Here is a 115,343-nt window from a genome sequence, read left to right as displayed (position 1 = left end):
TCCAAGAAGCGTATGCACATTTTCACGTCGTTCACGGCATCGGATGTACTCGTTACCGGTACGTCGAGTCGTGGCGTACACGCGCTGCGTAACTTCCTGCACTATGCCGAGACGGGGTATCTGCCGCGCGTGGAAGAAACCGCACGCGCCCCGGACAGCGACTTTGAGATTGCCGTCATGGACGCCTTGTCCCGCCACGGCTACACCTGCGAGCCGCAGGTTGGTGTGGCAGGCTTTTTCATCGATCTGGCCGTGCGTGATCCTGAGCAGCCAGGACGTTATCTGATGGGAATTGAATGTGATGGGGCGGCTTACCACTCAGCCAAGTCCGCGCGGGACCGGGATCGGTTGCGTCAAAGCGTCCTGGAGCAATTGGGCTGGCGGATCCGCCGAATCTGGTCAGTGGACTGGTTCCGTAACCCTCGTACACAGCTCGATCCCATTATTCATGAGCTTGATCAACTACGAAGGGAAAGTCCTGTCTCTGCCAAGCAGTTGAGCGAAGAGGAAAAGACCATGGAGCATGAGGTTTTAGATGCAAGCGTAGGGACCCACCTGCTGGCTGAGCCTCCTGTTACAGAGATAGCAAATCACGGCCCGGACGATATGAACCCGCACGTCCACTAAAATAAAGGCCCGCCAAGCGCGGGCCTTTTGCTGGAGCCTGCCTGTTAGCAGGCTTCGCCGTACAGCGTTTTCTCACGGTTGATCATGATATCTGCCAGGAACCAATAGGCTTCGCCCCAGGCATTCAGGATCTCGTCAGTGGCCGCATCACCCAGTACATCCTTGATGGCTGGAAGCAGGGCATTGGCAACTGCAGGGTAGTGTTCGGCCTTGACGTGTGTGGCTACGTGCCGGGCGCAGATCTTGTCCACTGCACCCTGAATCGCTTCCAGATGGTCTACGTTCTTGGCAAAGGCCAGGATGGCGGCAGCTAGGCGTCTGGGTTGTTCGCCCGACTTGTGGGCGGCTTCGTCGAACAGCGCCTTTATGTCTAGGTCGACAAACAGACGCTCGTACATGCGGGTCGTAATGGCAACGCCATGCTCCTGAATGACAGGTGCCGTCGATTTGATAATGGCAATGGTTTCAGGTGATAAAGGCTGGCTCATAAGGCTTCCTACCGTATTCTCAGGCTGCTGCAAAAGACGGCCCTGTTGTCATCAGGCTAGTGTTATCGATAGCAGCGCCTCTCGGCGGAGGGCTTGCTTGCAGCCTAGACCACCGCGCTGATACCGCTGCAAAGACACGAATCGATGGACTCAGCCTAATAAGGTTGCGAGGCGAAGGTATTGATATATGTCATGGTGCCTGCAATAGGCCAGACACCATGACGAGCGGTCAGGCTCAACGGGTCTCAGGAAACCTTGAAGCCCGGCTTGATATGCGCCACCAGATCCAGGAAAAGCGTCCATGTACGCTCGGTAGACGAAATGCTCAGGCATTCATCGGGTGAGTGTGCGTTACGGATGTCCGGGCCGAAGGAGATCATGTCGACATCCTGCAGCTTGGCACTAAACACGCCGCACTCCAGTCCCGCATGGATTCCTGCCACTTCAGGAGCACGGCCATATTGAGCGGTGAAGCGTTCAACAAACAGGTCGCGTAAAGGGGATTCCGGCCGGAAGGGCCAGGCAGGATAACCATCATGCAGTTCGAAGCGTGCACCGATCACCCGTGCCAGGCCCTCGAGCTTGGCAACGGTCGCCTCCATTTGCGAAGGCTGCGAACTGCGGCTGGCGCTGCCAAAGCTGATTTCGTCGCCTACGATGTCCAGAGTGCCCAGATTGGTAGAGGTTTCTACAAGGCCGGCTATATCCGGGCTCATGCGTTGAACACCTTGGGGCATCAGGATCAAGGCCTCACTAAGGGCCGTGGTCGTGGTTTTGGCAAAGCAGCGCTCCGGCATGGACGCGGCTTCTAGTGCGAGTTCAAGACCGGGGTCAGCCGTCACGTATTCCTGTGAAAGCCGTTCGTACCATGTCTTCAAGGTGGCGTCGAAAGCGTCGATGTTGTCTGGAGAGATAAGCAGCGTAACTTCAGCGCGGCGGGGTATTGCATTGCTTTTGCCCGAGCCTCCCTGTACATGCGCAACACGGAGATCGTGCTTGGCCAGCAGATCACTCAGGATGCGCCCCAATAACAGAATCGCATTACCACGTGGCGTATGAATATCCAGGCCTGAATGTCCCCCTTTAAGGCCACGTACGTGCAGTTTCATGGCTCTTGAGCCGGCAGGAACGTCGCTCCACTGGATCGGAAGACGCATATCGCTGCGATTGCCACCCGAGCAGCTGGTAAACAGCAGGCCCTCTTCTTCGCTATCGATATTGAGAAACAAGCGACCCTTCAGGCCGGATGTATCAAGTTTCGAGGCCCCTCTGAGACCTACTTCTTCCTGGGACGTGAAAATAGCCTCCAGTGGAGGGTGCGGAATGTCGCGGCTTTCCAGCAATGCCAGCATGAACGCCACGGCAATGCCGTTATCGGCGCCTAGGGTAGTACCATCAGCCTTAAGCAGGTCGCCTTTAATACGCAGCGAGATAGGGTCGCGGTTGAAGTCGATGGGGTTGCCTTCGTTCTTCTCGCACACCATATCGGTATGCCCCTGCAGGATGGTTACAGGCGCATCCTCATAACCAGCGCTACCTGGCTTGCGGATAATGACGTTATCCAAGGCATCGCGTTCAGCCTGTAGGCCATGGCGACCGGCAAATGCCATCAAGTGATCAGCAACAGCCTGCTCGTGGAAAGAGGGGCGGGGGATAGCGGAAAGCGCTGCGAAATGACGGAAAACTGCAGCCGGGGCAAGATGCTCAACAGAGGCCGACATGGTGGCTCCAGAAAAAGGAAAACGTTGAGCGTCGGCTGATGCTGCTAGCGAGTCAAGCAGTTTTACCCATGAAGCACCCGCCAGAGCGCCTCATGAGAAGGGCGGCTTACTGGTTCATGCGCTGGCGATAATCCACCAGCTCCTTGCCCAGCGCCTCGGTGGCATCCTGAAGCGTATCGATCGGACGTTTGCGGCAATAATCACTGATCCATTGCATGCGCAGGCTGTCATCCATGCCTTCTGAAATATTCTTGATTCCACTGCGGGTGGACTCATTGAAGAAGGTGAAATAACCCGACACCCACTCACTGGCATACGGCTTATCAGCGCTCCAGGTACTGAGCAAGTCGCGGCAGGTCTTGGATCCAATACCCAACGCCTTGATGGGCTCATCCCCATCGGCGGCAAACGCCCCTTGCGCCAAGCTGCTCACCAGTGCCAGCGTCATGGCTATCCCTGTCATTCGTTTCATGGTCGTCCTCATGGGTTGGAAGCGTAACGTACCTTTATAGGGCGAGACCTGTAGAGGATCAATACTATGCTTGGTTTTTGCCATGGCAATCATGGCTTTATTGAGATGGCAGCTGTTTTTCGAATAAAACGGTTTGTATAAGTTTCGCTATTCGCCAAGTTTAGGTAAGTATTTGTAAATGGGTACTTTAAATAAAAATTAGAAACCAGGATTCGGTAGTATCGTTACATGATTCGCCGCCGATAAAAATGGCTATATTTCAGTTATGATAAATAACTGTTGGAGTGATATTCCTCGGCTGCTTCTTGATTTAGAAGGCGTAGAAGAAAAGCTTGATGAATTCAGCGAATTTATGTGGGAAGAATCCACTGCTTACAGTGAGTTTCAATATGATATTGAGGGAAAACAATTCTAGATTGTTATTCTGCAGGCACTTATCGAAGCTGCTCAAATAAAAGAGAAATACAAAGCCTTATAAATGAAAAGCCCGACCCTCAGTTCCCAGTTATTAGAGAATATGACGTTCCGTCTAAAAAAGGCTTTTACATTTATCATGCGGTTGAAGGGGATAGTCTTGGCGAAGACTATCCTGTTGGTTACAATGGTTCAACTGAAATGGGAGACTATTTCAGGCATTTGATTCCTACAAGAATGGCATGTATTTCAAATATCCCTGCTTCCTTGAGAGGTATAATTGTTATTTCTAATGTACTAGACTTTTCCAAAGGCCAGTTAATACCTAATAAAGATATAAATAAAGTATTTCCCAGTTTATATGGTAAATCTTAATTCACTAGCTCGGTCGGATCCGCTAAACCTCATCCAGGCTGATGTCGTCCCGGCGACGGTCATAGGACTGTATCGTTTGGGTCGAAGAAAGGAATAATTTATGACTTTTACTTAGCTAAAAAAGCTTGAATCTGAGCTGGATTGTTGTGGCATATTTTATGGAGATTTTTTTACTTGCTTTCATCAGCTATCGTTGAAAGAAAAACAAGTTTTACTGGATTTTAAGCGATGCGTCGAGGGGTTCGGTTTTAATGTTAGAGGAGGTCTCTTTTATCTACTTGATCAAGACTGGGATGACCCGTCAGAGTTTAATGAGGTTTCCTTCTTTATAGGTGATGTGGACAGCTCTTCAATTTCTGTGCCTGAGTTTGTAAGCGCTATGGAAGTGGCTGTATTAACATATGTAAAAGAATTTAATGATGAAAAAGATACGGTTTTAAACTGCTTATCAAAGCTAAAGCTTAGATATTCAGCTTTTCTAGATTGAGGAGATGGGTTGTATAAAATTTGCTTTTATAATGTATTTAAGTTTTCTAGGTGTGGCATTTCTTTAATGGGTAGAATTTAAATTTATTGCAAAGAATTTGCATGCATATAATAGATATAAAGTCTATAATTTAACAAATTCCCTTTTAAAGCATAAAAGTAGCTATATGGATAACCTTGTGTCTGCATACGCCGTTATCCACGCCCAAACGGCCTGATATCACGGATATCAAATAACCCTGGATACACCTTATGTTCCAGGGGCATGGCTACCTATCGAGCCACTACCGGTTTATCAGAAGCAGTACAGCTTTCTATAGCGATATAGTGAGGTACGACTGTATAAGCCCGCTCAGCACAAGCGCCTATAGTCGGATTCGCTCGACCTCATCAAGGCTAGATATCATCTAGGCGTCAGTTATAATGCTGCGTGTTCCGGGTCGAGGAGTGGTTGTCCATAGCTGCCGCGTTCTCTAGCGTGCTGGCATTTTTCAGGTACACGGTAATCCCCGTGGCTCGGAAGGTGTGTTGCCAATCGGCGTCTCGATCTCTGTCGCTAACGTACGTCTCTTATTATGGTATGGGCGATAGTCTGGGCTGCGGTCCTTTGAGAGCCAGCTTGATGCGGTGCTGATCGGTGATCATGACATGCTGTTGTCCTGTCTATAAATGCCAGCAAGGCTGTTCCGCTCCATGAATAGAACCGCTTGTCCAAGTCAGGTAAGTCTGCCTCAAGTTTCTGCATAAAATGCCGAGATGTATCTGAATAGATACAAAGACACCGGAAGATTTCACGGATGAAAATAGCTTTAAAGCGTTTGTACGCCATGGATGAGGAATCAAGAGTATGAGTGCAGTCAAAATATCCAGCCTCATGCCTCCTGCCGCTTATAGCCTATCTAGTTTTGCCGGAAGCCCTTCATACCCTTATGCAAGTGCCTTTGTGACGCCTGCTCTTCAGTTCCGCCTCTGGTTTACCCCATTTTTTATTTTTCCTCCCGCTTGTATAGCTGCATTGACCTGTGGCTGAGCTTTTTTAATACCTAATCATTTCATCAGGATGTAGTTATGAACAGGACTTTATTTCGTCGCAGCTTACTGGCAACAGTCATTTCCGCTATGGCTGTTCAAGCACATGCGCTCGAATATGATTTAGGTAATGGATATCGTTTGTGGAACAGCGAAGCCGTTACAGAATCGCTTAATTTAACGGGGCAGCGTAATCAGCAGAGTAGCACCGACAAAATGGGCGTTGAGTTCACGGGTGCAAATATCCAGGGCTCTTTAATTTCTCAGGGAAACTATTTTTTCTCAGGCCTTACCAGAAGCAGTGGAATCACAATGGATCCTTTTGATCCTTCCGTTGCAAACTCAGTCATTGCGGGAGATCTGATTAATAAAGGCAACATTACGCTAAGCAATGTTGAGTATGCTGAAGGCATCGAAATCGGTAAAGCCATGGTTTCCGGCTCGATCATCAATGCGGGTAACATACTTATCACAGCAGCTTCTGATAACAGCGAGGCCGAAGGTATTTATCTACACGGCACTACTATCGGAAAAGACTTTGTTAATAGTGGAACAATCGATGTTCGAACACCTTATGCAACAGGGCTTATTCTTGATCGCGAGAGCGATACGCCTGTAAGCATTGGCGGCAAGCTCATCAATACAGGCCTCATTCGTGCCCAAGGTTATTCTGCTAATGCCTTTGATATTGAAGCTCCTACATCACCGCTGCGCATAGAAAACCAAGGCACTATGGAAGCCATTGGCAATCAATCCTTTGCGGTTGTTCTGTACGGCGGGCAGATCGATTTCTTTTCCAACAGTGGAACTATCCGAGTGGCAGGAGAAAACTCGAAAGGTATTGTGTTCAAAGGAACTACCTTTGCAAACAATGCTGCGCTTGAACAAGGAATTATCAATACAGGTCTTATTGAGGCGGACGGTACTGCTATTGAAGTAACAGGTGAGCAGCTTTCTCCTTTTGCCATCAACCAGCGTGCCGGCCTGATCAAGGGCGGTCAGACGGCGATTGATGGCGGTAGCCTTGCAACCCTTAACTGGATAGGTGGACGTATCGACGGCGATGTGCTGGATATGGCTGCTGTTAATGTTTTAGGCAGCGCTCAGTACAGTGGCGGGACTATCGCCGCGCCGCGTGTCGATATTGCATCGGGTGGCTCGTTGAATCTTGAGCAGGCAGGCTCGTCGATCAACGGCGATTTGCAGGTTGCCTCAGGTGGCACTATCGATATGCGTCTTTCCAATGCGGTTGATCCCAGCGCGGCGTACCTGACCGTTAACGGTAAGGCGGCATTTGCATCGAGTTCCAGCATTGCCTTAAGTGCAAAGCCGCAGGACTTTACGCCAAGTGCTTCGGGTACGCAGTACACATTGGTCAAGGCCACGCAGGTGCAGGATAACGGGCTGCGTGTTGCCAGCGCGTCCTCCTTATTGAAGGTGGACAGTTACGCGACGGACGCCCAGACCGTTAACGCAGTGGTCAGCCTGAAGGAAGATAAGCAGGTCGACGCTGATCTGGCCAATGTGGGCGCATCGCAGAACGCACGTGACGCGGTCAATAACTTCAAGAACAACACTATCGGCGGGTTGACGGCAAGCGATCCGGTATTCAAGGCGTTTGCCAATGCAGGGTCCGAGGAGGCGCTAGCACGTCTGGCTGAGCGGTTGAGTCCTGAGGTCAACCGTGGCTCTGTCCAGGCGGCGGTTGCAGGCCAGAACCTCGTTAACAGCGCTATTGGCAGCCGAGTCCGAGGCATGCGTTCGGGGCTTTCGTCTGGTGATGTGCTGACCGAGACAGGCGTTTGGGTTCAAGGCTTGAGCAATACGTCCGATCAGGATCAGCGTGATGGCGTTGCAGGTTACTCGGCTAACAGTTCCGGCATTGCTATTGGGGCTGACGGTAAGCTCAATGAGCGTACAACGGTAGGTGTTGCCTATAGCTATCTCAACTCGAACGTAACATCCGATACGAGTAATAAAACGGATGTGAAGGGGAATGCCTTTACGTTGTATGGCAGCTATGACTGGCAGAACTGGTTCGTTGACGGCAGTTTGACTTATGGTCGTAACGATAACGATGGCAAGCGCTATATCGCCGAGACGGTTGCCAAGGGCAGCTACGACAGTGAGCTGTTCGGATTGAATGCGCTTGCAGGTTATTCCTACACGTTTGCCGAGCAGTGGTTGCTCGAACCGCGAGTGGCTGCGCGCTATAGCAACGTTAAAATTGATGGCTATAGTGAAAAGGGCTCTTCAGCAGCGCTGCGTAATAACGCACAGCGTTATGAAGTAGGTGAGCTAGGTGCCGGTCTGCGTGTAGCGGCTGATTTCCCGCTGGCGCAAGGCAACCTTCAACCTGAAGCTACACTGATGGCCTACCACGATTTCATTGGTGATCGTGTCAGTGGTACTTCATCGTTCCTGCTCGGTGGTACGCCTTTCGTTACGACGGGAGCCTCTCCTGTTCGTGATACCTATGAGGCTGGTGTAGGGGTTAATTACCAGCTGGGAGCCGTCAGTGTGGGTGCGAATTACAACTACACGGCAAAGACAGGCTACCAGTCTGATACCTTCCTCTTGAAAGCGCGCTACGCATTCTAATGAGTACAGGCGGCCTGCTGATCCAGCGGGCCGCCTGATAGGTAGTTTTATGTTGGCGTCTTTTTACCGCACTTTGGGCGTATTGCTTGTTATCGCTCTGCTGGGCGGCTGCACAAGTCCACGAGAGCAGCTTGGCGGCCTAGCTGAACAAGCAGGCTATCGACTTGAGACACTCTCCACTCAAGCATTCCCTTTGCAGACAGTCTTGCCTGCACATTTCAATCCCAGATCCGTTTTGCGTGTTTACCTTGAGGGAGACGGGCATGCCTGGGCTACCGCCTCCCAACCTAGTCTTGACCCCACCCCCCATGAATTGTTGATGGCGCGCTTGGCGATGTCAGATCCCGGTGGCGCAGTTTATTTGGCGCGGCCGTGTCAGTTCATAATGTCTAATGGCTGCTCTACTGCAGTCTGGACGAGCCAACGGTTCAGCCAGGCGGTTATCAGTAGCATGAGCATGGCGCTGGATGCGTTGAAGGTGCGTACGCAAGCAACGAAGGTAGAGTTGGTAGGGTATTCAGGCGGTGCTGCTATCGCGCTGTTACTAGCTGGGCAGCGTAACGATGTTGTGAGTATTCAGACATTGGCGGGCAATCTGGACCCTGTCGCCTGGACTGAGTGGCACCAATTAAGCCCTATGTCCGGCTCACTTGATCCATCGAGTTATAAAGCGCGATTACGCAGCATTCCGCAGCGGCATTTGGTAGGTAGTCGCGATACTGTTGTGCCGTGGCAGTTGTCGAAAGCGTTCGCTGGCAAGTTTGGAGATCAAGCGTGTATCTCTATTATTACCGTTGAGGCTGATCATAATGAGGGTTGGGAAGCGGCCTGGCGAGCCTGGGAAGGAAAGCCGCTTCCTTGTCATAGGACTTCTGAATGACTTGGTTGTATACCTACCGATCAGGACCGACTCCTGTCGGTAAGCATGGCGTCAAAGCTAGACGTCCATGTGCTTTAAATAAGGTAGGTAGGGGTGAATAGAGCGTATCTGGCACCTTGCAGGCGGCCAATGGGCCGCCTGCAAGGGTAGTTCAAGAGCAGCGCCACCAAGTGTTATGCATGGCGCCTCACGACGTCCCGCAGGTAGTCATCCAGTAGGCGACTATCTTCTGCGGTTCGCTCCAGAACGGGCACAGGACGTTCCAGTTGCTCTTCGATGAAAGCATGCAGAGCGGGTCGGCGAGGGCCGTAAGTAGCCTCGTCGGCGTTTCGCTTCAGTGCAAGCAGCTCGTCTATTTCAGCAAGCAGGGCACGGTCATCCACCGTACATAACAGCTCATGAAACGTCATAGGCGGTCGTCCGAGACCCTGATCGATCCAGCGTACGGCCAGTAGAGGACGCAGTACATAGAAGTATTTTTTGAAGCGAACCGTTTCATTCTGCAGATAGCCTCGAAAGTTTTTCTTGGCCATTGAAAGGTAATGGTTACGAGCTGCTGGTGGACTGTAAAACGCTTCGGCTAATGTGTTGAGCCGCGCTGTTTCCGCTGGCTCGCTACGATACACCAATGGTGAATCGAGCCATTCAAGCAGGGTTGGATTGGATTTGCGCAGAAGACCGAGTGCTTTGCGCAGCTCCCAGCCACTGATATCCAGTTCATCGCTCAAGGGGCGTTCAATAACGTCCCGCGGGGCGTCAACCTGTATGAACCAGTCGGGTTTTTCCACGTAGATAAAGCGTACATCGTAGTCGCTATCGCGCGAGGCAAAACCCCAGGCCCGACTGCCTGACTCACAGGCATACAAAACGGTAACGTTGCGCTCTTGCTCCAGCTGAGCAAGTTCTTGCAAAACGCGAGTACGCATTTCAGTGGATAGTGGGTGACGTTCAGTGCTTTCCATGGCATGAGTCCTTTCAGATGGGGGCTTTATGCTCCAGTGAATGCTCCATCAAATCCAATGGAAATAAAAATGTAAAGACCGAACGGAGCGTGTGTATGAGCAAGGCTGACCAAAGGCCATTACCTATACGTTAGGAAGGTAAGGGGTGTTATTGAAAAAAACATTAAGAAACTTATCTGACTGAAAAGCTAAAGGCATGGACTTCTGGCTTAACACTGAATGAATAATGATCTTAAGTTAGCCAGTATAGGAATCGTTAGACAAGCAATTGTGGCCTCGGTAAGCCAGCACGCTGTTTATAATGCGGTGGCCAATCGATATCAATTAGATCGGCGTGTATTAGTGATGTACAACTTTTTTAATGTTATTTGTAAAATGGTGATTCAATTAATTATTGATCGAAGTCTTTCGGCAGAGTAAGCGATATCTCATTAAGAACGAAACCCGAGTTTCCTCGGGTTTCGTCGAATACGATAGGCGTATAGCCAAACGTTAGAAAGCCAGCGCTACTTTTGCACCGTATTCATTGGCCTTGAGTTTGACATCGTCGGCGACGTCGAGGTTGTTCTTGAGTTTGTATTCATTATGAACATAGTAAACGCCGACCATGACAGGCATGGAGTTGGCACCCTGGTTGAACAGTACGCTCATCTCGGCGTATGGATTGGTGCGGTCGCGAAGATCAACGCGGTCGCTGCCTACATCTTCAACTTTGAGGCGAGCCCGGGCGTTGAACGTGCGGCGTGCACCGGCTTCCAGGCGGAAGGTTGTCGCCTCATCAAACTGATGGTTATAGCCCAGTGCAGCCTTAGCAAATGCACCTTTGGTGGTCAGCTTGACATCTTCGCCACTGGTATCAGGCTCATAGCGTGTCCAGCCATAGCCGCCACCTACCAGAGCATCAAGATAGTTGGTGTTGTCGATGGCCATGCGCCAGCCAAGATCGACATCGCCTTGAGCTTCCTTGAGTTTATTGCTGTGTCTTTCACCAAACTTGACCTTAGCTTCGCCTTGATAAATGAAGCCTTCCTCACCGGTCATCTTGTTGCCGTAGTTATAGAACACGCCAGCTTTAGGCAAATGTCCATTATGCGAGCCCAGGTTGGACTTCAGCTTGTACTGATCATAGCTGCCAGTGATACCGGCTGTAGAAATAGGGCCGCTGGTGTCTGCCATAGCGTGAAAAGAAAAGGCAGCCAATACAGAAAAAATAGAAGAATGAATCCAGCGATTGCGTGCTTTGATAGTCATAAAATACTCCTGAACATAACGCTATAATGTTACGTGGCAAGCTCGCTTGAATTCAGATTGAGGTTAATGATAATAATTGTTAGCTAGCTAATTGATAGATGGTTATTGATTAGCTGGCTGAATGTCGGTGCTTTTATACCGCTAGCGCCGGAGCGATAGTGCCTTGATGCAAGTAATACGAGAGTGGCATTCGGCAGGAAGCATTCCAGGTTTCTCTGCTTCGCGGCAGTAAGAGAGACAGAAGGTTATGGCCCTGTTTTGCGCAGAAGCGACGGGTGCCTGATAGGCTTAGAGTCAGTTCTGCTAAGCCCGGCCGATTGATCCATTGAGACGCCAGGGCCGGAACCTGTTTAGTATTGGTCACTTCGCTTAATAAATGAGATAGGGATGTCAGGCAAAAGAACAGTTGCCATTGGTTTTATCGGCTCGACGCTAGATCGGGTAGGCCAGGGCGCCAATCGCTGGAGTAAATGGCGTCCAACGGTTGGGCTATGCCAGCAGCAGGATCTGCTTGTCCACAGGCTTGAGCTGATTCATGGCACTGATGCGCGGGATGTGAACCTTGCCGAGCGGCTGAGAGAAGATATCCATCAGGTATCGCCGGAAACCGAGGTGCGCCTGCATGCCTTGTCGCTACGTAATCCCTGGGATTTCGAAGAGGTGTATGGCGCACTGCATGACTTTGCAGTGGACTATGCCTTTGATACCGAGCATGAGGACTATCTCGTGCATATCACGACGGGTACGCATGTCGCACAGATCTGCTGGTTTCTGTTGACCGAGGCCCGCTACTTGCCTGCAAGACTCATTCAAACGTCACCCGCCAGGCGTCGTGATGAAAGCAATGAGGTATCAGGAACCCATGCGCTGATCGACCTTGACCTGTCTCGCTATGACCGTATCGCTACCCGGTTTCAGCATGAGCGCCTGGAGGGTCTGGCCTTTCTCAAGTCAGGCATTGCAACACGGAATATGGCCTTTAACCGGACCATCGAGCAGATCGAGCGCGTCGCCTTACGTTCCAAGGCACCTCTGTTGCTAATAGGGCCTACAGGGGCTGGCAAATCTTTTCTGGCGCGCCGCATTTATGAGCTCAAGCGCAGCCGACATCAGGTGGATGGACGCTTTGTCGAGGTCAACTGTGCCACGCTCAGGGGCGACGGTGCGATGTCTACCTTGTTTGGTCATGCAAGGGGGGCCTTCACTGGCGCACAGAGCGCGCGCGAAGGGCTACTTCGTGCGGCTGACGGCGGTGTATTGTTTCTGGATGAAATTGGTGAACTGGGCCTCGATGAGCAGGCCATGTTGCTCAAGGCGGTCGAGGAAAAGCGCTTCTTTCCGCTGGGCTCGGATAGAGAAGTGACCAGTGATTTTCTACTGATGGCGGGCACGCATCGGGACTTGCGCAGCCGCGTAGCGGAAGGGCTTTTCCGTGAGGATCTGTTTGCCCGCATCAATCTCTGGACGTTCGACTTACCCGGGTTGGCGGGGCGGCGAGAGGACATTGAGCCCAACATTGACTTTGAGCTGGAGCGTCACGCTCGGGAGCAAGGACGCCTGGTGCGCTTCAATCTGGAAGCGCGGCGTCGTTACCTGAATTTTGCCATTTCCAGCGAGGCTGCATGGAGCGGCAACTTCCGCGAGCTGTCCGCCTCCATTACACGCATGGCGACTCTGGCGGACAGCGGACGAATCGATGAGGCAAACGTGCAGGAGGAGATCAACCGGCTGCGCCGTGCCTGGGGGCTTCAGTCGTCAAGCGATGGGCTGGATCTGCTTCTGGGCGACCGGGCCGAGGAAATGGACCTCTTTGATCGTCTGCAGCTCGCGTCTGTCATCCGCATCTGCCAGCAGGCGGATAGCCTGTCTGACGCGGGGCGTCGACTGTTCGGCGTCTCACGACAGGCCAAGGCCCAGCCGAACGATGCCGATCGGTTACGCAAATATCTGGCGAAGTTCGGCTTGGAGTGGGGGCAGGTAAAAAAGGGGACGTGAAGCGAACATGTATTTCCCAAAATGAGCCGTGAGGCGTGTTATCAGCCAGCTGTGCTCATGGCTCTGAAATAAAATCAGCAGGCACATGCTCTACCAGCCAGACGCCATTGTCAGCCTAAAAGAATCGATGGCCCTGTTGATGCATATCCAGGGCTCTGATAACCAGCACTACCGGCTGGCCATAACGTTTGCCGACATTGATGGCAGTATCGGTATTATCAGAAAGATGAACGTGGTGGCGTGAGCCTGGAATCAAACCTTTCTTTCGTATCGATTCCAGAAAACGGACAGCTGTACCATGGTACAAGCGTTCGGGAGGTACTTTTTGGATGTGCTGAAGAGTAACCTGTGAGGTGGAGTGACCTTGAGCCGCCCGTATACGCGTTCCGTCGGGCGATAAGCTGAAGCGCTTTTTATCGTTGCCAACCACAACTTCTCGTATCAGGTGCTCGTTGAGTTCTCGGCCATGTCTGGCCGCGCCTGCGATCAACGTGGTGATCTCAACCCAACCTTCGCTATCGAGCGCTATGCCGATTGCCTGAGGCTCATGCCTGAGGACGTAACTCAGAAATTTGCTCGTTTCGATAAGCCTCTGATTGCTCATCGAGTCCTCCATTCAGCTGCGTGTATTTCAGCGTAGGCGGGGTAATACAGGCATTGGGCGGTATTGCTTGGCAATCCGCCCAATAAGAGGCTCTGACTAGCGTCCTGCAATGGGCTCATGGCCGTAGCTGGGCGAGTGTGGGCCTACCAGGATGCCGTTGGGACGGCCAGCCGACAGCAAACGAAGGCTAGTGATTCCGGCAATTTCATGGCCTTTATCGCTGATCGAGTTCGCAATCTGGTTTATAGCGGCTGTGATCAGTAAACCAATCAGACCGCCACCGCTGTTCTGCTGCTGCTCAGCTGTACTTGCGCTTGCTGCACCTTGCCAAAGCAATTTGCCGCTGCGCAAATCGACGAGTTTGGCGGAAGCCGTTACAACCGTCTCACTGCTGATGATGGCATATGTACTGCCATAGCGGCTGACCTCCACATACATGGCAGCATCTGCGCCAAAGATTTCACGAAGCTTGGCAGGCGGTGCCGCCTGCATTTCGTCAGGGGTTAGCAGGCCGTTTTCCTTGAAGGTTTCATCCACAAGGGCGACAGGTAAAACGTAATAACCGGCTTCGGCCAGAGGGTAGGTCAGCTGTGAAAGTACGCTGTATGTCGCCTTCACATCGGGCGACTTGTTTACGGGCGGCAGAATGACAATGGAAGCCGGTTTGCTTTCCCTGAAGGCCGTGTAGTCATAGGGCTGCTGCTGGTTAGCGCAACCTGCCAGCAAGCCGAAAGCAGACAGGATAAACAACGCTTTGAGATAAAAACTGCGCATGGGATAGCTCCTACTTCTTGAAGTTGCGCATCAGGAAGTCCATGTACGCAGTGGACTCTGGAAACAAGGTCTTTTCAGTTTCAAATTGCTGGCGGACCTGATCCATTTTGCCTACTTCGGCGTAGAGCATGCCTAGCTGTGCGTGATAACCAGGCGCAGGCGTTAGGCCTCTGGAGCGGGCTTGTTGCAAACCGGCCTCCATCGCGATGATTTGCTGTTCAGGGCCGGTTTCTTTGGTGAAGTGCTGATACACCTGATCCTGATAGCCAGGCCAGTAATAAAGCGATTTGGGCTGTTCAGCGCAGCCGCTCAACAGCGCGATCAAGGTAAGCGACAACAGTGCAGCGCAGGGCTGTAAAACGCTTTTCATATCCATTCCTTAGAACGTAAAGCTTATTGCACGGGCTTCCAGGCACCGCTATCAATCCCTTCAACCAGGCGGTTGACTGCTTCGCGAATGGCCAGGTCCAGTACCTTGCCGTTCAGCGTCGAGTCGTAACTGGCTGTCCCGCCAAAGCCAACCACTTCCCGGTTGGACAGGCTGTACTCACCGGCACCCTGGATTGAGTAAACCACTTCGGACGTACGAACATTGACGATATTGAGGTTGACCTTGGCATAGGCAATTTGTGATTTGGCGCGACCAAGAATGCCAAAGAGCTGTTGGTCGCCTACTTCCTTGCGGCCAAATTCTGTTACGTCGCCGGTAACTACATAATCAGCACCACGCAGCTGCTGGCCCTTTTTCGAGAGGGCACTTTCCTGCGCTATTTCACTCATGTTGTTACGGTCCAGTACATTGAACCGGTTGGACTGCTGAAGGTGGGTCACCAGAATGGTTTTAGCTTGACCGCCGAGACGATCGACACCATCTGAAAACAAGCCCCGCATATAGCTTGAGCGGTTGTCGAATTTACCTACGGAAACAGGCTGGCGTATGCCTTGGTAGACACTTTGAGCGGAGGTCACCTTGGCAACTTCCAGGGTTCGGGATTCTTCGGTTGCGCAGCCAGACATTAGAGCCGACAAGCTAATGGCGCTTGCAATCAAAACCTTCTTTTTCATGTACTTCTCTTTACTGAAGTTGAGGCTATTACCGTCACTCCGTCTGTGTGTAGTAATAACCGTAGGCGAGCAGATCACACTGCTCTAGCGTTTGCCGTATGCAACGAAGAAAGAGGGGTAGGGATGTATTCGCTGGAATTGCCCAGGGATAAGCGGCAATCGAGAATCAAAAAACCTGACCAATCCTTGGCTGATTAGCATCCTGCTAGAGAAGGGAATCTGTGAAGTCTATCAACCTTCTTAAATCATATTAGGTTGTGCTTCGACGAATGGAGCAGATGACGTCATAGACGGAGCAGCAATAGGAGAAGCCGTGAAAGATTTGTCTCAATCAGTGACTGATAGGTCTGTTTTCGAACGAGTGAGTCACAAGGTAGGGAAAGATTTTTAGCCGACCAGCGGCAGAGAGAACTAAAGGATGAAAAGCGCCATTTAAAGCCTGCTTGTAATGACACGGAAACGCCTTGCAGGCTCCGAAAATACTGGCCTAAAGCCGCTTCGCTGCGTTTGCTCAATAAGACTTTCTAATTAGCTTGATAGATAAAAGCATTCAGGCTAATGGTCGCCTGCTCTGAACTATCTGGAGCCAAACTGCCTCCACTTCTACAGAGCCTGTACATGACGTCGTTAAGCAGGCTCCTACACCATTGGTGTCATCAAAACCAAAAGGGAAGTAGTGGGATAAGGACAGCGTGATTAAATCTGGATAGGAGAGCTGTATGTTCGTTCATAACAAACGACTTCAGTATACCGTTCGTGTAGCTGGTCCCAACCCGGGCCTGGCCAATCTAATGCTTGAGCAGTTTGGCGGTCCTCAAGGCGAACTCGCGGCTGCGATGCGCTATTTCACCCAGGGTCTGGCCGAAGACGATGCAGGTCGTAAAGATATGCTGATGGATATCGCGACCGAAGAGCTTAGCCACCTGGAAATCATTGGCTCCATCGTCGGTATGTTGAACAAGGGCAACAAAGGCCAGCTGGCCGAAGGCATCGAAGAAGAAGCCGAGTTGTACCGTAGCATTACCGGAGCGGGTAACGATTCTCACATTACATCGGTTCTGTACGGTGGTGGCGCACCGCTCACCAACTCTGCAGGTGTACCGTGGACAGCAGCTTATATCGATACCATCACTGAGCCGACTGCTGACCTGCGCTCCAACATCGCCGCCGAAGCGCGTGCGAAGATTGTGTATGAGCGCCTGATCAACCTCACCGACGACGTAGGCGTGAAAGATGCCTTACAGTTCCTGATGACGCGCGAAATCGCTCACCAGAAGTCCTTCGAGAAAGCTCTGCACTCCATGCAGCCGAACTTCCCGCAGGGCAAGCTGCCAGGCAAGCCGGAATTTGCCAGCGTGTACTTCAGCATGTCCCAGGGCGAAGGCGATATGCGTGGTCCCTGGAACCAGGGTGGCGAGTGGGAATACGTAGAAAGCCCGCAACCTGCTGTTGATGGCGGTGATGGTCTGGCTACTGTCAATCTGCCTGCCAAAGACATGAAAGTGGTCGAGCAGATGGTCAAGCGCACAGCGTCCGATCCGGCCAGCAACCCTCTGACTGGGGCTGATCTGGGCTCTGGCATGGCTACGCAGAAGAAAGAAGTCTGACGCTTTTCTGCTAGATGATTACCCGTGCATGGCTTGGCTGTGGTCTGACACCACACCCTGCCATGCAGGGTTCTTATGTAAACCTTGCGTGAGCCGATAGATACGTTCTTCACCCCGGCACTCATCAGGACGAATTAAAATGGCGGAACGCAGTCGCAATAAACGGCACTGTTATTACCGCATATCAAGGAAGCGAGATGACTGAAGAAAACCGCGACGCACAACTTTCTGAAGACCAGGCGATTGAGTTCGCCCATCAAGTACTCGATTTGGCGCGCAGTGGCGATGCAGTCACATTAGGCAAGCTGCTGGACAAGGGGCTGCCCCCCAACTTACGCACCAGCAAAGGTGACACACTGCTAATGCTGGCCAGCTACCATGGACAGCTCGATGCGGTACGTACATTGCTCGATCATGGCGCTGACCCGAATATCTGCAACGATAACGGCCAGAGTCCTATTGCGGGTGCAGCCTTCAAGGGCAATCTGCCAATGGTAAAGCTGTTGGTTGAGCAGGGTGCCGATGTGGAAGGCGTGTCCCCGGATGGCAAGACCGCACTGATGATGGCTGCGATGTTCAATCGGGCCGAAATCGCTGAATACTTGATCGAAAAAGGCGCCAATATTCACGCCCAGGATGCTAACGGCGTAACGCCTCTTGCAGCTGCACAACGTATGGGCGCACCTGAAACGGTCGCGTTGCTGGAACGAATTCAAGAGCTGCAAAAGTAGGCAGCCTGTTTATACAAAAGGCGCCTGTCAGGCGCCTTTTTTTGGTTTCGGGCCTAGTGTGACTCTAACCGTACCTCATAGCAGTCACCGCTCAAGGGTTCGATCACGATGCGGACCGGGCAGAACCGCTGGATGACCTCGGCATTACTACGCAAATGCTCAGACGCATATAGACACGTAAAACGACCACTGCCTGCCAACAACAGGGGGAGCAAGAGCTGGTCCGCCAGATGTTCGCCTACGGCAGCGCCGCTGCGCTCGAAGGCAAGCAGTTCATCAATGGCAAGATTGGCGACTTGTTCTGCCCTGACGCGGCTTTGCCCGAACGCAGCGAACACCTCGGTAACCGCCTCGTACTGTTGTTCGATTAGCACTACATTTCCAGGCCCCTGCGCCTTCTGTAGCTGAACGGTATGCAGGTTGTCCTGAGACCAGCCCAAACGTTGTGTTACTTGCTTCAGCTCGCGCGTGCCTATCGACTCGGGCAGGCCTGCCAGAAGCGCTTGCGCCTGCTGGCTGACCAATTGACCACGGTCTTCCAATATCAGCGGACTCAACCTGCTGGGTTGGATCACTACCGTCATCTCACCTCCACCCGCAGGAGCAAAGCCATGACGGATGAGGTCCAGCTCTATATGGGCGCCCATCCGTTTCAGTAACGGTAGCCATGCTTTTTGCAGGAAGTCGACTGGTGGTGCAGCAGGATTGTGCGTTCCGCCTTTCAGTCTCAGGCGACTAGGGGCAGGTGCCCTGAGCAGGGCGGGCAACACGGTTTGCAAGACAAGTACACAGCTGCCCGCCGTACTGATGGCAAATTCATAATTACCACCCTTGATTGCGCCGGGTTGAAAACGCAGGCTCAGCGAGCCCAGCTCCGCACCCTCAAGCGTCGCATCGCATATTGCGGCGGCCGCTTGCACGGCAGTCAGGTGCTGGCGAAGCAAGCCAGGACGGCTCCGCTTCGCACGAATATTGATGATACTGAACGGCTGTCCGGTGATCATGGACAGGCTCAAGGCGCTACGCAGGATCTGACCACCGCCGATCGACCCGTCTAATTGTAGTTCTTCCATGGTTAAAACCTTCTTTATCATGCAGTTCAGTCTGCTTTCATTCGTCCAGTGAGGCTGATCAGCCTTTGACGCATACCACCTGACGCAGGGTATGCACCACTTCCACCAAGCTGCGCTGGGCTTCCATTACACGGTCGATGTCTTTATAGGCCATCGGGATCTCATCGATGACGTTGGCATCCTTTCGGCATTCCACATGTGCGGTGGCGCGTACCTGGTCCTCGACCGTAAACAGGTTCTTGGCCTTGGTCCGGCTCATGGTTCGTCCGGCGCCATGGCTGCAGGAACAGAATGACTCCTCGTTGCCCAGGCCGCGAACGATAAAGCTCTTGGCACCCATGGAGCCGGGAATGATGCCCAATTCGTCCTTTTTGGCTGATACCGCCCCTTTGCGGGTAATCAGTACCTCCTGACCGAAATGCTGTTCTTTCTGCACGTAGTTATGGTGGCAGTTGACCGCTTCCAGGTTTGCCTCAAACGGCTTGGTGATGACCTTTCGGGCCGCATCGATCACTGCGTGCATCATCAGGGCGCGGTTCTGTTTGGCAAAGTCCTGCGCCCAGGCGACAGCCTCGACATAATCGTTGTAGTGCTTGCTGCCCTCCTCAAAGTACGCCAAGTCTTTATCGGGGAGATTGGCAATGTGCTGTTGCATGTCTTTTTTTGCCAGCTCGATGAACAGATTGCCAATGGCGTTGCCAACACCACGCGAGCCGCTATGCAGCATGAACCAGACCCGCTGGGCTTCGTCCAGGCAGACCTCGATAAAATGGTTCCCGGTACCTAGGGTGCCCAGGTGATTGCGGTTGTTGGTCTTTTCCAGTTTCGGGTATTTATCGGTAATGGCCTTGAAACGCTTGGCCAAGCTGGACCAGGCATGATCGGCCATATCAGGTACGTTCTGCCAGGCGCCCTGGTCGCGGCGGCCAAAAGTCTTGCCATGGGGGACGGCCTTTTCGATGGCGCTGCGTAGCGGTTGCAGGTTGTCGGGCAGGTCTGAAGCCATCAGGGACGTGCGCGCCGCGATCATTCCGCAGCCGATGTCGACGCCCACCGCCGCAGGGATGATGGCGCCCACAGTTGGGATAACGCTACCGATAGTGGAGCCTTTACCCAAGTGGACATCCGGCATTACTGCCAGATGTTTGAAGATGAACGGCATCTTGGCTGTATTCATCAGTTGCTGTTTGGCATCGCCTTCGACCGGGACGCCTTCGGTCCACATCTTGATAGGCTTGCCGTTGGCTACTTCAAGAAGCTGATAATTCTGCTTATCCATTTCTACGCTACTCCATGGGTTGTCTGTGAGATGCAGGCAAACACGCTGCAACCTTCATATCCCTGGATATAGCAGAGGGCGTGCCATTGTTTTAAAAACGCTGTCTTTAACTTTAAGTTATTGAAATTTAAGATTTTTAGTGAAATTTTTTTGAGAGGGGACTGCTTGGTCTCTTCTGATTTGCGATATTTTTATCTATCACTCTATAAATTTATATAGCCACGGCTTCCCTCTACCTTACGTCTCATGATTTAGTCATCCTGCATCTTGAGATGACGCCTCTGTTCGTTCATCAGCCGACCAGCTGTCGATAAAACTTATCTTGGGCAGTTGCTTTACAAGAAATTAAGATGGACTATTGTGGTATGACGACATACAGCATATGGCTATCGTCTAGAGTCACATTTAAGGTTTTATTGCGTAATTCTGTTGTAAGCGGCAATTCCATACTAATAAAAACAGGAAACTGGTATGACAACTAAGTCTATTCTGCAGGCTAGATCTACATGGGTGACAGGCGTGTTGTTGCTGGCAGTCAGCACGAGCAGTCTGGCAGCCCATATGCGCGAAGTGGCGACGTCCGGCTGGGCAACCCAGAACGGCGGTACACGCGGAGGCTCTGCCGCCATGGGAACCGATATCTATACTGTACGTTCTGCCACTGAGCTCAAACAGGCGCTAAGTGCAAACGCTGCAAGCAGTGGGCGCATCATCAAGATTGTCGGAACGATCGATATCAGTGACGGGAAACCCTTTACCAGTACGAGCGACATGGCCGAACGCGGCCTGCTGAATGTTCCGGGTAATACGACCATTATTGGTTTGGGCAAGCAGGCCGGTATTGTAGATGGGTTCTTCATGATCAAGCAGAACAACGTGATCATGCGTAATCTCACAATCGAAAATGCCTGGGACCCTTCGCCTACCTGGGATCCGGATGACGGTGATCTGGGTAACTGGAATTCGGAATTCGATGGCGTCACGATCAGCGGTGCCAGTAACGTCTGGCTCGATCACCTGACCTTTACGGACGGCGGGCGCCTGGACGATCCGAATGAGATCGGCAATGGTGTTCATATCCAACACCACGACGGCGCTCTTGATGTAGTGTTGGGTGCGAACTACGTCACTGTATCCAATACCGTATTCAAACTGCACGACAAGAACATCCTGATCGGTAACAGCGATAACCGCGCGGATACAGATAGCGGCAAGCTGAAAGTCACTATCCATAATTCCGTTTTTCAGGATGTAGGCCAGCGCGCACCACGGGTACGGTTCGGGCAGGTGCATCTGTACAACAACCTTCATCTTGGTAGCACCAAGGACGCTGTTTATCCCTTTGTTTACGCCCACGGAGTAGGTAAGTCCTCCGCCATTCTCTCGGAAGCTAATGTCTTCGCGATTTCCGGTATCAGCGGGTGTGAACAGGTAACGGCCAATTGGGGTGGCACGGTTTACAAGGATGTCGGTTCGCTTATCAATGGTCGGAAAATGACCTGCTCGTGGGATCCGAATATCGGTTGGGCTCCGCCGTATCGATACACCAAATTACCAGCTTCACTCGTACCGCTTGCCGTACCCGTGAGAGCCGGCGCAGGCAGGATCAACTTCTAGCGAGCCAGCGTTCGTCTCGGTTGGCTTTAAACATTCCTTTTTGAAGCATTAAATGCCTGAGCGTTATGGCTCAGGGTGCTTTCTCGAAGATGTCTTTGTTCAGTCTAATAGCAATATGCCGGTATTTAGATTTATAGATGAGTAGCAGTGAACCCAACGTAGGAAAAACAAGATGAAGATGAAGTGTGGGCAACTCAAGGTACTAACGTTGAGCGCGGGTCTGTTGATGTCTGTCATGACCTCAAGCAGCTTTGCCGCTGACGTACTGGAAGCCGCCAGTACCGGCTGGGCTACGCAGAATGGCGGTACGAAAGGCGGCGCGGCGGCGGCGTCGGTCAATGTCTACACCGTACGCAATGCAACAGAGCTCAAGAATGCACTGAAAGCCTCCGCCAGTAGCCGTATCATCAAGGTCTCCGGCAAGATTGATATCAGTGACGGCAAGGCCTACACCACGACCAGCGACATGAAAAGCCGCGCACAACTGAACGTACCGGCTAATACGACCATTGTGGGCCTGGGCTCTACTGCGCAGATCGTTAACGGGTTTTTCATGATCAAGGAGAACAACGTGATCATGCGCAACCTGACTATCGAGAACCCATGGGACCCAGTGCCGGTCTGGGATCCGGATGATGGTAGTCTGGGTAACTGGAACTCGGAGTTCGATGGCGTCACCATCGAAGGGGCCAGTAATGTCTGGATTGATCATCTGACCTTTACTGATGGCAGCCGTCCGGATGATCCAAACGAGATCAAGAACGGGCGGCATGTACAGCATCACGACGGTGCGCTGGACGTGAAGAAGGGCGCGAACTACGTGACCATCTCCCATACCATCTTCAAGCTGCACGACAAGAATATCCTGATTGGCTCCAGTGATAGCGCAAGCTCGACGGACAGCGGAAAGCTCAAAGTCACTATTCATAACTCGATCTTCGAAAACGTTTCTCAGCGTGCCCCACGTGTACGTTTCGGGCAGGTACATCTGTACAACAACCTGCATGCCGGCAATACGAAGGATCCCGTCTACCCGTTCTACTCGGCCCATGGTGTCGGCAAGTCTTCAGCGATTCTGTCCGAGGCCAATGCATTCAACATCAGTGGTATCAGCAGCTGCGACAAGGTCACTGCGCAGAACGGCGGCTCTGTCTACAAGGACGTTGGTTCATTGATCAACGGCGCCACGATGACCTGCTCCTGGGACACCAATATTGGTTGGACGCCCCCTTACAAGTACACCAAGATGGCCGCTTCGCTGGTAGCTTCCAGCGTTCAGTCTTCTGCTGGCGCAGGCAAAATCAGTTTCTGATTGACTGCTGACGATTCTGGCCCCTCTGGTGCTTTTGCTAGAGGGGTTTCTTGTCTACCACACAGGCCGTTGTGCGTCGTTTATCGGCCTGCATGTCATGGAACCTCGACGCGTCGACAGACGAAAGCAGAGACGCTACTCATTTTGGTTGAGAGCTATCTTTAGAAATCTAAAAATTCCAATATGACATTATTGCAGTGAAACTCATTTGCGTTGAGCCTGCGTGCGCGTTACAGACACTAAACAGTAAGGACGTGTACATGACCATAAAATCAGGCTCGCTCAAGAAGCCGGCTTTACTGGGCGCAGGCGTGGTGCTGTTGACCGCGGCCGCCAGCACCTTTGCAGCGGATATGCGTGAGGCGGCCAGTACAGGCTGGGCTACGCAAAACGGGGGAACCAAGGGTGGCGCAGCTGCAGCCTCCGCCAATATCTATACCGTACGCACCGCCAATGACCTGAAGAACGCGTTGAAGGCCTCGGCCGGCAGCCGCATCATCAAGGTCTCCGGCAAGATCGATATCAGTGAAGGCAAGGCCTATACCAGTACCAGCGAGATGAAAAAGCGTGCTGAGTTGGTTGTGCCTGGTAACACCACGATTGTGGGCCTGGGCTCTACTGCGCAGATCGTCAACGGGTTTTTCATGATCAAGGAGAACAACGTGATCATGCGCAACCTGACCATCGAAAATCCGTGGGACCCCACGCCGGTTTTCGATCCGGATGATGGCGATGCCGGTAACTGGAACTCCGAGTACGACGGCGTCACGGTGCAGGGCGCGAGTAACGTCTGGATCGACCATATGACGTTTACCGACGGTAGCCGCCCTGATGATCCGAGCGAGATCAAGAAGGGTCGCCATGTGCAGCATCATGACGGGGCGCTGGACGTGAAGAAGGGCGCCAACTACGTCACCATCTCCAACACCGTGTTCAAGCTGCACGACAAGAACATCCTGATCGGCTCCAGCGACAGTGCCAGCTCGACCGACAAGGGCAAGTTGAAGGTCACTATCCATAACTCGGTTTTCGAGAACGTTACGCAGCGTGCGCCGCGTGTACGGTTTGGTCAGGTACACCTGTACAACAACCTGCACACAGGTAATACAAAGGACGCGGTCTATCCGTTCTACTCCGCCCATGGAGTAGGCAAGTCTTCAGCGATTCTGTCCGAGGCCAATGCCTTCAACATCAGCGGCATTAGCAGTTGTGACAAGATCACCGCCAAGAATGGCGGCTCTGTCTACAAGGACGCCGGCTCGCTGATCAATGGCGTTTCCATGAAATGCTCATGGGATTCCAATATCGGTTGGACGCCTCCTTACAAGTACACCAAGATGGCGGCTTCCCTCGTGGCCTCCAAGGTGCCTTCCGAGGCTGGTGCAGGCAAGATAAGTTTCTGACCGTCTGACCGCCATCTGCCTTTAAGGGGGTGGCGGTTTTCTGCCTATCTTCTCGCCTTTTCTATCCCTTCCTGTCTGGCATGCTGCTTTGCGCGCGATACATCCATTTGCATGCTTAGCCATCTAAATAGTTAATAATTATAACGTTCGATAATCGATCGTTAAGACCGTTAATGTCTTGACGGTAGGCAGGCTGACGTCAAGTATCCAGAAGGCAAGCACATAGAGATGAAGCCAACGGCATTCATCCAAAAGTTAATAATAAAAACAATATGGGGCTAGTCTATGTTCATTCGTACCGATTCACCCGCTTACCCTGCGTTATTCACCTTCCGTATTCATACCGTTTTTCGGCTACCTCGGCACGTTAACGACGTGTCGCTGCTCTCCGGCTGACCAAGACCTTTCGTTTCCCAGCACTGATCCACAACAACAATAAACAGGTATCGGTCATGTCCTTATCGCTTTCCTGGCGTGCCGGCGCGCTGGCGCCCTCATGCCTTGCTGTTGCGTTATCCGGAGTTTCCCTGGCGGTTCAGGCTGCCCCTTCAGTGGTACTGGAACAGTCGCGTCCTGCGCCGCTCGATAATGCTCTGGAAAAAGCACGTCCTCTTCCACCCGGGCCGCCTCGCTGGGCGGAGGACTATCGGTTTCTGGACGATGCGTCCAAGCGGAGCGACTTTTTTGATCCGCTCCGTTATCAGCGGCTGTCCGATTCGGCCTGGGTCCAGTTTGGTGCGGAAGCGCGCTACCGGGCGGATACCATCAATAACCCCGTCTTTGGGCTGCGTGGTGTGAACAAGGATTCCTACATTCAGCAACGGCTTCAGGTCCATGGTGATCTGCATCTCTTGGATGACCAAGTCCGTGCGTTCGTCCAGCTGGAAAACACCCGGGCCTGGAACAAGGCGCTTTACGGGCCGTATGACCAGAGCAGGACGGAGCTGCATCAGGCCTTTATCGACATCAATACCAATACCCTGGGCGGGCGGCTGATGACGCGGGTAGGGCGCCAAGAGCTGGGTTACGGCAACCAGGCGTTTGTTACCTACCGTGATGCACGCAATATCCGGCTCAATTTCGATGGGGTACGCCTGAGCTATTCCCGTCCCGGCGGCTACAAGCTCGATGCCTTTGGCTTGCGTCCCGTCGAGACAGGCGAAGACAGCTTTGATGATGGCTCCAACAATAACGTCAAGTTTTATGGTTTGTACGGCACGCTACCGCTGACAGCCATCCTGAAAATGGATGTATACGGATTTGGCCTGGAAACCAACGAGCGCACCCTGGATGGGCTGACCGGAAGCGAAAAGCGCTACACCGGAGGCGTGCGGCTGTTTGGCAAGCAGGCCGGTTGGGACTGGTCGTGGGATCTGGCCTACCAGGGTGGTCATCTGGAAGAGGCGAGTATTCGTGCCTGGGGTATCAGCAGCGAGACGGGGTATACCTTCAGGCAGCCCTGGAAGCCGCGACTGGCGGTGCGTTTTGATGCAGCCAGCGGTGATGACCGCTTTGGCGATGACAAGGTTGGTACGTTCGATCCGCTGTTTCCCAAGAATGGTTTTTATGGGGATTCGGGGCTGACCACCCTTTCGAACATGTATCTGATCGGCCCGCTGCTGACATTCGCCCCACGCGAGTATCTGCAGCTGGAAGCCGGTGCCTTTGCCGTCTGGCGTGAAAGCACCCGCGATGGCGTTTATCTGCCGGGCATGTCCTATGTACCGGGAACGCCCAACAGCTCATCGCCCAAGACGGGCAACCTGTTTCGCAACAATCTGCGCTGGCTACCGACCGCCAACCTGACCGTGGACCTGGAATACAGCTATTTCCAGGCAGGTAAGGCCGTGCGGCAGGCCAATGGCTCGGATACCCACTTCGGCATGGTTTCAACAACGTTCCGTTTCTGATGCGCCTGACCCATGAGGAGGTTTCGCTATGACTACGCTCGGGATGGCTGATGCCCGTACACGCCTGACCATAGGATTGTGCTTTGTGGTGGCTCTGCTGGAGGGAATGGATCTGCAGGCCATGGGCATCGCAGCGCCCAGTATGGCTGCCGCGTTTGGCTTCAAGCCGGCGCAGATGGGGCTGGTCTTTAGTGCCAGCATTCTGGGCTTGCTACCGGGGGCCTTTTTAGGAGGTTGGTGCGCCGATCGGATCGGGCGCAAAAAGGTGCTGATTGCCTCGGTTGTGCTGTTTGGTCTCTTTTCGCTGGCCAGCGCTCATGTCTGGGATATGCAGAGCCTGTTGATCGCACGCTTCATGACCGGCATCGGGCTGGGTGGGGCGTTACCCAACCTGATTGCCCTGTCCTCCGAGTCGGCCGGCGAGCGTGCCCGCAATACAGCGGTAAGCCTGATGTATTGCGGTGTACCACTGGGTGGTGCGCTGGCGGCCATTGTTGGTCTGCTGGAGACCGGGCTGGGCTGGCGGACGGTATTTTATGTAGGAGGCTTTGCGCCGCTTCTGGTGGCGCCCCTGCTGGGCGTGTATCTGATGGAGTCATCGGCGTTCGTCAAAAGCCGGCAGGCGGCCCGGGCAACCGAGCAGTCCATTCGCACCTGGGATGGCCTCTTTCATCAGGTAAGGGCATCCACCACGCTGATGCTGTGGGTCAGCTACTTTTTTACCCTGACGGTGATGTACATGCTGCTCAACTGGCTGCCATCGCTGCTGGTCGGGCAGGGGTTCACCCGCAGCCAGGCCGTGACGGTGCAGATCCTGTTCAATATCGGCGGCGGTATCGGCTCGGTCCTGTTCGGTCTGCTGATGGACCGCTGGAAACCCCGAATCGTCGTGGTCGCCATCTACGCCGGTATCTTGGCCGGACTGGCGGGGCTTGGGCTTTCGAGCAGCTTTGCCGGGGTCATCATGGCGGGATTCCTGGCGGGCCTCTTTGTAGTGGGCGGCCAGTTGGTGCTGTATGCGCTGGCGCCTCTGGTGTATCCGGCGGCCGTACGAGCGACCGGGGTGGGCTCAGCCGTGGCTATTGGACGATTAGGCGCCATGGCCGGTCCGCTCCTGGCCGGTCAGGTACTGGCCATGGGCGGCGCGGCATCGACCTTGGTCATCGCAACAGCCCCCGGCGTGCTGATCGCTGCGGCGTCTGTGCTCTGCCTGCTCAACCGACAGGCCGCCAAGCCAGTCAGCACAGGTGTGCTGGCAGGTGAACCGGCTCATTAAGGAGAAACCATGATCAAGCCCCTATTTGCAGCCGTACTGTTAACGGCTGGAACATTGTTATCAGGCACTTCGCTGGCCGATGAGGTGCAAGAGAAACCAGCCTTTGATCCGCCGCCGTTACAGCTCGAGAAGCTGGCCCGATTCGAAGTCGATCTGACGGCGCCTGTCTGGGAGCTTGGCAAGACGAGCGAGCTGGGCAAGCGCCGAATCATCCCGATTACCGGTGGCCGCTTCGAGGGGCCATCGTTTAAGGGGGAAATTCTTAACAACGGAGCGGATTGGCAGGTCGTGACCGACGATGGGCTGGCCGTCATCGATACACGCTATCTGCTCAAGACCGATGACGGCGCGCTTGTTTACCTGCAAACCAAGGGGTACCGCTACGGTCCGCCAGAGGTGATGAAGGATGTGGCCGCCGGAAAGCCTGTCGATCCGAGCAAATACTTTTTCAAAGTCACGATGACATTTGAAACCAGCGCCGAGAAGTATGGCTGGCTCAATCGGGCCATCGGCGTTGGCAGTGCCATGCGCCTGGGCAAGGCTGTGGTGTATGACGCCTATCTTCTCAAGTGATTGATTGGATTAACTATTTGGATGACGCCTCAAAACATGCCTATAGGAGACCGGATCTTAGCGGCATAGGAGGGGCATAAATAATTATAAAAAGCTAAAAATAGTTAATTGACATAACTATTTTTCTGCCTTAGCTTGGACTCACAAGAAGCACAACAACAAGGGTTCCGCCATGAGTAATTACGAAGGTCGCTGGAAAACGGTAGAGGTGAAGGTCGAAGAGGGCATTGCCTGGGTGACCCTTAATCGTCCCGAAAAGCGCAACGCCATGAGCCCGACGCTGAACCGGGAAATGCGCGAGATTCTGGAAACGCTGGAACAGGATGCCGATGCCGGGGTAGTGGTACTGACCGGGGCCGGCGATGCCTGGACGGCAGGCATGGACCTCAAGGAGTACTTCCGCGAGGTGGATGCAGGCCCTGAGATTCTTCAGGAAAAAATCCGCCGTGAGGCCTCCGAATGGCAGTGGAAGCTGCTGCGAATGTACAGCAAGCCGACCATTGCCATGGTCAACGGCTGGTGTTTTGGCGGAGGCTTCAGTCCACTGGTGGCCTGTGATCTGGCCATTGCCGCCGATGAGGCCACGTTTGGTCTCTCCGAAGTCAACTGGGGTATTCCGCCTGGCAATCTGGTGAGCAAGGCGATGGCGGATACAGTCGGCCATCGTGAGTCGCTCTATTACATCATGACAGGGCGTACCTTCGATGGGGTCAAGGCTGCCCAGATGGGGCTGGTCAACAAGAGTGTCCCGCTGGCGCAGTTGCGCGAGGAAACCGTCACCCTGGCGCGTGAGCTGCTTGAAAAGAATCCGGTGGTGCTGCGGGCGGCCAAGATCGGCTTCAAGCGCTGCCGTGAACTCAACTGGGAGCAGAACGAAGACTACCTGTACGCCAAGCTTGACCAGGCTCGCCTGCGCGATCCCGAGCATGGCCGTGAAGAAGGCATGAAGCAGTTCCTCGATGAGAAAAGCATCAAGCCGGGTCTGCAAACCTACCGTCGTTAAAACGCCGGATACCCTTGCGCCTGTGTAGCTACTGAGCTGCCCAGGCGGGCGTTCGGACGTATGCTGTTATGTGCAGTTCCTGACAATTACAAAAACGAGGATCGCATCATGTACGAGGTTTCCCTGCTGATTGGTGGCCGTCATGTGCAGGCTTCCAATGGGCGTCAGTTCGAGCGTCGCAATCCGCTGACCGAGCAAGCCGTCACTCGCGCAGCCGCAGCCAGCCTTGAAGACGCTGATGCTGCTGTCGCGGCGGCCCAGGCAGCGTTCCCGGTCTGGGCGGCGCTGGGCCCTAATGAGCGCCGGACACGCTTGCTCAGGGCTGCTGAACTCATGGCCAGTCGCGCGGATCAGTTCGTGGCGGCTGGACAAGGCGAGACGGGCGCCATGCCCAACTGGTATGGCTTCAATGTCCATCTGGCCGCCGGCATCCTGCGTGAGGCGGCCTGCATGACAACCCAGATCACCGGACAGATCATCCCTTCCGATCTGCCTGGCTCGATGGCCATGGCGGTGCGCCAGCCCTGTGGCGTGGTCGTCGGCATCGCACCATGGAATGCGCCGGTCATCCTGGCGACCCGTGCGATCGCCATGCCGCTGGCCTGCGGCAATACCGTAGTGCTAAAAGCCTCCGAACTGTGCCCGGCCGTGCATGCCCTGATCGGTGATGTGCTTCATGAAGCCGGGCTGGGTGACGGAGTGATTAACGTTATCCACAACGCACCAGAGGATGCGCCGGCTATCGTCGAGCGACTGATTGCAAACCCGGCGGTACGCCGTGTCAATTTCACGGGCTCCACAAGAGTAGGCAAGATCATCGGGGAGCTGGCAGCGCGCCATCTCACCCCGGCGGTGCTGGAGCTGGGCGGCAAGGCGCCGCTTCTGGTGCTGGACGATGCGGACCTGGATGCTGCGGTAGAGGCTGCTGCCTTTGGTGCTTTCTTTAACCAAGGTCAAATCTGTATGTCGACCGAGCGGCTAATCGTGCACGAGTCCATTGCCGATACGTTCGTGAGCAAGCTGGCCGACAAGGCCAGAACGCTGCTTGCAGGCGACCCGCAGGCTAGTACCTCGGTCCTGGGGGCATTGATCGACCGGGCCCCGGCCGAGCGCCTGCAAACCCTGATGGATGACGCCCTGACCAAGGGCGCGCGTCTGGCGGCAGGCGGAGAGATCAATGGCTGCCTGATGCAGGCCACTGTGATCGATGGCGTAACGCCCGACATGAAGCTTTACCGCGAAGAGTCCTTTGGCCCGATGGTGTCAGTCATTCGGGTAAAGGATGACGAAGAGGCGCTGCACGTGGCCAACGACTCCGAGTATGGCCTGTCTGCCGCCGTGTTCAGCCGCGACGTGAACCGCGCTCTGGGGCTGGCTCAGCGGATCGAGTCCGGCATCTGCCATATCAATGGGCCGACAGTGCATGACGAAGCCCAGATGCCGTTCGGCGGTGTGAAAGGCAGCGGCTATGGCAGTTTTGGCTCGGCGGCTTCGGTCGAGCATTTTACCCAGCTGCGCTGGATTACGCTCCAGACAACGCCCCGACATTACCCCATCTGAACCCACACTATTCCTGGCAACAACAATGACAACACCGGCCTGAAACAGGCTGGCCATGCATGGGGCCTGGTGCGCGAATTCAGTCGTGCTCGGCCCCTGCGTGCCAACAGGAGGTATGCGACGTGAACTGCGAGTCCGAGCTGTGCATTGAAAAGGTCGGTGCGGCCAAGCCCCGATACCGTTCGGTGTCGATCGGCCATCCGGCCGTAGACATCCGCCATGAGCAGAATGGCACTATCCGCATGCAGGCTCTGGAACCCCTAGCGCCGTTACCGCAGCGCTTGCTTGATCGCCTGGTTCATTGGGCCAGGGTACGGCCAGATCAAACCTTTGTAGCGGCACGTGAACAGGGCGGGGAGTGGCGGCGCATCACCTACGCCGACATGCTCCAGCGCGCACGTGCCATCGCACAGACCCTGCTGGGGTTTGGGCTTTCTGCCGAGCGCCCATTGGTCATCCTGTCCGGGAACGATCTTGAACATTTTCAGCTGTGCATGGGCGCGCTCTATGCAGGTATTCCCTATTGCCCGGTCTCACCAGGGTATTCGCTGCTTTCCCAGGATCTGGGCAAGCTCAAGCATGTAATCGATCTGCTTGATCCTGGCATGGTGTTCGCCTGTGACGGTGAGCTGTACCGCCGCGCCATCGAGGCGCGTGTGCCAGCGGAGGTGCCCGTGATCCTGACGCGGGGTGATCTTGACGGGCGGCTCTGTATTGCGTTCGAGGAGTTGCTCGCCCAGCCCGGCGGCGCCGAGGCGGATGCGGCTTTTGAGGCCACAGGGCCGGACAGCATTGCCAAGTTTCTCTTCACCTCCGGTTCTACCAAGCTGCCAAAGGCGGTAGTCACTACTCAGCAAATGCTCTGCGCCAATCAGCAGATGCTGCTGCAAACCTTTCCCACCTTTGGTGAGGAGCCGCCTGTGCTGGTGGACTGGCTCCCGTGGAATCATACCTTTGGCGGCAGCCACAACATCGGCATCGTGCTGTACAACGGCGGCAGCTTCTATTTGGATGAGGGCAAGCCTACGCCGCAGGGCATGGCTGAAACCTTGCGCAATCTGCGGGAGATTTCACCTACCGCGTACCTGACCGTACCCAAGGGCTGGGAGGAGTTGGTTACTGCGTTGGAAAATGATCCTGAGTTGCGTGAGCGTTTTTTCGCCAAGATAAAGTTGTTCTTCTTTGCCGCCGCAGGGCTTTCTCAAAGTGTCTGGGACCGTCTGGATCGTGTAGCGGAGCGGCATTGCGGCGAGCGTATCCGCATGATGGCCGGGCTTGGCATGACTGAAACGGCGCCGTCCTGCACCTTTACCACCGGGCCACTGTCCATGGCGGGCTATGTCGGGCTACCGGCGCCGGGCTGTGAGGTTAAGCTGGTGCCGGTGGATGGTAAGCTCGAGGCACGCTTTCGTGGGCCGCACGTGATGCCGGGCTATTGGCGCTCACCAGAGCACAACGCCCAGGCCTTTGACGAAGAAGGCTTCTACTGTACCGGCGATGCGCTCAAGTTTGCGGACCCGCAGCAGCCGCACCTGGGGCTGATGTTCGATGGGCGGATCGCCGAAGACTTCAAGCTATCGTCCGGTGTGTTTGTCAGCGTGGGGCCGTTACGCACACGCGTGGTGCTGGAAGGCGCGCCCTATGTGCAAGATGCGGTCATTGTCGGCCCGGACCACGACTGTCTTGGCCTGCTGATCTTTCCCCGTCTGCCTGAGTGCCGAGCCTTGTCCGGCCTGGGTGATGATGCCTCGTCCGCCGATGTGCTGGCCTCACCTTCAGTACGCGCCTGGCTTGCCGGGCTGCTCAGGCGGCTCAATCGAGAGGCAACCGGCAGTGCCAGCCGGGTGGAGTGGGCCTGCCTGCTCGATGAGCCGCCCTCTATCGATCGAGGTGAAATCACGGATAAGGGTTCGATCAACCAGCGCGCCGTGTTGCAGTGGCGAGCGGATCGGATCAAGACAATCTGCCAGGGCAATGACGCCTCGGTTGTTCGTTTCGAGGCGATGGAGGCAGCGCGATGAACAACTCTGTGGGGGTCAAGGCGCGTACCGTGATGGGGCTCGTCACCGGATGGATGCTTTTATCGATGATGACCACTGCCCAAGCGGCCACCGGTGTGGCTCCCCAGACGGAGCTGGTTTACGAGGCGACCGTGGAGATTGCCGATACCGTGTCCCTGGGTAAAGGCCCCCTGGGGGAGCGTCGTATCGTACCGATTACCGGCGGGCGTTTCGTCGGTCCCAGGCTGCGTGGCAAGGTCTTGCCGGGCGGGGCGGATCGGCAGCTGGTCCGTGCCGATGGCGTCCAGCAGCTCGATGCTTTGTATGAGATGCGCACCCATGATGGCGCGATCCTGACGATCCACAATCAGGCCCTTATCCACGAGCTGGATACCAAGCCCTACGCCTTCTCCACACTGACCATTACCGCCCCAGATGGCCCTTACGGCTGGTTGAATCGCTACGTTTATGCCGGAACCGTCGAAAGGGCACCCTTGCAGCGCAATGCCGTACTGATTCGCGTGTACCGCCTCAAATAGGAAACTGCCATGGCGCGACAACAGGGCTTGTATTCTGCATTCGACGACGTGGTGCTGCTTGGGGGTGTCCGTACACCCTGGGTAGATTACTGCGGCGCGCTGGGGCAGGTTTCACCGATTGACCTGGGCATCAAGGTCGCGCGTGAGGTACTGGCGCGCAGTGGCGTGGCGCCGGATCAGGTCGATAGCGTTCTGGCAGGGTCTGTCGCTCAGGCCAGTTTCGATGCTTACCTGTTACCCCGACACATCGGCCTTTATGCGGGCGTTCCCTTAGAGGTGCCGGCCCTGCAAGTCCAGCGTATCTGTGGCACCGGTTTCGAGTTGCTGCGTCAGGCGGGTGAACAGATTGGCTTGGGTCAGGCCGAGATCGCCTTGTGCGTCGCCAGCGAGTCCATGTCTCGCAATCCCATTGCGGCCTATACGCACCGGAGCGGTTTTCGCCTGGGAGCCTCGGTGGAGTTCAAGGACTTTCTCTGGGAGGCCCTGATGGACCCGGCACCGGGTATCGACATGATTGGCACCGCTGAAAATCTGGCCCGTCGCTACAGCCTTACGCGTGCCGAGGTTGATACTTATGCATTGGCAAGCTTCAACCGGGCGCTGGCAGCACAGGAGGCCGGTTGGTTTGCGGATGAAATTGTCCCTGTGCAAACAGAAGAATTCCGGCTGGAAGGGTATCGCGCACGGGGTATTCAATTGCCACGTCGTATCGCCTCTGTCGCTGTCGATAGTCATCCGCGGCCTACGTCACTCGAGGCCCTGGCCCGGCTCGCCGCGATTCATGGGGGCGGTGTGCAAACGGCAGGCAACAGCTGTGCAGTGGTTGATGGTGCTGCGGCGATGGTCGTGGCCAGAAGGTCGAGCCGGACAGACGGGCCACCGCTAGCCAACCTGTTGGCCGCTACCGCGGTCGGGGTTGCTCCAGAAGTAATGGGTATCGGTCCGGCGCCGGCCATTCGCCTGCTGCTCGAGCGCAGTGGGCTGACGCTGGCGGAGATCGCTCGCTTCGAGATCAACGAGGCGCAGGGCGCTCAGGTGTTAGCTGTCCAGCGTGAACTGGATATCGATCCGGAAAGGCTGAATACCTGTGGCGGTGCGATTGCGCTGGGACATCCCCTGGCCGCAACCGGCCTGCGCCTGACGCTTACCCTGGCGCGACAGCTACAGGCCAACCACGAACGCTATGGCATCGCCGCCGCGTGTGTGGGCGGCGGGCAAGGCATGGCGGTGCTGATTGAAAACCCGAACTATCGTTAAGAGGATGCCATGGCCTATCACCCTCCGCTGCGCGATATGCGGTTCGTTATTAATGAATGGCTCGATGCTCCTTCGACTTGGTCTGTAATACCAGCCTTTAGCGAAGTGGACGCTGATCTATCCATGCAAATCCTGGAGGAAGCGGGGCGTTTTAGTGCCGACAGGTTGGCGCCGCTTAACGCCTCGGGCGATCGTCAGGGCTGCCAGCTGCAGGATGGACAGGTGACGACGCCGTCCGGGTTTGCCGAGGCTTATCAGGCCTATGTCGAGGGTGGCTGGCCCGCCTTGGCTTGTGACCCGGCCTGGGGAGGGCAGGGCCTGCCACAGTTGCTGGACGCGGCGCTTCAGGAAATGCTGGTTTCCGCCAACCATGCCTGGGCCATGTATCCCGGTATTGCCCATGGTGCATACGAGTGCTTGCGCGCCCATGCCTCAGAAGCGCTCAAGGAGACTTACCTTAATAAAGTTGTGAGTGGCGAGTGGCTTGCCACCATGTGCATCACCGAGCCCCAGGCCGGCAGTGACGTTGGCCTGATTCGTACCCGGGCAGAGCCGATAGAGGAGGGGCGCTATCTGCTCGACGGCAGCAAGCTGTTCATCTCGGGTGGCGAACATGATCTGACATCCAACATCGTGCATCTCGTACTGGCTCGCCTTCCTGATGCGCCTGTCGGTAGCCGCGGGTTGTCCCTGTTCCTGGTGCCCAAGGTGCTTGAGGGCACGGCTAATGGCGTGTACTGCGAGAGCCTGGAGCACAAGATGGGTATCAAGGGCAGTGCAACCTGTGCCTTGCGTTTCGAGGGGGCCTGCGGCTGGTTGATTGGCGAGCCCCATCGGGGATTGGCGGCAATGTTTGTCATGATGAATTCGGCACGCCTGCATGTAGGGTTGCAAGGGTTGGGACATGTCGAGTCGGCCTATCAACAGGCACTTGCCTATGCCTCGGAAAGAAGGCAAATGCGCGCGCCGAAGCGCTCTGAAGAGACGGCTGAAGCAGCCGATCTGCTTGTTCATCATCCGGCCATGCGACGCGTTTTGCTGGAACTACGGGCTTGCAGCGAGGGAATGCGGGCGCTGGGGTACTGGGGAGCGCATCTGCTGGATCTGGCCGAGCATGCGACAGAGGCCGATGAGCGCGCCCGCGCCCATCAACTGGCATCGCTGCTGACACCGGTCATCAAGGCATTCTTTACCGAGCAGGGGTTTCAGCAGGCCAGTGCGGCGCTGCAGGTGCTGGGTGGTTATGGCTACGTGACAGACTTTGGCATCGAGCAGACCCTGCGCGACAGCCGGATCGCCATGATCTATGAGGGCACCAACGAAATTCAGGCCAATGACCTGCTCGTGCGTAAGGTCATTGGTGACAGGGGAGCAGCACTGGGCAGGCTTCTGGAGCACTATCAGGCAGAAGCCGAGCGGTGTTTGGCAATGCCTTCGTGCAAGTCTTACGGTGAGGCGTTAAGACAGGCCTGCCACCAGACTTGGCAGGTGACAGCGGACTTGATGAGTTCCAGCGATTCGGAATGGCCCTATCGCGCTGCGTTGGATTATCTCCGCTTACAGGGTTGGTTAGGGTTGGCATTTGTCTGGGCACGTACGGCTCGGCTGACCGAGTCCCGTCAGGAAGATGCATTTTATAGAACCAAAAGCGAAACGGCCCGCTTCGCGTTTGACTATCTGCTGGTCAATATTGCCCAGGCCGCAGACACCATTAAGGTGAGCCGGGCACCTTTACCTGCCTTATAGGAGGCATTAGCGAAACGGTCGGGATCGGCAGTAACTGGTGTGAAAACGGCAGACACAATGTGGCGATGTGCAGGCATTTCGTCAGCTTTTCTTTGTAGGGGTTGTTTATCGTTTTATGGCCCTTGAGCGCTGAAAGCGCTATGTCTGAGCGGTTGTAAGACCCTGATCGTGTCAAGGCTGACCGCAAGCGTCATGCGGCAGGCGGAACCACATGGGTAACGGCTCTCTCCATACCTTCATATCCCTCCCATATGACAGGTAACTTCATGGCAGACGCTGTTAGCTCCGCAAACGAGAGCCGTATCAAGCCCAAGGCCTATATGGCAATGGTGGCTACCGTTGCAGCCATCGCCGGAGGGTTGTACGGCTACGATACGGGCATCATCTCCGGTGCCCTTCCACAAATTGCCCAGGACTTCGAGCTTAACCACCGCGCCCAGGAGCTTGTCACGGCCGCCATCTTGCTGGGTGCGGTAATCGGTGCCCTGAGTTCGACACGTATGTCGGCAAGGCTTGGGCGTCGGCTGACCATCGTGATCGTGGCGGGTATCTATTGTGTGGGGGTGGTTGCTGCTGCCATCTCTCCCAATGTCTGGTGCCTAGGACTGTCTCGCCTGGTGCTGGGCTTTGCAGTCGGCGGCTCGACGCAAATTGTCCCCACCTACATCGCTGAGCTGGCACCTCCCGAAAAGCGGGGTCGCCTGGTGACCTATTTCAACGTTTCCATTGGTGTAGGGATTCTCCTGGCTGCAATTGTGGGGGTGGCCGGCCAGAACCTCTTTACCTGGCGCTGGATGATTGGGGTTGCACTTGTACCTTCGCTGGCGCTGTTGTTTGGCATGACCCGAATGCCGAGAAGTCCGCGGTGGCTGGTCGAGCAGGACCGTCCAAAAGAGGCTAGGCATGAGCTGTCCAAGGTACGGGATACCACGGGGGAGGTGCGCGAAGAGATTGCGGATATCCAGGAAGTTGTGGACAAGAAGGAGGAGCATTCGGTAACAGGCTGGCGGGCCATGCGCCAACCGTGGTTACGACCGGCGCTTGTGGCCGGCCTGGGCGTAGCGGCGTTTACCCAGCTCAGCGGTATCGAGATGATGATCTATTACACGCCGACGTTTCTGAAGGATGCCGGCTTTGGCACGTCCGCTGCGCTGTGGTCAGCCCTTGGCGTGGCAATCACTTATCTGGTCATGACGGTAATCGGTAAGCTGATTGTCGACAAGGTCGGACGTCGAACGCTGAGCCTGGCGATGATTCCGGGGGCAGTGGTGGCGCTTCTGGTATTGGGCGCCGTGCTGCACTTCAATTTGGCGGGCGATTCGCAGGGCTGGTGGGTAGTGGGTTGCCTGATCGTCTTCATGATCTTCAACGCAGGCGGCATCCAGGTGGTAGGCTGGCTGACCGGATCGGAAATCTATCCGCTGGCTATTCGGGATCAGGCGACCGGTGCTCATGCCGCCATGCTCTGGGGGTCCAATCTATTGCTGACCGGGACTGCCTTGACTATGACGCAATGGCTGGGTGTAGGGGGTGCGATGTGGGTTTACGCCGGACTCAATGTCCTGGGCTGGGTCTTCATCTTCTTCCTGGTCCCGGAAACAGGTGGACGAAGCCTGGAAGACATCGAGCGGTCACTGAAGGCCGGTTCCTTCCTGCCCCATCGCACCCACAAGCAGCCCGCGTAAATGTAATGCGCCGGGCTACCGGTAGACCTTGTGCAACAAGTGCAGCAGTTGCTGTCGCTCCTCGGTACTCAGGGCGGCGGTGGCCTCGTTATCACTGCGGATAGCCACGTCCTTGAGCTGCTTGAGTAGGGTCTCGCCGGTTTTGCTTAGAAAAATGCCATAGGAGCGCTTGTCGGCCTTGCAGCGTATGCGCAGCGCAAGGCCCAGCGCTTCCAGCTTGTTCAGCATGATAACCATCTGCGGTGGCTCGATGGTCAGTGCGCGCGCCAGCTCGGCCTGCATGAGGCCCGGGTTCTGCTCGATCAGCGTAAGGGCGGTGAACTGGGCGGGGCGAAGATCATAGGCTTCCAGCTCATTGATCAGATGCTGGAAGACTTTCAGCTGAGCCCGACGCAAGGCATAGCCGATCACCTCGTCCAGAAATGGCGAGTTGATTTCGCTGCTTTCTTCCATATCGGTCGTATCGACTGCAACCTGCTGTTTTTTATTCATTGAATGAGAAACGGTTTCGTCATGATCATCGAATAATGCGGGCAGACAATATACAAGTCACGTATTTTCTTATACATCGTAGGGGTATTGTCGCTACCACCAGTGCTTTCCAGAAGGTCAAAGCAGGCTTAGGTGCAACCCGGCCTTTGCGGCTCGTCCGACTCAGCATAAAAGCGGCAAATCAACATAACGCAAGAGTGAGCAGGCTATTTTGTACTGGTAGGCTTGAAGCCTTGATGTAGACAGGTTCTAACGAGATGGGACGGCGTCTTCCGGCGGTCAAGAGACAGACGGTTGCGCCTTTGTCGGTTTCCTGGGTTGCACCTGGTTGCACCATGCAGAGGTAGCCTCTATGCTTGCCGCCACCGTGTAGCACTTCCAATTAAAAAGGCTGTTCAATGGCAACTACTACTACGCTAGGCGTGAAACTCGACGAAGCCACCCGTGAACGTTTGAAAGAGGCCGCTCGCCTTATCGACCGTACACCCCATTGGTTGATCAAACAGGCAATCTACACGTACCTGGAAACATTGGAAAAAGGTGTAAGTGTCGACGAGTTGCAGAATATTGCAGCACGACTGGGCGAAGGTGACAACGAAGTAGTAGAAGCCTTGGCTGATCCGGTCTATCAGCCATTCCTTGAATTTGCCGAAAGCATTCTGCCGCAGTCTGCGCTGCGCTCTGCCGTGACGGCCGCTTATCGCCGTCCGGAAGAAGAGATGGTGCCCATGCTGCTTGAGCAGGCGCGTCTCCCTGCAACTACTGCCGATGCCGCGTACAAGCTTGCGTACAGCATTGCTGAAAAGCTACGTAACCAGAAGGGCGCTGGTGGCCGCTCCGGCATGGTCCAGAGCCTGCTGCGCGAATTCTCTCTGTCTTCCCAGGAAGGCGTGGCGCTGATGTGTCTGGCCGAAGCGCTGCTGCGTATCCCGGACAAGGGCACCCGTGATGCCCTGATCCGCGACAAGATCAGCAAGGGCAACTGGCAGCCACACCTGGGCAACAGCCCGTCACTGTTCGTCAACGCAGCGACTTGGGGACTGTTGCTAACGGGCAAGCTGGTCTCCACCCACAACGAGGCGGGTCTTTCCAGCTCGCTCAATCGCCTCATCGGCAAAAGCGGCGAGCCGGTCATCCGCAAGGGTGTGGACATGGCGATGCGCCTGATGGGCGAGCAGTTCGTCACCGGCGAAACCATTGCCGAAGCCCTGGCCAATGCCAGCGCGCTTGAAGCCAAGGGCTTCCGCTACTCCTACGACATGCTGGGTGAAGCGGCCCTGACTGAAGAAGACGCCCAGCGTTATCTGGCGTCCTACGAGCAGGCCATTCACTCCATCGGCAAAGCCTCTCATGGCCGTGGCATCTATGAGGGCCCGGGCATCTCTATCAAGCTGTCCGCCCTGCATCCGCGCTACAGCCGTGCACAGTACGAGCGCGTCATGGACGAGCTGTATCCGCGCCTGCTGAATTTGACCCTGCTGGCTAAGCAGTACGACATCGGTATCAACATCGATGCCGAAGAAGCTGATCGCCTGGAAATTTCCCTCGATCTGCTGGAGCGCCTGTGCTTCGAGTCCAGCCTGGCTGGCTGGAACGGGATTGGTTTTGTCATCCAGGCCTACCAGAAGCGTTGTCCATTCGTGATCGATTATGTGATCGATCTGGCGCGCCGCAGCCGTCACCGTCTGATGATCCGTCTGGTGAAAGGCGCGTACTGGGACAGTGAGATCAAGCGTGCCCAGGTTGAAGGTCTGGAAGGTTATCCGGTTTACACCCGCAAGGTGTATACCGATGTGTCCTACATGGCGTGTGCGCGCAAGCTGCTAGCGGTGCCAGAGGCGATCTACCCACAGTTTGCTACCCACAACGCCCACACCCTGGCGGCGATCTACCAGATCGCAGGTCAGAACTACTATCCCGGGCAATACGAGTTCCAGTGCCTGCACGGCATGGGCGAGCCGCTGTACGAGCAGGTCGTCGGCAAGGTGGCCGATGGCAAGCTGAACCGCCCATGCCGTATCTATGCGCCGGTGGGAACGCATGAAACCCTGCTGGCCTACCTCGTGCGTCGCCTGCTGGAAAACGGCGCGAACACCTCGTTCGTCAACCGTATTGCCGACCACTCCATCTCCCTGAAAGAGCTGGTGGCCGATCCGGTCGTGACGATCGAGCAGATCGCAGCACAAGAAGGCAAATTAGGCCTGCCACATCCACGCATTCCGCTGCCCAGCCAGCTGTATGGCGAAGGCCGCTTGAATTCCAGCGGTATTGACTTGGCCAATGAGCATCGACTGGGCTCGTTGTCAGGTGCGTTGTTACATAGTAACAACACCGAATGGCGTGCAGCGCCCATGCTGGGCTGCCCGGCTGAAGTAGGCATTCCCCAGGCCATCCAGAACCCAGCCGATCACCGTGACGTGGTGGGTTATGTGCAGAACGCCAGCGTCCAGGACGTGGACAATGCGCTGAACAGTGCATTGACCGCTGCACCGATCTGGCAGTCCACGCCGCCGGACCAGCGTGCCGCCGTGCTCGAAACCGCGGCCAACCTGATGGAAGCGCAAATTCAGCCACTCATGGGCCTGCTGGTTCGTGAAGCCGGCAAGACCTTTGCCAACGCCATTGCCGAAGTGCGTGAGGCGGTCGACTTCCTGCGGTATTACGCCGCCCAGGTGCGTCGTGATTTCGCCAATGACACCCACCGTCCGCTGGGTCCGGTCGTATGCATCAGCCCGTGGAACTTCCCGCTGGCGATCTTTACCGGTCAGGTCGCGGCTGCGCTGGCGGCGGGTAACACCGTACTGGCCAAGCCTGCCGAGCAGACACCACTGATCGCAGCTCAGGCTGTTCGCATCCTGTTGGAAGCCGGTGTGCCGGAAGGCGTGGTGCAATTGCTGCCAGGCCAGGGCCATACCGTAGGTTCGGCACTGGTCAGCGATGAGCGTGTGAAAGGCGTGATGTTCACCGGTTCGACCGAAGTCGCCAACATTATTTCCCGCAACATTGCCGGTCGTCTGGATGCCCATGGCCGTCCGATTCCGCTGATCGCTGAAACAGGTGGCCAGAACGCAATGATCGTGGATTCCTCGGCACTGGCCGAGCAGGTGGTAACCGACGTCGTGGCATCAGCGTTCGACAGCGCCGGTCAGCGCTGCTCCGCCTTGCGCGTCCTGTGTGTGCAGGAAGACGTGGCGGATCGCATTCTTGAGATGCTCAAGGGCGCGATGGCTGAATGCCGCATCGGCAATCCGGATAACCTGCCCGTAGACATCGGCCCGGTGATCGATGCCGAAGCCAAGGCCAACATCGACAAGCACATCCAGGGTATGCGCGCCAAAGGCCGTACGGTTTACCAGATTGCACGCAACAACGATGGCGCGACCCATCGCGGCACCTTTGTAATGCCAACGCTGATCGAGCTGGAAAGCCTGGATGAGCTGGAGCGTGAAATCTTCGGTCCGGTGCTGCACGTGGTGCGTTATGCCCGTCAGGACCTGAACCGCCTGATGGATCAGATCAACGCTACGGGTTATGGCCTGACGCTGGGTGTGCATACCCGCATCGACGAAACCATTGCCCAGGTTGTGGAAAAGGCTCAGGCCGGTAACCTCTACGTCAACCGCAACATGGTAGGCGCAGTGGTCGGCGTGCAGCCTTTCGGTGGCGAAGGCCTGTCTGGTACAGGTCCAAAGGCCGGTGGTCCGGTGTACCTGTACCGCCTCCTGTCTACCCGTCCGGTAGACGGAGTGGCCCAGGCGTTTGCCCGTGACGATCAGGAAAGTCCGTCTGACCTGACCCTGCGTACCCAAATGGAACAGCGTCAGGGCAAGCCGCTCGAAGCGTTGCAGAAGTGGGCAAGCGAGCAGAACAACACCGATTTGGCCGAGCTGTGCCAGGCATTCGCCAGGCAGACCGTCAGCGGTGTGACTCGCCTGCTGGCCGGTCCGACGGGTGAGCGCAACACCTACAGCCTGCTGCCACGTGAGCGTGTGCTCTGTCTGGCGGATGACGAGACGGATCTGATGGCCCAGCTGGCAGCGGTACTGGCAGTCGGCAGCACCGCGCTGTGGGTGCAGAACGATCTGTCCCGTGCGTTGCGTGGTCGTTTGCCCAAGGCTGTTCAGGCTCGTATCCAAACGACGTCCGACTGGACCAAGGACGAGGAACACTTCGATGCCATCCTGCATCACGGTGACTCCGATCAGTTGCGTCAGGTCTGCCAGCAGGCAGCCCAGCGTAGCGGTCCGATCGTGGGCGTTCAGGGATTGTCCCAGGGCGAAACCGCGATTCCGCTGGAGCGTCTGCTTATCGAACGCGCGGTAAGCGTCAACACCGCAGCAGCCGGCGGTAACGCTAGCCTGATGACCATCAGCTGAGTGCTCCGCTCATGAAAAGGCCCGGTTTATCCGGGCCTTTTCGTTTCTGTAGGGTTTATCGATACAGGATGTCCTCCGCCTCCACTGTGACCCGTGTTCCGGCGCGACCCTGCGTGATGGCCTCGATGTCCGACAGCGAGCCGATGGCAGCCGTCTTCCCGGTCTTACGGGCAAACTCACAGGCCGCCTGGACCTTGGGCCTCATGGAGCCTGCCGCGAACCCGAGCGCTTCCAAGGCCTCGGGGTGGGCTTGGGCAATCGCTTTCTGGTCGGGCTTGCCCCATTCGATATAGGCTGCGTCCACGTCAGTGGCAATCACCAGCAGGTCCGCGTCCAGCTCCTGCGCCAGCAGGGATGAGCAGAGATCCTTGTCGATGACCGCCTCGATACCTTTCAGGCGTCCGTGGTGGTCATAGCAGGTGGGAATCCCGCCGCCGCCTGCGCAAATGACAATGGTGCCTTTTTCCAGGAGCCACTTAATCGGGCGAATCTCGAAGATGCGTTTGGGTTGGGGGCTGGCTACCACGCGGCGGAATTTGTCGCCATCTGCGGCAATGGTCCAACCCTTTTCCGCCTGGAGCTGTTCGGCCTGCTCCCGACTATAGACCGGGCCGATGGGTTTGGTGGGATGTTGGAACGCTGGGTCGGCAGCATCCACCTCTACTTGAGTCAACAGCGTGGCGAACGGCACCTCATACGGAAGCAGGTTGCCCAGCTCCTGCTCGATCATGTAGCCAATGGAGCCTTCGGTCTGCGCGCCCAGCACATCCAGGGGGTAGGGGCTTACGTCCGTATAGGCCGCACCCTGCAGGGCCAACAGCCCGACTTGGGGGCCATTGCCATGAGCAATGACCAGCTCGTTGCCGTCCACGATCTTGGCCAGTTGCCCGGTGGCGATCCTGACGTTCTCCCGCTGGTTCTCAGCGGTAAGGGGTTCGCCTCGGCGAAGCAGGGCATTACCCCCCAGAGCGACGACGATACGCATGGTGCGACTCCTTACAGGTCAGCGAGAGTAGCGACCAGAACGGCCTTGATGGTATGCATCCGGTTCTCTGCCTGCTCGAATACTATGGAGGCGGGCGACTCGAATACGTCATCAGTCACTTCGATACCATTGGCAAGGTGCGGGTATTTTTCGGCAATCTGCTTGCCGACCTTGGTTTCAGCGTTATGGAAGGCAGGCAGGCAATGCATGAACTTGGTCCGTGGACTGCCGGTCGCCTTCATCAGCTCGCTGTTGACCTGGTAAGGCAGGAGCAACTGAATGCGCTCACCCCAGGCTTCCACGGGTTCGCCCATGGACACCCAGACATCGGTATGCACAAAGTCGACGCCCTGAACCGCTTCCTTGGGATCTTCAGTCAATGTAACGCGTGCGCCAGTCTCCTCGGCGATGGCCTTGCACTCCTTGATCCAATCTTCGTGTGGCCACAAGGCCTTTGGCGCGCCGATGCGTACGTCCATGCCCAGCTTGCAGCCAATCAGTAGCAGTGAGTTGCCCATGTTGTTCCGTGCATCGCCCAGGTAGGCGTAGCTGATGTCATGCAGCGGTTTGTCGCTGTTTTCCTGCATGGTCAGCACGTCGGCCAGCATCTGGGTGGGGTGGTATTCATCGGTCAGGCCGTTGTACACCGGCACGCCTGCATATTTGGCCAGCTCTTCCACCGTCTCCTGGCTGAAGCCGCGATACTCAATGGCGTCATACATGCGGCCAAGCACACGGGCGGTGTCCTTCATGGTCTCCTTGTGGCCGATCTGGGAGGAGGTCGGGTCGATGTAAGTGACGTGCGCGCCCTGGTCATGGGCGGCTACTTCGAAGGCGCAGCGGGTGCGGGTCGAGGTCTTTTCGAAGATAAGGGCAATGTTGTTGCCCTTGAGGTGCTGCTGCTCGTTGCCGGTGTACTTGGCGCGCTTGAGGTCGCGGGCGAGGTCCAGCAGGTAGCGGATCTCCCGCGGAGTATGGTGGGCCAGGCTGAGCAGGTTGCGGTTGCGAATGTTGAAAGCCATGTGAATTCTCCTGAGGTTCCGGTAGGGGCGGGTAGGACTAGTAATCGACAGGGTCACGTACGATCGGGCAGGTCATGCAGTGGCCGCCGCCCCGGCCCCGGCCAAGCTCACTGGCGCTGATGGTGATGACTTCGACCCCTGCCTTGCGTAGCTGGGTGTTGGTGTAAGTATTGCGGTCATAGCCGATCACAACGCCGGGTTCCAGGGCGACCACATTGTTGCCGTCATCCCATTGCTCACGTTCAGCTTCGTAGCTGTCACCACCGGTCAGCACGACGCGCAACGCCTTGAGGCCCAGCGCTTCGGCCACGGTATCGAGGAAGGGTTTGGGTTCGCGGCGGATGTCGATACCGCCCGGCTTGCTTTCATCCGGCCTCAGGCTGAACGGCACGATGGCATTGGCCACTTCCGGGTAGACAGTGACCAGATCGCGGTCGCAAAAGCTGAACACGGTATCCAGGTGCATGGCCGCACGGGATTTGGGGAGGCCGGCCACGATGATCCGCTCCACTGCGCCTGCCTTGAACAGGTTTTGCGCCAGTTGGCCAATGGCTTGCCGCGAGGTGCGCTCGCCCATGCCAATCAGCAATATGCCTTTTCCGATAGGCATGACGTCGCCGCCCTCCAGGGTGGCAAGGCCGTGGTCCACATCTGGGTCTCCATACCAGATGTTGAAGTGCTGATCGGCGAATTCCGGAGCAAACTTGTAGATGGCCGCTGTCAGCAGTGTTTCCTGGCGACGGGCTGGCCAGAACATCGGATTCAGCGTGACGCCGCCGTAGATCCAGCAGGTGGTATCACGGGTGAACTGGGTGTTGGGCAAGGGCGGTAACACAAAACTGGAGTGGCCCAGGTAATCCCGGAACATCTTGACCATCTCACTGCCGCTGGTGTCGGGAAGGTCCGAACCGGACACACCGCCAATCAGGAATTCGGCCAGATGGCGGGGCTCCTGGCTTTCGAGCCAGGCACGGGTTTCGTTGACCAAGCCTATGCCGACCTGATTAGGTACGATCTTGCGGTCCAGAATCCACTTCAGCGCTTCGGGATTCTTCACGGTCTCGGTGAGCAGATTGTGCATCTCCAGCACTTCCACCCCACGCTCACGCATTTTGGTGACAAAGTCGAAGTGATCGCGCTTGGCCTGATTTACCCAGATCACATCGTCGAACAGCAGGTCGTCACAATTGCTGGGGGTCAGGCGCTGATGGGCCAGTCCGGGCGAGCAGACCAGTACTTTGCGCAGTTTGCCGACTTCCGAATGCACGCCGAGCGGGCTTGAGTTAACGGTCATGTCTGTTCTCCTTGTCACAGGGTCAGGAAGCCGGCGTACAGACCGTAGGCTGCTATGGCAGCGCCCAGCACGACGGCGGCGAAGATCAGTTTTTCAACAGCGGTGAAAACGGGCTGGCCCAGCTCGTGTTTGGCCTTGGCGAACAGGATTGCGCCAGGGGCATAGAGCAGGGCGGAAAGCAGCAGGTATTTCATGCCGCCGGCATAGAGCAGCCAGGCGCTGTAGAGGATGGCAATGACGGCAATGATCAGGTCCTTGCTGCGTTCACGGGAGGCGGCCTCGTAGGACTCGCCTCGTACGCCGATCAGCAGGGCATAGGCCGCCGACCAGAAGTACGGCACCAGAATCATGGAGGTGGCCAGGTACAGCAGGCTGGTGTAAGTGCTGGCGGCAAACAGGGTGATCACCAGGAACAGCTGGATCAGCCCATTGGACAGCCACAGTGCATTGCTGGGCGCATGGTTGGCGTTCTCCTTGCGCAGGAAACGCGGCATGGTGTTGTCGCGGGCGGCGGCATAGAGAATCTCGGCGCAGAGCAATGTCCAGGAGAGCAAGGCCCCGGCTAACGAGATCACCAGCCCTACGCTGATCAATACCGCACCCCAATGACCAACGATATGCTCCAGTACGCCTGCCATGGAGGGGTTCTTGAGTCCGGCCAGTTCCGGTTGGCTCATGACGCCCAGCGACAGGACGTTGACCAGCACGAGTAACAGCAGCGTGCCAAGAAAGCCGATCACGGTTGCCTTACCCACATCACGGCGTTTCTCGGCACGTGCGGAATACACGCTGGCGCCTTCGATCCCGATGAAGACCCACACAGTCACCAGCATCATGTTTCGCACCTGGTTCATGACGCTGCCTGAATCCGGTGTGCCCCAGAAGTCCGCTGTGAAGATATCCAGACGGAACGCTACGCCCGCGAGCACGATGAACATCACCAGCGGAACGATCTTGGCGATTGTGGTAACGAGGTTGATGAAGGCGGCTTCATGTACACCGCGCAGGACCAGGAAATGTACGCCCCACAGGACGGCCGAGGCACACAGGATGGCCAGCGGCGTGTTGCCCTCGCCAAACGCCGGAACGAAAAGGCCCAGCGTACTGAACAGGAGCACGAAGTAACTGACATTGCCGAGCCAGGCGCTGATCCAGTAACCCCAGGCGGAAGAGAAGCCCATGTAGTCACCGAACCCTGCCTTGGCGTAGGCGTAGACACCGGCATCCAGTTCGGGCTTACGGTTGGCGAGGGTCTGGAAAACGAAGGCCAGGGTCAGCATGCCGACAGCGGTAATGGCCCAGCCGATCAGCACGGCGCCCGCGCCGGCACTTTGGGCCATGTTTTGCGGCAGTGAAAAAATGCCGCCCCCGATCATCGATCCCACGACGAGGGCAGTCAGCGCGCCCAGCCTTAACTGTTGTGTTTGTGCTGTGGTCATGACGGCATTTCCTTACGGGTTTGAGCCTATTAGGAACCTGCAGGAAAAATGGCTAATGACCTGGATCAAGGAGACGAACGATTGTTTGAACACGCGCTATTGGAGATCAATGCCTCAATAGATCGTTGTGGATTGACCTGAAGCAATGAAGTGCTCTGCGGCGCATATTTTGGCCGTGCAGATCCATTACGCTAGCCAGAAGACCGCCAAACGGTCTGATGTGAACGCAATCTGCCAAGCGGCGGGAGGAGTAAAAATCATGTACGAGCCGGGTCGTCTTGACGTGCAGCGGCTGGGTAACCCGCAACAGCCAGCCTTTCGCCTGAGCCTGACCTATGAGGTGACGCCTCCGTCGCGCGAACAGGTCGTAAGGTTCGACCTCAACGGTACAGTAGGTGAGCAGACCGTCCGCGAAACGTTCGAGTTGCGCCGCGATGTGGCCTGCAATTTTCTGTCAGTGATCAGCCGCCGCCTGCGGGGCTATGGACTGGCGCCGCGTACGGCCTGCGTCTTTTCCTGGCATCACGACTACGATCCGTTGTTCGACGATCTGCGTCAGCGCCTGCAGCTCAAGCCGGGCGACCCGGTGGACCTGGAGTGGTTTTTGAGCCGGGGGTGATGTGCGTTGGGCCCATTCTGTCCCGGCCTCATTCAAGGCCTTCACAACACCTCCGTGCCAATAACGGCATTACTCAAACGGTAGGCGTATCGATCCGCTCGCGTATCCAGGCGACGAACTTTCGGATCTTGGGGACTTCCGCGGCATGCTCGGGATAGCCGAGATAATACGTATGTGGGCTGGTCATGCTGTGCGGCCAGGCAATGACCAGCTTACCCTCGGCCAGCTCCTCGTCGATCAGAAAGCGTGGCACCAGGGCGACACCGCAGCCCACCTGCGCCGCGCGGATGCACATGGTAAAGGTGTCGAAGCGCGGCCCGTGGTAGCTGTGTTCAGTGTGAAGGCCCTGGCTCTGGAACCATTCGTGCCACGCCTCGGGGCGAGCTGCATTCTGGAGCAGAATGTAATCGGCCAGCTGCGTCGGATCGCTCAGGTGCCCTTCGGGCCAGAGACCGGGTGCGCAGACCGGCACCATGTCCTCAGTCATCAACGGAATACATTCAGCACCGGGCCAGCGTCCCTGGCCGGCGAACAGTGCCACGTCACAGGCCGGCTCGTTGACATCCATATTCTTGACCTCATGACGCACGTCCAGGTGGATCATCGGATGCTGTAGCCGCCAGCCTTTTAAACGTGGAATTAGCCAGCGCTCGCCAAAGGTCGGAGGCGTTGCTACACGCAGCACCTCGGTTTCACCTCCATAGGAGCGCATGTAATGGGTCGACATCTCGATCTGCGTGAGAATCTTGGTGACTTCAGACAGGTACAGCGAGCCGGCTGGAGTCATCTGCAACCGCTGGCGTACGCGTCGAAAAAGCGGATGGCCCAGCTGTTCTTCGAGCTGAGCCACCTGCTTGCTCACCGCGCTCTGGGTCAGGTTCAGCTCCTCGGCGGCACGGGTAAAGCTCAGGTGCCGTGCCACGGCCTCGAAACATTGCATGGCGGTGATCGAGGGTATGTGGCGACGGGACATGACAGCTCCAACCTGAGTCAGCGCGCAGGTTTAAGGCTGCGTGCAGAACGTTCATGAAAAAAAGGAATGATAAACCGAGCAAAGGTCGTTTGTTGAGCAGCCGCTTCTCGGCCAATACTGAACCCATAATGACCTAAGGAGCCAGCCATGATTGATGCACTGCTCAGCCGTCTCGGCGTTGACCCAAGCCTTTACCAGAACGGCAACCATGCCGTGTTCACACCTATCGACGGCAGCCAGCTTGGCGCTGTCACGCTGGAAAGCGCCGCCGAGGTGGAGCAAAAGATCACCCGGGCCGACAAGGCTTTCCAGGCCTGGCGCGCCGTACCGGCGCCACGTCGCGGTGAGTTGGTCCGCCTGCTGGGCGAAGAGCTGCGCAAGCACAAGGCCGACCTGGGCGAGCTGGTGTCCTGGGAAGCGGGCAAGATCACTCAGGAGGGGCTGGGTGAAGTGCAGGAAATGATCGATATCTGCGACTTCGCCGTCGGCCTGTCCCGCCAGCTGTATGGCCTGACGATCGCCTCTGAGCGTCCCGGTCACCACATGCGTGAAACCTGGCACCCGCTGGGCGTCGTGGGCGTGATCAGTGCGTTCAATTTCCCGGTGGCGGTCTGGTCATGGAACACCGCCCTGGCCATCGTCTGCGGTAACTCTGTGGTATGGAAACCTTCGGAAAAAACGCCGCTGACGGCATTGGCCTGTCAGGCGCTGTTTGAACGCGCCGTCAAAGCCTTTGGCGATGCACCGGATTACCTGAGCCAGGTCATCGTAGGGGATCGAACCAGCGGTGAAGCGCTGGTGGATGATCCACGCGTGGCCTTGGTCAGCGCCACTGGCAGCACCCGTATGGGTCGTGAAGTGGGGCCACGTGTGGCGGCTCGCTTTGGCCGTTCGCTGCTGGAGCTGGGCGGCAACAACGCCATGATCGTTGGTCCCAGTGCCGATCTGGACATGGCAGTTCGCGCCATCCTATTCAGCGCTGTGGGTACGGCCGGTCAACGCTGCACCACACTGCGCCGCTTGATTGCCCATGAATCCATCAAGGATGAATTGGCGACACGCTTGAAGTCTGCCTATGCAAAGGTGCGTATCGGCCATCCGCTGGAAGGCAATCTGGTCGGTCCGCTGATCGACGCACAGAGCTTTCAGGCCATGCAGGGCATCCTGGAGCAGGCCAAGGGTGAGGGCGGTGTGGTCTTTGGTGGCGAGCGTCAGCTGGCGGACCAGTACCCGAACGGTTACTACGTCTCTCCGGCTATCGTCGAGATGCCCGAGCAGAGCGAGTCGGTGCAGACTGAAACCTTTGCCCCCATTCTCTACGTGATGACTTACCGTGAATTCAGCGAGGCCATTGCCATGAACAATGCGGTGCCACAAGGCTTGTCGTCCTGCATCTTCACGACGGACATTCGCGAGGCCGAGTCTTTCCTGTCTGCGGTGGGCAGTGATTGCGGCATCGCCAACGTGAATATCGGCCCGAGCGGCGCCGAGATTGGAGGGGCCTTTGGCGGAGAGAAGGAAACCGGCGGCGGCCGCGAGTCCGGCTCCGATGCCTGGAAGAGCTACATGCGTCGCCAGACCAACACGGTGAATTACTCCCGCGAGCTGCCATTGGCGCAGGGGATCGTGTTTGATTGAGGTGGGATTTAAGTGATGGGTATCGCTGCGCTCAATCCACCCTACCGGGTAGTTTTGTAGGGTGTTGATGCGGGACTGCCGGGACGGTCTCGTAGGATGGGTTGGGCCCTGGCGATACCCATCGAAACCCTCACCCTCAAGGTTAACGGTTCATATCGTCATTGTGTGAAGGAATACCTATGCCGCTCCGCCAGCAATGTCTGTGGGAAACCCTGTCACCTAATACCCTCAATGCACCACCCTTGAAAGGCGAATCCAGGGCTGATGTCTGCATCATCGGTGCAGGCATTACCGGGCTTTCGGCGGCCCTGCATCTGGCGGAGCAGGGCAGGCGTGTGGTGGTGGTGGAAGCCTATGAAGTGGGGCATGGCGGTTCCGGCCGTAACGTCGGGCTGGTCAATGCCGGTATGTGGATTCCACCGGACGAGGCGGTCGCTACGCTTGGGCCCGCGGTAGGGGAAAAGCTGCTCAAGGTCATGGGGAACGCACCCTATGAGGTCTTCTCCCTAATCGAGCGCCACGGCATCAATTGCCAGGCGCAGCACCAGGGCACACTGCACATGGCGCATAACGGCAAGGGCCTTGCTGACCTGCAACGCCGCGCCGAGCAGTGGCAACGGCGAGGCGCACCGGTTGAATTGCTGACCGGTACTGCCTGCATCGAGGCCTGTGGCACCGCCCATGTCTCCGGCGCGCTGCTGGATCGCCGTGCCGGCACGATCAACCCGATGGGCTACAGCCTTGGGCTGGCCCGCGCGGCATTAGCGCAGGGTGTTCAGCTCCATCAGCAGTCACCGGTTACTCGCCTTGAGCGTCAGGGCTCACAGTGGTGCGTCGTGACGAGGCAGGGGGCCGTGCTGGCCGAGCAGGTGCTTATCGCTTCCAACGCCTATACCGAAGGCGAGTGGACTACCCTGCGCAATCAATTCTTTCCGGGGTATTACTATCAGGTCGCCTCCAGGCCGTTGGGGCCCGAAGCCGATTTTATCCTGCCCGGCGCGCAGGGCTCCTGGGATACTCGCACGGTGCTCAGCAGTATCCGGCGCGATGCAGCGGGACGCCTGTTGCTGGGCAGCCTGGGCAATATGGCGAGCCGTCCGGGCTGGTTCATAGAGGCCTGGGCTGATCGCATTCAGCAGCATTATTTCCCTGCGCTTGGCAAGATCGAGTGGGAATGCACCTGGACAGGATGCATCGCGTTTACGCCTGATCATCTGATGCGCCTGTTCGAACCGGCACCCGGTTTGCTCGCCATGACCGGTTATAACGGGCGCGGTGTAACGACCGGTACCGTTGTAGGCAAGGCCTTTGCCCATTACTTGTGCAGCGGTGACAGCGAAGTGCTACCGATGCCCTTTGTCCCCTGGGATCACAACCCAGTAGGGCAATGGCGAAGTCCGCTCTACGAAGCAGGTTTTAGTCTTTATCATGCGGGGCAGTGTTTGCGAATTGTGGTGTAACTCGCAGTGTTACTTATTGGTGCAAGGGGTGAGGATGACAAGATCAGGACAGTGCATCTAGGCCGTTTCGCTGTCCTGAACGATGCTTCGTGAGTGACCTTACACATAGGCAAGCGCTGCTTTAGTTGCAGGCTGGCGGAGCATTTCGCCGATTTCTTGCAAAATCCTCTGATTTTTTAAAAAAACCTATGATTTTGAAGATTTTTAACGATATCAGAGCGCTGGCATGTGGATTGCTGGTTTGAGAGGGCCAACCTAACCCTCTGGAGCAAATCTCCCATGTCGACGATTTACAGAAAAGGCATTCTGGCTCTCGCAATTGGCTCAGCTCTTTCGTTTTCCGCTTTGGCTCAGGCCGATATCATCATCGGTGTTGCAGGTCCCTTTACTGGCGCTAACGCCGCTTATGGAGAGCAGTTCTGGAAAGGTGCAACACTGGCGGCTGAGGACATTAACGCCACGGGTGGTATCAATGGTGAAAAGATCAAACTGGTACAGGGCGACGATGCCTGTGAGCCCAAACAAGCGGTAGCGGTGGCTAACCGTTTGGTCGATTCCGAAGGAGTCAAGGCGGTGATCGGCCACTTCTGCTCCTCCAATACGCTGCCAGCGTCAGAGATTTACGATGAGGCAGGAATAATCTCCATCACGCCTGGATCAACCAATCCACAAATCACCGAGCGCGGTCTGGCAGGCGTATTCCGCATGTGTGGCCGTGATGACCAGCAGGGGGTCGTGGCAGCCAACTACATTGTGGATACGCTAAAGGCAAAAAAAGTGGCCGTTATCCATGACAAAGATGCCTATGGGCAGGGCCTGGCGGATGCCATGAAGGCTCAGCTGGCCAAGCGCGGCGTGAAGGAAGTGCTTTATGAAGGCCTGACGCGTGGTGAGAAGGACTTCAACTCCTTGGTAACCAAGATTCGCTCCTCTGGGGCCGAGGTCGTCTACTTTGGCGGTCTGCACCCCGAAGCTGGCCCGCTGGTCCGCCAGATGCGAGAGCAGGGCGTAAACGCCAAGTTTGTTTCAGGTGATGGCATCGTCTCGGCTGACATGGTAACGACTGCCGGTGGCCCGCAATATACCAAGGGGGTGTTGATGACCTTTGGTGCCGATCCGCTGAAAAGCCCAGCCGGTAAAAGCGTCGTCGATAAGCTGCGCGCCTCGGGTTATGAGCCGGAAGGCTACACGCTGTATTCCTATGCCTCTTTGCAAGCCGTGGCGGCTGCCTTCAAGGGCGCCGGCAGCACGGATGGCGAAGCCGCCTCCGAATGGCTCAAGAGCCATACCGTTCCTACCGTTCTGGGTGAAAAGTCCTGGGATGGGAAGGGCGACCTCAAAGTCTCCGACTACGTAATGTACGAGTGGGACGACAAAGGCAAATACAACCAGTTGCCCTGATTCCCTTTCTGCGTTCATGCGTCTTTCACCTCCGGCTGACCAAGCCGGAGGTGATGTCCTGGCGCGTCTTTACTCAACCGCTTGCGCGAGAATGACATCGTGGACGGTATCTTCCTGCAACAACTCATCAACGGCCTGACCCTGGGCTCGGTATACGGGCTGATCGCCATCGGTTACACGATGGTGTACGGCATCATTGGCATGATCAACTTCGCTCACGGCGATGTGTACATGGTGTCTGCCTATCTGGCAGCCATCGGTATTGCCCTGTTGAGCTTTTTCGGCCTGCATTCCTTTCCTGTGCTGATCCTGGGCACGCTTATCTTCTGTGTAGTGGTGACCAGCCTTTATGGCTGGGCAATCGAACGAATCGCCTACAAACCGCTGCGTAACTCCACCCGCCTTGCGCCGCTGATCTCGGCCATCGGCATGTCGCTGATCTTGCAAAACTATGTGCAGCTGGCCCAAGGCGCCCGCCAACAAGGGGTACCAACGCTGCTCGATGGGGCGCTGCGCCTGCATATCGGTGAAGGCTTCGTCATCATCACCTATACCAAGATCTTCATCATCGTTGCGTCCATTGTGGGCATGGGCCTTTTGACCTATGTGATCCAGAAGACCACATTGGGCCGCATGTGTCGCGCGACCCAGCAGGATCGCAAGATGGCGCAGATTCTGGGCATCAACACCGACCGGGTGATCTCGTACGTGTTCATCATCGGTGCTGCGATGGCGGCGTTGGCCGGTGTACTGATTACCATGAACTACGGCACGTTCGACTTCTATGCCGGCTTCATCATTGGTATCAAGGCGTTTACTGCGGCGGTGTTAGGCGGCATCGGCTCGCTGCCGGGCGCCATGCTGGGCGGCATCATTCTGGGCGTGTCGGAGGCGCAATTCGCGGGTCTTGTGAACAGCGACTACAAGGATGTCTTCAGCTTCTCGCTACTGGTGCTGATTCTGATCTTCCGGCCCCAGGGGCTGCTTGGAAAGCCGCACGTGGCGAAGGTGTGATGCTATGACCCAGACTTCTTCCTTCGATTTCAAGGTCATCCTGCGTGATACTTTCATGGTCGGGCTGGTCTCGCTCATCCTGTTCGGGCCCATCGTAGGTATTGTGCTCGACGGTTATGGCTTCAACCTGGAGCCTCAGCGCGTCGGCATCATGGTGGCGGTGGTGATGGCGGGGCGTTTTCTGCTCAGCCTGTTCGGCCAGACGTCCAGGGGACGTACCTGGATCGAGTCGTTCAAGCGCAACGATGGGGGCGTGCATGTGCTGCCGCCCGGACACAAGTCGAATCTGCGGTACATCCTGCCTGTCGTGATTCTGGTCGCGCTGATCTTTCCCTTCCTGGCCACCAAGTACTGGCTGACCGTGGTCATCCTGTGCATGATCTACGTGCTGCTTGGCCTGGGGCTGAACATCGTGGTCGGGCTCGCCGGTCTTCTGGACCTGGGCTATGTCGGCTTTTATGCCATCGGTGCCTATGGGCTGGCGCTGGGTTACCAATACCTGGGGTTGGGCTTCTGGACGATGATTCCCCTTGCTGCAGTCATGGCTGCGGTGGCCGGGGCAATTCTTGGCTTTCCGGTGCTCAGGATGCACGGCGACTACCTCGCCATCGTGACCCTGGGCTTTGGTGAAATCATCCGTCTGGTGCTCAACAACTGGCTGGAGTTCACCAACGGCCCCAATGGAATTTCAGCACCGTCCCCTACGTTCTTTGGTATTGAGTTCGGTCGGCGGGCCAAGGAGGGCGGCGTACCTCTCCATGAGCTGCTGGGAATCTCCTACAACCCCAACGCCACGATGATCTTCATCTACAGCGTGCTGTTTCTCATCGTGCTGCTGGTGCTCTATATCAAGCATCGCCTTACCCGCATGCCTATTGGTCGTGCCTGGGAAGCGCTGCGCGAGGATGAGATCGCCTGCCGCGCCATGGGCCTTAACCATGTTCTGGTCAAGCTTTCCGCCTTCATGATCGGTGCGTCCACCGCCGGGATCGCCGGGGTGTTTTTCGCTACCTACCAGGGCTTTATCAACCCGGCCTCGTTCAACTTTTTCGAGTCCGTTCTGGTGCTGGCCATCGTGGTGCTCGGCGGCCTGGGCTCGACCGTCGGGGTGGTCATTTCGGCCTTTGTCATGACGCTGCTGTTCGAGGTGCTGCGTGAGTTCGGCGACATCCGCATGCTCGTGTTCGGCGTGTTGATGGTCGTGATGATGATGTGGCGCCCACGCGGGTTGATCCGCATCAGCCGCAGTGGATTCGCGATTCGCAAGGGAGTAGCGCCATGAGCGACAACATTCTTACCGTTGACGGATTGGGCATGCGTTTCGGCGGGATCAAGGCGCTTTCCGATGTGGCCTTCAGCATTCGTCGCCATTCCATTACTGCCCTGATCGGTCCCAACGGGGCGGGCAAAACTACAGTCTTCAACTGCCTGACCGGATTCTACAAGGCCACCGATGGCCGTATCGTGTTAAGCAACGCTGACGGGCGCGAAACGGACGTGGGCAGAATCATGGGGGAGCCGTTTCAGCCCACCGATTTCGTCAACCCTGCCCAGTTCGGCAGTCGCCTCTGGTACAAGATGTTTGGCGGGACGCACCTGGTGAACCGTGCCGGCCTTGCGCGGACGTTCCAGAACATTCGCCTGTTCAAGGAAATGTCCGTGGTCGAGAACCTGCTGGTAGCCCAGCACATGTGGATCAACCGCAACCTACTGGCGGGCGTCTTCAATACGCCGGGTTTTCGTCGGGCAGAGGAAAAGGCACTCGATGTAGCCTTTTACTGGCTGGAGGTGGTGGGGCTGACCGAGTGCGCCAACCGCCTTGCTGGAGAAATGTCCTACGGTCAGCAGCGCCGTTTGGAGATCGCCCGCGCCATGTGCACCCGACCGGAACTGATCTGTCTGGATGAGCCTGCTGCGGGTCTTAACCCTGCCGAGACCGAGAAGCTGTCGGCCATCATTCGGCATCTGCGTGATGAGCACAGGATCACTGTGCTCTTGATCGAGCATGACATGGGCATGGTCATGAGCATTTCCGATCATATCGTCGTGCTGGACCACGGCAATGTGATTGCCCAGGGCCTGCCGGACGAGATCAAGAACAATCCGAAGGTCATTGCCGCCTACCTGGGCGCGGATGAGGAGGAGGTGGCATGACTACGCCCTTGCTGGAATTCAGAAACGTCGACGTGTTCTACGGGCCGATCCAGGCGCTCAAGGGCGTTTCGCTGCACATCAATGAGGGCGAGACGGTCAGCCTGATCGGTGCCAACGGGGCGGGAAAATCCACCCTGCTCATGTCCATCTTTGGACAGCCGCGGGCGCGTAACGGACAGATCATCTACCGAGGCGAGGAAATTACCCAGAAAAGCGCCCATTTCGTTGCCTCCAACGGTATCGCGCAATCACCGGAAGGGCGGCACGTCTTTCCTGACATGAGTGTGGAAGAGAACCTGCTGATGGGCACCATCCCCATCGGTACCAAGCATGTGGACGAGGACATGCAGCGTATGTTCGAGCTGTTTCCGCGTCTCAAGGAGCGCCGTAACCAGCGGGCCATGACCATGTCTGGGGGCGAGCAGCAGATGCTAGCCATCGCCCGGGCGCTCATGAGCCGACCCAAGCTCCTGCTGCTTGATGAACCAAGCCTGGGACTTGCGCCTATCGTGGTGAAGCAGATCTTCCAGATCCTGCGTGAGCTTGCGCAGTCCGGCATGACGATCTTTCTGGTCGAGCAGAATGCCAACCATGCGCTCCGGTTATCGAACCGGGCTTATGTCATGGTGACGGGAGAGATCCGCATGACGGGCAGCGGCCAAGAACTGCTGGCTGATCCTCAGGTGCGCGAAGCCTACCTGGGCGGCCATTAAGCCGCCGTTCAGCCTGCGTCAGGCTCCATGGTACTGACGCAGGCCGTTGCCGCGTGCCGTCGAGTATGTGTTTCCAACAGGGGAGTTCCCATGTCATCCATCCGCTTTTTCACCAATGCCGAGGTGGCCGCTGTTCTGGATTATGCCGGGCTGATCGATGCGCTTCGCAGTGGCTTGGCTCACCCTGGCACTGCACCCAACCGGCAGGCTTACGCGCTACCCGAGGGACAGGCATCGCTGTTGAACATGCCGGTCTGGCAGAAAGGGCAGGGCATTGGCGTCAAGCTGGTGACTGTGTTTCCGGAAAATAGCCAACGCGATCTGCCTTCGGTTGCGGCAGTGTTTGCCTTGTTTGATGATGTGACAGGCCAGCCCCTGGCCTTGATGGAAGCCTCGGAACTGACAGCTCGGCGTACCGCCTGCACGTCAGCGTTGGCGGCTGACTATCTGGCCCGGCGGGATGCGTTGAGCCTGACCATCGTAGGTACGGGAACGCTAGCTGCCCACATGGTGCGTGCCCATACGGCTGTGCGTGATTACAGCCGGATCGAAATCTGGGGGCGTGATTACAGCAAGGCCAAAGCCCTTGCTGAGCGCCTGCAGGGGGAGGGCTATCCGGTTTCAGCAAGCGATAACCTGGCGCAGAGCGTAGGGCATGCCGATGTGGTTACGTGTGTTACCACCTCTCGAGAGCCGCTGGTGTTGGGCGAGTGGCTCAACCCCGGCTGCCACCTGGACCTGGTCGGTGCCTTTCTTCCCTCTATGCGTGAGACCGATTCAGCAGCCGTTGCGCGGGCACGCATCGTAGTGGATACCCGCGAGGGTGCTTTGGAGGAGGCGGGCGATTTACTGTTCGCGCTTGGTGATGGCGTCATTCAGGAAAGCGATCTCAACACAGAATTGAGGCACGTTCTGCAAGGGGATGGCGTACGCAGCGATGATCAGGAAATTACTTTGTTCAAATCCGTAGGCTATGCGGTAGAAGACTTGCTGGCTGCGCAGTACGTACTGCATAACATGTGATCTGTGTGAACAACACCCTTTAGTGCCATGTATTAGCAGTTAAAGTCTGCTCTATTGGGCCAAGGTCCTGACTTACCCACGTTACACGTGGAGCACCTTGTGGATAACCCTAGGATACCTGTCTGCTGCCCTTAAAATATAAGGCTTACAGATAGATGGTTACTTTTTGATCAATCGTACAGAGGGCAGTAGTAACCACTCTCAGATAGTTATCAACATACCCACTAATAGTATGAGCAAGCCTGTTGATAACACTTGGAAGACTCCATGCAAGCCGCATGTGGCAAGGCCTGGCGAGAATTGGTTAAAAAATGAGCGGTTATTTTAAAATGCAGGATGCTGGTTTTATACACGTTTTCGGCGAGCAAGGTTGTGTATAACCTTGGGGTACATGGCCAGACGCCATATACCATCAACTCTCTAGAGGCATGCTCAAAAAATGATCAACGCTGGAGTACGTCCGTTTATCCACGCTCCTAGGGTCGCTACGCCAGGTTTTTCATGCAGAAATCGCTGGGTGCAACGTTATGCACGGTTAACGCGAGCAAGCCTGTGAATAACATCTGAATGGTTGTGCACAGCCCTTATACTGTCTGGCTCTTGAGAGGTTGATCAAAAAATAACCAGGATGCCAATAGCTGATTTTAGAGCTGTTTCGCTATAACTGTACCGCCTCAAGCGACAAAGAGTGCGTTACTCTCCGGGTATTTCCTTTCGACCTCAAGGAGCTGCATCGATGACTTCGACTTTGTTCATTACCGGCGCAACATCCGGCTTTGGCGCGGCTACTGCGCGCCGCTTTGCCAAGGATGGGTGGTCCCTGATCATTACTGGCCGTCGCGAGGATCGCCTGAGCGCGTTGGCAGAAGAGCTTTCCGCGCACACCAAGGTGCATCCGATTGTGCTGGACGTTCGGGATCGTGCAGCTGTCGAGGCGGCAGTCAACGGGTTGCCTGAAGAGTTTTCGACCCTGCGTGGTCTGGTCAACAATGCGGGGCTGGCCTTGGGTACTACACCCGCTCAGCAGTGCGATCTGGATGACTGGGACACCATGGTCGATACCAATATCAAGGGTGTCCTGTATTGCACGCGCTTGTTATTACCCAGACTGATTGCTTACGGTGCGGGCGCTGGCATCGTCAATCTGGGCTCGGTTGCCGGTAACTGGCCGTACCCGGGTAGCCATGTCTATGGCGCTACCAAGGCGTTCGTCAAACAGTTTACCTTGAACCTGCGCTGCGATCTGCAGGGCACAGGCGTCCGTGTGACCAACATCGAGCCGGGGCTTTCCGAGACTGAGTTCTCCGTGGTGCGCTTTGGTGGCGACAAGAGCAAGGCCGACGCCGTATATGCCGGAACTGACCCACTGACACCTGATGATATCGCCGAGTCGATCCATTGGGCTTTGAACCAGCCCAAGCATGTCAATATCAATCGGATCGAGCTTATGGCGACCTGCCAAGCCTGGAACGGGTTCAACATTCATCGAAGCGAGTGACAGCATAATGACGGCAGAGTATGTCTCTGCCGTCTACGGTAGCTGTCGATACAGCTGAAACGATATAGCGCCGCTTATTGGCGTGTCCTATGCTTGAGAGCTTATACGCTCAAGGTCTTTTTGAAAGAGCTTTTCGTCTCATGCTGGCAAGAAGTCAGCATTCTGACACATAGGACCAGAATGCCAGAATGATGACGCAGTAATAGCGTCAGGAATAACCATAATGCCGTCATGGGTTGCGGCTCAATGGCCTTAGTAACCGGTTATCTTCTTTTCTCCCATCTCTCGCTAAACCCCTTCCTTGAGCCGTTCAATTAAACGGGCGACGAACGGTCATCGCTTTGGCTGGCCTGTTTCCTAGTGATTGGCACGCCCCTTGAATAAGTACTGACGTGACGCCGCGTTAGGGTCACCGGGAACATTCAACTTTTGAAGCCTTATTAAGTTTAAGAATTATTAATAAGGCAAAGTTAATTAGTTTAAAGAAGAATGTTTTCATCGCCATTCCTGGTATTGGCATTTCATTGCCGACTGAACTTTTCGCATTTTTTAGAAAGTTCATAAGAGTGCAATGCCCGACAATAACGGTTAATACGCTGTTTATTGTTGCTGCTGGTTTTGACCGGCAAATACTTTCCATAGCTCAGGGTTGAGTGCAGGGAAGTTCATTCGTAAGGATGAAGTTAATCCCGTGCCACTTATTGGCTCGGCCTAGATACAACTCAACGTGAAAGCGTGTCTTTTGGCGCTAGCCCTTAAATGCTGGGCTATGGAAGCGCTTGTGCCTAATATCACTAGTAGTTTGGTGGATAGATGAAAACTTCAGTTTCTTTTGTTTTAAATAAAATTAGCGCTACTCGTCTTTTTAAGAAAGTTCTTCCGTTGGCTGCTGCCGTAGCCTTGGCCAGCCCTGCTGTACATGCAGAACAGGTTGATCTGGTAGGTTTAAACCTATCAGGTGCAGGCTTTGCTGCCCAGGTATTGCCGGGTATCGACGGTACCAACTACATCTTCCCGGTTGAATCCTATTTCCAGCAGTGGAACGCCAAGGGTATCAAGCTGATCCGCTTTCCCATCATCTGGGAGCGCCTGCAGCCGACCCTGGGTGGCGCACTGGACCCTACCTATACCGCGCTGATCGACCGTACGTTCGGCTATGCCAACAAATACGGTATGAAGATCATCCTGGACCTGCATAACTACACCATGTATCGCGGCACCATCATTGGTACGGGTAACGTGAGCTACAACCACTACCAGCAGATCATGACCCTGATCGCCCAGCGCTGGAGCGGTCAGCCGTCCCTGTATGCCTATGACATCATGAACGAGCCGCATGATTCGATGACCCAGTGGCCCATCATGGCTCAGTACGGCATCAATGGCGTTCGTTCGGTGGACAAGGTCAAGCCGATCATGATCGAAGGTAACGGCTGGTCCGAAGCGACCCGTTGGCCATGGTGGAACGATTCCCTGCTGAACCTGAAGGATCCGTCCAACAACCTGATCTTCCAGGCGCACTCGTATTTCGACGAGGATGCCGGTGGTAACTACACCGCCATCGACGTGAACAAGCTGGACGCCAACTACGGCGTCGAGCGTGTGAAGCCGTTCGTGGAGTGGCTGAAGAAAAATGGCAAGAGGGGCATGATCGGCGAGTTCGGTGTACCGGATAACAATCCGCGCTGGAATCTGCTCATGGACAACATGCTGGCTTATTTGAAGCAGAACTGTATTCCTGCTACGTACTGGGCTGCAGGTCCAGGCTGGGGCAGCTACTTCCTGTCGGTCGAGCCGATCAATGGGCAGGATCGTCCTCAGTGGCCGACCCTGAAGAAGTACATCGATAACACTACCTGTACAGCGATTGGCCCGTTCACGGCACCGGTTGCGACGACGCCTACTCCGGCTCCGACACCCACCGTGCCTTCAACCAGCACAGGCTATTCGAGCGCTATCAACAACTTCACCAATGCAGACTGGCTCAACGGTGTATACAGAAAGGCAGCAGGCTTCTCCGTAGCGGCGACATCAGGCAACACGGCAGCATTCAAGGTAGGTACTTCGGTACGTCTGGCGAATGGCCTCGTAACCAAAATCTCGTCCGTTCAGGTAGTGGGTAGCAACATGAGCGTCTGGGTAAACAGCTCGGCACTGGATGGCGCCGTTGTGGGTTACCCGAACAAGCTGACCGTGGCGGACGCGGCAGGTACGGGGGCGACTACTCCTGCGCCGACGCCAGCCCCGACTGCACCCGCACCGACGCCTGCGCCAACCGCTCCGGCCGTTGTTGCGACCAGTACGATGAACAATTTCACCAATACTGATTGGCTGAACGGTGTCATGCGCAAGGCGGCTGCGATTTCGCTTCCGGCAACGACAGCCAACACGTCAGCCTTCAAGACCGGTGCTTCGGTACGGTTGGCCAATGGGCAGGTCTACAAGATCAAGTCAGTACAGATGGTGGGTAGCAACATGAGCGTCTTCCTGGACACCCCGACGCTTCTCAACGGTTCCGCCGTTGGTTATCCAAACGCGCTGACGGTAGTTAGCCAGTAACCGATCCGGGAACACAGAGCGGGGACGTTTAAGTCCCCGTTTTTTATGGGCTCGATTCTTCAGCCCAAGTATTTTTCGACCGTTGATAAGGCAGTGCCTCAGGCCAAATTGCAGTGTTTGGCATGGACATTGAATAGTAAAGATCGACGCTGGAAAACTGACAGCTTTCTCAACACTTGAAGCTGCTCACCACGCGAGCTCCAGCGGTATTTCGCCATCAGGTATTGGCATCCCGGGTGTAAGTAAGCAGCGGTGTACCGCTGTATCACACCTGCCTGGCAAGACAATTTTTTAGATTGTCTGTTGCTATCGCCAGCGGCTGTTCGCGCTGGCAAATACTTTCCACAGCTCAGGACTGAGTGCCGGAAAGTTTCATCGTAAGGATGACACTCGGCTCGGCCACCCATGGCCGGTTCACGGCGTACGCCAGATTTATCTTGTCGACTTCCCCGATCCAGGGGCTGGCTTTCTGCGCCTTGAATATCACTAGTAGTAATGGTGAGCTTAATGAAATCTCTGTCCGTCCTGAATGCAATCAGGTCTGTTCGTGTCTTGAAAAAGTGCTGCCTGTGCTGGCAGCAGGAGCGTTGTTCAGCTCGGTTGTCCAGGCTGAGCCGGTTGATCTCGTCGGTCTCAATATGTCCGGTGCCGATTTTGCCGGACAGGTTCTGCCTGGTGTGAACGGTACTAACTACATCTTTCCAACCGAGTCCTATTTCCAGCAGTGGAGCGCAAGGGGCATCAAGCTGATTCGCTTTCCAATCTTGTGGGAGCGCTTGCAGCCAACGCTCAATGGCAATCTGGACGCAACCTATGCAGGCTTGATCGACCAGACCTTTGCGTATGCGCAGAAATACAACGTGAAGGTCATTCTGGATCTGCATAACTATGCGCGTTATCGCGGCCAGATCATTGGTACGAGCGGCGTCCCGTACAGCAGTTATCAGAACGTGATGACCCGCATCGCTCAGCGTTGGAGTGGGCAATCGTCACTGTATGCCTACGACATCATGAACGAACCCAACGGTGCATTGGCATATTGGCCTACTGCTGCTCAGTACGGGATCAATGGCGTCCGGGCAGTCGATAAGGTAAGGCCTATCCTGGTAGAGGGTAACGGCTGGGCCGAAGCGACACGCTGGGCCCAGTGGAACGACTCCCTGTTGAGTCTGAAAGACCCGTCCAACAAGATTATCTTCGAAGCCCATAGTTACTTCGATGAAAACGCTGGCGGCACCTACGAAACCGTTGATGTAAACAAACTGGACGTGAATTACGGCGTCGAACGTGTGAGGCCCTTCGTGGAGTGGCTGAAGAAGAACGGCAAGCAAGGCATGATCGGTGAGTTCGGCGTACCGGATAACAATCCGCGCTGGAATACCCTGGTCGACAACATGCTGGCCTACCTGAAGCAGAACTGTGTACCGGCTACCTACTGGGCCGCAGGCCCGGGCTGGGGCAGCTATAGCCTGGCTGTAGAGCCTGTCAACGGCGTGGAGCGTCCGCAGTGGCCGACGCTGAAGAAGTACATTAACAATACCAGCTGCACCGCATACGGTCCGCTTAAATAAAAGCGGTTCGAAAAAGCCCGGCCTACTGGTCCGGGCTTTTTGCTGTCGGGCCCTTTGGGTTCAGATCTAAATCCTTGATCCAGTAGATAAATTTCCCTTCTCTCGACGAGCGGTCGCCCTGATCACAGCGCAAACGCTTATGGTTGCGTCCCCCCGGTTAACACGACCCGGATGATGGCTAAAGGCCGCATGCTGGCTGGGTTTTCCCAGGACCGGTTCCTGTATCGATATTGGCCTGCGCAAGGTATTTATCGGGTCAGCCAACGTGCTGTAAAAGGCGTGGCGGGCACTGAACGATCCTGCGTTTTCGATGCCATGCGATACCTCTCGGCGGGCGTTTTCATACCCCGTTCATTATTCGCCATTCCTGGTATTGGCAAATAGTTGCGTTTCGACTGCGCGGGCAATGCCTGTTCACCGATACGCATGCCCTCAATGGCGGCTTTTTAGGCCGTTCATTGTTGTCGCCAGCTCGATGATTAGCTGGCAAATACTTCCATCACTCAGGGTTGAGGTCGGGAAGTTCATCGTAAGGATGAAATAACCGTCGGCTAAAACAATATAGCCGGTCAATTGGGACTTTTTTATATGGCTCTTTTGAGTCAGGGCATTGCTCGCGCGTAAAAAAGTTACTGGCAATTTGGTGAATATGAGTTTTTTATCTGTAACCCAACATTTTGGTATAACACGAGGCGTATCTAAGGCACTTTCATTAACTGCGTTACTGGCTTTGGGAAGTACAGCGGTACAGGCCGAGCAGGTTAATCTCGTCGGACTTAATATGGCAGGTGCCGAGTTTGCAGGTACGGTGTTGCCGGGTATTAATGAGAAGAACTATATCTTTGCCAAGGAAGAGACCTTCAAGAATTGGAGTGCAAGAGGAATAAGGCTGGTCCGCTTTCCCATTCTGTGGGAGCGGCTTCAGCCAGGGCTGGGATATTCCCTCGATCAGACCTACGCCGCACTGATTTCCCGTTCACTGGACTATGCCCACAAATACAACATCCGGGTCATTCTGGATCTGCATAATTATGCGCGCTATCGCGGCCATATCATTGGTACGAGCAGCGTACCGTATTATCGCTTCGAGAATGTCTGGAACCGGATCGCTCAGAAGTGGGGTAGCCACCCGGCCATTTATGGCTACGACATCATGAATGAGCCCAACGGCGCCGTGGCGTACTGGCCTACCGCGGCGCAGTACGCCATCAACGGGATCCGGCAGGCTGACAAGGCTCACCTGATCTTTGTGGAAGGCAATGCCTGGGCCAGCGCCGAACGGTGGCCGGTGTGGAGCGACTCTCTCAAGGACTTGAAGGATCCTGTCAACAAGCTGATCTATGAGGCGCACGTCTATTTCGACGCCGATGGCGGTGGTTCCTACACCCAGCTGAGCGCTGACAGTTTGTCTGCTCAGGCTGGCGTCAATCGGGTGAAGCCCTTTGTGGAGTGGCTCAAGCAGAACAACAAGAAGGGCTTTATTGGAGAGTTTGGCGTACCGGATAACGATTCCCGCTGGAATGTAGTCATGGACAACATGCTGACCTACCTCAAGCAGCATTGCGTACCGGCTACCTACTGGGCCGCCGGTCCGGGTTGGGGGAATTACAGTCTGTCCGTCGAGCCTATCAACGGACAAAGCCGCCCGCAGTGGCCCACGTTGAGAAAGCACCTGAACGACACCAGCTGTACCGCAATCGGTCCGGGCCGGTAAAACCGCTTCAACGAGACTATACAGCCGGGCGTTGGGAGGGCCCGGCTGTTGATAACGTCAAGGCTCCACCTGCTGCTTCAGCCAGCCGGGATAATGGTTGCGTGTAGCCTCAGGCCATCTCGGTGGGCAGCGAGTACCCAGGTAGGCTGCCACCGCGTTCAAATGTGCTGCTAGAACGTGCCGATCACCAAAGGCCTCAAGCCCCAGCGTCCAGCCGGCCGCATGGCCATCAACCCAGAGTTGAGTCAGTTCTACGGTACAGCCTGCGGACGGCATGGCTTCGTAAGGGGATTCGTTTTCATCCAATGCGATTTCACGCAGAGCGGCCTGCTCGACCGTAAACAGGCGAAGCCAGCGCTGCTTCTGAACGGCAACCGTAGGATGCGGTGTCAGCGTCAAGGCCTCGGAATGCCATTTATGCCATAACTCGACAGGCCCCCTGAACGGCGAGACGTCCAGGGTATGCCAGTCAGGTATGACCAGCCCCTTTACCTCAACGGTTGAGTCTCCACGGGTTTTGATACCGAGGTCGGATTGACTGGCGTCCCTGAGGTAGTGGTGCATCTTGCGTATTCCGCCTCCCGGTGGCTGATCCCACAGATCGGACTGGTGAAACCAGTCGATCAGATCAGTACCCGGCAGTGCGGGCCAAAACCAACGGACTTCAGCGGAAAGCGGCATGGCGTGCTCCTGGTATGAAGAGAGGGCGGCGGACGTGCTAATTTCCGACCCGTTCCGAAAGACACGTGCTAGCATCCGTCCACGCTCCGGATGACGTTTTACCCATTGATCCGGGGTGCCGCATTATTGCTAGCCTCATTGAGCACCGCACAGGCGTTTCTTCCCGCTGAGTTGTACTCGGCTTTCCTGGCGTGGTTTCCAGCGCGCGACGCTCATTGGCTAGACCTCATGGCTCAGCGCCCGTTTCCTGGCGTTGAATGAATGTAAGGAGTTCTACGTGCAATTTCTCCATACCCTGGTCAACGACCTCAATGGTCTTGTCTGGGGCGTGCCCATGCTGGTACTGATCCTGTGCACGGGTCTTTATCTGATGCTACGCCTCAAACTGATGCCGATCGTAAGACTGGGCACCGGCTTTCGCCTGTTGTGGCAGGGCCGGACCAAGGACGACGACGAAAGCGGTGAGATCAGCCCTTTCCAGGCCTTGATGACCTGCCTGGCTGCCACCGTAGGAACCGGCAACATCGCGGGTGTTGCTACCGCGATCTTCCTGGGCGGCCCCGGCGCGCTGTTCTGGATGTGGTGTACGGCATTGGTTGGCATGGCTACCAAATATGCCGAAGTGGTATTGGCTGTGCATTTTCGTGAAAAGGACGAGCGCGGCGAGCATGTCGGCGGCCCGATGTATGCCATCCGCAACGGCCTGGGCAAGCGCTGGGCCTGGCTAGGCGGCGCCTTTGCCCTGTTCGGTGGGTTGGCCGGGTTCGGTATTGGCAACATGGTGCAGGTCAACAGTATGGCGCAGGCCCTGGAAACAACCTTTTCCGTGCCCCTGTGGTTGACCGGTGTCGTGACGATGGTGGTTGTGGGGCTCGTGATCCTGGGCGGCATCAAGCGGATCGGGGCGGTCGCCTCGTCCCTGGTCCCTGCCATGTGTATCGGCTATATCATCGCGGCCATTGCCGTGCTGGTGACCCATGCGTCCGAAATTCCCCATGCGCTCAGCCTGGTCTTCACCCATGCCTTTACTCCGGCGGCGGCGACGGGCGGCTTCGCAGGGGCGGCGGTCATGGCTGCCATTCGCTTCGGGGTGGCGCGTGGCGTCTTCTCCAACGAAGCCGGGTTGGGTACCGCCGGTATCGCCCAGGCAGCCGGTACGACCAACAGCGCCGTACGCTCGGGCATGATTGGTATGCTCGGAACGTTTATCGATACCCTAATCATCTGCACCATGACGGGTCTTACCATTATCTGCTCCGGCGTCTGGACGAGCGGGCAGAGTGGGGCGGCCTTGTCAGCGGCGGCCTTCGAGACGGCGCTGCCCGGTTTTGGCGGCATTATCCTGACCATCGCTCTGGTGGTATTCGCCTTTACCACCATCTTGGGGTGGAGCTATTACTGCGAGCGCTGCTGGGAGTTTCTTGCGGGCACCAAGACCATTCTGCCGTTCCGGATCATCTTCGTATTGGCTGTACCGTTTGGTGCAATTGCACAGTTGGACTTCGCCTGGCTGCTGGCCGACACGCTCAATGGTCTGATGGCCATTCCTAACCTGATCTCGCTGCTGTTGCTCAGTCCGGTGGTGCTCCGGCTGACGCGAGAATACTTCGCCAGCAAATAAACGAAGGCTCGCTGCGGCGAGCCTTTTTCATTGAGGCTCGCGAGGCCCGGACCTGGAAAAATGGGTGAAAATCGCGATGCTGTGGTCCAAATACTAACGCTGTTTTCCTGGCCTTTCTGGATAGAGCATTCCGATGTCCCGATCTTCGCTTGAGCATTCCTGCTCTCACCCGCACGTCTTCAACGAGGGAAACCCGCTGGCGGAAAAGAATACCCGCCGCGCCGTGATTTTTACTGCCATCATGATGGTGATCGAGATTGCGGGCGGCTGGGCCTTCAACTCCATGGCACTGCTGGCGGATGGCTGGCATATGAGTTCCCACGTGCTGGCGCTGGGGCTTTCGCTGTTCGCCTATGCGGCGGCCAGACGGTATGCGACCGACGCACGCTTTGCCTTTGGAACATGGAAAATGGAGGTGCTGGCTGGCTATACCAGTGCGCTGGCGCTGATTGGCATCGCTCTGTTGATGCTGTATGAATCCGTGATCAGGCTCGTGACACCTGCTCCGATTCACTATACGCAGGCCATCGCCATCGCCATTCTGGGATTGCTGGTCAATCTGGTGTGTGCGTGGCTGCTCAAGGATTCTCACGGGCATGATCATGGCCATGGTCACGATCATCATCATGGCCACGGTGAGCATCAGGACCTGAATCTGCGTTCGGCCTACATCCATGTCATTACTGATGCGGCAACTTCCGTCCTTGCTATCGTCGCGCTGATTGGCGGCATGCTCTGGGGGGCCAGCTGGCTCGACCCGGTCATGGGAATCGTAGGCGGCATACTGGTCGCCATTTGGGCCGTTGGGCTCATCAAGCAAACCGGGCGTGTGCTGCTGGATGCGCAGATGGACGATCCGGTGGTACAGGAGGTCAGGGATGTGATCGCAGAGAGCCCTATCGAGGCCAAGATCTGTGATCTGCATGTCTGGAAGGTAGGCAAGGGCAAGTACGCCTGCATCGTCAGCATCGCCACGACCAGTGATGCCTCGCCTGAAGACTTCAAACAGCAGCTTTCCGTCCATGAAGAGCTTGTCCACATCACGGTTGAGATCAACAGAGACGGGATCTGTCCGGTACGCTGAAGAGGTGGGCGACAGCGGCAAGTGATATAACCGAGTTTTGGTCAACGACAGGATTCAACATGCCTTCTTCCGAGTCTCGCTTGCCGCCTCCTGCCCCGGTAGGCCCGTTTCAGGCGTTTCTATTCTGGCTCAAGCTGGGCTTTATCAGCTTTGGCGGACCGGCTGGGCAGATAGCAATCATGCATCAGGAGCTGGTGGAGCGTCGGCGCTGGATTTCCGAGCGACGCTTTCTCCATGCGCTCAACTACTGCATGGTACTGCCCGGACCTGAAGCCCAACAGTTGGCGACCTATATTGGCTGGTTGATGCACCGGACCTGGGGTGGGGTTATCGCCGGAGCGCTCTTTATATTGCCTTCGCTGCTTATCCTGATCGCCCTGTCATGGATCTATTTGGCCTGGGGCAATGTTCCGGTCGTGGCCGGTATCTTCTATGGCATCAAACCCGCGGTGACTGCCATTGTCTTGCAGGCTGCCCACCGCATCGGCACGCGCGCGTTGAAAAACCATTGGCTCTGGGCCATTGCGGCGGCTTCGTTCGTTGCCTTGTTTGCCTTCAATGTACCGTTTCCCCTGATCGTAGTATCTGCGGCGGTTATTGGCTTTTTCGGAGGCAGGTATGCTCCTGACCGGTTCAAGATAGGGGGAGGGCATGCCAATCAGACGGCTTCATTTGGACCTGCACTGATCGATGATGACACGCCGCCGCCTGAGCATGCCCGTTTTCACTGGTCGCGGCTGGCGCAATTGCTAGTCATGGGCATGTTTCTCTGGCTCGTGCCGATGCTGAGCTTGATCTATCTGTTTGGCTGGACTCATACCTTCACCCAGATGGGCTGGTTTTTTACCAAGGCTGCGCTGCTGACCTTTGGTGGTGCCTATGCGGTACTGCCCTACGTGTATCAGGGCGCCGTCACGCATTACGGCTGGCTGAGCCCAGCCCAGATGATCGATGGCCTTGCCCTGGGCGAAACCACGCCCGGACCATTGATCATGGTGGTGGCGTTTGTCGCGTTTTTAGGCGGATATGGGCAGGCGGCATTAGGAGACGAGCACATGTTTACCGCCGGGGCATTGGCTGCCGTGCTGGTGACCTGGTTTACCTTTCTGCCTTCGTTTCTTTTCATTCTGGCCGGCGGGCCTCTGGTGGAGTCCACCCATAATGTGGTGGGCTTCACAGCTCCGCTCACCGCCATTACCGCGGCGGTCGTCGGCGTAATCCTGAATCTGGCCTTGTTCTTCGGCTACCACGTATTCTGGCCGCAGGGCTTGAGCGGATCGTTCGACCTACTCTCCGCTCTGATCACACTCCTGGCAGCGATAGCGCTCTTCCGGTTCAAGCGCACAGTTATGGAAGTGCTGCTAGCCTGTGCAACAGTAGGGTTGTTAATGCACGTCGTATTCATGTGACAAGGAGCAGCTTGGCTGCAGAAGAGAGGATGCACTATGGCTAACCATTCAGACGATTTTCTCAAACTTGCAGCCGAAGCCAAGTCTCGTATTCGGCAGGTTTCGCCCGTTGAAGCCGAGCAACTGGTCGATCAGGGCGCGCTGCTTCTGGACGTTCGGGAGCGAGACGAGTTCGAACGGGGGCACCTGGACGGCGCGACCCACATGAGTCGGGGAATTCTTGAAATGCACATCGGCGAACTGGCAGCCAACAAGGCCACACCGATCGTCTGCTATTGCGGTGGCGGTAACCGGGGAGCGTTGGCCGCCGAAAGCCTGCAGCGCATGGGATACACCCAAGTCGTCTCCATCGAGGGAGGCCTTGCGGCCTGCAATACCCAGAAAGACTAATCAACACGCAACAAAAAACGCAGGGCATCTTAGATACCCTGCGTTTTGAGAATGCTGTGTACCGGCAGAGCGGTACACAGTCAAACTTACACCTGGCGGATCAGATAATCGAATGCAGCCAGGGAAGCCTTCGCACCTTCGCCGACCGCGATCACGATCTGCTTGTACGGTACGGTTGTTACGTCGCCGGCCGCAAAGATACCCGGCAGCGAGGTTTCGCCACGGCTATCTACAACGATCTCGCCACGGGGCGACAGCTCGACGGTGCCCTTGAGCCATTCGGTGTTGGGAACCAGACCAATCTGGACGAAGATACCTTCCAGGTCGATGGACTTGAACTCGCTGGAGTTGCGGTCCTTGTAGGTCAGGCCAACCACTTTCTGTCCGTCGCCTTTCACTTCGCTGGTCAGGGCGCTGGTGATCACGGTCACGTTCGGCAGGCTGTGCAGCTTGCGCTGTAGTACCGCATCCGCACGCAGCTGGCTGTCGAACTCGATCAGAGTCACGTGTGCCACGATACCGGCCAGGTCGATTGCCGCTTCCACACCGGAGTTGCCGCCACCGATAACTGCAACGCGCTTGCCCTTGAACAGCGGGCCGTCGCAATGCGGGCAGTAGGCTACACCACGGTTACGGTATTCCTTCTCGCCCGGGACATTCATTTCACGCCAGCGAGCGCCGGTGGAGATGATCAGCGTCTTGGACTTGAGCGAAGCACCATTGGCAAACTTGACTTCGTGCAGCTGGCCCGCCTCGGTGGCAGGAATCAGTTGCTCGGCACGCTGCAGGTTCATGATGTCGACGTCGTACTGCTTCACGTGCTCTTCAAGGGCTACGGCCAGTTTCGGGCCTTCGGTTTCCTTGATGGAAATGAAGTTTTCAATCGCCAGAGTATCGAGTACCTGACCGCCAAAACGCTCGGCTGCAACACCGGTACGAATACCTTTACGGGCAGCATACACAGCAGCGGAAGCACCGGCAGGACCACCACCGATAACCAGTACGTCAAAGGCGTCCTTGGCGCTGAGCTTTTCAGCGTCACGGGCACTGGCGCCGGTATCGAGCTTGGCCAGAATTTCTTCCAGACCCATGCGGCCCTGACCGAACGGTTCGCCGTTCAGATAGATGCTGGGCACAGCCATGATTTGGCGCTCGGTAACTTCGTCCTGGAACAGCGCACCGTCGACCGCAACGTGGCGGATGTTCGGGTTCAGTACGGCCATCAGGTTCAGCGCCTGAACAACGTCAGGGCAGTTCTGGCAGGACAGCGAGAAGTAGGTTTCGAAATTGAATTCGCCCTTGAGCGAGCGGATCGCTTCCAGAGTATCTGCACTGGCCTTGGACGGGTGACCGCCCACTTGCAGCAGCGCCAGAACCAGCGAGGTGAACTCGTGGCCCATGGGCAGACCGGCAAAGCGCAGGCTGATGTTTTCACCCGGACGGTTCAGGGCAAACGAAGGCGTGCGAGCATCATTGCCATCGGTGCGCAGGGTGATCTTGTCAGTCAGGCTGACGATGTCTTGGAGCAGACCCAACATTTCTTGAGATTTAGCGCCGTCATCAAGGGACGCGACGATCTCGAAGGGTTTGGTAACCTTTTCCAGATAGGCTTTAAGCTGAGTTTTAAGACTGGCGTCCAACATGAGGCATTACCTCTCGACAAATTTCGGGAATAAAAACGCCCGGACGTGTTCCGCCCGGGCGTTCGGGCACTAGAGGGAGCCGGAAGCCGGCTCCTAAGCGCAGATAACCGTGTGTTGGCGTTTAGATCTTGCCAACCAGGTCCAGAGACGGGCTCAGAGTAGCTTCGCCTTCTTTCCACTTGGCAGGGCAAACTTCGCCCGGGTGGGAGGCAACGTACTGAGCAGCCTTGACCTTACGCAGCATTTCGGACGCGTCGCGGCCGATGCCGTTGTCGTGTACTTCACACAGCTTGATCTGGCCTTCCGGGTTGATCAGGAAAGAACCACGCAGCGCCAGGCCTTCTTCTTCGATCAGAACATCGAAGTTGCGAGCCAGAGTTGCAGTCGGGTCGCCAACCAGAGCGTACTGAACCTTCTTGATAGCGTCGGAAGTGTCGTGCCACGCTTTGTGAGCGAAGTGGGTATCGCACGATACGCCGTAGATCTCTACGCCCAGCTTTTGGAATTCAGGGTACAGGTCAGCCAGGTCTTCCAGCTCAGTCGGGCAAACGAAGGTGAAGTCAGCTGGGTAGAAAACAACCAGAGACCACTTGCCTTTGAAGTCAGCTTCAGTCAGATCGATGAACTTGCCATCCTTGTACGCTGTAGCTTTAAACGGTTTGATCTCGGAATTGATCAAAGACATCACTGAATCTCCATCAGGGGTTAAGAATTGGCGAGAGATAAGATACTCGCTTATGCACATTAGACTTAATTGAATGTGGGCATCAATCTCATAAGTTTGACCTATCCAGCCATTCAGGATCATTAAGTCTTTCTTTCAGGCGGAGCACTTGGAGGTTCTGAGGTCAACAAACACTGCCGCAAGCACTAGTGGTATGGCTGAAATGTCGGAATTCAAGCGTGCGCTTGCCTGGCTCAGACATTTCATGAAAAACAGCTGTTAAGCATTGGGCTGAAAAATATGATTTCCTTGTCGATCGTGTTCGATAAACAGGATGACGAAGGAGAAACATGTCAGGAGCCGCATTCGTCCAGTTGTTTCCTGAGGGCTCCGACTCTCCAAGCAGATTCACTTTGCCATTGATTGGTCTGAACCTGCGCAGCGTAAAAGGCAATAATTATGGCGATCAGGCGCGTCATCACACAGTGTGTTGCCTGTTTTTTCTCTTTAACACTCTTTTTTTCAAGTGCAGTCAGCCTGTAACCAACAATCATTTTCCTGGCCATTCTTTCCGCTTTGGCGGAGCCCTGAATTTTGGGGAATCTTTTTTGCGGTCCTGTTGGCGACTCTGTTCAAAGCGCTCTGGCGCGCATGGCCACAGAATGCCGTGGTCGCATTCGATAACACATCAAAGAAAAGCCCTTAAGGCTTCTATTACATTTTCAGGAATGAGGTTGAAAGATGCGGGACAACAAGATTAGAAGCTCGAATAGCCTCCGGGCCTTTTACAGGGCCTTTCTGACAAGCGAGGCTTCCGGCGGACTGCTTCTAATGGCAGTGGCTGCGATTGCGCTGATCGTGGCGAATTCGCCGCTGGCCAGTGTGTACTTCAGCACCCTGGAGCGCTACGTGCTGGGCATGAGTGTTCTGCACTGGATCAACGATGCACTCATGGCCGTCTTCTTCCTGCTGGTCGGGCTCGAAATCAAACGTGAGATGCTGGTCGGGCAATTGTCCACCTGGGGGCGGCGTGCACTGCCAGGGCTGGCGGCATTAGGCGGGGCTATCATGCCAGCAGTGATCTACGCCGCGCTCAATCATGACGATGCACAATTGCTTCAGGGGTGGGCGATTCCCACAGCGACCGACATCGCCTTTGCACTCGGGGTGCTCTCCCTGCTGGGCTCGCGTATTCCGGTATCGCTCAAAATCTTCCTGACAGCGCTTGCGATTCTCGACGACCTGTTCGCCGTGTGCATCATCGCGGTGTTCTACACGGCAGATCTGTCCCTGCCGATGTTGGGACTGGCGGGTGTCACCCTGCTGGTGCTGATTGCCATGAACAAGCTGGGCGTAACGCGAATCCTGCCGTATCTGCTGGTCGGTATCGTGTTGTGGTTCTTCGTGTTCAAATCGGGCGTACACGCGACACTGGCCGGGGTAGCGCTGGCCCTGACCATCCCGCTGCGTACCGGCTCGAAGCATCCGCCGCTGGAGCGTCTTGAGCATACGTTGCATCCTTACACCGCGTTTCTGGTCATTCCGATCTTTGGATTCGCCAACGCTGGTGTCTCGTTCAATGGCGTGAGCCTTGCCTCCATGATGGGCTCGGTTCCGCTGGGGATCGCGCTGGGCCTCTTGGTTGGCAAGCAGGTGGGCGTATTCTCGTTTGCCTGGTTGAGCATTCGCCTGGGGCTGGCCGAACTGCCGGAACATGCCACCTGGAAGCAGCTGTACGGGATCGGCCTGCTGTGTGGAATCGGCTTCACGATGAGCCTCTTCATCGGCCTGCTGGCATTCCCCAATTCGCCAGAACTGGTGGATGCGGTCAAGATCGGTGTACTGCTGGGGTCGATTACGTCCGGCTGTCTGGGTGCGCTTATGCTGATTGCGGTCGGCAAAAAGAAAAACGCCTAAGAGCAAAGGGCACCGGAAGGTGCCCTTTTTGCATCATGTGGTGATGTTAACGAGCTTGATTTCCCGTACATCAATCTCATTCCAGACGCGACCCGTGACATAGGGGTCGTTCTTCAACCAGAGGTCCAGTGCCTCGCGATTCTCGAATTCGACATGTACGGTTGAGCCTACCATTCGACCTTCATCGTTCAGAATGGCCCCGCCGCTGATAAATGTTCCTTCCTTGGCCATGGCTCGAATTCCTTCCAGATGAGCCTGGCGATTTTCCAGTCGACGATTAAAGGCCTCTGGATCGGTATGGTCGTAGGCGGTTACTACAAATTGCATGGTGGCTCCTGTTTTTAATTGTGTTGGTGGAGATCAGTCCAGGCGATTCGAGTGCCTGACAGTTCTGTCTTATAAACCAGCGCAAGTGTCTAGGATGAATACCATTCATCGTATTACACCGTTCGATGGATATTCGTAAAGACAGATTTGCACGAATCTTCGCCTCCGTATCTCCAGGCTGGAGATCAGATTGTTACCGTGGGGCACTGCCATACGTGCTCGCGCGGGTGAGTAGGACGATCCGTTGCCGGGGATGCTGGACGTCAAACCTGCCGATCAACTGTTACAGGAGTCACTGGGCACGCCTTCACGTGTGCCTTCATGAGTAGTTAATGGTTTTACAGCTTTGCCTTTTGCTCAGCTTATCGGCCTTACGACTAATCAAGGAAAGTACTCATGTCTACGCTCAAGCCTTTGGCATTAATTCTTCTCATCTCCCTTGGTACTACCGCCTTTGCTGCCAGCCATAGTGCCACCCAAGCGCAGGATGGCGATAACAATGAAGTCGTCCTCGAGCAGAGCGGGCAGGGCAATACTGCGACGCAGACCCAGACTGGCTCAGCGCATCGCTCCGTCATTGCTCAGAATGGGGCCGCTAATTCGGCAGAAACGACACAGCTAGGACTTGAAAATGCGGTCGCTCTATACCAGACGGGTGATAGCAACATAGCTCAGGTCTACCAGGAGAGCTTTATCTATGGGCATAGCGCTACCGTTACCCAGTTGGGCGATACGAACCACGTGACGCTGTACCAGCAGAACGGTAATGGCTCCGTGGCGACTCTGTACCAAGAGGGCAACAACAATATCCATGAAGTTGAACAGAACGGTGAAGGTTTCAAGGAGCTGGTAGCGCGTACGGTAGGTACCGGCAATAGGCTTGATGCCATTCAACGCAATGAGGGTGTATTTGCACAGACTATCCAGACCGGAGACAACAACCTCATCAGTCTGGATCAGACTGGCAGTATGGGCGGAAGCTGGACCACGATTACCCAAGACGGCAACAGCAACCTGGCGTCGGTAACGCAGACCTCGGGCCGCTACCCTGCTGGGCGAGTGACGCTGACGCAGGACGGCGATGCCAATACGTCGACCATCAGTCAGCGTGGCGGCTTTGACGTCGTTGAGTTTACCCAGGAGGGTAGCAACAACGAGTTGAATGTCGATCAGTTCAGCACTAACGGAGCCATTTCCGGGCGTTCAGTCGGTGACAACAACGTTGCCAGCATCATGCAAGGTGACTACTACACGAAGGTAGACCTTGTGCAGGAGGGTGATGCCAATTTGGCCACGATCAACCAGGCCGGTAGTGGAAGTATCGCAACCGTCAATCAAATGGGCTCTGCCAATCAGATTGCGCTGACGCAAACCGGTATAGCTGGTGTATTCGGTGAAGGGAGCGCAGCGACCGTCATGCAGAGCGGTACCGGCAACGTGGCCAGGATTACCCAGCAGTAGCAGTCAGTAGAGCATTTGGGGCTGTTACTGCCTGCCCAAGCGTAGCGGTCCCATTTACCTAACCAGGCGTAGGGATCATTCCCTGCGCTTGGTATGGGCCTTAGTGGTTAACTTATACGTCTAGAGGGATCTCTCATGTTCAAACTCAAGCCTTTGGCTGTGGTATTGATGATGCTCTCCGGCAGCTGTGCCCTGGCTGCAAACAACACCGCTACCCAAACGCAGGACGGTAATTACAACGAAACGACACTGGAGCAGACGGGCGAAGGCAATACCGCTACCCAAACTCAAGAGGGCAACGAACATCGCTCGGCCATTACTCAGAATGGGGCCACCAACGCGGCTGAAACAACGCAGCTGGGGTTTGGAAATACGGTTGATCTTTATCAGACAGGAGATAGCAACGTAGCCCAGGTCTACCAGCAGAGCTTCGATCTAGAGCATAGCGCCACTGTTACCCAGTTGGGCGATACAAACACCGTAGCGCTGTATCAGCAAGGCGGTAATGGCGCTGTCGCTACGCTGTATCAGGAAGGCAGCAACAATACGCACAATGTCGAGCAGAACGGCTATGGCGGCAATACGCTTGAAGCCCGTACGGTTGGTAATGGCAACGCTCTGAATGCTATACAACGGCACGGAATGCAGGCAGACGCGATACAGACAGGCGATAACAATGTTATCAACCTGGATCAAACTGGCGGCTCCTCAGGTGGTACAGCCACAATCCAGCAGAACGGCAATGAAAACCTGGCTTCCGTTAACCAAAGCTCAGGTCGCTATCCTGCGACCAGTGTGGCATTAGCGCAGGAAGGTGATACCAATACCGCCACGATCAATCAAAACGGCGGATTTAGTACGGTTGATTTTGCCCAGCAGGGCAATAATAACGACCTGACAATTGATCAGTTTAGTATCAGCGGCACCATTACAGGACGCTCTACGGGCAATGACAACGTGGCTGCTATTACCCAGGACCTGTATTTCGCTCGTGTAGATCTCGTACAGGAGGGTGACGGTAACCTCGCCACAATCGACCAGTCTGGCAACAACAGCCTGGCTGCGGTCAGCCAGATAGGCTTCTCCAATCAGGTTGCCATTACTCAGGCCACGCCAGTAGATATAAACGGCAACTCAGCTACCGTCCTGCAGAACGGTACAGGAAACATTGCCAGGATTACCCAGCAGTGATGTAAGCAGCTGGCGCTGACATGGTTAGCGCCAGCCCTGAGTACTGGGCTGGTAAGGCCAGAGTTCGCCCGTTCGTGTGACCTCATAGAGGTACTTCTACATGTTTACGCTCAAGCCCTTGGTTATGGCACTGCTGATACTCTCAGGCAGTTATGCCCTTGCCGCAAATAACACTGCTATCCAAACACAAGACGGTAACTACAACGATACTCTTCTGGAGCAGGCCGGTGAGGGTAATAACGCTGTCCAGATTCAAAGGGGTGATTTCAGTCGCTCGGAAGTTGTGCAGACCGGTAACGGTAACTCAGCTCAAATCGAGCAGGTCTCCCAGGCTTCTACTCCTGAAAATAGTCTGCGGCTTGAACAGATTGGCAATCAGAACACCGCGCTGCTCAATCAACAGAACCTGGGATACGGACATCAGGCTACTGTTTTGCAGCGAGGAGATGGTAATGACATAACGCTTTACCAACAGGACGGCAATGGCTCGGTTGCCAGCTTGTATCAGGAGGGGAATGGGAACATCCATAACATCCAGCAGCTGCGCTACGGCAATGAATTAAGCGTAACGAGTGTGGGTAATGGAAATAGCGCAACCACTACGCAGTATGGAGGCGGACCTGCGCATGCTGAGCAGCGAGGCGAGGGTAATTCGGTTGAGCTGACCCAAAGTGTAGGCTACGCCGGGGGCAATATCGAGGTCTACCAAGAGGGTACAAACCAGGCGGCGACGCTTTATCAAACCTCGTCGCGGTATGGGCAAATCGACTTGATCCTGAATCAGGTAGGTGATGGCAATACAGCCAACTTGGCTCAACGTTCCGATATGGCAACGCTTGAGTTCGTTCAGGATGGCACTGGCAATGATCTTGTTGCAGACCAAGGCATCTGGCGAGGCTCTTTGGGCGGCGCCATGGTTGGAAATGGCAACGTCATAGAAGCCAGTCAAGTGGGGACATACTTGAATGCATGGCTGGAGCAGAACGGTGATAACAACCGTATAGCTGTCTCTCAAAGAGGGCTTGGTCATACCGCGTCTGTTCGTCAGACCGGAACAGGAAACGAGACTGCCATTACGCAAGATGATTACGTTAGTGATTACGAGCCTAACAGCAGTGCCTATGTCCTTCAGGAAGGAGAGGCAAACAGCGCTGTGTTGAATCAAAGCTTTGGGCCTTTGGCGAGAGGTTTTATCGAGCAAGCCGGAGCAGCCAACCAGGCGACTATAGATCACAGCAATATTGAGGGTTGGACAACAGCCGGCATTCAGCAGACTGGGGATAACCATAAGGCCTCGATTACTCAACATGACACGGTAGGGTTCGACGAGGCCACAATTACCCAGCAGGTGGTAGGTAATGTAGCGAGTATCACTCAAGGCGGCCTGCTCAATGGCGAAGTAGTGGTCGGTGAGCGTGTAGCCACTATCTCTCAAACCGGTATGAACAATGTGGCTTCGGTTATTCAGCAATAACCGACGGTGCAGGTGTTGTCCTGAATGAGGCAGCACCTGTTGTTCTAGCGTCTGGGCCTGAAAATTACTGCCGTAGTCCAGGCGTGCGTTACCGCCTGTCCGATCCTGTGAGATACAGGCCCGGACAACAACAATAACGCTATTGAGGGACGTGCATATGTTCAGGTTAAAACCCTTGGCTGTTGCCTTGATGTTGGTTATTGGCAGCCATGCCTATGCTGAAAGCAATACCGCTACCCAGAATCAGGCAGGAGACAACAACGAGGCCACGCTGGAGCAGCAGGGCGCAAGAAATCAGGCGACGCAAACACAGACGGGCAGTTTCGGCCGATCTGTCATTGTCCAGAACGGCGATGACAACGTCGCGGAGACTGTTCAGGACACTGCGTTTTCTTCCAACACTATCGATCTGGGCCAGACCGGTAACCGGAACACGGCCTCTCTTTATCAGGACAGCGGCTCACAATCGGCTACTGTAACCCAGGCAGGCGATGACAACAGCGTGTCGCTGTATCAGCAGGATGGGCAGGGCTCCGAGGCCACGGTCTATCAGGAAGGCAACAACAATACACATACCATCCAGCAACAGTGGTACGCCAATACCGTTAATACTTCCAGCGTGGGTAACGGCAACGCCACTCAGGTGACTCAGACCGGCTATGGTGTTGGACAGACTACCCAATTAGGCGATAACAATACAATTATCCTGGAGCAGGGCAGTAGCGATTCGGGAGCTGTTGCTACGGTTACCCAAAACGGTAACGAAAATCTGGCGTCTGTCACTCAGAGTACCTCACGTTATCTTTCCGAGATGACATTGGATCAAGTAGGTAATGGCAACTCCGCGACGGTTGATCAAGGCTCGAATGCGTCGTTCATTTTCCGCCAGGAGGGTAACACCAACCAGCTGACCAGCGCGCAGAGTGGGCTCGGCGCCACGGTGCGTGGCAGTTCCATTGGTGATGAGAATACCGTTTCGATTAATCAGGATGGGATTACCAACACCATTAATCTCGATCAACTAGGTTCTACCAATAGCGCAACACTAAGCCAACAGGCAGACCGTAGCGTGATCGATGTCAGTCAAACCGGTAATGCCAACCAGGCCGCGGCCGCCCAAGGTGGTGGTGGGCCTATGGTGTATGACAGTGTGGCGCGGATTGCCCAGGAGGGTGATCGCAACACTGCTTCTATTGACCAGTTCTGGGGCAGCCGGCAGGCCGAGATTACCCAGACTGGCAATGACAATGAGGCCGACATCACCCAGGCCAACCCCACTGGGACGGCCATGGCTGAAATCACCCAAAGCGGTGACCTCAACAGCGCCAGCCTGACGCAAAGCTGGAGCAATGGCGGTAACGAGGCCAGTATCAGCCAGAGCCTGAGCGGCAACGTGGCAACGGTGGTGCAGGGCGGTTTGGTCAATGGTGACTTCAACAGCGGAAATGACTCGGCGACCATCGTTCAGAATGGCTTGAACAACGTGGCTTCTGTGCTTCAGCAATGAGGGAGCAGACGCTGCCGTGCGTTACGGCAGCGTCTCGTTACCCAGAGCAAAATCCATTGCGGCTTCGGCGTGAATTTCGGTCGTATCGAAGACAGGAAGGGCAAGATCCTTCTGGCTGAGCAGTAATCCGATTTCCGTACAGCCCAGGATCACGCTGTCGGCACCCTGGTCGGCCAGCTTGCCGATTTCTGCCACATAGGTCTGTCTGGATTCGTCCCGAACCACGCCCTGGCACAGCTCTTCATAAATGATCTGGTGAACCCGCTCGCGACCTGGGGCGTCCGGGATACGTGGGTCCAGACCGTGGGCGCGCAAGTGGCCGACATAGAAGTCCTGCTCCATGGTAAAGCGTGTGGCGAGTAGGGCGGGGCGCTGCATACCGGCTTTCGTTAACGCTTTTGCGGTCGCGTCAGCGATGTGGATCAACGGAATATCAATTGCCGCCTGGATAGGTTCGGCCAGCTTGTGCATGGTGTTGGTGCAGATGAGCAGACCTTCGGCGCCTGCCGTTTCCAGGCGGCGTGCTGCATCTACCAGCAGTCTGGCGCAACCGTCCCAATCGCCGTGATGTTGCAGCTCGGCAACCTTTGCAAAATCGACTGACCACATAAGCAGTGGTGCCGAGTGCAAACCGCCAAGGCGCTGCCGGGCGATTTGATTGAGAAGGCGATAGTACGTGACCGAGCTTTCCCAGCTCATGCCGGCAAGAAGTCCTAGCGTTCGCATGATTCTGCTCCTTGATGAGGGAGTGGAACCGTCTCACAGGCCAGTCCAATGCAGCAAGGCAAGAGGCCACTGTACCGATCCGATAGTTAACAGCTGTATCGATTGTTCAGTAAAAAGCCCGATCTAGAGCTTTAAATGGTCAAGAATACTTAACCCCGCTGTCATTTTCGGTTGTTAGCGTGCCCCCATCATTTTGGAGGGCAGTCATCATGAGAACCTGGGAAGAACCCAAGAAGCGCAAGGCTCATATCGAGCTCATCCCGATGATCGACGTGATGATGTTCCTGTTGGTCTTCTTTGTACTGGTCAGTCTGAACGTGATCCCGGCATTGGGAATGAAAACCCAGCTACCTAGCGCCAGCAGCGCGCAACAGCTCAAACCGCAGAACAAGGCCATCCTGACGCTAGGCGCTAACGGTGAGCTGCAACTGGATGGTCAGGACATTCAGGTCGATGCCCTGGTCGTGGCGCTCAAGGCGCAGGAGAAACCAGACAGCAAGACCACCATTATCGTCAACAGCGACAAGGGCGTGGAAGTAGCCCGGTTGGTCGAGGTGATGGACACCCTTCGTTTGGGCGGCTTTACCTCCGTCTCCATCGCCACGCGCAAGTCCTGATCCATGTATACGTTCTATCGCTCCCGCCATGTGTTGGGCTGGCTACCTGCGCTTGCTGCGCTGGTACTGATTGCCCTGTATGCCCAGCGTACGCCGCTGAAAGTTCAGCCGGTATACGACGAGTCGGCCGTGGAATTGGCTTTGGTTGAACCGGACCCTGTTCAGGAACCCGAACCGGTCGTTACACCGCCGGAGCCTGTAGCCGAACCGGTTAATGCGCCTCCGCCGGAGCCTGTTGTTGAGCAGGAGGAGGCTGCCTTGCCACCACCTCCCAAGCCGCAACCCAAACCTGAGCCCAAGCCAGTGCCGAAGCCGCAACCCAAGCCTCAGCCGAAACCACAGCCAAAGCCAGTGGCCAAGCCTGCCGTGGCCAAGGTCGAGCAACCGGTAGCCAAGCCGACGCCTGCTTCGGCACCTGCTCCGGCCGCGGCCAAGCCGGCACCCGCCGCCCCCCCCAAGCCGACCGTCAATGCCCAGGCACTGGAAGGCGGTTACGTACAGGGGTTGCGTGCCGAGCTGGATCGTTACAAGCAGTACCCCACCGGACGCCAGGCATCGCTTGAGCGGCCACACGGCGATGTCGTGATCTGGCTGCTGGTCGACCGCGCCGGACGCGTACTGGACTCCGGCATACAGGACAAGGCCAGCAGCATGCTGCTCAACCGCGCGGCCACCAACAGCCTGAACCGTATCAAGAACGTCAAGCCGTTCCCGTCCGAGGCCTTTGCCGGCAAGGACCAGCTCCGCTTTACCGCCACCTTCAGTTACAGCATGCAGTGATTATCCGATTCGAGGAATTCCAATGAAGTACACAAGGATTTACCTGGCGCTGGTTGCCTCTGGTCTTTGCCATGGTGTGGCCATGGCGCAGGAAACCGGTGAGCGTGATGTCGGCACCATCGGCGTCGAAGGAAAGACCACGCTGGGCAGCGGGTACATGACCCCTGAAGAAAGCCCCAAGTCGCGCTCCACCCTTACTCGCGAAGCCATGAACAAGCAGACGGCAACCGCCAATGCCGTCGACCGTCTCAAGTACACACCGGGACTGAACATCTCCAGCGAAGACGCCACGGGCCTGTCGGGCTTTCGCTTCACCCTGCGGGGGCTTAACTCCGATCAGGTCGGCATGTCTGTTGACGGGATGCCTATCAATGACTCGGGCAACTATGCGCTGTATTCCAACCTGCTGGGCGATCCGGAAAACATCGACCAGATCTCCGTAGTACAGGGCGCCTCGGATGCCGACGGTCCGCACATCGGCTCCAGTGGCGGCAACATTACCCTGACAACTATTCGGCCAACCAAAGAGACCGGCGCATTTGTTAAACAGACTGCAGGCAGCAACGGTACTTACAAGACCTTTGCCCGTCTGAACACAGGCGAGTGGAATGGCCTGTCCAACTGGCTGTCTGCCTCGCATACCGAAGGTCAGATGTGGCGCGGTCACGGTGCCGTTCGGGCCGACAAGGTGGAATGGAACAGCTTTTTCGACGCCGGGGATGGCAATACGGCCAACCTGATCCTCAAGTACCATGAGCAGGACAACAACAGCTATAGCCAGCTCACCAAGAATGAATTCACCCAGTACGGGCGCAAATACGATCCTAACCCCAATCCGCCTGCGCTGGGCTCCAACGGCAAGATTTCCAAGTACTACGAGCTGGCACAGAATCCCTTCAAGACTTTTACCGGCGTGCTCAACACCCAATTCCGCCTGCGGGATGATATGTCCCTGTCGGTCATCCCCTATTACTACTGGGGGGACGGCAGCGGCGTAGGCAGTACCGCGTATTCGCTCAACCGCGGAACCAGCAGCAATGGTGTCTACGACCTGGGCAATCTGCCTACGGCCAGCAGCTACGCCAATGACGGGCTTTCCTATACCGGCGTTTATTATCGGCCGTCTCGTACCCAGACCTGGCGCCCCGGCATCACGACCAAGCTGAACTGGGACCTGGGCGATCACAGCCTGCAATTCGGTTATTGGTATGAACGCGCCCGCCAGCGGCAGACCCAGCCGTTCATTGCACTCAAGTCCAGTGGCAAGCCTGAGAGCGTCTGGTCTGACTCGGACGAGACCCGCGACGCCAACGGCAACATCATCCAGGGACGCGACCGTTACACCGTTACGCCAGCCCATAAGGTCTGGGTACAGGATACCTGGTACATGAACCCGGACTGGACGCTCAACGCCGGCGTGGCCTACATGGATGTCGATCGCAAGGGGACCAACCATGGCAGCCTGACCGAGTTGCCAGAGAAGCGTCACCAGAACTATAGCAAGGTGCTGCCGACCTTGGGTATTGGCTACCGCTTCGACGAGCAAAACCAGTTCTTCTATAACCTGACCCGTAACATGCGCATACCGTACAACTACGTGCTGTACGATCAGGGTGAGGGCTCGATCAATCTTAATCCCGAGACCAGCTGGAGCAACGAGCTGGGTTGGCGCTACACCCAGGAAGACATGGCCCTGTCGGCCACGCTGTTCTACCTGAAGTTCAAGGATCGCCAAGTCTCCTCGCGTGACGAGAACGGTGACTACGCCGATATCAACGCGGGTGACGTAGACAACATGGGGCTTGAGCTGGAGTGGAGCGGCCTGCTGCCGCACAACTTCAATTACTACACCTCCTACACGTACACCCGTGCCAAGCAGAAGGACGACGTCACTGCCTACAACAATGGCGTTGCGGTGGAACTGCCTACCAGCGGCAAGCAGTTTGCCAACGTGCCCAAGAACATGCTGGCAGCCAATATCGGTTATGACGACGGGCGCTATTACGGCACTTTCGGCGCCAAGTACACCAGTAAGCTCTACGGTGACCTGACCAATGACGAGAGCATTCCGGGCCGGACGATCTTCAACCTTGGGGCTGGCATATACCTGCCGGTAGACAAGCACATCGTCAAGGACGCCACCCTGCGTCTGAACGTCGACAACCTGTTCGACAAAAAGTATCTGGACGGTGTGTACACCTACAAGACCAACGCAGCGAGCTACAGCGGCTACCGCGACGGCGACCCGGCTTACATCGTCGGCGTCGAGCGGACCGTAACGGTGTCCCTGGAAGCCAGCTTCTGACCTTCGAACCTTCTTTAACGAGGTGTGCTGAATATGAATACCGACCTGCTCCATGACATCACGTTTTATGTCATGTACGGCGCTATTGCCATTGCCCTGTTCGTCATCATCGAGCGGAGCCTGTATTTTGCCTATACTCGCAGACAGGCGCGCCAACTGGAGTCATTGCTGACGGCCAAGGTACGCAGCGACCGTGACCTGCCGGAGTCCTTTACCCGCCGCGAAAGCTTGCCGCTTACCATGGTGCGGCCGGTGCTGGCGCAGAAGGCGCAGCGAGGAACGCGCAAGGAACTGGACGAGACAATCGAGGCGCAGTACCTCGCAACCCGCGCACCGCTGGCCCGTAGTCTATGGATCATCGAAACCATTACGACCGCGGCGCCGCTGCTGGGTCTGTTGGGTACCATTCTGGGCATTATTGATACCTTCAAGGCGCTGGCTTCGGCAGGTGTGTCCGACCCGGGTCAGATCTCAGCAGGCATCGGAACGGCGCTGTTTGCGACCGGTTTGGGTATTGCCATCGCGCTGGGCTGCGTGGTCTTTCATAACTTCTTCCAGGATCGCCTGGAGCGCATCAACGATCAGCTCAAGATCCTGCTGATTCGTGCCAGTATGGGTGCTCAGCCTGTGGATGAAGCCCACGTTCAATCTGTAGAGCCAATGGCGCAGTACCGTACCGCCTGATCGGTTGCGGCGAGGGCCAGTCGGTCCTCGCCCAGTCTTTTCCTTCTTGTTTGAGACCTCCATGCCTGTATTGTCCCGTTTGCCGATCCGTGGCGCTCGACGCCTGTGGTTCGGATTTTTTCTGCTCAGCGCCAGTACGCTCAGTTGGGCCGATTTCAAGATTCCAGGGTTCGAATTGGTGCATACGGTGCCGGTGGGGACTGATCTGGCAACGCCTGACCTGCGTAACCCGGTCGAGGTCTGGAGCGAAATGTTCGACCGGGCCCAGCACCGTATCGACATTGGCCAATTCTATGCGTCCGGTCAGCCGGGTTCGCAACTGGATACTGTGATTGAGCATTTGCAGGCGGCCGGGCAGCGCGGCGTGACGATTCGCTTCCTGCTGGAAGAGAAGGGGCTGCGGATGTCGGACCCTGCCACGCTGGACCGCTTACGCAGTATTCCTAATCTGACCATGCATGTATTGCCGTATGGCCAGCTGACCGGGGGGATCATTCACGCCAAATATCTGGTCGTAGATGGCCGCGAGGCATTTGTGGGTAGCCAGAATTTTGATTGGCGTTCCCTTACGCATATCCATGAAACAGGTGTGCGGATCAGCGACCGCACGGTAGCGGGTCAAATACAGGCTATTTTCAACCAGGACTGGCAGGCACAGCAGGCTTTGGCGGAGGGCAAACCGATTCCGCAGCCGCGACAGGACTCCAGCAGGGAGCCAGCGCCTACCGGCAATTACTTGGTCGCCAGCCCTGCGCGCTACAACCCGCCCGGCGTGCGTGACTCCCAGATAGAGTTACCGCGTTTGCTTGCTCAGGCCCGGCATGAGGTGCGGGTGCAGTTGCTTGACTATGCGCCGCTTTCCTATGGGCCGGACAATACCCGCCCGTATTACCCGGTAATCGACAATGCCTTGCGCGCGGCGGCCGCCCGAGGGGTATCCATCAAGCTGATGGTGTCCCACTGGAACACGGGCGCACCGGAGATCGACTACCTGAAAAGCCTGGCCGTGCTGCCGAATGTACAGGTCAAGATCGTCACGCTGCCGGCCGATCCGGGCGGTTTCATTCCTTTTGCGCGGGTGATTCACAGCAAGACGATGGAAATCGATGGACGCCTGGCCTGGGTGGGCACCAGCAATTGGCTCGGCGGTTATCTGGATAACTCCCGCAACCTGGAGGTGGTGATGCAGGATCACGCCATGGCCGAGCGCATTCGCCAGCTCCATGAGCAGTTGTGGAACAGCCCCTATGCCGACATGATCAGCGTGACGCGTACTTACCCGGAGCCGCATCCCGGCACGCCGTGATTGCCAACGGGACGGGTATCGGGCTGAATGCCGCTCACCCTGGAAAGGAGCCTGTACCGTGACACGTAAATCGTTGCTGATCGCTTGGGCAGGTGGCCTTGTGCTGATCCTGCTGGGATATGGCGTGATCGACCGGCCCATTGCCTATTGGGCCCATGCAGGCGACCTGCGCCATCTGACGTGGCCCAACCTGATGACCCATGTGGCGGACTGGCTGACGGTGCTGGCGGTACTGCTGATCATTGTCCTGGGCATCGGTCAGCGATTGTTGCCCGTGCATCGTCACCGCTGCTTCGTTCTGGCCTTCAGCGTCCTGGTCGCCAAGGGCGTGAAGGATTCGCTCAAGCCTGTCTTCGGTCGTTATTGGCCGGAGACCTGGACCCATGGCAATCCCTCGCTGATCCATAATCAGGCTTATGGCTTCAACTGGTTTCACGGCGGAGACTGGTACGCGTCCTTTCCTTCTGGACATACCACAGTTGCCTACGCTGCCGCCGTGGCGATTGCCCTGTGCTGGCCCCGCCTGAGGGGACTTGCGGTAGTAATAGCCGCGGTGATACCGGTGGGGCTTTTGCTGTGTAACTACCACTTCTTTTCCGATGTGGTCGCCGGTGGCCTGCTTGGCGCCAGCGTAGCGGTACTCGTCACCAAGGTCATGGGTGTGGCGTCGAAAGGGCGATAAGGTCTTCTGTATCCACTTCGCGTCCGAGCATAACTTTGTAGGCGGCCAGCTCATCACGGTCCATTACCTGAAGGGCTACGCCCAGCAGCGTGGCGGGGCGGGCTTTGGCCAGGTTTGCCTCAAGGTCTCTCCAGGTTGAGTGGCCCTTATCGAAAATCCGGGCACTGGGCGTGCCGCCTATCTCGATCTTCACACCTTCAACTTTGAACTGCACGTATTCCACATCCCAGCCCTCCTCGCAGCGGCGCTCGAGGGGCTTGGTCGTGACAGCAGCGCCGGCAGCGGCTATTTCTTGCAAACGGTCTGCTGGAATCAGAAGGTCAATATCGTTCAGCGGGCGTCTGGCGCCATAAACATGGGCCGCCAGACCGCCGCATAAAAGAAAGGGGATGTGTCGCTCGTTCAGCAGATCGATGATCCAGTGCAAGGCAGCAGCGTGACTCATGGGAACCCCTTTTGGCTCTACTGCGTATCTGCCTTGCAGTATAGAGGCGCTACGCAGCCGTCAGCATGCCCTGCTTTTCGATAAAGGCGATGATGTCCTCCAGGCCCTGGCCCACTTTCTGGTTGCTGAACACGAACGGCTTCTCGCCCCGCATCTTGCGGGCGTCACGGTCCATCACTTCAAGTGAGGCACCGACCATTGGGGCAAGATCCACCTTGTTGATAACCAGCAGGTCAGACTTGCAGATGCCTGGGCCGCCCTTGCGGGGGAGTTTGTCGCCCGCAGACACGTCAATCACGTAGATAGTCAGGTCGGACAGCTCCGGGCTGAACGTGGCGGAAAGATTATCGCCGCCGGATTCGACCAGGATCAGATCAAGACCAGGAAAGCGGCGGTTGAGCTGGTCTACCGCTTCCAGGTTGATGGAAGCATCCTCACGGATGGCCGTGTGCGGGCAGCCACCGGTTTCCACGCCGATGATACGCTCAGGGGCCAACGCCTCGTTGCGCACGAGAAAATCGGCATCTTCACGGGTATAGATATCGTTGGTGACAACCGCCAGGTTGTAACGATCACGCAGGGCACGGCAGAGGGCGAGGGTGAGGGCCGTCTTGCCGGAACCGACCGGGCCGCCAATACCGACGCGCAGGGGTTGAGTGTTCATCGCGCTTGTTCTCCTAGGATCTGAAAAGACGGCTGTATTGTTGTTCGTGGGCCATGCTGGCGAGCGCCAGGCCAAACGGTGCGCTGCCCCAGAGGGTTTCCGGCAACGCGCGGGCAGTTGCGAGGGCTGCGTCCAGGGCTGGCAGGAGTTCAGAGGTCAGTCGCTGTGCTGCCTGCTGGCCGAGAGGCAGGGTTTTCATCAGAACGGCCAGCTGGTTTTCTAGCCACCCCCAGAGCCAGGCCGAGACGGCCTCTGCCGGGGTAATGGCCCAGGCACGCGCGGCAACCGCCCAACCCAGGGCAAACGTTGGCTCGCTGGCTAAAAGGTGCTCGCGTGCTTCGGGGTCCAGTTCGGGCAAGTCCTTGAGCAGTTGCGTCAGGGAAAAACCGGTCTGGCGGCTCTCCAGGCGCAGCTCTCGGGTTTCTCGGCTGGCTGAGTGGCGGCCTGCCAATTCAGCCAGCCGCAGCCAGTCACCGGAGGCTGCGGCTTGACAGTGAGCTAGCAGCAAGGGCGCTTCGAAGCGGGCAAGGTTAAGCTCCAGCTGATCTTCGAGCCAGACGCGGGCCGAGCTTGAGTCGGTTACGAGGCCGGTCTCGATGGCCGCCTCTAACCCTTGGGAGTAGCTATAACCGCCGATGGGTAATTGCGGGCTGGCCAGACGCATCAACGCCCAGGCCGGGCTCATATCCGCACCCCGAAATGGTGCAGCCGAGGGCCGTAATTGAAATCAGCCTCACCGTGGTGTGAGTGGTGATGCCCGCCACCATAAGCGCCATGCTCAGGTTGGAAAGGCGCCTGGATCGATTCACACGTAGCGCCCAGTTGATCCAGCATGGCCTTGAGTACGTGATCCTCCAGAATGCGTAGCCAGCCATCGCCTACTTGCAGCGCAACATGACGGTTGCCCAAGTGGTAGGCAGCGCGGGTCAGCTCATGAGCATTGGCGCAGGTGATGTGCAAAAGAGCCTCAGGGCGGGCGCAGACGCGTACGATACGGCCGTCCTGGGCACGCAGCCCTTCACCGTCAAACAGGGGCGGCTGGCCGCGTTCGAGAAACAGCCCGACATCTTCACCGCTGGCCGTCACGGTTCGCAGCCGGCTCTTGCTGCGCGCCTCGAAGCCAAGGTGAATTTCTTCGTGCCAGGTATCGGGGGAGGGCAGACGAGTGTGAATGACCAACATAAGGCAGTATCCGCTGTGCTTTATGAAGACTACAGCAAGCGGCCTGCCAGAACGCAACGGCTCGTTTCACCGGCGTTGCACAGGGGATCGTGCGCTCAGTTTGCCTGATTTCGGTGCAACAGCGGGTCGGAGGGCAGGGGTTCGCCCTGATTTGGTGCGAACAGCATGTTAAGGCCGCGCCAGTGCTTGGCACCGATCATGATGAAGCGTAGCTGATGAATGATCTTGGCCTGGGGCGTCTTGTGCGGCTCCAGTCCCTTGTCAGGCATATCAATCAGCTCGGGCAGGGTGGCGAATACGGTCTTGACCACTAGATCCGCCAGAACATCGATGTCCTGACACGAAAGGTGGGGCAGCCGGTTGAGCTGGGACAGGTCTAATGCAAGGTCATCAGTGATGCGCTGGCGCAGTTCACTGATGGCCTGACGAATCGACAGCGAACCGCCGTACTGCTCCCGGGCAAGAAAGATGAATTGGCTACGGTGTTCAGCGACGGCTTCGATAAAGATGCCGACCGAGGCATCTATCACGCCACGCAGCTCGATTTCGTTATGACGTACCCGGCGCAGGGTTTCGCGAAAGGTCTCGCCCACTTCGGCGACCAGCGCAAGTCCAAAGGCATCCATATCGGGAAAGTGCCGGTAGAAGCCCGCCGGGACGATGCCGGCACTTCGGGTGACCTCTCGCAGGCTCAAGCTGCCGAAGCCGCGCCCACTGCTCATGAGCATGCGCGCAGCATCCAGCAGGGCATGGCGGGTTTGCAGTTTTTGCTCGGCGCGGGAGGACATGGCGGTTTTCCAATCAGGCAAGGGGGTACTCTATCAAATACCCGCACGTCCGGTTGAAACACTTGTCGTGTGACAAAATCCGGGCGCCGGTAGTCTGTCTGCATATGGCGCATCATCCAGGTGATAATCGATGCGCTTAAAGATGAAGCACCCACGGCCAATAGCCGTGCCTTCGATCGCTCTCTTCCCGCCAGGATTGGCTCAGCTCAAATCAGACGACTCATGTTCAGCCCGCTTGTCACATTTCCCGCGCTCTATATTGCTACGCTCCTGATGCTGGCCGGTTCCGGCCTCTTCACCACTTACATCGGCCTTCGCCTGACGGAACAGGGGGCGGGCGATCTGTGGGTCGGCTGCCTGATGGCGGCGTATTATTTCGGGCTGGTCTGCGGTGGCAAGCTCGGCCACCGGCTGATCGCCAACGTAGGGCATATCCGCTCATACGTCGCCTGCGCCGGCGGCGCGACGGTGACGGTACTCATTCACGCCCTGACCGATCATCTGGGCGTCTGGCTGGTGCTGCGCTTCATCATGGGTGTCCTGATGATGAACCAGTACATGGTGATTGAAAGCTGGCTCAACGAGCAGGCCGAAAACCACCAGCGGGGCAAGGTGTTTGCTGGCTACATGGTGGCGGTGGACCTGGGACTGGTGGTCGGACAGGCCTTGCTGGCCGTACACCCGGCACTGGATTACAAGCCGCTGCTGCTGGTGGCAATCTGCTTTGCGTCCTGCCTGATTCCCATCGCCATGACGCGTCGCGTACACCCGGCCAAGCTGGTCGCCGCGCCCCTTGAAATCAAGTTCTTCTGGCAGCGCGTACCGCAGTCACTGGTCACGATCTTTGCCGCTGGCCTGATGGTCGGTGCCTTCTATGGTCTGGCGCCGGTGTACGCCAACCGCAACGGGCTCGATACGGCGCAGTCGAGTATGTTCGTGGGTATGTGCATCGTGGCAGGCTTTTGTGCGCAGTGGCCGCTAGGCTGGCTGTCCGATCGGGTCGACCGCTGCAAGCTGATCCGCGCCAACGCCGTGCTGCTCTGCCTGGCGGCGATTCCGATGTGGGGATACATCACCTTGCCCTATGCCGGACTGCTCGGCACCGGCTTTTTGACGGGCATGCTGTTGTTCACGTTGTATCCGTTGTCAGTGGCCTATGCCAATGACCATGTAGAACCCTCGCGCCGTGTAGAGCTCTCTGCCATGCTGCTGACCACCTATGGTGTAGGCGCTTGTATCGGACCGCTACTGGCCGGTGCGCTGATGAATCAGTTTGGTCCCGGCATGTTCTATATTCTGATTTCGATCTACGCGGTTATTCTGATCATCTGGGTTCAGCCCCGCTTCGTAACAAATGAGCATCTCGTGGATGAAGCACCACTGCACCACGTGGCGATGCCGGATACGGTCAGCCCGATGGCCGCTACGCTTGACCCCCGCGTGGAGGAAGTGCCCGAGGAGCTGATGGTGGATACGCCGCCTAACATTGGCCGCTCCGATGGCCTCCCGGATGAAAAGCCGGTCGCGTGAAACGGTCGTGTGAAGTAGTCGCCTGAACGCGCGTTATATATAAAAAAGCCCGATCAACTGGTCGGGCTTTTTTATGGGGCCAGCATCAGACAATCCGGTGCATGCGGTGATGCGAACGGTCGATGGTCTGCTGTGAATCATCGGCAGCCAGCTGCGGCTGAATGTGCTCCTGTTGACGCTGGATCATCCGGTCAATGGTCTGCTCGGTGCCATCTTCGGCTACCTGAAGCTGGTGCTGCTGGCGATGGATCATCTTATCGATGGTCTGCTCGGTACCATCTTCAGCTAACTGGATCTGATGTTGCTGACGATGAATCATCTTGTCGATGGTCTGCTCAGTACCGTCTTCGGCCAGTTGGGCAGGAGTATTCAGGCGGTTTTGCTGGCGCTCGATCAGGCGGCCCAAGGTCTGGTCGGAGCCGTTCTCGGTCAGCAGACGTTCTTCAATGCTCTTGGTCTGACGGTTGATCATCTTGTCCACGGTGTACTGGCTGCCATCTTCTGCGTACAGCTGAGCGGCTTGGGGCAGGGATTGAGCAGCAACCAGAGTGTTGAATGCCAGGGCGGTGAGGCCGATACCGAATGCGATAGTGCGTTTCATGATCTGTTTCCTCGATGGGATCGTTTCGACAGATTCAGTATCGGTTCGAGTTGATCGATTAAAAAATGGATCGTAGGCATACCAAACATCACCGGAAATGATGCCCAGTCGAGGTGGCATATGTTCTCGTTGATAGTGCAGGGCGCGCTGATCTCTAGTACGCGCCTTTCAGCCCAAAGAGATCCCGTACTGCCCGGGCATATTCCTGGCTTCCGATGGACATGCTGTTGGTGTGGTTGCCTCCTTCAATGAGTAATAACCGTTTCGGATCCTGAGCTTTCCTGAATAACTCCTCGCTGAAACGCGAGGGTACGTACTGGTCACCTGTTCCATGGACAATCAGTACCGGCATATAGACCTGGTCGATCTTGTCGATGGAATTGAATTTCTCCGACATGATCCAGCGGATCGGCAACGAGGTGTCGACCACGGCAGCCGCCGCATCCGCGAGGCTGGTAAAGGTCGACTCGATGATCAGCCCGGCTGCAGCGGCGGGGTCGCCCTCCGGGTCTTTCTGTTTTGAAATCTGCTGAGCCAGGTTGACGGCTATTGCACCGCCCAGCGAGTGTCCGTAGATATAGCGTTTTTTAGGGTCGGGCTGCAGCTCAACGAGGCGCTTCCAGGCCACCCGGGCATCCTCATACACCGTGTTTTCCGAGGGCAGATCGCCAGGGCTTTCACCAAAGCCCCGATAGTCGATGGCCAGAACGGAATAGCCCAGGCTGCGCAGGGCAGTGATACGACGCACCTGGGCGGTCAGGTTCCAGCGTGTTCCATGCAGGTACAGGGCGGCAGGGGCATCTTTCTTTGCAGCAGGCCACCACCAGGCATGGACATATTGCGTCGTGCTGATCCCTGTCGTGACCGGGATGTTGAACTGCTGGACGCCGGCGGGCACGCCCGAGAACCAACTGGCGGTGCCGGGCTCGATGTTGAACACCAGCTCGCGCTCCTTGTGGGCGAGTTCAGAACAGCCAAACGGCAGGCCCACACCCAGCAACAAGGCAAGAAAGGCCAAGGGGCGCCAGCGGCGGCGAATCAATGTGGTAGACATGAACAGGGCTCTTGCGAAATGCAGATGGACCGTTGGAGGCGCGTTACCTAAGAGAGACTGGAAAACCTGCCTGGCCGTTCGGCAGAAGCCTTTAATGGATATTTCAGCGAACGTCTGTGAACAACTGGCGTCTTAATAAGTGAACGCACTTAATCAAGGAGCATGGGTATGTTGAAGTTTATTGGAGGCACCGCCGGCGTTATTTTCATCATCGGCCTGATCGTGGTTATCGGCATCATCAAGTTGATCTTCTGATGCGAGGCTCATGAAAGGCCCACCTGAGCATGCGGTGGGCTTTTTTATGGGCGCATGCGTTACTCTTCTTCGTCCTCAGGCATTTCCTCAAAGTCATCCGGGGACAGTTCCGCTTCCTGGCGCTCTGGTGCTACTGGCGATTTATCGGCCATGCTAGGTCTCCTCTGAGTGGGTGTACCTGTTGTGAGGAGCCGAAATAGCCGAAGTTCTGTACAGCCGACTTACGGTGTATCGCTGCTGCCTTTACCCAGATTTTTCTGCATCACCACCACGTCATGCCACTGGCCGAACTTGAGGCCGACCTTTTCCAGAATACCTATCTGACGAAAGCCCAGGCTGCGATGGAGCCCGATGGAGCCTGCATTGCTGCTGTCGCCGATAAGCGCCACCATCTGTCGCCAACCTCCCGCTTCGCAGCGCTCAAGCAGTGCACTCAACAGGGCTTTACCCAGGCCGCGGCCACGCCAGCCTTCCTCCAGATAAACCGTGTCTTCCAGGGTGTAACGATAGGCCGATCGCGTGTGATAGAAGTTGGCATAGCAGTAGCCTCGTACCATGCCATCCAGCTCGGCGACCAGAAACGGCAAGGAGGCTTCCTGAAGGGTCCGCAGGCGTCGTTTCATGCCGGCTTCATCAGGTGGAATTTCTTCAAAGGTGGCCGTTCCATGCAGAACATGATGGGCATAAATGGCCTGGATAGCAGGAATATCCGACTCGGTGGCATCACGGATTTGAAGCGAGGGTAGCGGCATGACCATGTCCTTCTTGAAGCGTCCTTCTTGATACACCCCGTCGCCTGGCTAGAACAAGCGTCTCGATAGGTGGTCCCCATTTCCGAGGGGTCCGAAACTTTACTGAGGAGAAAGACAGATGTCTGCTACCGCCAGGAAGACCGATCCGGAATTGTGGAACAGTGTTAAAGAGGATGTGACGCGTGGCTCGAAGGGTGGTCGTGCTGGCCAGTGGTCGGCGCGAAAAGCGCAATTGGCGAGCCAGGAATACCAGAAGCGGGGTGGGGGTTATGAGGGCGGTAAGGGCCCCGACAACCATCTCCAGCAATGGACCGAGCAGGATTGGGGGACAAAGTCCGGCGAGAAGTCTACCGAGACGGGTGAGCGCTATTTGCCCAAAAAGGCACGGGAACAGATCAGCGACAGCGAATATGCTCGCAGCACTGCCAACAAGCGGCGCGACACCCGTCGGGGCAAGCAGCACTCCAAACAGCCGGAGGATGTTGCCCGCAAGACGGTGTCTGCCCGTAAGACCGCTCTATCCGATATGACCAAGACCGAGCTGATGGCGCATGCAGCACACCATCAGGTCCGTGGGCGCTCGCGGATGAAAAAGGACGAGCTGATTCATGCACTCAAGCAGGCAGGTGAACAATGACAGCAAAAGCCCTTACCGAAGCGGACAAGAAAGAACTGCGCAGTGAATTCAAACAGGTGGTCAACATGCCGCCTGCCCGGCTGCGCAAGTGGTTGCAGGGCGAGGAGAGCCAGTCTGTCGGCATGACGGCCAAAGGCCAAAAGGTCAAGGCAAAGGCTGACGGCGAGGCAGTTGGCCATGAGATGGGCGAGCGTATCCTCGAGATTAAACGCAAGCGGCAGGCTGAGCTGAGCGAAGATGACTACCTGGCCATGCGTAAGGTCATCGGCTATGTGCATCGGCACATCAAGCAGCGCCCGGATGGTGAGGTAGGTGATACGCGCTGGCGCAAGTCCCTGATGAACTGGGGGCATGATCCCATGAAGCAAAAGGCCGGCTGATGACATCCCCAACCGCTCCGCCCCTTGGTCCAGTACTGGAAACCGGTCTTTATGTGGCTGACCTGGAAAAGGCTCGCCGTTTTTATGAGGAACTGCTGGGCCTGAGCGTCATGTTTCATGATGAGCGTGTCGCGGCCTATGACGCCGCACCGGGCAGTGTGCTGCTGCTTTTCCAGCAGGGCACGACCGATACGCCTGCTCAGCTTCCCGGCGGCACCATTCCACCCCATGACGGTTCAGGCAGACTTCATTACGCCTTTTCCATTGCTCCTGAATATCTACAGCCGTGGCGTGATCATCTGGCGACTCACGGGATTGTGATCGAAGGTGAAGTGCGATGGCCGAAGGGCGGAGTGAGCCTGTACTTTCGTGATCCTGACGGGCATTTGGTTGAGCTGGCAACGCCGGGGCTGTGGGAAAACTACTGATCTGCCCGCTGCTCTAGCGCAGGGTATGCCGCCCGGTTCATGAAATATCTTGTTACGTCTATACGGGACACGTTCGACTGGTGGCCTTTCAGTCTCATTGCCCAATTGTGATGTTAGCGCTAACATCAAACAAAAATAAGAATGAGCGCACCGAAAGGCGCTCTGGAGAGCGCCATGACTTCACCCGTCAGTACCTCCGCTACACCCGCTCAGGCCCTTGTCATCATGGGCGTCAGCGGTTCAGGGAAGACCGAGACGAGCCTGGGCGTTGCCCGCTGTCTTGGTTTTCGTCATATCGAAGCCGACCATTTCCATTCCGCTGAAAACGTGGCCCGCATGCAGGCCGGTACGCCATTGACCGATGCCGACCGTCTTGAGTGGCTCGATCGCCTGCGGCTTGAGATGCAAAAGGCTGTTCAGGATGGCACGGGATTCGTGCTGTCCTGCTCGGCACTGCGTCGCAGCTACCGGGACCGTCTGCGTGATGCTGTACCCGGCCTGCGTTTCGCGTATCTATCGGTCGATTACGAAACGGCGCTACAGCGCGTCGGAGAGCGTTCTGGCCATTACATGCCTACGTCACTCGTCAAGAGCCAGTTCGACACCCTCGAATCTCCCAGAGGAGAGCCAGGGGTGCTGTATGTCGATGCCTCCAAGGCCAGCGATGCGGTTGTTCAGGAGGTAAGCGCCTGGATGCATGCACCAATTCCAAGTAGTGAAATGGCTGCCTTGATCAGCCTGGCCTCAAAGATGCCCGATGCACCTTCTCCGCGGAACGAGCCGCCCCTGACCAGCGAGCCGATCTATAACAACCGCACGGCCCAGCGCTTCGATAAGCTCACCGACAGCTTAATGGCCATTCTGATGGCCTTCATGGTGGGTGCTGTCTTTGTCAATGTGGTGCTGCGTTATGCGTTCGGCTCCGGATGGGCCGGGGCCGAAGAGTTGTCCCGGCTGGCCTTCGTCTGGCTGATCTTTGTTGGCGTTGCGTCCAGCATGCGTCGCGGAGAGCTGATGAGTTTTACCCTGATCCGTGACAAGTTTCCGCGCATTGCCCGGCGGCTTGTCGATTCGGTCAGTGCCTTGCTGATTGCCACAGGCAGCGGCCTGTCTGCCTGGGGCGCGTGGTATCAGATGCAGTTTGGCTGGCAGAACGCGAGCCCTGTGGTGGGCTACCCGTTGGCTATCGCCATGCTGCCGGTGCTGGTCAGCATGATCGCACTCGCGGTGCTGGCACTGGTGCAACTGCTCAATGCCTGGCGTACCGAGCGGGAGGTACCGCCAGCCCTGGCAAATGTCACGGCAGACTGAGCCCGGTGTAATCAGTCGATTCCAATAACAAGACTACGAGGCGCTGCCTCCCTTAAGGGCTGATCATGACCGTTGCTGTCTTTCTTTCCTCCCTGTTGGGCTTCATGGCGTTCGGGATGCCGATTGCGTTTGCACTCCTGCTGACCGGCGCGGTGCTGATGTGGTACCTGGACTTTTGGGATGTGCAACTGCTGGCCCAGAATCTACAGGCCGGTGCCGACAGCTTTCCGCTCCTGGCTGTGCCATTCTTTATTCTGGCTGGCGAGCTGATGAACGCAGGCGGCATTTCCCGACGCATCATCACCATGGCCCAAGCCTTTGTCGGCCACAAGAAGGGCGGGTTGGGTTACGTTGCCATTGCCGCCTCGGTGCTGCTGGCCAGCATGTCGGGTTCGGCCCTGGCCGATACCGCGGCGTTGGCGACCCTGCTACTGCCCATGATGCGTCAGCGCGGCTATCCGCTCAGCTCTTCCTGTGGACTGGTGTCGGCAGGCGGCATTATTGCGCCGATCATTCCGCCGTCGATGCCCTTTGTGATTTACGGCGTTGTAACCAATACCTCGATCAGCCAGTTATTCCTGGCGGGTCTGGTTCCTGGGCTCATCATGGGGGCCGGGCTGATCATCGCCTGGACATTGATCGCCCGAAGCATTCACGAGCCGCCGCAACCCAAGGCTTCCTGGGCGGAACGCCGTCATGCCATCGTGGATGGCATTGCCGCCCTGATGCTACCGGTGATTATTGTGGGCGGTCTGCGGGGCGGTATCTTCACACCTACCGAGGCGGCCGTGGTCGCGGCAGTATATGCGCTACTGGTGTCCACGCTGCTGTACCGGGAACTGAGCTGGAACGCACTGGTTGAGGTGCTGACCCGGGCCAGCCGCACCACGGCCTCGGTGATGTTCCTGTGTGCGGCCGCGACCGTTTCGGCCTACATGGTCACACTGGCCCAGCTCCCCGATGAAATCGCCGCCATGCTGGGTCCGATTGCCGACAATCCCAAGCTGCTGGTAGCCGCCATCATGCTCTTGATGGTGGCCATCGGCATGGTACTGGACCTTACGCCCACCATCCTGATCCTGGGACCTGTCCTGGCGCCCATTGCAGCCAAGGCGGGCGTCGACCCGGTCTACTTTGGGGTGATGTTTGTGCTGATCGGCTCGATTGGCCTGATCACGCCGCCGGTGGGTACCGTATTGAACGTGGTTGGAGGGATCGGACGTATCCGCATGGAAAAGCTGGTGCAGGGCGTGCTGCCCTTCTTCTTTACCTATATCGCCATTGTTGTCCTGCTGGTGATCTTTCCCGAGATCATTACCGTACCGCTGAAGTGGTTGCATTGAACGGCCTGGGCCCCGCAGGGCCCAGGCATCAGGCTTTATCAACAACAATAAAAGGAACGCCCATGAAACGCTTTCTCTTCGCAACCCTGGCCACGGCTGTGCTCTGCGGCCCGCTAGCGACCCTCACAACCCAGGCCGCCGATGACATTCGCCCCCGCATGATCCGCTTCGGTTATGGCCTAAACGAAGACAGTAACCAGGGACGCGGCGCCAAGGTATTTGCAGAGGAGGTGGCCAAGGCCTCAGGTGGCAAGCTCAAGGTGCGCACCTTTGGTGCCGGAAGCCTTGGCCCGGATGCCCAGATGCAGAATGCGTTGATTGGCGGGGCGCAGGAAATGATGGTGGGTTCTACCGCGACGCTGGTCGGCATTACCAAGGAGATGGCGATCTGGGATACGCCCTTTTTGTTTTCCAATGCAAAACAGGCGGATTATGTACTCGACGGACCAGTAGGCCAGCAGGTTATGGACAAGCTCCAGGAAAAGGGCCTCGTCGGCCTTGTCTACTGGGAGAACGGCTTTCGCAACATGACCAACAACGTTCGCCCGATCAACAAGCTGGAAGACTTCTCCGGCATCAAGGTGCGGGTGATGCAGAGCCCGGTCTTCATGGATACCTTCAAGCAACTGGGTGCCAATGCCGTGCCGCTGCCGTTCTCCGAACTCTTTACCGGTCTGGAGACCAAGGCCGTGGATGGGCAGGAAAACCCGTTCAACACGATTCTGTCGTCCAAGTTTTATGAGGTGCAGAAGTACCTGACCGTGACCAACCACGTCTATAGCCCCTGGATCATGATGGCCTCCAAGCGTTGGTGGGATGGTCTGTCCAAGACCGAGCAGGACATCCTGATGGAGGCAGCCAGGAAGGCACGTGATGCCGAGCGGCTGGACACACGCGCCGAAGGCGAAAAAGCCCTGGAAGAGCTGAAGGCCCATGGAATGCAGATCAACCAGGTGAGCGCAGAGGAAACCCAGCGCATGCGTGAAAAGGCGCAGCCGGCCATCCAGTCGGTTATCGATACCGTGGGCAAACCGCTGTTCGATCAGGTTCAGGCTGAAATCCAGAAAGCGCCGCAGTAAGGGCGCTTCGCCCTGTAAATCGAGGGTGCAGTACCGATCTTCCGCACTCTGCTTGCAAGCCTTGCAACACCAGAAAACCCCAGCCTGCGCGCTGGGGTTTTTCATTTATAAAAAAAGTTATAAGCAAATGAATAAAAATGATTTTTAGATATAAGATAAGGCTTGCTATGGTTCGCTACATACCTGAAGGGCATACCGACCCTGACAGGACAGTTGAAGGGGAACGGCATGCTAGTGGTTTCGCTGGCGGGCAGCCCGGGGGCCAGATCCCGATCGAGCGTACTGCTCGGCGAGGCCCGGCAATGGCTGAACGCACATGGGGTCGAGGTAGCCTCCTGGCGCATCCAGGATTTCCCGGCCGAAGATTTGATCCAGGCGCGGTTCGAGAGCCCTCAGGTCAAGGCCTTTGTCGAGCACGTGCACAATGCGGACGGCCTTGTGGTGTCCACACCGATCTACAAGGCCTCGTTTTCCGGGGTGCTCAAGACGGTACTTGATCTGCTGCCGGAGCGGGCGCTCAGCCACAAGGTGGTGCTGCCGTTGGCAACCGGCGGCTCGATTGCACATATGTTGGCGGTGGACTACGCACTCAAGCCAGTGCTGGCTGCACTCAAGGCGCAGGAGATCCTGCCCGGCGTGTTCGCGGATGACAGCCAGGTCAGCTATGAAAGCGAAACACCGCTCTCATCTGCACTGGCGGAGCGTTTGGACGAGTCACTGGAGCTTTTTCTGGCCGCACTGGCCCGCCAACCGAAGCCGGTCGAGCCACATGTTTTGACAGCGCAGCTGACACAGGCACGCTGGAGCATCTGATGTAACCACTCCCGCATGGGAGAACAGATTACCCACCTTACTGACCCGCCAACGGGGCAGCAGGCAGGACACCATTCGAAGCCAAGGAGCACGCGATGCGCGTCAAACCCTTGCATCGAGGATGGGTTGCCGCGCTGCTGCTGGCCCTGTCGCTCGATGCCACCGTTCAAGCCGCCGAAACCTTACGGGTCGGCTATCAGAAATACGGCACGCTGGTGCTGCTCAAGGCCCGTGGCACGCTGGAAAAGCGCCTGGCCGAGCAGGGCGTTACCGTGCAATGGACTGAATTTCCCGGCGGCCCCCAATTACTGGAAGGGCTGAATGTTGGCAGCATCGACTTTGGCGTTACTGGTGAAACCCCGCCCGTTTTCGCTCAGGCGGCGGGTGCTGACCTCGTATATGTCGCCCATGAGCCGCCAGCGCCGACCAGCGAAGCGATCCTGGTGCCCAAAGATTCTTCCATCCATACGCTGGCCGATCTCAAGGGCAAGAAGATCGTCCTGAACAAGGGCTCCAATGTTCATTACCTGCTGGTTCGTGCTCTGGAAAAGGCAGGCCTGAAATACAGCGACATCCAACCGATCTACCTGCCTCCGGCAGATGCCCGCGCCGCCTTCGAGCGCGGCAGTGCCGATGCCTGGGTTATTTGGGACCCGTATCAGGCGGCTGCAGAAAAACAGCTTCAGGCGCGCACGCTTACCGACGGTACCGGGCTGGTCGACAACCACCAGTTCTATCTCTCAACACGCCCTTACGCCCAACAGCACCCGCAAGTCATTGCCACGCTGGTCGACGAGGTTCGCTCGGTAGGGAAGTGGGCAAAGGCCAATCCTGACGAGGTCGCCAAGCAAGTCGCGCCGCTGCTCGGCTTGCCGGAAGACATTGCCCGTACGGTCGTGGCGCGGCAGGGCTACGGGGCCCAGTTCATCACTCCCGAGGTGGTAACTGCGCAGCAGAAGATTGCCGATGCCTTTACGCAGATTCGTCTGATTCCCAAAACGCTGGCGGTTCGTGACGTGACCTGGACGCCGCCTGCCAACCTTGCCCAGCGCGCGGAGGTAAAACCATGAAGCCTGCTTTCCTGACCCGCAGCCTGATCCTGCTCGGCACGCTGGCAGCGTTCGCGTTCCAGGGCGCCTCGGCCGATCCCGCCGAGTTGCGCATCGGTTACCAGAAGAGTGCTGTGAATCTGGTGGTGGCGCGGGAGAAGCGCTTCCTGGAGACGCGCTTCCCGAATACGCAGGTTCGTTATGTGGAGTTTCCGGCGGGGCCGCAACTGCTCGAAGCCCTGAACGCAGGCAGCATCGATCTGGGGGCGACAGGTGATATCCCGCCGATTTTCGCCCAGGCTGCCGGGGCCGATCTGCTCTATGTCGGCACCGAGCCCGCCAAACCATTGGCTGAGGTCATTCTGGTGAGCAAGGACAGCCCGATCCACACCCTGGCGGATCTCAAGGGGAAAAAGGTAGCCTTCCAGAAAGGCTCCAGCTCCCATGCGCTGCTGCTTCGAGCACTTAATCAGGCAGGCCTCAACTACACCGATATCCAACCGGTTTACCTGCCGCCTGCTGACGCCCGTGCAGCCTTCGATCAGGGCAACGTGGACGCCTGGGCCATCTGGGATCCCTTCTATTCGGCGGCGCTGTTAACCGGTCAGGTGCGTGTGCTGACCGATGGCCGTAACGGGCTTTCCAATTCAGGCTCCTTCTATCTGGCAGCCCGTCCGTTTGCCGAGCGCAATCCAGGCCTTATCCCGCAGATCTTCAATGCGCTGAACCAGGCCGAGGCGCTCACGCGGGCCAATCCCGAAGGCAGCATCGAAATCATGACGCGCCAGCTGGGACTGCCGCAGGCCGTGGTGGCCTCCTATTTCAGCCACCGTCCGGATTCACCCATCAGCCCGATTGCCGCCAGGGACATCGAAAACCAGCAGCAAACCGCTGACCTGTTCTACCAGAACCGCCTGATTCCCAAGCCGATACGCGTGGCCGATGTTGCGACGCCTGCCGTACCGGTTACTGCGCAACGCCAAACCAACACCGAGGTGACGCCATGAGTACCAAGCCCCTGCCTACGATCGCCAGCCGTCTGGTCGAGCGCTACCTGAATGGGATGGATCAGGCGATGGCACGCGCCATGGTGTGCCTTTGTCGACGCCCATGTGCAGCCCTTGCCCCTGGTGCCCACGGCTGATGCCGCTGAAAGCACCCTGAAGCCCACATTCGAATTGACCCAGATTTCCATCTGACGGAGCACTGTACATGAGCAATCTCAACGTTTTCTGGTTTCTACCAACCCACGGCGACGGCCATTACCTTGGCACCGCAGAGGGCGCCCGCGCCGTTGACCACGGCTACCTGCAACAGATCGCCCAGGCGGCGGACCGCCTCGGGTTTGGCGGCGTACTGATTCCTACCGGCCGCAGCTGCGAGGACTCTTGGCTGGTGGCGGCCTCGCTGATCCCAGTGACCCAGCGACTCAAGTTTCTGGTAGCGCTGCGCCCCGGCATCATTTCACCCACCGTTGCTGCTCGTCAGGCCGCTACGCTCGATCGCCTGTCCGGCGGGCGGGCCCTGTTCAACCTCGTGACCGGCGGCGACCCGGAAGAGCTGGCCGGGGACGGGTTGTTCCTGAGCCATGAGGAGCGCTACGAGGCCTCGGAGGAATTCACCCATATCTGGCGCCGTGTGCTGGAAGGCGAGACGGTCGACTTTGACGGCAAGCACATCAAGGTCAAGGGCGCCAAGCTGCTTTATCCGCCGCTGCAACAGCCGCGTCCGCCACTGTACTTTGGAGGCTCCTCCGAGCCTGCCCAGGAGCTGGCTGCCGAGCAGGTCGAGCTGTACCTGACCTGGGGTGAACCGCTTGAGGCGGTGCGCGAGAAGATCGAGTCTGTACGTGAAAAGGCCGCTCGCCATGGCCGTACCGTTCGCTTTGGGATTCGCCTGCACGTCATTGTCCGTGAGACGAACGAAGAGGCCTGGAAGGCGGCCGACCGGCTCATCGCCAATCTGGATGATGCCACCATCGCCAAGGCCCAGGCTTCGTTTGCGCGGTTCGATTCGGTTGGTCAGCAACGCATGGCTGCGCTGCACGGCGGACGGCGTGACAAGCTGGAAATCGCGCCCAACCTCTGGGCCGGTGTAGGGCTTGTGCGTGGCGGAGCAGGGACTGCCCTGGTCGGTGACGGCCCTACGGTGGCCCAGCGGATGAAGGAGTATGCCGAACTGGGCATCGATACCTTCATCCTGTCCGGCTATCCGCACCTGGAAGAGTCCTACCGCGTGGCCGAACTCCTGTTCCCGCACCTGCCGCTTAGCCGACCCGAGCAGCCGGCGGGTGCCAATAACATCAGCCCCTTCGGCGAGATCGTGGCCAACGACATCGTGCCATCCTCAACCACGAAGTATGCCGCGCAGAGCTGAGGAGGCGGTATGAATCATACGATCAACACCTCCCTGCAACGCGTAGCGCCCTGGGTGCTCCCCGTGCTGCTCCTGACCGGGTGGCAGGTGGCTGTGGAAACCGGCCTCTTGTCCAGCCGTATCCTGCCGGCACCCAGTGCAGTGCTGGAAGCAGGCTGGAGCCTGGTGCGCAGTGGCGAACTCTGGCAACACCTCGCCATCAGCAGCTGGCGCGCCAGTATCGGCTTTGCTATCGGAGGTGGTATCGGCCTGCTTCTGGGCTTTATCACAGGGCTTTCGACCTGGGGCGAGCGTTTGCTCGACAGCTCCGTGCAGATGGTCCGCAACGTACCGCACCTGGCGCTGATCCCGCTGGTCATCCTGTGGTTCGGGATCGACGAGTCGGCCAAGATCTTCCTGGTCGCCCTAGGTACGTTTTTCCCGATCTACCTCAATACCTATCACGGCATTCGCAACGTCGATCCGGCCCTCGTGGAAATGGCGCGCAGTTACGGGCTCTCTGGCTATCGACTGTTCACGCAGGTCGTGCTGCCTGGGGCGCTGCCGTCGATCCTGGTGGGCGTGCGCTTCGCCCTGGGCCTAATGTGGCTAACCCTGATTGTGGCGGAGACCATCTCGGCCAGTTCCGGCATCGGTTACCTCGCCATGAACGCCCGTGAGTTCCTGCAAACCGACATCGTGGTTCTGGCGATCGTGCTGTATGCCGTCCTCGGCAAGCTGGCGGATCTTGCGGCCCGCGGCCTTGAGCGTGCATGGCTGCGCTGGCATCCGGCCTATCAGAAAAAAGGAGGTGCAGCATGACGGCTTTGCACAGTCTTCCTTACAAGCGGGGAACAGCCCTGACCCTGGAAGGGGTCGGCAAGCGGTTCGGTGAGCGCGACGTGCTTCAGGGCATCGACCTGACGATTCCCTCCGGTCAGTTTGTGGCCGTGGTGGGGCGCAGCGGTTGCGGCAAGAGCACCTTGCTGCGGCTGGTGGCCGGGCTGGATAAGCCGACTGGCGGGCAGCTGCTGACGGGAAAGGAGCCGCTTGCCCGGCATCAGGACGCGACCCGTCTCATGTTTCAGGATGCCCGCCTGCTGCCCTGGAAACGCATCATCGATAACGTCGGCCTGGGCCTCAAAGGCCATTGGCAGCAGAAGGCGCTAGAGGCGCTGGACGCCGTGGGGCTGGCTGAGCGGGCCCATGAATGGCCGGCTGCGCTGTCGGGTGGACAGAAACAGCGTGTGGCCCTGGCGCGGGCTCTGATTCATGAGCCGCGCCTGTTGTTGCTGGATGAGCCCTTGGGTGCGCTGGACGCCCTGACCCGCATCGAGATGCAGCAGTTGATCGAACGTCTCTGGCAGCAGCATGGATTCACCGTTCTGCTGGTCACGCACGACGTGGGTGAAGCCGTAGCCATGGCGGATCGCGTCCTGCTGATCGAGGAGGGCCGGGTCGGCCTGGACCTCAACATCAATCTGCCGCGTCCGCGCAATCGCGGCTCGGCCGGGCTTGCCGCACTAGAGGCCGAGGTGCTGGCCCGCGTACTGGCCCAACCTTCACTGCCCGACCATCACGACACCGACTACCGTCCCACGCAACTGCGCTGGGCACTTTGATCACTTGAGGAGCACAACCATGACCATTAAAGCCATCAACGTTCGTAACCAGTTCAAAGGCACCATCAAGGAAATCATCGAAGGATCGGTGCTATCCGAAATTGACGTACAAACCGCTGCCGGGATCGTTACCTCCGTGATCACCACGCGCTCGGTCAAGGAGCTGGAGCTGGTGGTCGGCAGCGAGGTGATTGCCTTTGTGAAGTCCACGGAGGTCTCGATCGCCAAACTCTGATTGCCACGCGGTCACCCACGTCACGCTGCCTGTAGTTATTCCCTATAAGGCACCTTTAGCCCGCCGCGAGGCGGGCTCTTTTTAAGACCGCCGCCGATTGACCGTTTCAAGCGTGTGCTGGATAAGCGTATCGAACGGGATGGGCTTGCTTAAATGAGCGTCAAAGCCCGCCTGCATAGCCTTGTCGATGTCCGTCTTGCTGCCATAACCCGTCAAGGCAATCGCTGGCGTCTGCTGGTTGAGACTGTCCTGACGCAACGCAATCATCAGCTCGTGTCCATCCATGCCCGGCATGCCGATATCGGACAGGATCAGATCAAAGACCTGCTCTTTGGCAAGTGCCAGTCCCTGCTCACCGCTACAGGCCGGTGTAACCTCGGCCCCTTCGCTTTCCAGCAGCATGTGCATGGTTTCGACAATGTCTTCGGAATCATCCACCAGCAGTAGCTTGAGCCCCTGCAGTTGTCCTGCCTCCGCGCAGGTGTCGATACACTCGCCAGTTGCCTCGTTGTGGCTGCATTTCGGTATCCAGACCGTAAAGCGTGAGCCTTGGCCCAAACCGGCCGATTCGGCTTCGATCCGGCCGTTATGAGCTTCGACCAACTGCTTTACCAGGGCCAGGCCAATGCCCAGGCCATGCCGGGCGCGCGCCGTATTGTGCATTTCGGCCTGGCCAAACATATCGAATACTCTAGGTAGAAACTCAGGCGCGATGCCTTGTCCGGTATCGATAACATCCAGCCGGACGCTGTCGCCGTCTTCGCTCAGGCGGAGCGTAACGGTGCCGCCAGCAGGCGTGAACTTCACCGCATTGTTAAGCAGATTCCATACGATCTGTTCCATCCGGGTGCGGTCCGCCTCGATCAGCAAGGGCTGCTCGGACACATTGGGACCCTCCAGGCGGATAGACTCGGCAACGGCCGTAGGCCGCAGGACATTGGCAATTTCCTGCAGCAGGCTGACAACATCCACTATCGTACGATCGAGCTTGAGCTTACCGGTTCGCACACGCGAGAAATCGAGCAGATCATCGATGATCTGGGCCTGACTGCGTACCGAGCGCTGGATCGTTTCGGCGGCGCGCAGCGTGGCGGCAGAGGCACGAACCGAAGGCGCACGGGCGATCAATTCAACGTTCAGCTGGATAAGGTTCAGCGGATGCTTCAGCTCATGGGACATGACGGCAAAAAACTCGTCCTTGAGCTGGCTGCTGGTTTCCGATCGGACCAGTTGATCATCCTTCTCGCAGGCACGCTGATACTCTTCTGTGGTGTCCTGGGCAATTTTGGCATAGCCGCGTAGCTCGGTATCCCGCATAGGGTAGGTGACACCACTGCAATACAAGCGGCTGCCATCCTTGCGCTGATGCCAGCGTTTATCAACGGAGCGCCCTTTCTCCCGGGCAATTCTAAGCTCCTCAAGGTGTATGCCCTTGGCCTGTTCTTCAGGCGTGAAGATGGTCTCGATGCAGTGCCCGGCCACCTCCGCCTCGGAATACCCGAACATAATTTCGGCGCCATGGTTCCAGGTGGTGATGAGTCCGTTCTGATCCATGGTGATAATGGCGTAATCGCTAACGCTTTGTGCCACCAGCTTCATGTGGGTTTCGCGGGCGTGTACCTGTTCTTCGGCTTCGCGTCGCCCGGTTACATCGATAAAGGTAAGGACTGCGCCTTCTATTCGGTCATCCGCCGTGCGGTAGGGTAGCATCCTGGCCAGATACCAGTGGCCGTTAGAGGCGCGAATTTCTCGCTCGATCAAATGCAGGGATTCGAAGACCCGGGTCGCGTCCTCAGCCAGCTCGTCATAGTCCAGTCGATGCGTGATATCGAGCAATGAACGCCCGGCATCATTGGCAATGATGTTGAACAACTCGGTTGCTCGGGGCGTGAACCTTTTGATGCGCATGCGACGGTCCACGAATACTGTGGCGATATCCGTCGAGGTGATCAGGTTCTGGAGATCGTCATTGATCTTGCCGGTTTCCTCAATCTTGCTCTTGAGCTCAGCGTTGACGGTAATCAACTCTTCGTTGATTGACTGCAACTCCTCCTTGCTGGTCTCCAGCTCCTCGGTGGCTGACCGCAACTCTTCGTTGATGGCCTGAAGTTCCTCGTTGGATGCCTTGAGTTCTTCAGTAGAAGTTTCGGAGTGTTCAATGGTGAGCTGTAGCTGTTCCTTGGTGCGGTGCAGCTCCGCTTCGAGCTGAGTGAGTACGCTGTCCTTGGCTTCGGTATGCGGTGTGCTGGACTCCATGCTCATCACATCCTCGACTTCATCGAAGATCACCAGCATGAAATCGCTATTGGCTTCATCGTCGCGGAAGGGGCGTACGACCATATTGATGTAATACGTCCGATCGTCACGGGTGATTCGTACCCGCCGTGCCTCGACGCTCTTATTGGACTGTATCGCCTGGAAGAGCGCAGTCCGCAATTCAACGCGCAGTTCGGGGAGCACCAGGGTTGGCAGGTTGTGAGACGGCTCGCCGCCCACATAGCGCAGGAACCGCCCGGCACGGTCCGACATGTGCACAATGTTCGATTCATGATCGACGATTACGCTGGGTGGCGCATACTGCTCCAGTACCCGACGATGCACTTTGGCAAAAGAAACCTTCTTGCTGCGGCTCCCCGGATGTTGGGGCAATTGTACCGTTGGATAGCCTGTGCTGAGTTGCAGTACCGGACGGGACCGAAGGATCCCGGTTGTGTTCTTGGCCTGATAGATACGGTTCTTCTTGTCGACCGGCACAAATAGACTGCTGCACATGTCAGCTGATTCGGAGCTGCCTAAAAAGAGGTAGCCACCCGGCTTCAACGCGAAGTGAAACGTTTGCAGGATTTCACTCTGCACTTCACGGTCCAGATAAATCAGCAGGTTGCGGCAGCAGATCAGATCCAGTCGGGAAAAGGGAGGATCGCTTAGCAGGTTATGCGCCGCAAACAAAACCCGCTCGCGAAGCTCCTTCTTGATCCGGTAATGTATCTGCTCTTTCGTAAAGTGCTGGCGTAGACGGGACGGAGGAACGTCCGTGACAATGGCTTGTGGGTATAGGCCTGCACGCCCTGTGGCCAGTGCCTGATTGTCGATATCGCTTGCAAACACCTGGACTTTGGCAGGCGAGCCTCTTAGCTCAGCCTGTTCGGTGAACAGCATGGCCAGGGAATAGGCTTCTTCACCTGTCGAACAGGCAGCAGACCATATCCGCATTACACCGTCGTCGCTCTCTGCCGCAGCGAACTGTTCGAACAGGTCGGGAATGATATCTCGTTCAAGCGCCTCGAAGGCTTCACGATCCCGAAAGAAATTGGTCACGCCTATCAGCATGTCTTTAAGCAGCGCCGGCGTTTCCTCGACATGGTCATGCAGAAATGTTGCATAACTGCTCATGTCCGGGATGGAGTTGACCTGCATGCGCCGTTCGATACGGCGTAATATGGTAGCGGTCTTGTATTGCTTGAAGTTATGGCCGGTGCGCGTCAGCAGCAGCGTCAGGATATCCCGAAGGGCTAGTTGATTCGTTCGATTACTGATCTGAGGACCGATCTGCGGCTCATTCTCTTCACGGGGATCGTTGATCGGTATCTGGATATTTACCAGATTGGCAACGACTTCCAACAGCTTTTGCGGCATTTCAACCACAGGCAGGACGATGTCCACCGCACCGGTAGAAATGGCGCTGTTGGGCATCGAGTCATACTCGGCATCCTGCGGCGACTGGGCAAGGGTAATACCGCCTTGCTCCTTTACCCGGGCAAGCCCCACCGAACCATCTGCTCCAGCACCCGATAACACGATACCAATGGCCTTGCTCCGATGAACATCGGCCAGTGTCCGAAAGAACAAATCGATTGCTACCTGATCCCCGCGGGTACGCTGCGGCTCTCCCAGACGCAGGTAGCTGTCGTTCATGCTGAGGTCTTTGCCTGGCGGTATCACATAAACGTGATTCTTTTCGACAGGGACAGGGCTTGTGACCTGAATGACCGGCATCTTGGTTACGTTCTGCAGGATGCGGTCAGCCGCGCTCGTGTACTTGGGCGACAGATGCATGATGACCACAAACGCCATACCACTGTCGCTGGGCATGTGCTCGAAAAACTTCAGAAGGGCTTGCAGCCCGCCTGCTGAGGCGCCGATACCTACCACCGGAAAATCAATATCGCTGCGAGTCAGGTTCTTCTGATTGTCAGGAACCGATGGTTGGGTAGTGGTGTTCATATAATCCCGTACGATCCAGCGGGTCGCCTATAGAAGAGGCGAAATGTAAGTAACAAGCCTTGCGCAGGAGCGCGGTCAGGCAAACCTGTTAAAGCTTTTATCGGGTCCAAAACAGCGCTCAAAAGTAGAAACAATGCTATGAGCAAAGACCTTCAAGCATAGCGCCTGATTCAGGTCTTTTTCAGGAACAGACGAGTGGCCTGACTCCGGCCTGATACCTGTGTTCGCTCAATACTACTGAATTGAAGGTATCACACCACATATAGGGCGATGGTAATAAAGTGCAGCAGGCTGCCCCCCATGACGAATAAGTGCCAGATGCCATGCCAGTGGCGAAAACGGTGATCGAACGCGAAGAAAACGATCCCCAACGTATAAAGGCAACCCCCTGTAACCAGCCAGGTAAAGCCTGCCGCGCCCAGCGACGCTAGCAATGGATTGACCGCGACCAGAACGATCCAGCCCATCACGGCATAAATTACAACGGACAGAACGCGGGCCTCGGAACGGGGTTTGATCTCCTGCAGCATGCCGATGACCGCCAGCCCCCAGACGATAGCGAACAGCGTCCAGCCCCAGGGGCCTTTCAGTGTCACCAGGCAGAAAGGCGTGTAGCTGCCAGCAATCAACAGGTAGATGGAGAGGTGATCCACCTTGCGCATGACCGTTTTCGCACGGCCCTGCACACTGTGGTAAATCGTCGAGGCGCTATAGAGCAGCACCAGCGTGACGCCATAGATAATGATGCTGATGACCTTGGCTGGTGAGCCGTCCAGGCTGGCCCGTACCAGTAGCCATACCGCACCCATAAACGCCAGGGCTGCGCCGATCAGGTGCGTCCAGGCGTTGAATCGCTCTCCGTAGTACATAGTTCTCCCAGGCTGAATGCCTTCGGTTCATATCAGTACCGCGCCTGCGCCTGCATCAGCGACAAGAACCCGTCTGGCATGGGCTTTCTACACGTGCTCAATCAGACCTGCCGCTGTGCTGAGCAGTTTGTCGCTTTGATCGCATGGCAGAGCAAGGATTCCCACCCGTCGCCGCACAGCTAAATAGCCGCACACCCCAGGCCGAATGCGCCTATGGTGAAGTAACTACGTTGCTATCATGCTGCCATGACCCCTTGAGGGTGTTTTATCTACACCCCAGCCTCTCTTTGGATCACTGCCGCCTCGGCTCGCACGGGATGTTTCCCTGCGGCCTACCTTATCCAGGAGCCTTTCATGTCTGATCGTCAAACCGGTACCGTCAAATGGTTCGACCGTGTCAAAGGGTATGGCTTCATTGTTCAGGCCCAGGGGCCTGAATTGTTTGTGCACCACAAGTCGGTCAACGGTGGTCATGCGGTCAAGCAGCTGATCGCGGGCCAGCCGGTTTCCTACATTGCCGCTGAAGGCAAATTAGGGAAGGGCATGCAGGCTGAACATGTCGAGGCACTCTAGGTGCCTCGCACTGGCTTGTGGAGCCATAAACGCAGCGCTGGCTGCCAATATCTACCATTCTGCTCGGCGAGGTGTTTCACATGAAGGCGTATCTCAAGACCCTGTCATCCTCCTTTGAGGTTAACCGGCCCGTCATTTCAGCCGTTCGACCTGACGGCAGTCTGACGCTAACGTTTTCAACGCAAAACAAGGATGTAGTGGCCATACGTGTGATTTCCGCAGCCGATCTGGATGATCAGGAGCGGTTACATACGGTTATTGATGGTATCAAGACGCAGCTCGCGGTTATGGCTGGGAAAATGAACCGAAAAGCCGCCACCCGCAGCAACATGGTGTACCTCAGCCGATTCCGCAGTGAGTGGGCATTGGCACCTTTGGCACCGGGTTTTACAAAGCCGTTTATATCACCGGATGGGCCCATGCCTACCTGATCATTGTCCAGGTGCAGGCATGCCCACGGGGTATGCCTTGGGCGAATCGGTTGGCAGGCTATTTTCCAAGGCAATAAAAAAGCCCCGCAGTGCGGGGCTTTTTTGGATCAGGTGTCTTAAGCGACTTGAACCTGATCAGCTTGCATGCCTTTCTGACCTTTGACGGCCACGAAGGACACTGCTTGACCTTCACTCAGGCTCTTGAAGCCTGAACTTTCGATCGAGCGGTAGTGGACGAACAGGTCCGGACCACTCTCAGGAGTGATAAAACCAAAACCTTTTTCATCGTTGAACCATTTGACGGTGCCATTTTGACGACCAGACATGATGTATCTCCAGGGTAAAATAAGGCTGCGGCGCTGAAACATTCAGGCCGAGACTGAGGTGCGAAAGTAAAACGAGCCGAGGAGATGAAACGAAAAACAGAACATCAAGCCAGGTATCGAAGTAGCAGTTGCAAAGCAGTGAGATCACAATACGCTTTTTTCAGCTCTTGTATACCTTTATTTTTATTTTCTCGATTATTTTTCCCTGCTAAGAAACGGTTTAAATAACACTTGCTCAATGAAATCAGAGTGTTAGACCAAATAAATGGCAGACCTATAATATTTGGGAAGCATAAATAATGGAGTAATAATAGTCATATTTGTTTTCATTTATTCCGTCCGTCTAGGTTCAGTATAAAAGCAACACATGGACGTGAAAGAGAGTACAGTGGCCTTACTGTATAGCTAATTGTCACCGCGATGCTGACTTGATGGCCTGTCTGAAATCATCTCCTCGGTTCCTCTGCCCGTTAGGTGCAGTCTCGGCGCATTTCAAAGGCTGCCGTGATTCATACCCAGGAGAAAAATCATGTCCATTAGACATCAAGGCACTATCAAGTGGTTTAGTGAAGATAAAGGATTTGGCTTTATTATTCCGCAAGAAGGACCAGACCTTTTCATTCATACGAAATCTTTTGAAAACCGAAGCTTCAGAGGCCCGAATGAAGGCCAGCTTGTGAGTTATCAGTTGATCGTAGGGCCTAAGGGCTTCGAAGCGGGACAGGTCAGAGAGCGTTGACATAAGGCCCCGCCAAGCCGGGGTTTTTCACGTTTATTAGCGTAAGGAAAATTCATGTCAACTGACGTATCAGCCCCTGTTCTCACCTATATGAAGTCGCAGTTTCTGCCCTTGGGTTTCCAAGTGCTGGAAGAGAGCGAAAAAGGCTTCGCCGTGCGCATCTTCAATCAGCAAAGCGGTATTACCATTCTAGAAGCCAGACGAAATAGTTCACCTTATCAAATGAGCCAGGCTGAGGCGCAAGTGTGGGTGACGGGCATCAAGCGTGAAATAGATAATCAGTTTGATATTCGAAGAAAGAATAGTCTGGCCAAAGTTTAACGAGGCGCAACGGTTATTCATTAACTATACAGGTACTCCATGACTGCCTGGACGATCAAGACCAGTGACGGAAGAACGCTACATAGCTGTTCATTACGAGGAAAGTTGGTCACGGTGGTATGGCAGGAAAGAAACATACCGGCTATGTGTACTGAATCCCAGCGGCCGTCTATTGAATTTCGCCATGAACATCAGGCTCATGCGTTTCTCGCTTCGCTGAAATTGTTGCGGATGGAAGAGTTCAGCGATGCCGCTATTGTGCAAACCATAGGAAGATGAAATCGGCTTTTTACCGGTATTGTTTTTTAAGCTCTGGTTATCGGTGTGTCTGTTCTGCCAATTTAATTCATAAGCCCTCCGGCAATTCTCAATTGCCCTCATCAGGTTATTACCTTTACACGTTTAAGGCAGATGTCTCTGTGTGGCTCTATTTTAGAGAGGCTATACCAGACCCTCATGCGCTTGAGCTCTTCTGGAGGCCGAAATACTCCAGGTAGCAGGTTCTTTCTATCGCTCAGGCAGATACGTCTGAAGCGAGCGATCAGGTCGTGTCAGGGATGGTGACGATCAAAGAGGGCATTAGAGGTCGGTAAAAGCGTGGATTTACT

General features: G+C 56.5%; 101 protein-coding genes and 1 pseudogene (1 of these 102 cut by a window edge). 68 read left to right on the top strand and 34 right to left on the bottom strand.

From position 1 onward, the window contains the following. On the top strand, positions 1-627 hold the 3' portion of the coding sequence (gene hhe / locus QWJ10_RS13820; protein WP_289927181.1) for a DUF4011 domain-containing anti-phage protein Hhe. It extends 4,692 nt beyond the left edge of the window; only the last 627 of its 5,319 coding nucleotides appear in the window; the start codon falls outside the window, past its left edge; it ends in the stop codon at positions 625-627. A gap of 44 nt (positions 628-671) precedes the next feature. On the opposite strand, the gene QWJ10_RS13815 is transcribed toward hhe, so the two are convergent. The 3 genes from QWJ10_RS13815 to QWJ10_RS13805 form a co-directional block, all read right to left on the bottom strand. Next, a complete protein-coding gene (locus QWJ10_RS13815) occupies positions 672-1,115 on the bottom strand; it encodes a globin domain-containing protein (protein ID WP_289927179.1) in 444 nt (147 codons plus the stop codon). A gap of 245 nt (positions 1,116-1,360) precedes the next feature. Continuing rightward, positions 1,361-2,836 carry an aminoacyl-histidine dipeptidase gene (locus QWJ10_RS13810; protein ID WP_289927176.1) on the bottom strand — a complete coding sequence of 492 codons (1,476 nt, stop codon included), beginning with the start codon at positions 2,834-2,836 and terminating at the stop codon, positions 1,361-1,363. 106 nt (positions 2,837-2,942) lie between these two features. After that, positions 2,943-3,308 (bottom strand): HdeA/HdeB family chaperone, encoded by a 366-nt coding sequence (locus tag QWJ10_RS13805; protein ID WP_289927174.1) that lies wholly within the window; start codon positions 3,306-3,308, stop codon positions 2,943-2,945. Between the two features lie 982 nt (positions 3,309-4,290). Between QWJ10_RS13805 and QWJ10_RS13800 the strand changes: the two genes are divergently transcribed. The 3 genes from QWJ10_RS13800 (at position 4,291) to QWJ10_RS13790 (ending at position 9,093) form a co-directional block, all read left to right on the top strand. After that, on the top strand, positions 4,291-4,584 hold the full coding sequence (locus QWJ10_RS13800) for a hypothetical protein (protein ID WP_289927172.1): 294 nt from the start codon (positions 4,291-4,293) through the stop codon (positions 4,582-4,584). A gap of 1,340 nt (positions 4,585-5,924) precedes the next feature. Then, a complete protein-coding gene (locus QWJ10_RS13795) occupies positions 5,925-8,213 on the top strand; it encodes an autotransporter outer membrane beta-barrel domain-containing protein (RefSeq protein ID WP_354669629.1) in 2,289 nt (762 codons plus the stop codon). 49 nt (positions 8,214-8,262) lie between these two features. Further along, the gene (locus QWJ10_RS13790) at positions 8,263-9,093 is read left to right on the top strand and encodes an alpha/beta hydrolase (protein WP_289927168.1); all 831 of its coding nucleotides are present in this window, start codon (positions 8,263-8,265) and stop codon (positions 9,091-9,093) included. Between the two features lie 173 nt (positions 9,094-9,266). Here QWJ10_RS13790 and QWJ10_RS13785 read toward each other — a convergent pair whose 3' ends face one another. Both QWJ10_RS13785 and QWJ10_RS13780 read right to left on the bottom strand, forming a co-directional pair. Then, complete coding sequence (locus tag QWJ10_RS13785) at positions 9,267-10,055, bottom strand: nucleotidyltransferase domain-containing protein (RefSeq protein ID WP_289927166.1); 789 nt, start codon at positions 10,053-10,055, stop codon at positions 9,267-9,269. A 492-nt stretch (positions 10,056-10,547) separates the two neighbouring features. Beyond that, positions 10,548-11,306, bottom strand: coding sequence for an outer membrane beta-barrel protein (locus tag QWJ10_RS13780; protein ID WP_289927164.1), 759 nt, complete (start codon positions 11,304-11,306; stop codon positions 10,548-10,550). Between the two features lie 387 nt (positions 11,307-11,693). Between QWJ10_RS13780 and rtcR the strand changes: the two genes are divergently transcribed. Then, positions 11,694-13,301 carry an RNA repair transcriptional activator RtcR gene (gene rtcR, locus QWJ10_RS13775; protein WP_289927163.1) on the top strand — a complete coding sequence of 536 codons (1,608 nt, stop codon included), beginning with the start codon at positions 11,694-11,696 and terminating at the stop codon, positions 13,299-13,301. A 115-nt stretch (positions 13,302-13,416) separates the two neighbouring features. Here the strand turns inward: rtcR and QWJ10_RS13770 are convergent, their stop codons facing one another. The 4 genes from QWJ10_RS13770 to QWJ10_RS13755 all read right to left on the bottom strand — a co-directional run bounded on the left by QWJ10_RS13770 (position 13,417) and on the right by QWJ10_RS13755 (position 15,744). Further along, complete coding sequence (locus QWJ10_RS13770; protein WP_289927162.1) at positions 13,417-13,905, bottom strand: RNA 2'-phosphotransferase; 489 nt, start codon at positions 13,903-13,905, stop codon at positions 13,417-13,419. A gap of 96 nt (positions 13,906-14,001) precedes the next feature. After that, the gene (locus QWJ10_RS13765; protein WP_289927161.1) at positions 14,002-14,679 is read right to left on the bottom strand and encodes a DUF799 domain-containing protein; all 678 of its coding nucleotides are present in this window, start codon (positions 14,677-14,679) and stop codon (positions 14,002-14,004) included. Positions 14,680-14,689: 10 nt separating this feature from the next. Further along, a complete protein-coding gene (locus tag QWJ10_RS13760; RefSeq protein ID WP_289927160.1) occupies positions 14,690-15,049 on the bottom strand; it encodes a DUF4810 domain-containing protein in 360 nt (119 codons plus the stop codon). Positions 15,050-15,072: 23 nt separating this feature from the next. Beyond that, entirely contained in the window at positions 15,073-15,744 is a 672-nt protein-coding gene (locus QWJ10_RS13755; RefSeq protein ID WP_289927159.1) for a CsgG/HfaB family protein, read from the bottom strand. 719 nt (positions 15,745-16,463) lie between these two features. Here QWJ10_RS13755 and QWJ10_RS13750 point away from each other — a divergent pair. Further along, positions 16,464-17,351 (top strand): manganese catalase family protein, encoded by an 888-nt coding sequence (locus QWJ10_RS13750; protein WP_125889437.1) that lies wholly within the window; start codon positions 16,464-16,466, stop codon positions 17,349-17,351. Between the two features lie 197 nt (positions 17,352-17,548). Continuing rightward, on the top strand, positions 17,549-18,082 hold the full coding sequence (locus tag QWJ10_RS13745; RefSeq protein WP_019366403.1) for an ankyrin repeat domain-containing protein: 534 nt from the start codon (positions 17,549-17,551) through the stop codon (positions 18,080-18,082). Positions 18,083-18,135: 53 nt separating this feature from the next. Here QWJ10_RS13745 and rtcA read toward each other — a convergent pair whose 3' ends face one another. Together rtcA and QWJ10_RS13735 are read right to left on the bottom strand one after the other, a co-directional pair. Then, the gene (gene rtcA / locus QWJ10_RS13740; protein WP_289927156.1) at positions 18,136-19,155 is read right to left on the bottom strand and encodes an RNA 3'-terminal phosphate cyclase; all 1,020 of its coding nucleotides are present in this window, start codon (positions 19,153-19,155) and stop codon (positions 18,136-18,138) included. A 58-nt stretch (positions 19,156-19,213) separates the two neighbouring features. Beyond that, complete coding sequence (locus QWJ10_RS13735) at positions 19,214-20,434, bottom strand: RtcB family protein (RefSeq protein WP_289927154.1); 1,221 nt, start codon at positions 20,432-20,434, stop codon at positions 19,214-19,216. Between the two features lie 471 nt (positions 20,435-20,905). Here QWJ10_RS13735 and QWJ10_RS13730 point away from each other — a divergent pair, with 471 nt between their 5' ends. From QWJ10_RS13730 to QWJ10_RS13670, 13 genes are all read left to right on the top strand, one after another. Further along, positions 20,906-22,051 carry a pectate lyase gene (locus QWJ10_RS13730; protein ID WP_289927151.1) on the top strand — a complete coding sequence of 382 codons (1,146 nt, stop codon included), beginning with the start codon at positions 20,906-20,908 and terminating at the stop codon, positions 22,049-22,051. A 172-nt stretch (positions 22,052-22,223) separates the two neighbouring features. Next, entirely contained in the window at positions 22,224-23,363 is a 1,140-nt protein-coding gene (locus QWJ10_RS13725) for a pectate lyase (RefSeq protein ID WP_289927149.1), read from the top strand. Between the two features lie 260 nt (positions 23,364-23,623). Further along, the gene (locus QWJ10_RS13720; protein WP_289927146.1) at positions 23,624-24,766 is read left to right on the top strand and encodes a pectate lyase; all 1,143 of its coding nucleotides are present in this window, start codon (positions 23,624-23,626) and stop codon (positions 24,764-24,766) included. 452 nt (positions 24,767-25,218) lie between these two features. After that, complete coding sequence (locus tag QWJ10_RS13715) at positions 25,219-26,676, top strand: alginate export family protein (protein WP_019366397.1); 1,458 nt, start codon at positions 25,219-25,221, stop codon at positions 26,674-26,676. A gap of 28 nt (positions 26,677-26,704) precedes the next feature. Then, positions 26,705-27,952 (top strand): 3-(3-hydroxy-phenyl)propionate transporter MhpT, encoded by a 1,248-nt coding sequence (gene mhpT, locus QWJ10_RS13710; RefSeq protein WP_010795915.1) that lies wholly within the window; start codon positions 26,705-26,707, stop codon positions 27,950-27,952. Positions 27,953-27,961: 9 nt separating this feature from the next. After that, a complete protein-coding gene (locus tag QWJ10_RS13705) occupies positions 27,962-28,525 on the top strand; it encodes a DUF3237 domain-containing protein (protein WP_289927142.1) in 564 nt (187 codons plus the stop codon). 172 nt (positions 28,526-28,697) lie between these two features. Continuing rightward, positions 28,698-29,528, top strand: coding sequence for a p-hydroxycinnamoyl CoA hydratase/lyase (locus QWJ10_RS13700; protein WP_010795913.1), 831 nt, complete (start codon positions 28,698-28,700; stop codon positions 29,526-29,528). A 108-nt stretch (positions 29,529-29,636) separates the two neighbouring features. Further along, complete coding sequence (locus QWJ10_RS13695; protein WP_289927140.1) at positions 29,637-31,088, top strand: aldehyde dehydrogenase; 1,452 nt, start codon at positions 29,637-29,639, stop codon at positions 31,086-31,088. A gap of 122 nt (positions 31,089-31,210) precedes the next feature. After that, positions 31,211-33,109 (top strand): feruloyl-CoA synthase, encoded by a 1,899-nt coding sequence (locus tag QWJ10_RS13690; protein WP_244322538.1) that lies wholly within the window; start codon positions 31,211-31,213, stop codon positions 33,107-33,109. Then, on the top strand, positions 33,106-33,627 hold the full coding sequence (locus QWJ10_RS13685; protein ID WP_289927136.1) for a DUF3237 domain-containing protein: 522 nt from the start codon (positions 33,106-33,108) through the stop codon (positions 33,625-33,627). The genes QWJ10_RS13690 and QWJ10_RS13685 overlap by 4 nt, the downstream gene beginning before the upstream one ends. A gap of 9 nt (positions 33,628-33,636) precedes the next feature. Beyond that, a complete protein-coding gene (locus QWJ10_RS13680) occupies positions 33,637-34,884 on the top strand; it encodes a thiolase family protein (RefSeq protein WP_289927133.1) in 1,248 nt (415 codons plus the stop codon). A 9-nt stretch (positions 34,885-34,893) separates the two neighbouring features. Then, positions 34,894-36,630, top strand: a complete 1,737-nt coding sequence (locus QWJ10_RS13675) for an acyl-CoA dehydrogenase family protein (protein WP_289927131.1) — start codon at positions 34,894-34,896, stop codon at positions 36,628-36,630. A gap of 266 nt (positions 36,631-36,896) precedes the next feature. Then, a complete protein-coding gene (locus QWJ10_RS13670) occupies positions 36,897-38,315 on the top strand; it encodes a sugar porter family MFS transporter (protein WP_289927126.1) in 1,419 nt (472 codons plus the stop codon). 15 nt (positions 38,316-38,330) lie between these two features. Here QWJ10_RS13670 and QWJ10_RS13665 read toward each other — a convergent pair whose 3' ends face one another. Continuing rightward, complete coding sequence (locus QWJ10_RS13665; protein WP_232235577.1) at positions 38,331-38,768, bottom strand: MarR family transcriptional regulator; 438 nt, start codon at positions 38,766-38,768, stop codon at positions 38,331-38,333. A 437-nt stretch (positions 38,769-39,205) separates the two neighbouring features. Between QWJ10_RS13665 and putA the strand changes: the two genes are divergently transcribed. Beyond that, positions 39,206-43,183, top strand: a complete 3,978-nt coding sequence (gene putA, locus QWJ10_RS13660; RefSeq protein ID WP_289927125.1) for a trifunctional transcriptional regulator/proline dehydrogenase/L-glutamate gamma-semialdehyde dehydrogenase — start codon at positions 39,206-39,208, stop codon at positions 43,181-43,183. Positions 43,184-43,238: 55 nt separating this feature from the next. On the opposite strand, the gene arcC is transcribed toward putA, so the two are convergent. Genes arcC through arcD form a run of 4 tightly spaced genes read right to left on the bottom strand, consistent with a single transcriptional unit; the run spans position 43,239 to position 47,923 of the window. Next, a complete protein-coding gene (arcC, locus tag QWJ10_RS13655; RefSeq protein ID WP_289927122.1) occupies positions 43,239-44,168 on the bottom strand; it encodes a carbamate kinase in 930 nt (309 codons plus the stop codon). A gap of 11 nt (positions 44,169-44,179) precedes the next feature. Next, entirely contained in the window at positions 44,180-45,190 is a 1,011-nt protein-coding gene (locus QWJ10_RS13650) for an ornithine carbamoyltransferase (protein ID WP_197872533.1), read from the bottom strand. Between the two features lie 37 nt (positions 45,191-45,227). Next, entirely contained in the window at positions 45,228-46,484 is a 1,257-nt protein-coding gene (gene arcA, locus QWJ10_RS13645) for an arginine deiminase (RefSeq protein WP_122041541.1), read from the bottom strand. 14 nt (positions 46,485-46,498) lie between these two features. Further along, on the bottom strand, positions 46,499-47,923 hold the full coding sequence (gene arcD, locus QWJ10_RS13640; RefSeq protein WP_289927117.1) for an arginine-ornithine antiporter: 1,425 nt from the start codon (positions 47,921-47,923) through the stop codon (positions 46,499-46,501). A gap of 259 nt (positions 47,924-48,182) precedes the next feature. On the opposite strand from arcD, the gene QWJ10_RS13635 reads away from it, so the two are divergent. Next, on the top strand, positions 48,183-48,542 hold the full coding sequence (locus QWJ10_RS13635) for a DUF5064 family protein (RefSeq protein ID WP_289927115.1): 360 nt from the start codon (positions 48,183-48,185) through the stop codon (positions 48,540-48,542). 73 nt (positions 48,543-48,615) lie between these two features. Here the strand turns inward: QWJ10_RS13635 and QWJ10_RS13630 are convergent, their stop codons facing one another. Then, positions 48,616-49,515, bottom strand: a complete 900-nt coding sequence (locus QWJ10_RS13630) for a LysR substrate-binding domain-containing protein (RefSeq protein ID WP_289927114.1) — start codon at positions 49,513-49,515, stop codon at positions 48,616-48,618. Between the two features lie 147 nt (positions 49,516-49,662). Between QWJ10_RS13630 and QWJ10_RS13625 the strand changes: the two genes are divergently transcribed. The 12 genes and pseudogenes from QWJ10_RS13625 (at position 49,663) to QWJ10_RS13570 (ending at position 66,260) form a co-directional block, all read left to right on the top strand. Then, entirely contained in the window at positions 49,663-51,153 is a 1,491-nt protein-coding gene (locus QWJ10_RS13625; RefSeq protein WP_289927112.1) for an aldehyde dehydrogenase family protein, read from the top strand. Between the two features lie 179 nt (positions 51,154-51,332). Further along, positions 51,333-52,613, top strand: a complete 1,281-nt coding sequence (locus QWJ10_RS13620; protein ID WP_289927109.1) for an FAD-binding oxidoreductase — start codon at positions 51,333-51,335, stop codon at positions 52,611-52,613. 279 nt (positions 52,614-52,892) lie between these two features. Further along, positions 52,893-54,014 (top strand): branched-chain amino acid ABC transporter substrate-binding protein, encoded by a 1,122-nt coding sequence (locus tag QWJ10_RS13615; protein WP_010795895.1) that lies wholly within the window; start codon positions 52,893-52,895, stop codon positions 54,012-54,014. A gap of 99 nt (positions 54,015-54,113) precedes the next feature. Further along, positions 54,114-55,028 (top strand): branched-chain amino acid ABC transporter permease, encoded by a 915-nt coding sequence (locus QWJ10_RS13610; protein ID WP_010795894.1) that lies wholly within the window; start codon positions 54,114-54,116, stop codon positions 55,026-55,028. Between the two features lie 4 nt (positions 55,029-55,032). Then, complete coding sequence (gene livM, locus QWJ10_RS13605; protein ID WP_074821874.1) at positions 55,033-56,310, top strand: high-affinity branched-chain amino acid ABC transporter permease LivM; 1,278 nt, start codon at positions 55,033-55,035, stop codon at positions 56,308-56,310. Further along, positions 56,307-57,182, top strand: coding sequence for an ATP-binding cassette domain-containing protein (locus QWJ10_RS13600; RefSeq protein WP_074821877.1), 876 nt, complete (start codon positions 56,307-56,309; stop codon positions 57,180-57,182). Before livM ends, QWJ10_RS13600 begins: the two co-directional genes overlap by 4 nt. Beyond that, the gene (locus QWJ10_RS13595; RefSeq protein ID WP_286787746.1) at positions 57,179-57,895 is read left to right on the top strand and encodes an ABC transporter ATP-binding protein; all 717 of its coding nucleotides are present in this window, start codon (positions 57,179-57,181) and stop codon (positions 57,893-57,895) included. The genes QWJ10_RS13600 and QWJ10_RS13595 overlap by 4 nt, the downstream gene beginning before the upstream one ends. Positions 57,896-57,985: 90 nt before the next feature. Next, entirely contained in the window at positions 57,986-58,918 is a 933-nt protein-coding gene (locus tag QWJ10_RS13590; RefSeq protein ID WP_073450394.1) for an ornithine cyclodeaminase family protein, read from the top strand. Positions 58,919-59,654: 736 nt separating this feature from the next. Continuing rightward, positions 59,655-60,416, top strand: coding sequence for an SDR family oxidoreductase (locus QWJ10_RS13585; RefSeq protein WP_122041551.1), 762 nt, complete (start codon positions 59,655-59,657; stop codon positions 60,414-60,416). Between the two features lie 813 nt (positions 60,417-61,229). Further along, positions 61,230-62,975 carry a glycoside hydrolase family 5 protein gene (locus QWJ10_RS13580; RefSeq protein ID WP_197872540.1) on the top strand — a complete coding sequence of 582 codons (1,746 nt, stop codon included), beginning with the start codon at positions 61,230-61,232 and terminating at the stop codon, positions 62,973-62,975. A 560-nt stretch (positions 62,976-63,535) separates the two neighbouring features. After that, a pseudogene (locus QWJ10_RS13575) lies at positions 63,536-64,540 on the top strand (glycoside hydrolase family 5 protein); the annotation flags it as partial. A 787-nt stretch (positions 64,541-65,327) separates the two neighbouring features. After that, positions 65,328-66,260, top strand: coding sequence for a glycoside hydrolase family 5 protein (locus QWJ10_RS13570; protein WP_289927086.1), 933 nt, complete (start codon positions 65,328-65,330; stop codon positions 66,258-66,260). Positions 66,261-66,317: 57 nt separating this feature from the next. On the opposite strand, the gene QWJ10_RS13565 is transcribed toward QWJ10_RS13570, so the two are convergent. Further along, a complete protein-coding gene (locus QWJ10_RS13565) occupies positions 66,318-66,941 on the bottom strand; it encodes a hypothetical protein (RefSeq protein WP_010795885.1) in 624 nt (207 codons plus the stop codon). A 334-nt stretch (positions 66,942-67,275) separates the two neighbouring features. Here QWJ10_RS13565 and QWJ10_RS13560 point away from each other — a divergent pair, with 334 nt between their 5' ends. From QWJ10_RS13560 to QWJ10_RS13545, 4 genes are all read left to right on the top strand, one after another. Next, positions 67,276-68,562, top strand: coding sequence for a sodium:alanine symporter family protein (locus QWJ10_RS13560; RefSeq protein WP_085985642.1), 1,287 nt, complete (start codon positions 67,276-67,278; stop codon positions 68,560-68,562). A 133-nt stretch (positions 68,563-68,695) separates the two neighbouring features. Beyond that, positions 68,696-69,646, top strand: a complete 951-nt coding sequence (gene dmeF / locus QWJ10_RS13555) for a CDF family Co(II)/Ni(II) efflux transporter DmeF (protein ID WP_010795883.1) — start codon at positions 68,696-68,698, stop codon at positions 69,644-69,646. 59 nt (positions 69,647-69,705) lie between these two features. Further along, complete coding sequence (chrA, locus tag QWJ10_RS13550) at positions 69,706-71,055, top strand: chromate efflux transporter (RefSeq protein ID WP_019367381.1); 1,350 nt, start codon at positions 69,706-69,708, stop codon at positions 71,053-71,055. 36 nt (positions 71,056-71,091) lie between these two features. Further along, positions 71,092-71,445: a rhodanese-like domain-containing protein gene (locus QWJ10_RS13545; RefSeq protein WP_010795881.1), complete on the top strand. Its 354-nt coding sequence runs from the start codon at positions 71,092-71,094 to the stop codon at positions 71,443-71,445. A gap of 86 nt (positions 71,446-71,531) precedes the next feature. On the opposite strand, the gene ahpF is transcribed toward QWJ10_RS13545, so the two are convergent. The 3 genes from ahpF to QWJ10_RS13530 all read right to left on the bottom strand — a co-directional run bounded on the left by ahpF (position 71,532) and on the right by QWJ10_RS13530 (position 74,306). Further along, positions 71,532-73,088, bottom strand: coding sequence for an alkyl hydroperoxide reductase subunit F (gene ahpF, locus QWJ10_RS13540; RefSeq protein ID WP_010795880.1), 1,557 nt, complete (start codon positions 73,086-73,088; stop codon positions 71,532-71,534). Between the two features lie 121 nt (positions 73,089-73,209). Then, the gene (gene ahpC / locus QWJ10_RS13535; protein ID WP_122041560.1) at positions 73,210-73,773 is read right to left on the bottom strand and encodes an alkyl hydroperoxide reductase subunit C; all 564 of its coding nucleotides are present in this window, start codon (positions 73,771-73,773) and stop codon (positions 73,210-73,212) included. A gap of 332 nt (positions 73,774-74,105) precedes the next feature. After that, positions 74,106-74,306, bottom strand: coding sequence for a hypothetical protein (locus QWJ10_RS13530; protein WP_157782935.1), 201 nt, complete (start codon positions 74,304-74,306; stop codon positions 74,106-74,108). A 187-nt stretch (positions 74,307-74,493) separates the two neighbouring features. On the opposite strand from QWJ10_RS13530, the gene nhaA reads away from it, so the two are divergent. After that, positions 74,494-75,669 carry a Na+/H+ antiporter NhaA gene (gene nhaA, locus QWJ10_RS13525; RefSeq protein WP_019367379.1) on the top strand — a complete coding sequence of 392 codons (1,176 nt, stop codon included), beginning with the start codon at positions 74,494-74,496 and terminating at the stop codon, positions 75,667-75,669. A 33-nt stretch (positions 75,670-75,702) separates the two neighbouring features. Here nhaA and QWJ10_RS13520 read toward each other — a convergent pair whose 3' ends face one another. Further along, on the bottom strand, positions 75,703-75,996 hold the full coding sequence (locus tag QWJ10_RS13520; RefSeq protein WP_122041563.1) for a YciI family protein: 294 nt from the start codon (positions 75,994-75,996) through the stop codon (positions 75,703-75,705). A gap of 396 nt (positions 75,997-76,392) precedes the next feature. On the opposite strand from QWJ10_RS13520, the gene QWJ10_RS13515 reads away from it, so the two are divergent. The 4 genes from QWJ10_RS13515 to QWJ10_RS13500 all read left to right on the top strand — a co-directional run bounded on the left by QWJ10_RS13515 (position 76,393) and on the right by QWJ10_RS13500 (position 81,629). After that, positions 76,393-77,457 (top strand): hypothetical protein, encoded by a 1,065-nt coding sequence (locus QWJ10_RS13515; protein WP_289927075.1) that lies wholly within the window; start codon positions 76,393-76,395, stop codon positions 77,455-77,457. Positions 77,458-77,592: 135 nt separating this feature from the next. Beyond that, entirely contained in the window at positions 77,593-78,648 is a 1,056-nt protein-coding gene (locus QWJ10_RS13510; RefSeq protein ID WP_289927073.1) for a hypothetical protein, read from the top strand. Between the two features lie 100 nt (positions 78,649-78,748). Further along, positions 78,749-80,122 carry a hypothetical protein gene (locus tag QWJ10_RS13505; protein ID WP_289927071.1) on the top strand — a complete coding sequence of 458 codons (1,374 nt, stop codon included), beginning with the start codon at positions 78,749-78,751 and terminating at the stop codon, positions 80,120-80,122. A 157-nt stretch (positions 80,123-80,279) separates the two neighbouring features. Then, positions 80,280-81,629 (top strand): hypothetical protein, encoded by a 1,350-nt coding sequence (locus tag QWJ10_RS13500; protein WP_289927069.1) that lies wholly within the window; start codon positions 80,280-80,282, stop codon positions 81,627-81,629. A gap of 21 nt (positions 81,630-81,650) precedes the next feature. Here QWJ10_RS13500 and QWJ10_RS13495 read toward each other — a convergent pair whose 3' ends face one another. Beyond that, entirely contained in the window at positions 81,651-82,355 is a 705-nt protein-coding gene (locus tag QWJ10_RS13495; protein ID WP_289927067.1) for an aspartate/glutamate racemase family protein, read from the bottom strand. A gap of 209 nt (positions 82,356-82,564) precedes the next feature. On the opposite strand from QWJ10_RS13495, the gene QWJ10_RS13490 reads away from it, so the two are divergent. From QWJ10_RS13490 to QWJ10_RS13465, 6 genes are all read left to right on the top strand, one after another. After that, a complete protein-coding gene (locus tag QWJ10_RS13490; protein WP_010795870.1) occupies positions 82,565-82,972 on the top strand; it encodes a biopolymer transporter ExbD in 408 nt (135 codons plus the stop codon). A gap of 3 nt (positions 82,973-82,975) precedes the next feature. After that, positions 82,976-83,752, top strand: a complete 777-nt coding sequence (locus QWJ10_RS13485; RefSeq protein ID WP_289927065.1) for an energy transducer TonB — start codon at positions 82,976-82,978, stop codon at positions 83,750-83,752. Between the two features lie 22 nt (positions 83,753-83,774). Continuing rightward, the gene (locus tag QWJ10_RS13480) at positions 83,775-86,057 is read left to right on the top strand and encodes a TonB-dependent receptor (protein ID WP_289927063.1); all 2,283 of its coding nucleotides are present in this window, start codon (positions 83,775-83,777) and stop codon (positions 86,055-86,057) included. A gap of 33 nt (positions 86,058-86,090) precedes the next feature. After that, entirely contained in the window at positions 86,091-86,741 is a 651-nt protein-coding gene (locus tag QWJ10_RS13475; RefSeq protein ID WP_010795867.1) for a MotA/TolQ/ExbB proton channel family protein, read from the top strand. 61 nt (positions 86,742-86,802) lie between these two features. Continuing rightward, entirely contained in the window at positions 86,803-88,047 is a 1,245-nt protein-coding gene (locus tag QWJ10_RS13470; RefSeq protein WP_289927060.1) for a phospholipase D-like domain-containing protein, read from the top strand. A 58-nt stretch (positions 88,048-88,105) separates the two neighbouring features. Further along, complete coding sequence (locus QWJ10_RS13465) at positions 88,106-88,729, top strand: phosphatase PAP2 family protein (protein ID WP_289927058.1); 624 nt, start codon at positions 88,106-88,108, stop codon at positions 88,727-88,729. Here QWJ10_RS13465 and QWJ10_RS13460 read toward each other — a convergent pair. The 5 genes from QWJ10_RS13460 to QWJ10_RS13440 form a co-directional block, all read right to left on the bottom strand. Next, positions 88,701-89,174 (bottom strand): hypothetical protein, encoded by a 474-nt coding sequence (locus tag QWJ10_RS13460; RefSeq protein WP_289927056.1) that lies wholly within the window; start codon positions 89,172-89,174, stop codon positions 88,701-88,703. The genes QWJ10_RS13465 and QWJ10_RS13460 overlap by 29 nt on opposite strands. A gap of 49 nt (positions 89,175-89,223) precedes the next feature. Beyond that, positions 89,224-89,838: an urease accessory protein UreG gene (gene ureG / locus QWJ10_RS13455; protein WP_010795863.1), complete on the bottom strand. Its 615-nt coding sequence runs from the start codon at positions 89,836-89,838 to the stop codon at positions 89,224-89,226. Positions 89,839-89,851: 13 nt separating this feature from the next. Next, the gene (locus QWJ10_RS13450) at positions 89,852-90,523 is read right to left on the bottom strand and encodes an urease accessory protein UreF (protein ID WP_289927054.1); all 672 of its coding nucleotides are present in this window, start codon (positions 90,521-90,523) and stop codon (positions 89,852-89,854) included. Next, on the bottom strand, positions 90,520-91,020 hold the full coding sequence (ureE, locus tag QWJ10_RS13445) for an urease accessory protein UreE (RefSeq protein WP_289927053.1): 501 nt from the start codon (positions 91,018-91,020) through the stop codon (positions 90,520-90,522). The genes QWJ10_RS13450 and ureE overlap by 4 nt, the downstream gene beginning before the upstream one ends. 95 nt (positions 91,021-91,115) lie before the next feature. Further along, positions 91,116-91,808 (bottom strand): TetR family transcriptional regulator, encoded by a 693-nt coding sequence (locus QWJ10_RS13440; protein WP_289927250.1) that lies wholly within the window; start codon positions 91,806-91,808, stop codon positions 91,116-91,118. Between the two features lie 222 nt (positions 91,809-92,030). On the opposite strand from QWJ10_RS13440, the gene QWJ10_RS13435 reads away from it, so the two are divergent. Next, the gene (locus tag QWJ10_RS13435; protein ID WP_026004168.1) at positions 92,031-93,338 is read left to right on the top strand and encodes an MFS transporter; all 1,308 of its coding nucleotides are present in this window, start codon (positions 92,031-92,033) and stop codon (positions 93,336-93,338) included. A gap of 85 nt (positions 93,339-93,423) precedes the next feature. Here the strand turns inward: QWJ10_RS13435 and QWJ10_RS13430 are convergent, their stop codons facing one another. The 3 genes from QWJ10_RS13430 to QWJ10_RS13420 form a co-directional block, all read right to left on the bottom strand. After that, entirely contained in the window at positions 93,424-93,939 is a 516-nt protein-coding gene (locus tag QWJ10_RS13430) for a hypothetical protein (RefSeq protein ID WP_010795858.1), read from the bottom strand. Positions 93,940-94,093: 154 nt separating this feature from the next. Further along, on the bottom strand, positions 94,094-94,993 hold the full coding sequence (locus tag QWJ10_RS13425; protein ID WP_019367362.1) for an alpha/beta fold hydrolase: 900 nt from the start codon (positions 94,991-94,993) through the stop codon (positions 94,094-94,096). Between the two features lie 476 nt (positions 94,994-95,469). Beyond that, entirely contained in the window at positions 95,470-96,000 is a 531-nt protein-coding gene (locus tag QWJ10_RS13420) for a GNAT family N-acetyltransferase (protein WP_185749649.1), read from the bottom strand. 118 nt (positions 96,001-96,118) lie between these two features. On the opposite strand from QWJ10_RS13420, the gene QWJ10_RS13415 reads away from it, so the two are divergent. From QWJ10_RS13415 to QWJ10_RS13350, 14 genes are all read left to right on the top strand, one after another. Beyond that, a complete protein-coding gene (locus QWJ10_RS13415) occupies positions 96,119-96,637 on the top strand; it encodes a Rho termination factor N-terminal domain-containing protein (RefSeq protein WP_289927044.1) in 519 nt (172 codons plus the stop codon). Next, positions 96,634-97,017 (top strand): DUF3140 domain-containing protein, encoded by a 384-nt coding sequence (locus tag QWJ10_RS13410; RefSeq protein WP_289927042.1) that lies wholly within the window; start codon positions 96,634-96,636, stop codon positions 97,015-97,017. Before QWJ10_RS13415 ends, QWJ10_RS13410 begins: the two co-directional genes overlap by 4 nt. Further along, on the top strand, positions 97,017-97,445 hold the full coding sequence (locus tag QWJ10_RS13405; RefSeq protein WP_019367358.1) for a VOC family protein: 429 nt from the start codon (positions 97,017-97,019) through the stop codon (positions 97,443-97,445). Before QWJ10_RS13410 ends, QWJ10_RS13405 begins: the two co-directional genes overlap by 1 nt. A 174-nt stretch (positions 97,446-97,619) precedes the next feature. Next, a complete protein-coding gene (locus QWJ10_RS13400; RefSeq protein ID WP_289927039.1) occupies positions 97,620-98,756 on the top strand; it encodes a gluconokinase, GntK/IdnK-type in 1,137 nt (378 codons plus the stop codon). A gap of 65 nt (positions 98,757-98,821) precedes the next feature. Continuing rightward, the gene (locus tag QWJ10_RS13395) at positions 98,822-100,099 is read left to right on the top strand and encodes a TRAP transporter large permease subunit (RefSeq protein WP_010795849.1); all 1,278 of its coding nucleotides are present in this window, start codon (positions 98,822-98,824) and stop codon (positions 100,097-100,099) included. Between the two features lie 62 nt (positions 100,100-100,161). Further along, the gene (locus QWJ10_RS13390) at positions 100,162-101,178 is read left to right on the top strand and encodes a TRAP transporter substrate-binding protein (protein ID WP_197872560.1); all 1,017 of its coding nucleotides are present in this window, start codon (positions 100,162-100,164) and stop codon (positions 101,176-101,178) included. 228 nt (positions 101,179-101,406) lie between these two features. Continuing rightward, positions 101,407-101,991, top strand: coding sequence for an NADPH-dependent FMN reductase (gene ssuE, locus QWJ10_RS13385; RefSeq protein ID WP_289927035.1), 585 nt, complete (start codon positions 101,407-101,409; stop codon positions 101,989-101,991). A 95-nt stretch (positions 101,992-102,086) separates the two neighbouring features. After that, positions 102,087-103,061, top strand: a complete 975-nt coding sequence (locus QWJ10_RS13380; RefSeq protein ID WP_289927033.1) for a sulfonate ABC transporter substrate-binding protein — start codon at positions 102,087-102,089, stop codon at positions 103,059-103,061. Next, positions 103,058-104,047, top strand: coding sequence for an aliphatic sulfonate ABC transporter substrate-binding protein (locus QWJ10_RS13375; RefSeq protein WP_289927028.1), 990 nt, complete (start codon positions 103,058-103,060; stop codon positions 104,045-104,047). The genes QWJ10_RS13380 and QWJ10_RS13375 overlap by 4 nt, the downstream gene beginning before the upstream one ends. Continuing rightward, positions 104,044-104,184 (top strand): hypothetical protein, encoded by a 141-nt coding sequence (locus tag QWJ10_RS13370; protein WP_289927025.1) that lies wholly within the window; start codon positions 104,044-104,046, stop codon positions 104,182-104,184. The genes QWJ10_RS13375 and QWJ10_RS13370 overlap by 4 nt, the downstream gene beginning before the upstream one ends. Positions 104,185-104,252: 68 nt before the next feature. Further along, on the top strand, positions 104,253-105,416 hold the full coding sequence (ssuD, locus tag QWJ10_RS13365) for an FMNH2-dependent alkanesulfonate monooxygenase (protein ID WP_074821989.1): 1,164 nt from the start codon (positions 104,253-104,255) through the stop codon (positions 105,414-105,416). A 9-nt stretch (positions 105,417-105,425) separates the two neighbouring features. After that, the gene (ssuC, locus tag QWJ10_RS13360) at positions 105,426-106,217 is read left to right on the top strand and encodes an aliphatic sulfonate ABC transporter permease SsuC (protein ID WP_289927023.1); all 792 of its coding nucleotides are present in this window, start codon (positions 105,426-105,428) and stop codon (positions 106,215-106,217) included. After that, entirely contained in the window at positions 106,214-107,017 is an 804-nt protein-coding gene (gene ssuB / locus QWJ10_RS13355) for an aliphatic sulfonates ABC transporter ATP-binding protein (RefSeq protein WP_289927021.1), read from the top strand. The genes ssuC and ssuB overlap by 4 nt, the downstream gene beginning before the upstream one ends. A gap of 19 nt (positions 107,018-107,036) precedes the next feature. Next, positions 107,037-107,252: a TOBE domain-containing protein gene (locus QWJ10_RS13350; RefSeq protein WP_010795839.1), complete on the top strand. Its 216-nt coding sequence runs from the start codon at positions 107,037-107,039 to the stop codon at positions 107,250-107,252. Between the two features lie 81 nt (positions 107,253-107,333). Here QWJ10_RS13350 and QWJ10_RS13345 read toward each other — a convergent pair whose 3' ends face one another. Together QWJ10_RS13345 and QWJ10_RS13340 are read right to left on the bottom strand one after the other, a co-directional pair. Continuing rightward, a complete protein-coding gene (locus tag QWJ10_RS13345) occupies positions 107,334-111,476 on the bottom strand; it encodes a CheR family methyltransferase (RefSeq protein WP_289927014.1) in 4,143 nt (1,380 codons plus the stop codon). Between the two features lie 251 nt (positions 111,477-111,727). Then, a complete protein-coding gene (locus QWJ10_RS13340) occupies positions 111,728-112,345 on the bottom strand; it encodes a hemolysin III family protein (RefSeq protein ID WP_019367348.1) in 618 nt (205 codons plus the stop codon). A gap of 354 nt (positions 112,346-112,699) precedes the next feature. On the opposite strand from QWJ10_RS13340, the gene QWJ10_RS13335 reads away from it, so the two are divergent. Then, a complete protein-coding gene (locus QWJ10_RS13335) occupies positions 112,700-112,918 on the top strand; it encodes a cold shock domain-containing protein (protein ID WP_010795836.1) in 219 nt (72 codons plus the stop codon). An 80-nt stretch (positions 112,919-112,998) separates the two neighbouring features. Further along, positions 112,999-113,349 carry a DUF3509 domain-containing protein gene (locus tag QWJ10_RS13330; protein WP_019367347.1) on the top strand — a complete coding sequence of 117 codons (351 nt, stop codon included), beginning with the start codon at positions 112,999-113,001 and terminating at the stop codon, positions 113,347-113,349. Between the two features lie 116 nt (positions 113,350-113,465). On the opposite strand, the gene QWJ10_RS13325 is transcribed toward QWJ10_RS13330, so the two are convergent. Continuing rightward, positions 113,466-113,675, bottom strand: a complete 210-nt coding sequence (locus QWJ10_RS13325) for a cold-shock protein (RefSeq protein WP_010795833.1) — start codon at positions 113,673-113,675, stop codon at positions 113,466-113,468. A gap of 529 nt (positions 113,676-114,204) precedes the next feature. Between QWJ10_RS13325 and QWJ10_RS13320 the strand changes: the two genes are divergently transcribed. Together QWJ10_RS13320 and QWJ10_RS13315 are read left to right on the top strand one after the other, a co-directional pair. Beyond that, entirely contained in the window at positions 114,205-114,414 is a 210-nt protein-coding gene (locus tag QWJ10_RS13320; protein WP_019367346.1) for a cold shock domain-containing protein, read from the top strand. 54 nt (positions 114,415-114,468) lie between these two features. Beyond that, entirely contained in the window at positions 114,469-114,735 is a 267-nt protein-coding gene (locus tag QWJ10_RS13315; protein ID WP_010795831.1) for a hypothetical protein, read from the top strand. Positions 114,736-115,343: the final 608 nt, after the last annotated feature.

It is taken from the genome of Pseudomonas sp. WAC2, assembly GCF_030403525.1.
Lineage (GTDB): Bacteria > Pseudomonadota > Gammaproteobacteria > Pseudomonadales > Pseudomonadaceae > Chryseomonas > Chryseomonas luteola.
Note: the sequence above shows the minus strand (reverse complement) of the source record. Positions and strands in the feature narration are given on the sequence as shown.

Coding starts and splice junctions, on each gene's coding strand:
- putA (WP_289927125.1), top strand. CDS start 39,206: ATGGCAACTACTACTACGCTAGGCGTGAAACTCGACGAAGCCACCCGT.
- QWJ10_RS13705 (WP_289927142.1), top strand. CDS start 27,962: ATGATCAAGCCCCTATTTGCAGCCGTACTGTTAACGGCTGGAACATTG.
- QWJ10_RS13615 (WP_010795895.1), top strand. CDS start 52,893: ATGTCGACGATTTACAGAAAAGGCATTCTGGCTCTCGCAATTGGCTCA.
- QWJ10_RS13595 (WP_286787746.1), top strand. CDS start 57,179: ATGACTACGCCCTTGCTGGAATTCAGAAACGTCGACGTGTTCTACGGG.
- rtcA (WP_289927156.1), bottom strand. CDS start 19,155: ATGGAAGAACTACAATTAGACGGGTCGATCGGCGGTGGTCAGATCCTG.
- ssuC (WP_289927023.1), top strand. CDS start 105,426: ATGAATCATACGATCAACACCTCCCTGCAACGCGTAGCGCCCTGGGTG.
- QWJ10_RS13685 (WP_289927136.1), top strand. CDS start 33,106: ATGAACAACTCTGTGGGGGTCAAGGCGCGTACCGTGATGGGGCTCGTC.
- QWJ10_RS13380 (WP_289927033.1), top strand. CDS start 102,087: ATGCGCGTCAAACCCTTGCATCGAGGATGGGTTGCCGCGCTGCTGCTG.
- QWJ10_RS13735 (WP_289927154.1), bottom strand. CDS start 20,434: ATGGATAAGCAGAATTATCAGCTTCTTGAAGTAGCCAACGGCAAGCCT.
- QWJ10_RS13665 (WP_232235577.1), bottom strand. CDS start 38,768: ATGGAAGAAAGCAGCGAAATCAACTCGCCATTTCTGGACGAGGTGATC.
- QWJ10_RS13730 (WP_289927151.1), top strand. CDS start 20,906: ATGACAACTAAGTCTATTCTGCAGGCTAGATCTACATGGGTGACAGGC.
- QWJ10_RS13350 (WP_010795839.1), top strand. CDS start 107,037: ATGACCATTAAAGCCATCAACGTTCGTAACCAGTTCAAAGGCACCATC.
- QWJ10_RS13530 (WP_157782935.1), bottom strand. CDS start 74,306: ATGATTGTTGGTTACAGGCTGACTGCACTTGAAAAAAAGAGTGTTAAA.
- QWJ10_RS13505 (WP_289927071.1), top strand. CDS start 78,749: ATGTTTACGCTCAAGCCCTTGGTTATGGCACTGCTGATACTCTCAGGC.
- QWJ10_RS13330 (WP_019367347.1), top strand. CDS start 112,999: ATGAAGGCGTATCTCAAGACCCTGTCATCCTCCTTTGAGGTTAACCGG.
- ssuE (WP_289927035.1), top strand. CDS start 101,407: ATGCTAGTGGTTTCGCTGGCGGGCAGCCCGGGGGCCAGATCCCGATCG.
- ureE (WP_289927053.1), bottom strand. CDS start 91,020: ATGTTGGTCATTCACACTCGTCTGCCCTCCCCCGATACCTGGCACGAA.
- QWJ10_RS13375 (WP_289927028.1), top strand. CDS start 103,058: ATGAAGCCTGCTTTCCTGACCCGCAGCCTGATCCTGCTCGGCACGCTG.
- QWJ10_RS13320 (WP_019367346.1), top strand. CDS start 114,205: ATGTCCATTAGACATCAAGGCACTATCAAGTGGTTTAGTGAAGATAAA.
- livM (WP_074821874.1), top strand. CDS start 55,033: ATGACCCAGACTTCTTCCTTCGATTTCAAGGTCATCCTGCGTGATACT.
- QWJ10_RS13475 (WP_010795867.1), top strand. CDS start 86,091: ATGAATACCGACCTGCTCCATGACATCACGTTTTATGTCATGTACGGC.
- QWJ10_RS13590 (WP_073450394.1), top strand. CDS start 57,986: ATGTCATCCATCCGCTTTTTCACCAATGCCGAGGTGGCCGCTGTTCTG.
- QWJ10_RS13335 (WP_010795836.1), top strand. CDS start 112,700: ATGTCTGATCGTCAAACCGGTACCGTCAAATGGTTCGACCGTGTCAAA.
- QWJ10_RS13415 (WP_289927044.1), top strand. CDS start 96,119: ATGTCTGCTACCGCCAGGAAGACCGATCCGGAATTGTGGAACAGTGTT.
- arcD (WP_289927117.1), bottom strand. CDS start 47,923: ATGACCACAGCACAAACACAACAGTTAAGGCTGGGCGCGCTGACTGCC.
- QWJ10_RS13430 (WP_010795858.1), bottom strand. CDS start 93,939: ATGAAACGCACTATCGCATTCGGTATCGGCCTCACCGCCCTGGCATTC.
- QWJ10_RS13715 (WP_019366397.1), top strand. CDS start 25,219: ATGTCCTTATCGCTTTCCTGGCGTGCCGGCGCGCTGGCGCCCTCATGC.
- QWJ10_RS13670 (WP_289927126.1), top strand. CDS start 36,897: ATGGCAGACGCTGTTAGCTCCGCAAACGAGAGCCGTATCAAGCCCAAG.
- mhpT (WP_010795915.1), top strand. CDS start 26,705: ATGACTACGCTCGGGATGGCTGATGCCCGTACACGCCTGACCATAGGA.
- QWJ10_RS13720 (WP_289927146.1), top strand. CDS start 23,624: ATGACCATAAAATCAGGCTCGCTCAAGAAGCCGGCTTTACTGGGCGCA.
- QWJ10_RS13815 (WP_289927179.1), bottom strand. CDS start 1,115: ATGAGCCAGCCTTTATCACCTGAAACCATTGCCATTATCAAATCGACG.
- QWJ10_RS13325 (WP_010795833.1), bottom strand. CDS start 113,675: ATGTCTGGTCGTCAAAATGGCACCGTCAAATGGTTCAACGATGAAAAA.
- ahpC (WP_122041560.1), bottom strand. CDS start 73,773: ATGTCTTTGATCAATTCCGAGATCAAACCGTTTAAAGCTACAGCGTAC.
- QWJ10_RS13410 (WP_289927042.1), top strand. CDS start 96,634: ATGACAGCAAAAGCCCTTACCGAAGCGGACAAGAAAGAACTGCGCAGT.
- QWJ10_RS13700 (WP_010795913.1), top strand. CDS start 28,698: ATGAGTAATTACGAAGGTCGCTGGAAAACGGTAGAGGTGAAGGTCGAA.
- QWJ10_RS13620 (WP_289927109.1), top strand. CDS start 51,333: ATGCCGCTCCGCCAGCAATGTCTGTGGGAAACCCTGTCACCTAATACC.
- QWJ10_RS13770 (WP_289927162.1), bottom strand. CDS start 13,905: ATGAGCAATCAGAGGCTTATCGAAACGAGCAAATTTCTGAGTTACGTC.
- QWJ10_RS13495 (WP_289927067.1), bottom strand. CDS start 82,355: ATGCGAACGCTAGGACTTCTTGCCGGCATGAGCTGGGAAAGCTCGGTC.
- dmeF (WP_010795883.1), top strand. CDS start 68,696: ATGTCCCGATCTTCGCTTGAGCATTCCTGCTCTCACCCGCACGTCTTC.
- QWJ10_RS13510 (WP_289927073.1), top strand. CDS start 77,593: ATGTTCAAACTCAAGCCTTTGGCTGTGGTATTGATGATGCTCTCCGGC.
- QWJ10_RS13725 (WP_289927149.1), top strand. CDS start 22,224: ATGAAGATGAAGTGTGGGCAACTCAAGGTACTAACGTTGAGCGCGGGT.
- QWJ10_RS13405 (WP_019367358.1), top strand. CDS start 97,017: ATGACATCCCCAACCGCTCCGCCCCTTGGTCCAGTACTGGAAACCGGT.
- QWJ10_RS13745 (WP_019366403.1), top strand. CDS start 17,549: ATGACTGAAGAAAACCGCGACGCACAACTTTCTGAAGACCAGGCGATT.
- QWJ10_RS13560 (WP_085985642.1), top strand. CDS start 67,276: ATGCTGGTACTGATCCTGTGCACGGGTCTTTATCTGATGCTACGCCTC.
- QWJ10_RS13780 (WP_289927164.1), bottom strand. CDS start 11,306: ATGACTATCAAAGCACGCAATCGCTGGATTCATTCTTCTATTTTTTCT.
- QWJ10_RS13520 (WP_122041563.1), bottom strand. CDS start 75,996: ATGCAATTTGTAGTAACCGCCTACGACCATACCGATCCAGAGGCCTTT.
- arcC (WP_289927122.1), bottom strand. CDS start 44,168: ATGCGTATCGTCGTCGCTCTGGGGGGTAATGCCCTGCTTCGCCGAGGC.
- QWJ10_RS13420 (WP_185749649.1), bottom strand. CDS start 96,000: ATGCCGCTACCCTCGCTTCAAATCCGTGATGCCACCGAGTCGGATATT.
- QWJ10_RS13500 (WP_289927069.1), top strand. CDS start 80,280: ATGTTCAGGTTAAAACCCTTGGCTGTTGCCTTGATGTTGGTTATTGGC.
- QWJ10_RS13570 (WP_289927086.1), top strand. CDS start 65,328: ATGGCAGGTGCCGAGTTTGCAGGTACGGTGTTGCCGGGTATTAATGAG.
- QWJ10_RS13315 (WP_010795831.1), top strand. CDS start 114,469: ATGTCAACTGACGTATCAGCCCCTGTTCTCACCTATATGAAGTCGCAG.
- QWJ10_RS13635 (WP_289927115.1), top strand. CDS start 48,183: ATGTACGAGCCGGGTCGTCTTGACGTGCAGCGGCTGGGTAACCCGCAA.
- QWJ10_RS13680 (WP_289927133.1), top strand. CDS start 33,637: ATGGCGCGACAACAGGGCTTGTATTCTGCATTCGACGACGTGGTGCTG.
- QWJ10_RS13485 (WP_289927065.1), top strand. CDS start 82,976: ATGTATACGTTCTATCGCTCCCGCCATGTGTTGGGCTGGCTACCTGCG.
- QWJ10_RS13450 (WP_289927054.1), bottom strand. CDS start 90,523: ATGAGCCCGGCCTGGGCGTTGATGCGTCTGGCCAGCCCGCAATTACCC.
- QWJ10_RS13630 (WP_289927114.1), bottom strand. CDS start 49,515: ATGTCCCGTCGCCACATACCCTCGATCACCGCCATGCAATGTTTCGAG.
- QWJ10_RS13785 (WP_289927166.1), bottom strand. CDS start 10,055: ATGGAAAGCACTGAACGTCACCCACTATCCACTGAAATGCGTACTCGC.
- arcA (WP_122041541.1), bottom strand. CDS start 46,484: ATGACCGTTAACTCAAGCCCGCTCGGCGTGCATTCGGAAGTCGGCAAA.
- QWJ10_RS13340 (WP_019367348.1), bottom strand. CDS start 112,345: ATGTACTACGGAGAGCGATTCAACGCCTGGACGCACCTGATCGGCGCA.
- QWJ10_RS13480 (WP_289927063.1), top strand. CDS start 83,775: ATGAAGTACACAAGGATTTACCTGGCGCTGGTTGCCTCTGGTCTTTGC.
- QWJ10_RS13585 (WP_122041551.1), top strand. CDS start 59,655: ATGACTTCGACTTTGTTCATTACCGGCGCAACATCCGGCTTTGGCGCG.
- QWJ10_RS13805 (WP_289927174.1), bottom strand. CDS start 3,308: ATGAAACGAATGACAGGGATAGCCATGACGCTGGCACTGGTGAGCAGC.
- QWJ10_RS13400 (WP_289927039.1), top strand. CDS start 97,620: ATGACTTCACCCGTCAGTACCTCCGCTACACCCGCTCAGGCCCTTGTC.
- QWJ10_RS13600 (WP_074821877.1), top strand. CDS start 56,307: ATGAGCGACAACATTCTTACCGTTGACGGATTGGGCATGCGTTTCGGC.
- QWJ10_RS13345 (WP_289927014.1), bottom strand. CDS start 111,476: ATGAACACCACTACCCAACCATCGGTTCCTGACAATCAGAAGAACCTG.
- QWJ10_RS13580 (WP_197872540.1), top strand. CDS start 61,230: ATGAAAACTTCAGTTTCTTTTGTTTTAAATAAAATTAGCGCTACTCGT.
- QWJ10_RS13650 (WP_197872533.1), bottom strand. CDS start 45,190: ATGGCTTTCAACATTCGCAACCGCAACCTGCTCAGCCTGGCCCACCAT.
- QWJ10_RS13425 (WP_019367362.1), bottom strand. CDS start 94,993: ATGTCTACCACATTGATTCGCCGCCGCTGGCGCCCCTTGGCCTTTCTT.
- QWJ10_RS13470 (WP_289927060.1), top strand. CDS start 86,803: ATGCCTGTATTGTCCCGTTTGCCGATCCGTGGCGCTCGACGCCTGTGG.
- QWJ10_RS13460 (WP_289927056.1), bottom strand. CDS start 89,174: ATGAGTCACGCTGCTGCCTTGCACTGGATCATCGATCTGCTGAACGAG.
- QWJ10_RS13790 (WP_289927168.1), top strand. CDS start 8,263: ATGTTGGCGTCTTTTTACCGCACTTTGGGCGTATTGCTTGTTATCGCT.
- ureG (WP_010795863.1), bottom strand. CDS start 89,838: ATGAACACTCAACCCCTGCGCGTCGGTATTGGCGGCCCGGTCGGTTCC.
- QWJ10_RS13390 (WP_197872560.1), top strand. CDS start 100,162: ATGAAACGCTTTCTCTTCGCAACCCTGGCCACGGCTGTGCTCTGCGGC.
- QWJ10_RS13810 (WP_289927176.1), bottom strand. CDS start 2,836: ATGTCGGCCTCTGTTGAGCATCTTGCCCCGGCTGCAGTTTTCCGTCAT.
- QWJ10_RS13765 (WP_289927161.1), bottom strand. CDS start 14,679: ATGCGCAGTTTTTATCTCAAAGCGTTGTTTATCCTGTCTGCTTTCGGC.
- QWJ10_RS13435 (WP_026004168.1), top strand. CDS start 92,031: ATGTTCAGCCCGCTTGTCACATTTCCCGCGCTCTATATTGCTACGCTC.
- ssuD (WP_074821989.1), top strand. CDS start 104,253: ATGAGCAATCTCAACGTTTTCTGGTTTCTACCAACCCACGGCGACGGC.
- QWJ10_RS13755 (WP_289927159.1), bottom strand. CDS start 15,744: ATGAAAAAGAAGGTTTTGATTGCAAGCGCCATTAGCTTGTCGGCTCTA.
- QWJ10_RS13750 (WP_125889437.1), top strand. CDS start 16,464: ATGTTCGTTCATAACAAACGACTTCAGTATACCGTTCGTGTAGCTGGT.
- QWJ10_RS13695 (WP_289927140.1), top strand. CDS start 29,637: ATGTACGAGGTTTCCCTGCTGATTGGTGGCCGTCATGTGCAGGCTTCC.
- rtcR (WP_289927163.1), top strand. CDS start 11,694: ATGTCAGGCAAAAGAACAGTTGCCATTGGTTTTATCGGCTCGACGCTA.
- QWJ10_RS13760 (WP_289927160.1), bottom strand. CDS start 15,049: ATGAAAAGCGTTTTACAGCCCTGCGCTGCACTGTTGTCGCTTACCTTG.
- QWJ10_RS13395 (WP_010795849.1), top strand. CDS start 98,822: ATGACCGTTGCTGTCTTTCTTTCCTCCCTGTTGGGCTTCATGGCGTTC.
- QWJ10_RS13795 (WP_354669629.1), top strand. CDS start 5,925: ATGGATCCTTTTGATCCTTCCGTTGCAAACTCAGTCATTGCGGGAGAT.
- nhaA (WP_019367379.1), top strand. CDS start 74,494: ATGCGGGACAACAAGATTAGAAGCTCGAATAGCCTCCGGGCCTTTTAC.
- QWJ10_RS13370 (WP_289927025.1), top strand. CDS start 104,044: ATGAGTACCAAGCCCCTGCCTACGATCGCCAGCCGTCTGGTCGAGCGC.
- QWJ10_RS13565 (WP_010795885.1), bottom strand. CDS start 66,941: ATGCCGCTTTCCGCTGAAGTCCGTTGGTTTTGGCCCGCACTGCCGGGT.
- chrA (WP_019367381.1), top strand. CDS start 69,706: ATGCCTTCTTCCGAGTCTCGCTTGCCGCCTCCTGCCCCGGTAGGCCCG.
- QWJ10_RS13545 (WP_010795881.1), top strand. CDS start 71,092: ATGGCTAACCATTCAGACGATTTTCTCAAACTTGCAGCCGAAGCCAAG.
- QWJ10_RS13515 (WP_289927075.1), top strand. CDS start 76,393: ATGTCTACGCTCAAGCCTTTGGCATTAATTCTTCTCATCTCCCTTGGT.
- QWJ10_RS13625 (WP_289927112.1), top strand. CDS start 49,663: ATGATTGATGCACTGCTCAGCCGTCTCGGCGTTGACCCAAGCCTTTAC.
- ahpF (WP_010795880.1), bottom strand. CDS start 73,088: ATGTTGGACGCCAGTCTTAAAACTCAGCTTAAAGCCTATCTGGAAAAG.
- ssuB (WP_289927021.1), top strand. CDS start 106,214: ATGACGGCTTTGCACAGTCTTCCTTACAAGCGGGGAACAGCCCTGACC.
- QWJ10_RS13675 (WP_289927131.1), top strand. CDS start 34,894: ATGGCCTATCACCCTCCGCTGCGCGATATGCGGTTCGTTATTAATGAA.
- QWJ10_RS13490 (WP_010795870.1), top strand. CDS start 82,565: ATGAGAACCTGGGAAGAACCCAAGAAGCGCAAGGCTCATATCGAGCTC.
- QWJ10_RS13440 (WP_289927250.1), bottom strand. CDS start 91,808: ATGTCCTCCCGCGCCGAGCAAAAACTGCAAACCCGCCATGCCCTGCTG.